This window comes from Histidinibacterium aquaticum, from assembly GCF_008710275.1.
Lineage (GTDB): Bacteria > Pseudomonadota > Alphaproteobacteria > Rhodobacterales > Rhodobacteraceae > Oceanicola > Oceanicola aquaticus.
In genome coordinates, this window is record NZ_VYQE01000004.1 from 1 (window position 1) to 113207 (window position 113207).

General features: G+C 66.4%; 104 protein-coding genes, 2 tRNA genes, 1 pseudogene and 1 riboswitch (1 of these 108 running past the window's edge). Of the genes and pseudogenes, 46 read left to right on the forward strand and 61 right to left on the reverse strand.

All coding sequences use genetic code 11. From position 1 onward, the window contains the following. Both F3S47_RS12700 and F3S47_RS12705 read left to right on the forward strand, forming a co-directional pair. Positions 1-111: pseudogene (locus F3S47_RS12700) on the forward strand (IS5/IS1182 family transposase); the annotation flags it as partial. A 1030-nt stretch (positions 112-1141) separates the two neighbouring features. Further along, positions 1142-2050, forward strand: a complete 909-nt coding sequence (locus F3S47_RS12705; RefSeq protein ID WP_150446153.1) for a transglutaminase family protein — start codon at positions 1142-1144, stop codon at positions 2048-2050. Positions 2051-2118: 68 nt separating this feature from the next. Here the strand turns inward: F3S47_RS12705 and F3S47_RS12710 are convergent, their stop codons facing one another. Then, a complete protein-coding gene (locus tag F3S47_RS12710; RefSeq protein ID WP_150445665.1) occupies positions 2119-2565 on the reverse strand; it encodes a ferritin-like domain-containing protein in 447 nt (148 codons plus the stop codon). 336 nt (positions 2566-2901) lie between these two features. Between F3S47_RS12710 and F3S47_RS12715 the strand changes: the two genes are divergently transcribed. From F3S47_RS12715 to F3S47_RS12740, 5 genes are all read left to right on the forward strand, one after another. Beyond that, entirely contained in the window at positions 2902-4218 is a 1317-nt protein-coding gene (locus F3S47_RS12715) for a DUF2254 domain-containing protein (protein ID WP_150445666.1), read from the forward strand. A gap of 374 nt (positions 4219-4592) precedes the next feature. Continuing rightward, positions 4593-5201, forward strand: coding sequence for a hypothetical protein (locus tag F3S47_RS12725; RefSeq protein WP_150445668.1), 609 nt, complete (start codon positions 4593-4595; stop codon positions 5199-5201). Between the two features lie 24 nt (positions 5202-5225). After that, a complete protein-coding gene (locus F3S47_RS12730) occupies positions 5226-5510 on the forward strand; it encodes a hypothetical protein (RefSeq protein ID WP_150445669.1) in 285 nt (94 codons plus the stop codon). 29 nt (positions 5511-5539) lie between these two features. After that, positions 5540-6112, forward strand: a complete 573-nt coding sequence (locus F3S47_RS12735) for a hypothetical protein (protein ID WP_150445670.1) — start codon at positions 5540-5542, stop codon at positions 6110-6112. A 202-nt stretch (positions 6113-6314) separates the two neighbouring features. Further along, complete coding sequence (locus F3S47_RS12740) at positions 6315-6830, forward strand: hypothetical protein (RefSeq protein WP_150445671.1); 516 nt, start codon at positions 6315-6317, stop codon at positions 6828-6830. A gap of 6 nt (positions 6831-6836) precedes the next feature. On the opposite strand, the gene F3S47_RS12745 is transcribed toward F3S47_RS12740, so the two are convergent. Beyond that, positions 6837-7301, reverse strand: coding sequence for a pentapeptide repeat-containing protein (locus tag F3S47_RS12745; RefSeq protein WP_150445672.1), 465 nt, complete (start codon positions 7299-7301; stop codon positions 6837-6839). A gap of 1235 nt (positions 7302-8536) precedes the next feature. Here F3S47_RS12745 and F3S47_RS12755 point away from each other — a divergent pair. After that, positions 8537-9427 (forward strand): transglutaminase-like domain-containing protein, encoded by an 891-nt coding sequence (locus F3S47_RS12755; protein ID WP_150445673.1) that lies wholly within the window; start codon positions 8537-8539, stop codon positions 9425-9427. A gap of 318 nt (positions 9428-9745) precedes the next feature. Further along, entirely contained in the window at positions 9746-11353 is a 1608-nt protein-coding gene (groL, locus tag F3S47_RS12760; protein WP_150445674.1) for a chaperonin GroEL, read from the forward strand. Positions 11354-12996: 1643 nt separating this feature from the next. Here the strand turns inward: groL (F3S47_RS12760) and F3S47_RS12770 are convergent. Then, positions 12997-13072, reverse strand: a tRNA-Lys gene (locus F3S47_RS12770). 93 nt (positions 13073-13165) lie between these two features. On the opposite strand from F3S47_RS12770, the gene dapF reads away from it, so the two are divergent. Genes dapF through F3S47_RS12785 form a run of 3 tightly spaced genes read left to right on the forward strand, consistent with a single transcriptional unit; the run spans position 13166 to position 15884 of the window. Beyond that, positions 13166-13981 (forward strand): diaminopimelate epimerase, encoded by an 816-nt coding sequence (dapF, locus tag F3S47_RS12775; RefSeq protein ID WP_223877823.1) that lies wholly within the window; start codon positions 13166-13168, stop codon positions 13979-13981. Then, on the forward strand, positions 13978-15231 hold the full coding sequence (gene mtaB, locus F3S47_RS12780; RefSeq protein ID WP_150445676.1) for a tRNA (N(6)-L-threonylcarbamoyladenosine(37)-C(2))-methylthiotransferase MtaB: 1254 nt from the start codon (positions 13978-13980) through the stop codon (positions 15229-15231). The genes dapF and mtaB overlap by 4 nt, the downstream gene beginning before the upstream one ends. A 44-nt stretch (positions 15232-15275) precedes the next feature. Beyond that, the gene (locus F3S47_RS12785) at positions 15276-15884 is read left to right on the forward strand and encodes a glutathione S-transferase (protein ID WP_150445677.1); all 609 of its coding nucleotides are present in this window, start codon (positions 15276-15278) and stop codon (positions 15882-15884) included. Positions 15885-15955: 71 nt separating this feature from the next. Here the strand turns inward: F3S47_RS12785 and F3S47_RS12790 are convergent, their stop codons facing one another. Then, positions 15956-16606 carry an outer membrane protein gene (locus F3S47_RS12790; RefSeq protein ID WP_150445678.1) on the reverse strand — a complete coding sequence of 217 codons (651 nt, stop codon included), beginning with the start codon at positions 16604-16606 and terminating at the stop codon, positions 15956-15958. Between the two features lie 208 nt (positions 16607-16814). On the opposite strand from F3S47_RS12790, the gene petA reads away from it, so the two are divergent. From petA to F3S47_RS12805, 3 genes are read left to right on the forward strand one after another with little or no spacing between them, the layout of a single operon-like run. Beyond that, positions 16815-17396, forward strand: coding sequence for a ubiquinol-cytochrome c reductase iron-sulfur subunit (petA, locus tag F3S47_RS12795; RefSeq protein WP_150445679.1), 582 nt, complete (start codon positions 16815-16817; stop codon positions 17394-17396). 12 nt (positions 17397-17408) lie between these two features. Beyond that, entirely contained in the window at positions 17409-18752 is a 1344-nt protein-coding gene (locus F3S47_RS12800) for a cytochrome b (RefSeq protein ID WP_150445680.1), read from the forward strand. 17 nt (positions 18753-18769) lie between these two features. Beyond that, a complete protein-coding gene (locus F3S47_RS12805; protein WP_150445681.1) occupies positions 18770-19636 on the forward strand; it encodes a cytochrome c1 in 867 nt (288 codons plus the stop codon). 313 nt (positions 19637-19949) lie between these two features. Here the strand turns inward: F3S47_RS12805 and F3S47_RS12810 are convergent, their stop codons facing one another. From F3S47_RS12810 to thiB, 3 genes are read right to left on the reverse strand one after another with little or no spacing between them, the layout of a single operon-like run. Next, positions 19950-20642: a thiamine ABC transporter ATP-binding protein gene (locus F3S47_RS12810; RefSeq protein WP_191090179.1), complete on the reverse strand. Its 693-nt coding sequence runs from the start codon at positions 20640-20642 to the stop codon at positions 19950-19952. After that, a complete protein-coding gene (locus F3S47_RS12815; protein ID WP_150445682.1) occupies positions 20629-22131 on the reverse strand; it encodes an ABC transporter permease family protein in 1503 nt (500 codons plus the stop codon). The genes F3S47_RS12810 and F3S47_RS12815 overlap by 14 nt, the downstream gene beginning before the upstream one ends. Beyond that, positions 22128-23108, reverse strand: a complete 981-nt coding sequence (gene thiB / locus F3S47_RS12820) for a thiamine ABC transporter substrate binding subunit (RefSeq protein WP_150445683.1) — start codon at positions 23106-23108, stop codon at positions 22128-22130. Before thiB ends, F3S47_RS12815 begins: the two co-directional genes overlap by 4 nt. A 34-nt stretch (positions 23109-23142) precedes the next feature. After that, a riboswitch (TPP riboswitch) is annotated at positions 23143-23247 on the reverse strand. 135 nt (positions 23248-23382) lie between these two features. On the opposite strand from thiB, the gene aroC reads away from it, so the two are divergent. Together aroC and F3S47_RS12830 are read left to right on the forward strand one after the other, a co-directional pair. Beyond that, positions 23383-24486: a chorismate synthase gene (aroC, locus tag F3S47_RS12825; protein ID WP_150445684.1), complete on the forward strand. Its 1104-nt coding sequence runs from the start codon at positions 23383-23385 to the stop codon at positions 24484-24486. Positions 24487-24560: 74 nt separating this feature from the next. After that, positions 24561-25163: a glutathione S-transferase family protein gene (locus F3S47_RS12830; protein ID WP_150445685.1), complete on the forward strand. Its 603-nt coding sequence runs from the start codon at positions 24561-24563 to the stop codon at positions 25161-25163. On the opposite strand, the gene F3S47_RS12835 is transcribed toward F3S47_RS12830, so the two are convergent. The 3 genes from F3S47_RS12835 to F3S47_RS12845 form a co-directional block, all read right to left on the reverse strand. Then, on the reverse strand, positions 25127-26023 hold the full coding sequence (locus F3S47_RS12835) for a DMT family transporter (RefSeq protein WP_150445686.1): 897 nt from the start codon (positions 26021-26023) through the stop codon (positions 25127-25129). The two genes, F3S47_RS12830 and F3S47_RS12835, sit on opposite strands and share 37 nt — an antisense overlap. Positions 26024-26135: 112 nt before the next feature. Beyond that, entirely contained in the window at positions 26136-26426 is a 291-nt protein-coding gene (locus F3S47_RS12840; RefSeq protein WP_150445687.1) for an HU family DNA-binding protein, read from the reverse strand. Between the two features lie 185 nt (positions 26427-26611). Continuing rightward, positions 26612-28102: an AMP nucleosidase gene (locus F3S47_RS12845; RefSeq protein ID WP_396280006.1), complete on the reverse strand. Its 1491-nt coding sequence runs from the start codon at positions 28100-28102 to the stop codon at positions 26612-26614. 102 nt (positions 28103-28204) lie between these two features. Between F3S47_RS12845 and F3S47_RS12850 the strand changes: the two genes are divergently transcribed. The 4 genes from F3S47_RS12850 to F3S47_RS12865 are packed head-to-tail and all read left to right on the forward strand — an operon-like array spanning position 28205 to position 31325. Further along, on the forward strand, positions 28205-29188 hold the full coding sequence (locus tag F3S47_RS12850; protein ID WP_150445688.1) for a DNA topoisomerase IB: 984 nt from the start codon (positions 28205-28207) through the stop codon (positions 29186-29188). A 12-nt stretch (positions 29189-29200) separates the two neighbouring features. Beyond that, positions 29201-29617, forward strand: a complete 417-nt coding sequence (locus tag F3S47_RS12855) for a DUF1810 domain-containing protein (RefSeq protein WP_150445689.1) — start codon at positions 29201-29203, stop codon at positions 29615-29617. 52 nt (positions 29618-29669) lie between these two features. After that, positions 29670-30515: an SDR family oxidoreductase gene (locus tag F3S47_RS12860; protein ID WP_150445690.1), complete on the forward strand. Its 846-nt coding sequence runs from the start codon at positions 29670-29672 to the stop codon at positions 30513-30515. A 36-nt stretch (positions 30516-30551) separates the two neighbouring features. Next, the gene (locus F3S47_RS12865; RefSeq protein WP_150445691.1) at positions 30552-31325 is read left to right on the forward strand and encodes an ion transporter; all 774 of its coding nucleotides are present in this window, start codon (positions 30552-30554) and stop codon (positions 31323-31325) included. Between the two features lie 6 nt (positions 31326-31331). On the opposite strand, the gene epmA is transcribed toward F3S47_RS12865, so the two are convergent. Then, positions 31332-32351 carry an EF-P lysine aminoacylase EpmA gene (epmA, locus tag F3S47_RS12870; protein ID WP_150445692.1) on the reverse strand — a complete coding sequence of 340 codons (1020 nt, stop codon included), beginning with the start codon at positions 32349-32351 and terminating at the stop codon, positions 31332-31334. Between the two features lie 74 nt (positions 32352-32425). Between epmA and efp the strand changes: the two genes are divergently transcribed. Beyond that, a complete protein-coding gene (gene efp, locus F3S47_RS12875) occupies positions 32426-32995 on the forward strand; it encodes an elongation factor P (RefSeq protein WP_150445693.1) in 570 nt (189 codons plus the stop codon). A gap of 108 nt (positions 32996-33103) precedes the next feature. Here the strand turns inward: efp and F3S47_RS12880 are convergent, their stop codons facing one another. The 16 genes from F3S47_RS12880 to F3S47_RS12955 all read right to left on the reverse strand — a co-directional run bounded on the left by F3S47_RS12880 (position 33104) and on the right by F3S47_RS12955 (position 50475). After that, on the reverse strand, positions 33104-34342 hold the full coding sequence (locus F3S47_RS12880) for a DEAD/DEAH box helicase (protein WP_150445694.1): 1239 nt from the start codon (positions 34340-34342) through the stop codon (positions 33104-33106). A 227-nt stretch (positions 34343-34569) separates the two neighbouring features. Then, the gene (gene pncA / locus F3S47_RS12885; RefSeq protein ID WP_150445695.1) at positions 34570-35175 is read right to left on the reverse strand and encodes a bifunctional nicotinamidase/pyrazinamidase; all 606 of its coding nucleotides are present in this window, start codon (positions 35173-35175) and stop codon (positions 34570-34572) included. Between the two features lie 57 nt (positions 35176-35232). Further along, the gene (locus tag F3S47_RS12890) at positions 35233-36156 is read right to left on the reverse strand and encodes a DMT family transporter (RefSeq protein WP_150445696.1); all 924 of its coding nucleotides are present in this window, start codon (positions 36154-36156) and stop codon (positions 35233-35235) included. 9 nt (positions 36157-36165) lie between these two features. Beyond that, the gene (locus F3S47_RS12895; protein WP_191090180.1) at positions 36166-37119 is read right to left on the reverse strand and encodes a phosphatase domain-containing protein; all 954 of its coding nucleotides are present in this window, start codon (positions 37117-37119) and stop codon (positions 36166-36168) included. Positions 37120-37208: 89 nt separating this feature from the next. Then, positions 37209-38405 carry a PQQ-dependent sugar dehydrogenase gene (locus F3S47_RS12900; protein ID WP_150445698.1) on the reverse strand — a complete coding sequence of 399 codons (1197 nt, stop codon included), beginning with the start codon at positions 38403-38405 and terminating at the stop codon, positions 37209-37211. A gap of 46 nt (positions 38406-38451) precedes the next feature. Then, positions 38452-39486 (reverse strand): tRNA epoxyqueuosine(34) reductase QueG, encoded by a 1035-nt coding sequence (gene queG, locus F3S47_RS12905; protein ID WP_150446157.1) that lies wholly within the window; start codon positions 39484-39486, stop codon positions 38452-38454. Between the two features lie 76 nt (positions 39487-39562). After that, positions 39563-40228, reverse strand: a complete 666-nt coding sequence (fzlA, locus tag F3S47_RS12910) for an FtsZ-binding protein FzlA (protein WP_150445699.1) — start codon at positions 40226-40228, stop codon at positions 39563-39565. A gap of 69 nt (positions 40229-40297) precedes the next feature. After that, positions 40298-41044: a monofunctional biosynthetic peptidoglycan transglycosylase gene (gene mtgA / locus F3S47_RS12915; RefSeq protein WP_150445700.1), complete on the reverse strand. Its 747-nt coding sequence runs from the start codon at positions 41042-41044 to the stop codon at positions 40298-40300. Positions 41045-41245: 201 nt separating this feature from the next. After that, entirely contained in the window at positions 41246-41515 is a 270-nt protein-coding gene (locus F3S47_RS12920) for a putative quinol monooxygenase (RefSeq protein ID WP_150445701.1), read from the reverse strand. Then, on the reverse strand, positions 41512-46050 hold the full coding sequence (gltB, locus tag F3S47_RS12925; protein ID WP_150445702.1) for a glutamate synthase large subunit: 4539 nt from the start codon (positions 46048-46050) through the stop codon (positions 41512-41514). The genes F3S47_RS12920 and gltB overlap by 4 nt, the downstream gene beginning before the upstream one ends. 19 nt (positions 46051-46069) lie before the next feature. Next, complete coding sequence (locus tag F3S47_RS12930; protein ID WP_150445703.1) at positions 46070-46486, reverse strand: GFA family protein; 417 nt, start codon at positions 46484-46486, stop codon at positions 46070-46072. 3 nt (positions 46487-46489) lie between these two features. Further along, entirely contained in the window at positions 46490-46915 is a 426-nt protein-coding gene (locus tag F3S47_RS12935; protein WP_150445704.1) for a GFA family protein, read from the reverse strand. Beyond that, the gene (locus tag F3S47_RS12940; protein WP_150445705.1) at positions 46912-47610 is read right to left on the reverse strand and encodes a hypothetical protein; all 699 of its coding nucleotides are present in this window, start codon (positions 47608-47610) and stop codon (positions 46912-46914) included. Before F3S47_RS12940 ends, F3S47_RS12935 begins: the two co-directional genes overlap by 4 nt. Next, positions 47607-48284 (reverse strand): hypothetical protein, encoded by a 678-nt coding sequence (locus F3S47_RS12945; protein WP_150445706.1) that lies wholly within the window; start codon positions 48282-48284, stop codon positions 47607-47609. The genes F3S47_RS12940 and F3S47_RS12945 overlap by 4 nt, the downstream gene beginning before the upstream one ends. Beyond that, complete coding sequence (locus F3S47_RS12950; RefSeq protein ID WP_150445707.1) at positions 48281-48958, reverse strand: hypothetical protein; 678 nt, start codon at positions 48956-48958, stop codon at positions 48281-48283. The genes F3S47_RS12945 and F3S47_RS12950 overlap by 4 nt, the downstream gene beginning before the upstream one ends. 26 nt (positions 48959-48984) lie before the next feature. Continuing rightward, on the reverse strand, positions 48985-50475 hold the full coding sequence (locus F3S47_RS12955) for an NAD(P)-dependent oxidoreductase (RefSeq protein ID WP_150445708.1): 1491 nt from the start codon (positions 50473-50475) through the stop codon (positions 48985-48987). 222 nt (positions 50476-50697) lie between these two features. Here F3S47_RS12955 and F3S47_RS12960 point away from each other — a divergent pair, with 222 nt between their 5' ends. Continuing rightward, positions 50698-51501 (forward strand): undecaprenyl-diphosphate phosphatase, encoded by an 804-nt coding sequence (locus F3S47_RS12960; RefSeq protein WP_150445709.1) that lies wholly within the window; start codon positions 50698-50700, stop codon positions 51499-51501. A 4-nt stretch (positions 51502-51505) separates the two neighbouring features. Here F3S47_RS12960 and F3S47_RS12965 read toward each other — a convergent pair whose 3' ends face one another. Both F3S47_RS12965 and F3S47_RS12970 read right to left on the reverse strand, forming a co-directional pair. Then, positions 51506-52399 carry a c-type cytochrome domain-containing protein gene (locus F3S47_RS12965; RefSeq protein ID WP_191090181.1) on the reverse strand — a complete coding sequence of 298 codons (894 nt, stop codon included), beginning with the start codon at positions 52397-52399 and terminating at the stop codon, positions 51506-51508. Then, a complete protein-coding gene (locus F3S47_RS12970; RefSeq protein WP_150446158.1) occupies positions 52383-53387 on the reverse strand; it encodes a complex I NDUFA9 subunit family protein in 1005 nt (334 codons plus the stop codon). Before F3S47_RS12970 ends, F3S47_RS12965 begins: the two co-directional genes overlap by 17 nt. Positions 53388-53520: 133 nt before the next feature. On the opposite strand from F3S47_RS12970, the gene F3S47_RS12975 reads away from it, so the two are divergent. From F3S47_RS12975 to F3S47_RS12985, 3 genes are all read left to right on the forward strand, one after another. Next, positions 53521-53605 (forward strand) — tRNA-Leu (locus F3S47_RS12975). A gap of 157 nt (positions 53606-53762) precedes the next feature. Next, positions 53763-54176: a hypothetical protein gene (locus tag F3S47_RS12980; protein WP_150445711.1), complete on the forward strand. Its 414-nt coding sequence runs from the start codon at positions 53763-53765 to the stop codon at positions 54174-54176. Further along, the gene (locus F3S47_RS12985) at positions 54176-54631 is read left to right on the forward strand and encodes an adenine nucleotide alpha hydrolase family protein (protein ID WP_150445712.1); all 456 of its coding nucleotides are present in this window, start codon (positions 54176-54178) and stop codon (positions 54629-54631) included. The genes F3S47_RS12980 and F3S47_RS12985 overlap by 1 nt, the downstream gene beginning before the upstream one ends. Before the next feature lie 48 nt (positions 54632-54679). Here the strand turns inward: F3S47_RS12985 and F3S47_RS12990 are convergent, their stop codons facing one another. Together F3S47_RS12990 and F3S47_RS12995 are read right to left on the reverse strand one after the other, a co-directional pair. Beyond that, positions 54680-63049 carry a GH36-type glycosyl hydrolase domain-containing protein gene (locus F3S47_RS12990; protein WP_223877824.1) on the reverse strand — a complete coding sequence of 2790 codons (8370 nt, stop codon included), beginning with the start codon at positions 63047-63049 and terminating at the stop codon, positions 54680-54682. Continuing rightward, positions 63046-64029: a universal stress protein gene (locus F3S47_RS12995; protein WP_150445713.1), complete on the reverse strand. Its 984-nt coding sequence runs from the start codon at positions 64027-64029 to the stop codon at positions 63046-63048. Before F3S47_RS12995 ends, F3S47_RS12990 begins: the two co-directional genes overlap by 4 nt. A 271-nt stretch (positions 64030-64300) precedes the next feature. Between F3S47_RS12995 and groL (F3S47_RS13000) the strand changes: the two genes are divergently transcribed. From groL (F3S47_RS13000) to F3S47_RS13010, 3 genes are all read left to right on the forward strand, one after another. Next, positions 64301-65923, forward strand: coding sequence for a chaperonin GroEL (gene groL / locus F3S47_RS13000; RefSeq protein WP_150445714.1), 1623 nt, complete (start codon positions 64301-64303; stop codon positions 65921-65923). Positions 65924-65984: 61 nt separating this feature from the next. Then, positions 65985-67526 (forward strand): bifunctional aminoglycoside phosphotransferase/ATP-binding protein, encoded by a 1542-nt coding sequence (locus F3S47_RS13005; protein WP_150445715.1) that lies wholly within the window; start codon positions 65985-65987, stop codon positions 67524-67526. 74 nt (positions 67527-67600) lie between these two features. Beyond that, the gene (locus F3S47_RS13010; RefSeq protein ID WP_191090182.1) at positions 67601-68419 is read left to right on the forward strand and encodes a universal stress protein; all 819 of its coding nucleotides are present in this window, start codon (positions 67601-67603) and stop codon (positions 68417-68419) included. A 33-nt stretch (positions 68420-68452) separates the two neighbouring features. Here the strand turns inward: F3S47_RS13010 and F3S47_RS13015 are convergent, their stop codons facing one another. Continuing rightward, the gene (locus F3S47_RS13015) at positions 68453-68650 is read right to left on the reverse strand and encodes a hypothetical protein (protein WP_150445717.1); all 198 of its coding nucleotides are present in this window, start codon (positions 68648-68650) and stop codon (positions 68453-68455) included. 355 nt (positions 68651-69005) lie between these two features. Here F3S47_RS13015 and F3S47_RS13020 point away from each other — a divergent pair, with 355 nt between their 5' ends. Together F3S47_RS13020 and F3S47_RS13025 are read left to right on the forward strand one after the other, a co-directional pair. Continuing rightward, on the forward strand, positions 69006-69245 hold the full coding sequence (locus tag F3S47_RS13020) for an EF-hand domain-containing protein (RefSeq protein WP_150445718.1): 240 nt from the start codon (positions 69006-69008) through the stop codon (positions 69243-69245). Between the two features lie 176 nt (positions 69246-69421). Further along, positions 69422-69772: an SPW repeat protein gene (locus tag F3S47_RS13025; protein ID WP_150445719.1), complete on the forward strand. Its 351-nt coding sequence runs from the start codon at positions 69422-69424 to the stop codon at positions 69770-69772. A 305-nt stretch (positions 69773-70077) separates the two neighbouring features. Here F3S47_RS13025 and F3S47_RS13030 read toward each other — a convergent pair whose 3' ends face one another. Next, positions 70078-70503, reverse strand: a complete 426-nt coding sequence (locus F3S47_RS13030; RefSeq protein WP_150445720.1) for a DUF2267 domain-containing protein — start codon at positions 70501-70503, stop codon at positions 70078-70080. Positions 70504-70649: 146 nt separating this feature from the next. On the opposite strand from F3S47_RS13030, the gene F3S47_RS13035 reads away from it, so the two are divergent. Both F3S47_RS13035 and F3S47_RS13040 read left to right on the forward strand, forming a co-directional pair. Further along, entirely contained in the window at positions 70650-71069 is a 420-nt protein-coding gene (locus F3S47_RS13035) for a CBS domain-containing protein (RefSeq protein ID WP_150445721.1), read from the forward strand. Positions 71070-71078: 9 nt separating this feature from the next. Next, on the forward strand, positions 71079-71528 hold the full coding sequence (locus tag F3S47_RS13040; protein WP_150445722.1) for a host attachment protein: 450 nt from the start codon (positions 71079-71081) through the stop codon (positions 71526-71528). 28 nt (positions 71529-71556) lie between these two features. Here the strand turns inward: F3S47_RS13040 and F3S47_RS13045 are convergent, their stop codons facing one another. Then, entirely contained in the window at positions 71557-71874 is a 318-nt protein-coding gene (locus tag F3S47_RS13045; RefSeq protein ID WP_191090183.1) for a type II toxin-antitoxin system MqsA family antitoxin, read from the reverse strand. 106 nt (positions 71875-71980) lie between these two features. After that, the gene (locus tag F3S47_RS13050; RefSeq protein WP_150445724.1) at positions 71981-72379 is read right to left on the reverse strand and encodes a c-type cytochrome; all 399 of its coding nucleotides are present in this window, start codon (positions 72377-72379) and stop codon (positions 71981-71983) included. A 259-nt stretch (positions 72380-72638) separates the two neighbouring features. On the opposite strand from F3S47_RS13050, the gene F3S47_RS13055 reads away from it, so the two are divergent. From F3S47_RS13055 to F3S47_RS13065, 3 genes are all read left to right on the forward strand, one after another. Next, positions 72639-73157 carry an Hsp20/alpha crystallin family protein gene (locus F3S47_RS13055; protein WP_150445725.1) on the forward strand — a complete coding sequence of 173 codons (519 nt, stop codon included), beginning with the start codon at positions 72639-72641 and terminating at the stop codon, positions 73155-73157. Further along, positions 73138-73824, forward strand: coding sequence for a phosphoribosyltransferase (locus F3S47_RS13060; protein ID WP_150445726.1), 687 nt, complete (start codon positions 73138-73140; stop codon positions 73822-73824). The genes F3S47_RS13055 and F3S47_RS13060 overlap by 20 nt, the downstream gene beginning before the upstream one ends. A gap of 83 nt (positions 73825-73907) precedes the next feature. Further along, positions 73908-74615, forward strand: a complete 708-nt coding sequence (locus F3S47_RS13065) for a response regulator transcription factor (protein WP_150445727.1) — start codon at positions 73908-73910, stop codon at positions 74613-74615. Here the strand turns inward: F3S47_RS13065 and F3S47_RS13070 are convergent. Next, a complete protein-coding gene (locus tag F3S47_RS13070) occupies positions 74596-76467 on the reverse strand; it encodes an ATP-binding protein (protein ID WP_191090184.1) in 1872 nt (623 codons plus the stop codon). The genes F3S47_RS13065 and F3S47_RS13070 overlap by 20 nt on opposite strands. Positions 76468-76803: 336 nt before the next feature. On the opposite strand from F3S47_RS13070, the gene F3S47_RS13075 reads away from it, so the two are divergent. Together F3S47_RS13075 and F3S47_RS13080 are read left to right on the forward strand one after the other, a co-directional pair. Continuing rightward, complete coding sequence (locus F3S47_RS13075; protein WP_191090185.1) at positions 76804-77574, forward strand: Crp/Fnr family transcriptional regulator; 771 nt, start codon at positions 76804-76806, stop codon at positions 77572-77574. A gap of 228 nt (positions 77575-77802) precedes the next feature. After that, positions 77803-78636, forward strand: a complete 834-nt coding sequence (locus F3S47_RS13080) for a universal stress protein (protein WP_150445730.1) — start codon at positions 77803-77805, stop codon at positions 78634-78636. 146 nt (positions 78637-78782) lie between these two features. Here the strand turns inward: F3S47_RS13080 and F3S47_RS13085 are convergent, their stop codons facing one another. From F3S47_RS13085 to F3S47_RS13095, 3 genes are all read right to left on the reverse strand, one after another. Then, entirely contained in the window at positions 78783-79121 is a 339-nt protein-coding gene (locus F3S47_RS13085) for a hypothetical protein (protein WP_150445731.1), read from the reverse strand. A 63-nt stretch (positions 79122-79184) separates the two neighbouring features. Next, a complete protein-coding gene (locus tag F3S47_RS13090; protein ID WP_150445732.1) occupies positions 79185-79835 on the reverse strand; it encodes a BON domain-containing protein in 651 nt (216 codons plus the stop codon). A gap of 106 nt (positions 79836-79941) precedes the next feature. Then, the gene (locus F3S47_RS13095) at positions 79942-81825 is read right to left on the reverse strand and encodes a heavy metal translocating P-type ATPase (RefSeq protein ID WP_150446160.1); all 1884 of its coding nucleotides are present in this window, start codon (positions 81823-81825) and stop codon (positions 79942-79944) included. 256 nt (positions 81826-82081) lie between these two features. On the opposite strand from F3S47_RS13095, the gene F3S47_RS13100 reads away from it, so the two are divergent. Both F3S47_RS13100 and F3S47_RS13105 read left to right on the forward strand, forming a co-directional pair. Further along, positions 82082-82408: a hypothetical protein gene (locus tag F3S47_RS13100; protein ID WP_150445733.1), complete on the forward strand. Its 327-nt coding sequence runs from the start codon at positions 82082-82084 to the stop codon at positions 82406-82408. A gap of 80 nt (positions 82409-82488) precedes the next feature. Beyond that, positions 82489-82674 (forward strand): hypothetical protein, encoded by a 186-nt coding sequence (locus F3S47_RS13105; protein WP_150445734.1) that lies wholly within the window; start codon positions 82489-82491, stop codon positions 82672-82674. Between the two features lie 62 nt (positions 82675-82736). Here F3S47_RS13105 and gyrB read toward each other — a convergent pair whose 3' ends face one another. From gyrB to mutM, 9 genes are all read right to left on the reverse strand, one after another. Continuing rightward, on the reverse strand, positions 82737-85154 hold the full coding sequence (gene gyrB, locus F3S47_RS13110; RefSeq protein ID WP_150445735.1) for a DNA topoisomerase (ATP-hydrolyzing) subunit B: 2418 nt from the start codon (positions 85152-85154) through the stop codon (positions 82737-82739). A gap of 80 nt (positions 85155-85234) precedes the next feature. Next, complete coding sequence (locus tag F3S47_RS13115; RefSeq protein ID WP_150445736.1) at positions 85235-85855, reverse strand: LysE family translocator; 621 nt, start codon at positions 85853-85855, stop codon at positions 85235-85237. Between the two features lie 41 nt (positions 85856-85896). After that, on the reverse strand, positions 85897-86328 hold the full coding sequence (locus tag F3S47_RS13120) for a VOC family protein (protein WP_150445737.1): 432 nt from the start codon (positions 86326-86328) through the stop codon (positions 85897-85899). A gap of 175 nt (positions 86329-86503) precedes the next feature. Further along, positions 86504-87604, reverse strand: coding sequence for a DNA replication/repair protein RecF (gene recF / locus F3S47_RS13125; protein ID WP_150445738.1), 1101 nt, complete (start codon positions 87602-87604; stop codon positions 86504-86506). A gap of 85 nt (positions 87605-87689) precedes the next feature. Further along, positions 87690-88808 (reverse strand): DNA polymerase III subunit beta, encoded by a 1119-nt coding sequence (gene dnaN / locus F3S47_RS13130; RefSeq protein ID WP_150445739.1) that lies wholly within the window; start codon positions 88806-88808, stop codon positions 87690-87692. A 122-nt stretch (positions 88809-88930) separates the two neighbouring features. Then, the gene (gene dnaA / locus F3S47_RS13135) at positions 88931-90280 is read right to left on the reverse strand and encodes a chromosomal replication initiator protein DnaA (RefSeq protein ID WP_150445740.1); all 1350 of its coding nucleotides are present in this window, start codon (positions 90278-90280) and stop codon (positions 88931-88933) included. Positions 90281-90885: 605 nt separating this feature from the next. Next, the gene (rpsT, locus tag F3S47_RS13140) at positions 90886-91149 is read right to left on the reverse strand and encodes a 30S ribosomal protein S20 (RefSeq protein ID WP_150445741.1); all 264 of its coding nucleotides are present in this window, start codon (positions 91147-91149) and stop codon (positions 90886-90888) included. A gap of 146 nt (positions 91150-91295) precedes the next feature. Next, positions 91296-92072 (reverse strand): enoyl-CoA hydratase-related protein, encoded by a 777-nt coding sequence (locus F3S47_RS13145; protein WP_150445742.1) that lies wholly within the window; start codon positions 92070-92072, stop codon positions 91296-91298. A gap of 66 nt (positions 92073-92138) precedes the next feature. Further along, the gene (gene mutM / locus F3S47_RS13150; RefSeq protein ID WP_150445743.1) at positions 92139-92990 is read right to left on the reverse strand and encodes a bifunctional DNA-formamidopyrimidine glycosylase/DNA-(apurinic or apyrimidinic site) lyase; all 852 of its coding nucleotides are present in this window, start codon (positions 92988-92990) and stop codon (positions 92139-92141) included. A gap of 66 nt (positions 92991-93056) precedes the next feature. Here mutM and ubiE point away from each other — a divergent pair, with 66 nt between their 5' ends. Together ubiE and ubiB are read left to right on the forward strand one after the other, a co-directional pair. Continuing rightward, positions 93057-93809 carry a bifunctional demethylmenaquinone methyltransferase/2-methoxy-6-polyprenyl-1,4-benzoquinol methylase UbiE gene (gene ubiE / locus F3S47_RS13155; RefSeq protein WP_150445744.1) on the forward strand — a complete coding sequence of 251 codons (753 nt, stop codon included), beginning with the start codon at positions 93057-93059 and terminating at the stop codon, positions 93807-93809. After that, positions 93810-95342, forward strand: coding sequence for a 2-polyprenylphenol 6-hydroxylase (ubiB, locus tag F3S47_RS13160; RefSeq protein ID WP_150445745.1), 1533 nt, complete (start codon positions 93810-93812; stop codon positions 95340-95342). A 21-nt stretch (positions 95343-95363) separates the two neighbouring features. Here ubiB and F3S47_RS13165 read toward each other — a convergent pair whose 3' ends face one another. Next, positions 95364-96140 carry a flagellar hook capping FlgD N-terminal domain-containing protein gene (locus F3S47_RS13165; protein WP_150445746.1) on the reverse strand — a complete coding sequence of 259 codons (777 nt, stop codon included), beginning with the start codon at positions 96138-96140 and terminating at the stop codon, positions 95364-95366. After that, a complete protein-coding gene (gene fliK, locus F3S47_RS19435) occupies positions 96058-96438 on the reverse strand; it encodes a flagellar hook-length control protein FliK (RefSeq protein WP_191090187.1) in 381 nt (126 codons plus the stop codon). Before fliK ends, F3S47_RS13165 begins: the two co-directional genes overlap by 83 nt. A 1201-nt stretch (positions 96439-97639) precedes the next feature. On the opposite strand from fliK, the gene F3S47_RS13175 reads away from it, so the two are divergent. Beyond that, positions 97640-97918 carry a rod-binding protein gene (locus F3S47_RS13175; protein WP_150445748.1) on the forward strand — a complete coding sequence of 93 codons (279 nt, stop codon included), beginning with the start codon at positions 97640-97642 and terminating at the stop codon, positions 97916-97918. Beyond that, positions 97878-98240, forward strand: coding sequence for a hypothetical protein (locus F3S47_RS13180; protein WP_150445749.1), 363 nt, complete (start codon positions 97878-97880; stop codon positions 98238-98240). The genes F3S47_RS13175 and F3S47_RS13180 overlap by 41 nt, the downstream gene beginning before the upstream one ends. A gap of 132 nt (positions 98241-98372) precedes the next feature. On the opposite strand, the gene F3S47_RS13190 is transcribed toward F3S47_RS13180, so the two are convergent. The 11 genes from F3S47_RS13190 to F3S47_RS13240 form a co-directional block, all read right to left on the reverse strand. Further along, positions 98373-99845, reverse strand: a complete 1473-nt coding sequence (locus tag F3S47_RS13190; RefSeq protein WP_223877825.1) for a flagellar hook protein FlgE — start codon at positions 99843-99845, stop codon at positions 98373-98375. Positions 99846-99951: 106 nt separating this feature from the next. Then, a complete protein-coding gene (locus tag F3S47_RS13195; protein ID WP_150445750.1) occupies positions 99952-100794 on the reverse strand; it encodes a flagellar motor protein MotB in 843 nt (280 codons plus the stop codon). A gap of 102 nt (positions 100795-100896) precedes the next feature. Then, positions 100897-101667, reverse strand: a complete 771-nt coding sequence (locus F3S47_RS13200; protein ID WP_150445751.1) for an FkbM family methyltransferase — start codon at positions 101665-101667, stop codon at positions 100897-100899. Continuing rightward, entirely contained in the window at positions 101664-102065 is a 402-nt protein-coding gene (locus tag F3S47_RS13205; RefSeq protein ID WP_150445752.1) for a DUF6165 family protein, read from the reverse strand. The genes F3S47_RS13200 and F3S47_RS13205 overlap by 4 nt, the downstream gene beginning before the upstream one ends. Next, positions 102066-103421: a tetratricopeptide repeat protein gene (locus F3S47_RS13210; protein WP_150445753.1), complete on the reverse strand. Its 1356-nt coding sequence runs from the start codon at positions 103419-103421 to the stop codon at positions 102066-102068. It abuts the gene before it with no gap. 23 nt (positions 103422-103444) lie between these two features. Next, the gene (locus F3S47_RS13215) at positions 103445-104230 is read right to left on the reverse strand and encodes a hypothetical protein (protein ID WP_150445754.1); all 786 of its coding nucleotides are present in this window, start codon (positions 104228-104230) and stop codon (positions 103445-103447) included. 157 nt (positions 104231-104387) lie between these two features. Next, positions 104388-105440, reverse strand: a complete 1053-nt coding sequence (locus F3S47_RS13220; RefSeq protein WP_150445755.1) for a Gfo/Idh/MocA family protein — start codon at positions 105438-105440, stop codon at positions 104388-104390. Continuing rightward, entirely contained in the window at positions 105437-106222 is a 786-nt protein-coding gene (locus F3S47_RS13225) for a ThuA domain-containing protein (RefSeq protein WP_150445756.1), read from the reverse strand. The genes F3S47_RS13220 and F3S47_RS13225 overlap by 4 nt, the downstream gene beginning before the upstream one ends. Positions 106223-106290: 68 nt before the next feature. Further along, positions 106291-106536 (reverse strand): hypothetical protein, encoded by a 246-nt coding sequence (locus tag F3S47_RS13230; RefSeq protein WP_150445757.1) that lies wholly within the window; start codon positions 106534-106536, stop codon positions 106291-106293. Positions 106537-106602: 66 nt separating this feature from the next. Continuing rightward, positions 106603-107181 carry a YjbF family lipoprotein gene (locus tag F3S47_RS13235; RefSeq protein ID WP_150445758.1) on the reverse strand — a complete coding sequence of 193 codons (579 nt, stop codon included), beginning with the start codon at positions 107179-107181 and terminating at the stop codon, positions 106603-106605. Next, the gene (locus F3S47_RS13240) at positions 107178-109214 is read right to left on the reverse strand and encodes a YjbH domain-containing protein (RefSeq protein WP_223877826.1); all 2037 of its coding nucleotides are present in this window, start codon (positions 109212-109214) and stop codon (positions 107178-107180) included. Before F3S47_RS13240 ends, F3S47_RS13235 begins: the two co-directional genes overlap by 4 nt. A 239-nt stretch (positions 109215-109453) precedes the next feature. Here F3S47_RS13240 and F3S47_RS13245 point away from each other — a divergent pair, with 239 nt between their 5' ends. Together F3S47_RS13245 and F3S47_RS13250 are read left to right on the forward strand one after the other, a co-directional pair. Further along, on the forward strand, positions 109454-112861 hold the full coding sequence (locus F3S47_RS13245) for a transglutaminase family protein (protein WP_150445760.1): 3408 nt from the start codon (positions 109454-109456) through the stop codon (positions 112859-112861). Position 112862: 1 nt separating this feature from the next. Then, positions 112863-113207 carry the beginning of a circularly permuted type 2 ATP-grasp protein gene (locus tag F3S47_RS13250; protein ID WP_150445761.1) on the forward strand. The gene runs 2034 nt beyond the window's last position, so the window shows 345 of its 2379 coding nt (coding positions 1-345); it begins with the start codon at positions 112863-112865; its stop codon lies off the right edge, out of view.

A 113207-nucleotide genomic window follows, 5' to 3' on the forward strand; every position in this document is an offset into this window, starting at 1 on the left:
ATGTTCGGCAGGCTCAAAGACTGGCGGCGGGTGGCGACGCGCTATGATCGCTGCCCCAAGGTCTTCCTCTCCGCCATCGCCCTAGCAGCACTCGTCATCTACTGGTTATGAATCCTGAACCTAGAGGGCGACGTGAGTTGCGCTCCCCAATCGGTGTTGGGCTGTTCATCGCGTAACCTTCTTCGGCCTCCATCACGATCGAAGCGCCCCTTTGCCTGCAGCGGTTCCCCTTCGGCGCTTGGTGAGGTTTCGGTTCGCCAGGTGGTGCTTGGATGTTGCGCTCGAAAGAGCATCTGCAGCTCTTCTTGAAAGCCACAGGTAGCTTGGCGCTCGGCGCTCCGTGCCATCTCGCCAACGCCATGACCTGAACTTTCGGATCCGGGTGAAAATTCGTGTTCCACCGGCTGGGCTGGCCGGACACCGCCAGCCCAGCTTCGAATCCACGTGATCAACAACAATACCACCGCGACGCCTAGCAAAATTTGCTAACGCCCCCATATAAGAAAGACCGGTCTCATCGACCGACCACTCGCCAAAAATGGCAGTGGCGCGTGAGACAGGAAATCAAGGGAACATTATCATGTCCTTTAAGGACCTGACTTCAAGAGCCGCCGCTATCCTAAAGCCGAAAGGCGACGAAAAATCCACGGCTACGCCCAGCACGGAAAAGTCCGATAAAAGCAAGGCCAACCCGAAGACCTGACTTCACAAGCCATGACCGAAATGCGCGCTCTATCGCTTGAGCGCGTATTTCTTGGAGATTGTTGATGAGAGAGCTTTCGTTGCGTAATTTCGATCAGGTTTTCGGTGATAGTCTTAGGGTCAAACTAGAATCGGGCGTGGTCAACATGCTCGCTGTAGTTGAGACTAACAACCGGATTATTCCGACAGCATGATGCAAAAAGAGCAAAGTCATTCAGAAAGTGTCGAAATGGCCACCGTCCGGGCCGCCGCAGACAAGCCGAAGCTGCGCGCCTGCCTCCGCTGCTCCACAATGTTTCAGAGTGAAGGTTTCGGAGAACGAATTTGTCGTCGATGCAAGAACACTAAGGCTTGGCACAGTTCTGTTTCGGTGCCTCCCGGGGGACAGAAACGGCGTTAGCCGAACCTCAGTCATATAGCTAAGGTATGGAGCGAGAGGCTGCCAAATTATTATGTAAAGCACAGAACGACATATAGATATCGAAGCAAAGTATCTCTTGGCCCCCACCTCCTCACGCTGCTTCCGCGCACAACCGAGGATCAGACGGTGAGGTTTCATCGCCTCAATACGGACCCGCCCGCTCAAATATCATGGACCCAGGATGTCTTTGGAAATTCGGTCGCGACCGCTGAGTTTCAAGGCGCTACAGAGCACCTTGAGATTGTAAGCGAAGCGAGTGTCAATTTGACACGATCAGAATTTCCGATATTGTCCATATCTGCGGCGGCCATTGATTACCCGTTCCTCTACTCCAAAGATGAATGGATCGACTTGGGCGCGCTCACGCAACCGCAGTATCATGACCCGTTTGGCGTTCTCTCTCGATGGGTGGCTTCCTTCGTAGCAGATCATCCAACGGACACTCTGTCCCTACTCAAAGACCTCAACTTCGGGATCTTTGATTTATTCTCCTATCAGAGCCGAGATGCAGAGGGAACACAGTCGCCTACCGAAACGATCCAGCGGGGCTGGGGTTCTTGCAGAGATTTCTCGGTGCTACTTGCGGAAGCTGCACGTGTCCTCGGGCTTGGAGCTCGAATTGTGTCGGGTTACCTTTCGGAGCCAGCAGGTGCCCCAACGGGACAATTCGAACCCGGGTCTACTCATGCCTGGGTCGACATCTACCTGCCTGGTGCGGGTTGGGTCTCTTTCGATCCTGCAAACCGGAGCTTCGGCGGAAGCAATCTGATACCTGTCGCCATCGGACGGAATATTCATCAATTGGCTCCAGTCTCGGGGAGCTTCTCGGGACCGAGCGACGCACTTGCCAACCTATCCGTGCAGGTCTCCGTTTTGAAGTCCGATGGACCAATCCATGGTGCCTCTAGCGGAATGACCAGCTACTGACTGACCAGTGCTGGCGCTAGTCGGTAGCACAACGAGTTCTTCACACTTCAGCTTACCTCGGCGGCTAGTCAGCCTTGAGAGTGAGCTTCCATCCATTCCTGATGCTGCTCTTCGTCATGGGCGGCTGCGTGGAAGATCCGCGTCATGTCCAAGTCCGAAAGGGGGTTTGCGGCCGCTTTCCGATAGGCAATACCAGTATTTTCTTCATTCGTTTTCAGTGCCCTCATCAATTGCGGCAGGCTTTCTAGCTCGTTCATTTCCAAGCCGCTGAAGCTTTGAGTAGGCGCAGAACCGTGCTTCGGAACATTATTGATCCGCAGCCGAGCAGCCATTTCAGTCAGTTCTTGGACATGTCGAACATGATCTTGGCGAAAATCTGCAAGGGCAGACAACTCCTCTGCAGCGGACAGACGCTCAAGTGCGCTATCATAGATTGCGATGGCGACGCTCTCCAATTCCAATAGATTTCTGACAAGTCTCGCCTGACTCAGCTCTGTACCAATTGGCATCGGCATTCTGACACTCCGTTCGATATAGTGAAAATTACCGCTTCATTCCCTTCCCAAAAGCCGAAGTGCTAACGGCCAGTATGCCGGCGACCGAAAATTTCTTCACAAACAGCCGCTTGGGAGGTATTAGCCCGTGGGGGTGGGGGAAGAAGTGGGCTTGGCGAAGCTGATGAAGGAATCGCGCAGCTCCACTTCTCGAACACGTATATCAGATATTTTGTCCGCGCGTTCAGGTATTTTTTATGCGCGTGCCCTTGCAAAACCTCGTCGGACCTACGATCCGCTATCTTGCATTCGCAAGAACTTGAGCGGCGTCGGTTGCGCCTTTGGGAGTAGGATTTCATGCGCAACTTCATCGTAAAACACGCAGCTCAGCTTCGGGAAAACTACTGGTTCTGGCCGATGACGATGACGCTTCTGGCTGTTGTCCTGGGTTTCGCCTTGCCCCGGCTCGATGCCGCGATTGGGACGGCATGGATAAAAAGCGTACCGTTCCTCCGGGAGATCCAGGCGGACGGCGCTCGCGCCATCCTTACCACTCTTGCCAGTTCGAGCTTGGGTGTTGCTGGTGTCGCGTTCTCAATGACCATTGTCGCGGTCTCGTTCGCCAGTGCAAACTACGGGCCCCGCCTTATCGGAAATTTCATGTCCGACCGGGTCAACCAGCTGGTTCTGGGAATCCTGGTCTCGACCTCGGTTTACTGCATCACAGTCTTGAGCACCGTGTATGCGCCGGGCGAGACGTCAGTGGCATCACTGGAGGCGTTCGTGCCACAGGTGTCTGTCTCTATTGCACTGCTTCTGGTGCTGATCTCCATCGGAGCGCTGATCGGCTACATTCACCATATCCCGGAGTCGATCAACATCATGACGATTACCTCGGGGCTGGGTTCCCGACTGCACCAAGCGGTTCTGAGACTGATCGAGGGCGGGCCGGAGTTGGACCGCGAGACTGCTGAAGTAGGGGTCTTGGCGGAGAGGGAGAGTGGCGCAGAGCAGGTCACCCTCCTTGCCTCCCCCGCATCTGGTTACGTTCAGTACCTCGACCTCGAGAAGCTCAGGTCGACCGCGACCGAGCGCCGGTTCCAGATAACCGTACTACGGGCACCAGGCGATTTCGTGGCCTCGCAGGAAACCCTAATCTCGGTTAGCCACCAGGGTTCATTCAGTGGTCAGGATGAAGGCGACCTGCTTTCCTGCATCACGATAGGCCAGGGCCGCACCACCGACCAAGACGTCCTTTTCCTGTCAGATCAACTCGTTGAGGTGATGATCCGTGCCCTGTCGCCAGGAGTGAACGATCCACACACCGCCATGCAGTGCCTCGACTGGCTCAAGCCCGCACTTCTAGCCTTTGCAGCGGCAACGCCGATCCCACAGACAGCGGAACAGGACCGGCTGCGGTATCGACGGGTCTCCTTCGTCGTGATGCTCGACCGCACCTTTGACCGGATAAGGCAGCACGTTGCAGCTGACTGGATGGTGGTGCTTCATGCCTTGGAGTTGCTCACCGACCTTTCCAGCGCGGCATCCCATCCAGAGTCGAAGCTTGCGGTCGACCAACAGCTTGATTTGCTTGCTCAGGCCGCCGAAGAACTCCTTCCTGACAGTGGCGCACGCGAAGAAGTTCGGAGACTCAAGGACGCTTCCCGCGCCTAAATGGTTGAATTCGCCAGGGGGGGGCTACTGGCTCGATGCCTGGCGAACGGCAACCCCTGGCCCCGACGCGACCTGACCGTTTTCCAGGAATTGGATCCCGCGAGCCTCTAGGGCTTCGCGCAGTGCAGCTTGCGAACGCATGTTGATGCCCCCCTTCCCGCCTTCGAGGCGGGTTACGGTGGCAGGAGCAACCCCAGCCTCAGACGCCAACTCACGAACTCCCAATTTCACTGCTGCGCGGGCCATCCTCAGTTGCTCAGGCGTCATATTGGCTCCCTGTGATAAAAAGTTGGCACAGGGTATTGTTTAAGGTGTCACCCTGTCTTAGATTGCTATCACACCGTGATAACAAGTCAAGACAGGGAGCCCCTGACATGACCTCCGCAGCGACCTCCACCTTCGACCTCTCCGTCATCATGGCCGAGGCCTGGGCCCGGACCCGCGAGGCGCTGGCCCACAATCCGCGTCTGATCCTGCGCGCTCTCTTCCGCCGCTATCTGCGGGAGGCCTGGGTCAACGCCAAGACACGCATGGAAATCGCCCGTGAGAAGGCCGCTCTTGAGGCCCGCTCGGTCGAGAGCCTGTCCCGCGAAATCGAGAATATCGAGAACCGCAGCATCATCGGCATCGATGGCGCCAACCGCCTCGCCAAGCTTCGATGCGCTCTCGCCAGGGCCCGCGAGCGGGAAGACTTCGCCGTGAAGCGGGAGCTGATCGCCACGGGCACCGGCCGCTTCGTCGCCGTCACCTTCACCAAGAAGGACGGAGCCGAGCGCACCATGACCGTGCAGCCCGACGCGCTGCGGTCCCGCCTCAAGGGGGAAGACGCCTCGGACGCGGGCCGCAGGGCCTCTCAGACGCGCGCTGAGCGCCATCCCAACCTGATGCCGGCCTGGGACGCGCAGAAAGGTGCTTGCCGCTCCATCAACCTCGCCACCGTCTCACGCATCGCCGTGGACGGGCAGGTCCACACCTTTGCCTGACTACAGCAACCCGGAGACCCTCCAATGACAGTCACCATGACCGAGACCCCGATCCAGAAGCTCTTCGCGAAGTGGAAGCAGGAGCAGGCCCACGCAAAGGACCCGGCGATATCCGACGCGGACTGCGAGGCGGCCACTGCCCGGGCGGTGGCCATCGAGAAGGACATCCTGCGGACCCCGAGCATCACAGCCGCCGACCTCGCCGCCAAGCTCGTGGCCTACTCCGACTACGGCGCCTTCGCGGTCTCCGATCAGACCACGCCCGAACTCTGGGCCGAGGCCCGCCACCTGCTCGGTGAGACGAGCTGAACCCAAGCACCCAAACCAAGGAGACGACCATGAAGAAGAAAGACCTGACCGAAGTCCGCGCCCGCCTGGAGCAGTTCGCTGACTGGACGAATACCACGGCCCCCGAGACCATCCTCGACAAGGACGGCGCGCCCACGGACGAGCTTCTGGACTACAGCCGGAAGGAGGAGATGTCCCTCGACTGGCTCTTCGCCGGAGACGTGAAGCCGCTGGCGCTGGCGCACCGCGAGAAACACTGGGCGATGTCCCCTTGGGTCGTTCGGCAGCGTGTCGAGCTCATGGCCAGCATCGCCGGGATCGAGCCGGTGGCTATCGAGACAGAAGATGGCGAAGTCCTCGTGACCGACGAGCTGCTGGAGTTCTGCCGTGAGGCTGGCGCCGACTTCGAGTGGCTGACACTCGGCAAGCCGGAAAAACTCGTGGAGGCCATGCGGAGGAGTAAGCGTGACGACGAGCGCGCGCTAAGGGTGGCTCGGGGGCTTAGCCGGACCGAGCTGAACGCGCTCACGGCGACCCTTCGTATCGCCCTGTCCGACAACCTCGATATCGAGCAGGTGATGCAGACATACCGGCAGGCGGTGGAAGAGCAGAGAGCAGCGTGAGGCATCCCCAGCCACCGGCTCTGCTGCCGTCGAACAGAGCGGGGCCGGTGGACAGAAACACCCCAAGCACCTGCTGTCCCCATTACTCGCTCAAAGTGAACGAGATTTCGGGACCGATGAAACAAATTTCGAGAGTTTCCGGGCTCCCGAAAATACTTTCCAACTGACTGCCTTGCGTTTCCAGCTGTGGGCTTTTTCGTTCATGAACGCTTACCCTGACGGCTATGCTTTCAACCGCTCCTGGTCGGATCGCTTCCTCCCGGAGATCAGGCGCATTGTCGGCGCGCACCTGCTGGACGTGGCGGCCGATCCCTTCGACATGCACCACGCGACCGACCTCATGGTGCTCGATGGAAGGGACCTGAGGATCGCTGCCAGGGTCCGCAGACCGGGCTACGCTGACCGATATCCCTTCCAGTTCACGATCCGCTCACAGGTGCCCTCAGGCGCGGAGACGGAGCTGGCGAAGATAGTCAACGGCGCGGGGGACTGGCTCTTCTACGGGCACTCTGACGTGTTCGAGCAGCACATCGAGCGATGGTGGCTCATTGACCTCCGAGCCTTCCGAGCGGCCCTGATCCGGCAGTCTGCGAACGGACTGCGCATTGCCTCCGGGGACAAGTCGAACCCGGATGGGACAAGGTTCAAGTGGTTCGACATCCGGAGCTTCCCCCAAGAGCCGCCGCTCGTTGTGGCGCAAGGAAGCATCGATCAATAGACACGACTAAAAACCGCAGTCGCTGTTGTTGATGGTCTCATCGGGCATGGTCGTGTTGCAGGTTAGCGCGCCTACCAGCAAGCCCGGGTCAAGTAGGGCATCATCGAAGCGAGCGCCGCTCAGGTTTGCTCCCGAAAATGTCACTCCGTCCAGTGTTGCGTCGGAGAAGCTTGAGCCCTTCAGGTCTGCACCGTCAAAGATCACGTCGGTCAGCTTCGCCTGGTCGAACATTGAGACCACGAGACCAGCGTTTTCGAAACTCACACCCGCTAACGATGCGCTGCGGAAGTCGGCCCCGAACAGCGACCTGCTAGAGAAGTCCTGGCCGGTCAATTCGGAGTTCTGGCAATCCAGCGGGCGGGTGGAGAGGCATTCCGGCGCTGCGGCGGTCCCAACCTGGGCGACCAGCACGGCTCCGACGGCAAGAGAAGCAGCGCGCAACCCATGGATCGATAAGAGGCGTGTCGTCATGCTTGGCCCTCCATGGCTTCAATAGACATGGGGTCTTAGTCACTCAGTTTCTAGCAGAGCCCGCCAAGCTAGGACCCAACGGTGCTATTCCCCCGCCGTGGTCGACCGATCACCAAGCTTCGCGGTGGCACAATCGGTTGGACGGCCTGCAGGTCGACGCCGAAAACCCCCTTCAGAACAGCGTATTGCCAGGCTGAGTACCTTCGAGGCTTTCGGCGTTACTACAGTGACCCTTGGTACTTGCTCCGGCAGCGGATTCCGGAACCAGTGCGAGCCGAACTAACTCGGTGAGGCCGTTGCGCTCCACGTAGTCCAAAAGCGCCGCAATGCATCGCTGATCGAACTCCACTTCGCCGGATTCGCGACAGTGTTTCTAATCGGCAGGGTCCCTCATGACCTCATTCATCGCTGCAATTCGTTAGGGAGCCGTTAACCAAGCCGTTCGCATGGGAGATGGGCTCACGTACCCGCGCTGGCGGAGGGCGCGATGACTTCCGGCTGCGCTGTGACCTGTCCTCGATCATGGCCGCAGGGCGTTGGGCGTCTCCAGAGATGCCAGCTCGATACGGGAGGCGCATCCTCGCCAGCCAGTCGGCAGCGACTCAGGTATCCAATGCGTTCGAGGAGGGATGATCGAACGCAAGAAAGTGCCGTGTTTGCCACGGCCTAACATCCGGAGCTTCCCTCAGGAGCCGCCGCTGGTGGTGGCACGGGGATAGGCCTCCAGAACCTAGATAACTTGCTCCGGTGGCGCGACCTGTTGGATCGGATCGGGCTCGATGGGGCCTTGGGAAATGAGCCAATCGAGCGTGACACCCATTAGGACGATCCACCCAAGCGCGACAATGAGAAGCAGTGGGTCAACACGCATCGTATTGCCTGTGCTCCCAGTGCTCGCGGCAGGCTGTCGGGGTGACATGCAAGCGCTTCGGCAAAGCTCTATCTATCACGAACCCACATGCCGACTAGGGCCAGGTCTCGTGCTACACGCAAATGCGAAGAGTAGCTTCTCAGGAGACATGATGGCGTCTGCGAAGCGAGCGCCACAGACACTTTCCCAAAGAATGTTAGAGCGCACGTTGGTTGGCAGGCTAGTGCCTCGCGAGCGGCTGATGCATTTCTAGTCGAGCGACACTATCTTCCATCAGGCATGTGCTCTGAGGCGTGCTCAACCGGACGCAGGCTCGGCTCTCTCGCCGCTGCACCCTAGCTCCCCATACGAAAGGTCGCAGTCCATGCTCGTCCGTTTCGGCTTTGAACTGGTCATCGAGACCAATGCGGCTCTCCCTCTGATCCTCGCGCTGTCTCCCCATTCGTCCTACAGCGGCAACGTGATCGGCGCGGACCGGATCAGGTCGGAACCGCAAGTTCCGATGGAGGAATTCCTAGATCCGTTTGACAATCGTCGCGTCCGGCTTGTCGCACCGGTTGGTGGCCTTCGGCTCTGGTCCGATAATGTCATCCAGGATGACGGGCAGCCGGATGTGTTCAACTGGAATGCACGACAGCACGAAATCGAGCATTTGCCGCCCGACACGCTGCAATTCCTGACCCCGAGCCGATACTGCGAATCCGACGTGCTGATGCAGCAAGCTTGGGACCTATTCAGCAGCACGCCGCCGGGTTGGGCCCGGGTTCAGGAAATATGCAACTTCGTCCATAATCACCTGGTCTTTGGCTACCGGTTCGGTCGCCCAACGAAGACCGCCAACGATGCTATGCTGGAAGGTACCGGAGTCTGTCGCGACTTCGCGCACCTGGCTATCGCCCTATGTCGCGCGATGAACATCCCGGCGCGCTATGCCAGCGGCTACCTCGGCGATATCGGAGTTCCGCCGTCCGGACCAGGAGACTTCTGTGCGTGGTTCGAGGCCTACTTGGAAGACCGTTGGTACACGTTTGATGCACGTTACAACACGCCGCGAATAGGGCGGGTTCTTATGGTGCGGGGCCGCGACGCGGCCGACGGCGCGATGGTCACCTCGTTCGGTGACTACAGGCTCAACAGCCTTCGTGTTTGGACCGACGAGCTTCCTGAGCAGCTTTCGGAGCGAGATGCGTTGGACCTTCTCGGCAAACTTCCCGACGCTCCTGCACTGACGCTTGAAATGGCTGGTTCGTCCTAAGGTAAGACCAAGGCTCCTTCAGAAAGATTTGTGCCAAAGGCAGCGGGCTGTCGCTTGTAATATGACCTGCCAGGTACCAAATTATGGATATACCGATGGACATCCGTCACTGACCCGAAAGGCAGGGGATGAACCATCTTGCTGATACAATTCTAGGTAATTTCGAGAAAGCTCTACCGAGCCGCCCGCAGTTTCGCCCTGCCGTCGGATCGTTCTACTGATCGTGCTGGTGAGCCGGTTCGCGCACGTCGCTCGACCCCGCGCTCGGCGTCCATCCGCACCATCGGGTTCATGGAACAAGGCGCTTGGAGCTGCTCAATGTCCGCCAAGGACGTCACATTCGACACGGTTGCACGGAGCCGCTTGCTCCGAGGCGTTGATCGGCTTGCAAACACCGTGAAAGTAACGCTTGGGCCCAAGGGTCGCAACGTACTCATCGACCAGGGGCATGGTCCGCCTCGGATCACCAAGGACGGAGCAACGATTGCCCGTGATATTGTGTTCGAAGATCATGTTGAGAACCTGGGCGCTCAGATTGTCAAACTGGCCGCGATCAGGACTGCCGAAGAGGCTGGCGACGGAACGACAACCGCTACGGTGCTGGCGCAGGCCATTATCCACGCCGGAATGAAGGCCGTGGCGGCGGGCGTCGCTCCAATGGACCTCAAGCGGGGTCTCGACCGCGCCGCGACGCATGCCGCCGAGCATATCTTCGCGACCTCGCGACCCGTCGGTGGCAACAACGAGATAGAGAAAATCGGGACCATTTCGGCGAACGGCGAGGCCGAAATCGGCAGGCTGATTGCACACGCGATCGAACGGGTCGGAAAAGACGGTGTCATCGTCGTCGAAGAGAATGCTGGCCTGGCGACCGAAGTCGAGCTGGTCGAGGGGTTACGTTTCGATCGCGGCTTCCTTTCGGCGCACTTCGTAACCGACGCGAAGCGCCAATCTGTCGAGTTGGACGAGCCATTCGTGCTTCTTTGCGATATGAAGATCAGCACGCTCGTTCCCCTGCTGCCGCTCCTCGAAGCGGTTCTGGAGACTGGCCGATCCTTGCTCGTCATTGCCGAGGCTGTCGAAGGGGAGGCGCTCGCTGCGCTCGTGCTCAACAAGCTGGGTGGCAGTCTCGGAGTGGCGGCCGTTCGTTCTCCGGGCTTTGGCGGAAACAGGCGAGCGCTGCTTGAGGATATCGCGGCTCTAACCGGTGGTCGCGTCATTATCGGCGACGCTGGAATGAGCATCGATTCCGCTACCCTGGACATGTTGGGTTCGGCCCGTCGGATCACGGTAACCAGGGACACAACGACAATCATCGGCGGCGCCGGTGAGCAAGCTGCCATGGAAACGCGACTATCCCAGCTTAGAAACGAGATGGCCGCGAGCGAGAGCGACCAGGATCGCGATGCGCTTCGGTCGCGTCTTGCAAGTCTTGCGGGTGGTGTCGCGATCCTTCGTGTCGGTGGCAAGTCCGAGGCTGAAGTCCGTGAACGCATGGACCGCGTCGAGGACGCACTGAGCGCTACCCAGGCGGCAATATCGGAAGGTGTCGTCGCCGGTGGCGGAGCATCCCTCGTCCATGCGGCGCGGGAACTGATCGGGCTTGCCGGGCAAAACCCGGACCAGACGACAGGGATAGACATCATGCGACGGGCCCTCGAGGCGCCGCTCCGCCAGATTGCGAAGAATGCCGGCCTAGACGGGTCGGTCGTAGCAGGGAAGGTGCGTGAGAGTGCCGACACCTCGTTCGGATTTGATGTCCGGACCGAGCGATATGGAGACATGGTCGCGTTCGGGGTGATCGATCCTGCGAAGGTGGTGCGCTCAGCGATCCTGAACGCCGCATCGGTAGGTGGGATGCTCATCACAACGAATGCTGTGGTCGCGGACCGGTCCGACTCGCCTGTCCGTGACTACGCCGCCTGACAATTTTCCACGTGGCGGGATGGTCCCGCCACCATTTCCGTTGAGGGAAACACAGATGGCCAAAGGCCAGAAGCGCAGCAACCGAGAAGTCAAGAAGCCGAAACAGACTAAGGCCTCACCCACAGCGCCTTCGGGAAATGTCCGGGCTTTCCCACCGCAGAACCCGACCAACCCAAAGAAGAACTCTGGTCGATAGTAAATATTCGATTAGGCCTTGAAGACCCCCGACAAAGGTCGGCTCCGAGAACATTCACAGAATCACGAAAGGAACGAAACATGTTAGAGATGGATACGAAGAAGGCGACAAGTCAACGCCAGTGGGCGATCTATGCCATCATCGCAATCGCCGTTCTAGCCGCCGGTGGGTACTACCTCGGCTTGTACGGTAGCGAGTCAATGGTGGCTTCGCCTGTCGACTGACAAGAGGAGCCCCTAGCTCGCAACAGACGCGACACTGGGGCTTCTTCGACTACTAATGCTTGCGGCGCATGGACGTCAGCTATCGCTTTCAAAGACGAAGGAAATAGGACCAATGGGATACTCAACGCCAAAGGCGCAGTTCAACCTCCGGGAATTCCTATCGAAGCCGGCCAAGCCGGGAGCATATCGCTATGGCCGAAAGAAGTCGGCCTTCTCATTTCGGGACAGAGCCGGGTCCACGACAGAAAAATCCGGTTCCGCGATGAGCAAATCGCGTTAGCCGAGAAAGAGTCTCACTTGTCAAAATTCGTAGACAGACCCGGACGTTTTGGTCAAGCGAAGCGTTCTGACATTGCGTGTCAGTGAAAGCCGCGTCACCGCGAACACGATTGATTCTGTCTGCCGTGGAACAGGCGATGGCCTGGAGAGTTAGAGCCTTTGATGGATTCGAAGCATGGGGTTGGCGAATGCATGTGCATAGCCGTACGCCAAGCATCCTCATCATAGAGGACGAGCCCATACTCCAGCTGGCCTACCTAGACATGATCGAGAGCTGGAACTGGAAGTCGGCCGGGACTGCCGCAACCATGCCCGCCGCCCTCCTACTGGTGGAGACGTCGAGCTTTGACGCGGCCATTCTGGATGGCGAGCTACGGGGAGAGTCCTCTGAACCCGTCGCCGAGAGGCTTCTCGAATTGCATCTGCCGTTCGTGACCATCTCCGCTACCCCGCGCTCCCGCCTGTGCTCTTGCCAGTGCGCAGGATCATGCGTGCTTTCGAAGCCAGTCAGGGAAGATGCGCTCCGTCATGAGCTTGAGACTGCGCTCAAGGGTGATTGCTAAGGCTCTGCCGAGCGCAACGAACGCCAATTCTAGTAAGATTACGGCGAAGGGACGCCGACGCAAACGCGCTTTCGGAAGAGTCCAGGGTCTTACAAGTTGCCGTCGTCCGCTCGCGTCTGATGCTGACCCGAGCCCCGACGTTTCCTCCGCTTACCTCGCCGAGTGACCGCAGTCCTCCTCCTGCAAACGATCCTGTTCGCTCCAGAAGTGCTTCGAGGGCTGACTGAGCAGTTGGAGGCGCGGAACCCTCTCACTCAGCCCGGGTCTCCCGCGCGCCAAACACAAACGTTTGTCCCCCAGATGTCCCCCAAAAGCGAACAACCGTCGCAGCGCCCTGGCCACGGCAAGGTCAGAAAAAGAAAACGTTTCAATTGGTTACAGTGGTGAGCCGTGCAGGATTCGAACCTGCGACCCACTGATTAAAAGTCAGTTGCTCTACCAACTGAGCTAACGGCCCACGAGGCGCTCGTGTAGGAAAAGGCCCGCGAGCGGTCAACCCCGGAAATGCGCTCTCTGGATTCAGGTCGGACGCTCCTCTATATGCGCGCGCATGGCGCAAGCGACCTCCCCCTCCGGCCTGCCGTTCATGAAGATGCACGGGCTCGGCAATGACTTCGTCGTCCTCGACGCGCGGACCAGGTCCGTCGTGCTCGAGCCCCGACTCGTGGAGGCCATGGCCGACCGGCACCGGGGCGTGGGCTTCGACCAGCTCGCGGTGATCCGCGACACGAACGTCGCCGATCTCGCGCTGGAATTCCTCAACGCCGACGGCTCGCCCTCGGCGGCCTGCGGCAACGCCACGCGCTGCATCGCCGCGCGGGAGATGGAGGAGTCGGGCGCCGGGACGCTGAAGATCGCCACGGCGCGCGGGCTCCTGCACGCCGTCAAGCTCGACGGCCGCGTTTCGGTGAACATGGGCCACCCGCAGACGACCTGGGACGAGATCCCGCTGGCCGAGGACGTCGACACGCTCGATCTGCCCATTGAGGGGAGCCCGGTCGCGACGGGCATGGGAAATCCGCATTGCACCTTCTTCGTGCCGGACGCCGAGGCGGTGGACCTCGCCGCGTTCGGGCCCGAACACGAGCATCACCCCCTGTTTCCCGACCGCACCAACGTCCAGGTCGCCACGGTGACCGGACCGGACCGGATCCGGATGCGCGTCTGGGAGCGCGGCACCGGCATCACGCTGGCCTCCGGCTCGTCGTCCTGCGCCACGGCGGTCGCCGCCGCGCGGCGCGGGCTCACCTCGCGGGAGGTCACGATCGTGCTCGACGGCGGCGAGATGACGGTCCGCTGGGCCGATGACGGCGTCTGGATGACCGGCGACACCGCCCATGTCTTCGACGGGGTGTGGCGGCTGTGACCGCGCCCGTCTTCTCCACACTCGGCTGCCGCCTCAACGCCTACGAGACAGAGGCGATGAGCGACCTTGCCGCCCGCGCGGGCCTGACCGACGCCGTCGTGGTGAACACCTGCGCCGTCACCGCCGAGGCCGTCCGCAAGGCCAAGAAGGAGATCCGCCGGCTCTCGCGTGAGAACCCCGGCGCGCCGCTGATCGTCACCGGCTGCGCGGCGCAGACCGAACCCGAGACCTTTGCGGAGATGCCCGAGGTCACGCGGGTCATCGGCAACGCCGAGAAGATGCAGCCCGAGACCTGGGCCTCGATGACGCCCGACCTGATCGGCCAGACCGAGCGGGTACAGGTCGACGACATCATGTCGGTGCGCGAGACCGCGGGCCACCTGATCGACGGTTTCGGCACCCGCTCGCGCGCCTACGTCCAAGTGCAGAACGGCTGCGATCACCGCTGCACCTTCTGCATCATCCCCTACGGCCGGGGCAATTCGCGCTCGGTCCCCGCCGGGGTGGTCGTCGACCAGATCAAGCGGCTGGTCCAGGCGGGATACAACGAGGTCGTGCTGACCGGTGTCGACCTGACCAGCTGGGGCGCGGACCTGCCCGCGGAGCCGAGGCTCGGCGATCTCGTCCGGCGCATCCTCAAGCTCGTGCCCGACCTGCCGCGCCTGCGGATCTCCTCGATCGATTCCATCGAGGCGGACGAGGCCCTGATGGAGGCGATCGCGACCGAGCCGCGGCTGATGCCCCACCTGCACCTCAGCCTGCAGCACGGCGACGACCTGATCCTCAAGCGGATGAAGCGGCGCCACCTGCGCGACGACGCCATCCGCTTCTGCGAGGAAGCGCAGCGGCTGCGCCCCGACATGACCTTCGGCGCCGACATCATCGCGGGCTTCCCGACCGAAACCGAGGCGCATTTCGAGAACTCGCTGAAGCTCGTCGAGGAGTGCCGCCTGACCTGGCTGCACGTCTTCCCCTTCTCGCCCCGTCGGGGCACGCCCGCCGCCCGGATGCCGCAGGTCCACGGCACCGCGATCAAGGAGCGGGCCGCGCGGCTGCGCGCCGCCGGGGCGGCGCGGGTCGCCGACCACCTCGCGGGGCAGGTCGGCCGGCATCACCGCGTCCTGATGGAGAACGCCCGCATGGGCCGGACCGAGCAGTTCACCGAGGTCACCTTCTCGGCCGATCAGCCGGAGAGCCAGATCGTCCCCGCCATGATCACCGGCATCGACGGCGACCGCCTCGCGGCCTGACGCTTCCGCTCGCCCTCGGCATGCGGATGGGGCAGGATGCGCCCATGCAACTCCTCATGTCCCCCGCCTCGCCCTACGTCCGGAAAACCCGGGTCACGATCCGCGAGCTCGGCCTGACCGGCCAGATCGAAGAGATCGCCCTCTCCACCAATGCGCTCGACACCGATCCGCGCCTCGCCTCTGCGAATCCGGCGGGGAAGATCCCGGCCCTGACCCGGGACGACGGGCCGACCGTGCACGACAGCCGGGTCATCTGCCGTTATCTCGACCATCTCGCGAAGGGCAGCCTCTACCCGGACCGCCGAATCTGGGAGGTGCTGACGCTGGAGGCCACGGGCGACGCGCTCTGCGATGCCGCGGTCGCCATGACCTACGAGGCGAGGTTCAAGGGGACGGAGGGCAAGTCCGGTGAGTGGATCGAGGCGCAGTGGGCCAAGGCGGCCCGGATCCTCGCGTCGCTCGAGGCCCGCTGGATGAGCCACCTCTCGGGGCCCGTCGACGCGGGCCAGATCGCCGTGGCCTGCGGGCTCGGCTACCTGGACCTGCGGCACGCCGGCCGGGACTGGCGCGCCACGGTCCCGGAGCTCGCCGCCTGGCATGCCCGCTTTGCCGAGCGGCCGTCGATGGCGGACACCGTTCCTCCGGAGGCCTGAGCGAGGCGCGGACCTCCGGAAAAATCCATCATAATCAATTGCCTGGGCGGGCGTCCAAATTTGGACGCCGCTCAGAAGTTGTAGCTCACCCCGACGTTCAGCGCGTTGGTGACGATCCGCGACTCGAGTGTCCCGCCGGAGCTCAGCTCGGCCTCGTTCCAGCTCATGGTGCTCTTGAGCTCACCGAAGACGGCCCAGCTGTCGGAGAGCGGATAGCTCGCCCCGGCGATCAGCGTCACGGCGGGGCCGGTATACTGGTACTCGTAGGTGGAGCTGCCGTTCTTCTCGACCTCGACGTGCGGAACCGCGATCCCCGCGCCTGCGCCGACGTAGGGGGTCAGCGGCCCCAGCCGCTCCGGCCAGCGGTAGTAGACGTTGGCCGTGGCGATGTTCAGCCCGTCGGTGAACTCGAGCGTGTCGTAGCCCGCATCCTCCACGTCGTCGCCGCCGTAGACCTTCGAATGCGTGAAATCGAGGCCGTACCCCAACCGGTCCGACTGCCACCAGGTCGCGCGGAAACCGTAGTATGGCGGCGGGGAGAACGACCGCCCCTCCCAGCCAACGAGAAAGTCCTCGTCCGGGATCAGCGGGTCGTCGTCGACGTAGACCCGACTGTGCGGCGCGGACTGGGCGCCGAGGTAGAAACTGAGCTCCACCTCCGCCGCGGCCGGAACGGCAGATGCGGCGAGCAGGACGAGCGCGGACGGGACTTGGTGTCGCATGAGGTGCTCCCAGAGATTTACTCTGCTATATCGCGCCTCGGGACAGAGCTGAACAGGACGGGACGAGAATGCGACATCCTGCGCTGTATTGCCCGCTGGACGGGCGGAAACCCGCCCTGTAGAACCCGCCGCGATCGGCCTTGGACCCTCGGTTCACGGCCGCAAGGCCATTGGCCCGTCCGGGCCCGACAATATGGAGATGTTCGACGTGTCACATGCAGACGACACCCAGGGCACCCGCCGCGACTTCATCTACTACGCAACGGCCGGTGCCGGCGCCGTGGTGACGGGCGCCGCGGTCTGGCCGCTGGTCAACCAGATGAACCCCTCGGCCGACGTCCAGGCGCTCGCGTCGATCCGCGTCGACGTCAGCGAGCTCGCCCCGGGCGACCAGCTCACGGTCCTCTGGCAGGGCAAGCCCGTCTTCATCCGCTGGCGCACCGAGACCGAGATCGAGCAGGCGCGCGAAGTCGACGTCTCCTCGCTGCCCGACCCCGACGCCAACAACGCCAACCTCCAGGGCGCCCAGCCCGCGACCGACGAGAACCGCACGCTGGCCATGCCCGAAGGTACGGACATCCCCGCCGGTTCCTTCCTCGTCCAGATGGGGGTCTGCACCCACCTGGGCTGCGTCCCGCTCGGCGAATCGGGCGATTTCGGCGGCTGGTTCTGCCCCTGCCACGGCTCGCACTACGACACCGCGGGCCGCATCCGCTCGGGCCCGGCGCCGCGCAACCTGCCCATTCCCGTCGCCGAGTTCGTCGACGACGTCACGATCCAACTCGGTTAAGGAGACCCGACAATGGCCGGTATTCCGCACGACCATTACGAGCCCAAGACGGGCGGGGAGAAGTGGCTGCACCGCCGCCTTCCCATCGTGGGGCTCCTCTACGACACGCTTTTCATCCCGACGCCGCGTAACCTGAACTGGATGTGGATCTGGGGCATCGTCCTCGTCTTCACGCTGGTGCTGCAGATCGCGACCGGCGTCGTCCTGGTGATGCACTACACCCCGCACGTCGACATGGCCTTCGCCAGCGTCGAGCACATCATGCGCGATGTGAACGGCGGGCACATGATCCGATACTTCCACATGAACGGCGCCTCGCTGTTCTTCGTGGCGGTCTACCTGCACATCTTCCGCAGCCTCTACTACGGCAACTACAAGTCGCCGCGCGAGGTCACCTGGATCATCGGCATCCTGATGTTCGTGCTGATGATGGGCACCGCCTTCATGGGCTACGTTCTGCCCTGGGGCCAGATGTCGTTCCACGGCACCGCGGTCATCACCGGCCTCTTCGGGGCAATCCCGCTCGTTGGTGAATCCGTGCAGACCTGGCTGCTCGGCGCTTCGGCCGTGGGCCAGCCCGCGCTGAACCGCTTCTTCTCGCTGCACTACCTGCTGCCCTTCATCCTGCTGGGCCTGACCATCGTGCACGTCTGGGCCTTCCACACGACGGGCAACAACAACCCCTCCGGGGTCGAGGTGCGCCGGTCGTCCAAGGAAGAGGCTGAGAAGGACACCCTTCCATTCTGGCCCTACTTCGTCATCAAGGACCTCTTCGCGCTCGCCGTGGTGCTGGTCGTCTTCATGATGATCGTGGGCTTCATGCCGAACTACCTCGGCCACCCCGACAACTACATCGAGGCGAACCCGCTCGCGACACCCTCGCACATCGTGCCGGAATGGTACTTCCTGCCGTTCTACGCGATCCTGCGGGCCTTCACCGCGGACGTCTGGATCGTGATGTTCACGAACTGGATCACCTTCGGCATCGTCGACGCGAAGTTCTTCGGCGTCCTCGCGATGTTCGGCGCGATCGTGGTCATGGCGCTCGCGCCCTGGCTCGACACCTCGAGCGTCCGGTCGGGCCGCTACCGCCCGATGTTCAAGTGGTGGTTCGCGCTGCTCGTGGTCGACTTCATCGTGCTGATGTGGGTCGGCGCCCAGCCGGCCGAGGGGATCTATCCCTACATCGCCCTCATCGGGTCGGCCTACTGGTTCGGCTACTTCCTCGTCATCCTGCCGCTGCTCGGCGTGATCGAGAAGCCGATCGCCCAGCCGCGCACGATCGAGGACGACTTCAAAGCCCATTACGGTCCGTCGGACGAGGCCCCCGCGGCCAAGCCGACCCCGGCCGAGTGAGAAAGGACGCGACCGAGATGCTTCGCAAACTCACGATCACCGCGGCCTGCGCCCTGGCCCTCAGCTCGGGCGCGGCACTCGCCGCCGGTGGAGAGAGCCACGTCTACGACTACGACTTCCCCTTCGAGGGGCCGTTCGGCAGCTACGACACCAACCAGCTCCAGCGCGGGCTGCAGATCTACACCGAGATCTGCTCCGCCTGTCACGGACTGCGCTACGTGGCCTTCCGTAACCTCAGCGACGAGGGCGGACCCTCGCTCCCCGAGGAGCAGATGCGGGCCTATGCAGAGGGTTTCGAGGTCTGGGACCCGACGCTCTTCGACGGCGAGGGCGACTTCCGTCCGGCCACCCCGGCGGACAAGTTCCCGGCTTCCAGCCTCGCCAACGCCCCTGACCTCAGCCTGATGGCCAAGGCTCGCGCGGGCTTCCACGGCCCCTACGGTACCGGCATCAGCCAGCTGATCAACGGCATGGGCGGCGCGGAGTACATCGCCTCGCTGCTGGCGGGCTACGAGGAAGAGCCGGAATGCGCCCTCGAGGGCGACCCGATGGACGGATACTACAACACCGTCTTCGAGGCCGGCGGCTATCCCGAGACCTGCGTCGACGAGGAAGGTCACCGCACGGTGCCCGGCAGCTACATCGCCATGGCCCCGCCGCTCTACGGAGACGACGTGACATACGCCGACGGACACTCGACCGAGCTCGAGGAAGAAGCGCAGGACGTGGCCGCCTTCCTGATGTGGACGGCCGAGCCGAAGCTCGTCGCGCGCAAGCAGGCCGGTCTGACAGGTGTCATCTTCCTGACCGTGCTTTCCGTGTTGCTCTACCTGACGAACAAGCGCCTCTGGGCGCCGCACAAGAAGGCCGTGAAGAAGGGCTAACCGCTTTCCTTCATACCGGATCAAGCGCCCGCCACTCTCCAGTGGCGGGCGTTTTCGTTGTCGCTCCTTCCCGAACAGGCCCCGGGCCGTCACCTTCGCTCCGGACCGCACCCCGAGGGCCAATCGCAATTCAGGAGCGACCTGCACACCGAAAAGGATGTAGGCAGCGACCGGCCCATGGTTTTTCATCCATGGCTGGCACATCTCCGGCGAAGTTCGGGATCAGGAGAGCGACGCGGCGAAAAGGCGATGAGCTGTTCGCCTCCCTCGACACCTCTGCGCCAGACGGGCCGGAAGTCATCGACCTGGCGGCCTAGTCCCCGAGGTAGTCCCTGAGTGCGTCGGGAGGATCTGCGAAGAGCGTCGCGCGATCATGCGGACCGGTCACCTTCCCCTCGGCCACGAGCAGGACCTGCCCCGCCACGCGTTCCGCATCGGTCGGATCGTGGGTGACCATCAGCAACGTCCGCCCATCCGCCGCCAGCACCTCTTTCGCGAGAACCAGCATCTCGGCCTTGAGCCCGGGGCCCAGGGCCGAAAACGGCTCATCGAGCAGGACGAGAGGCTTGTCCTGCACCAGCACACGGGCGAGCGCCGCGCGGCTCTGCTGGCCGCCCGAGAGCCCGCCCGGCCGCCGGTTGCCGTGCCCCTCCAGCCCGACCCGAGCGAGTACGTTCGTCACACGCGCGTCCTGTTCGGGGTTCTTGGAGAGCTTCGGTGCAATGCCGAGGGCCACGTTCTGGGCAATGGTCAGATGCGGAAAGAGGTTCCCGTCCTGAAAGAGCTGGGCCACGGGGCGCTCGAAGGGCGCCAGGCCGCCGAGATCACGTCCGTTAACCTCGATCCGGCCGGACACAGGCTCAAGGAAGCCGCCGATGACGGCGAGAAGGGTCGACTTGCCGCCACCGGAGGGCCCGATGACGGCCGTCACGCCCTCGCCGACCTCGATATCGGCCTCGAGACGGAAGTCCCCCTGTTCGATCCTCAGATCGCTACACTTCAGCAACGCGTCCTCCACGGTCGAAGACCCAGAACAGGGCGAGACTGAGACTGACCAGAAGCAGCGCCGCCCCGGCCGCAGCCTCGGTCCGATAGGATCCCATCAGCCGGTACATCTCCAGCGGCAGCGTTGCCTCTCCCGGTCCGGCGAAGAGCGCGATGACCCCGAGATCCCCCATGGAGATCGCCGCGGCGAGACCCGCCGCGAACCCGAGGGGCCGCCGCAGCCTCGGCAACAGCACCACTCGCAGGCGGCGCCACCCGCTCAGTCCAAGCGCATCGGCCAGCCGTCCGTGAACCGCCTCCGCCTGCGCGACAGCCGGAGCGAGGACCCGAACGCCGAATGGCACCGCGAGCATCGCGTTGACGAGGGCCGTCACCGGCAGAGCCGCCGCACCCGGCGGCACGAAGGGGTACACGAGCACGAATAGCCCGGTCCCGACCACCAGCGGCGAGGCGGCGAGCGGCAGGACGCCGGCGAGCGTCGCCAGCGGACCTGGCCTCAGCGCGAGCGCGAGCGCGAAGGCCATGGCGAGTGCCGCCGAGATGAGCGCAACGGCCACGGAGCGCCCTGCGGCGGCCCAGACCGTCGGCGGCATGTCGGGCCAGCTACCGATGCCCCGCCAGGCTATGGCCAGCAGCGGCGCCATCAGGAATAGCGTCGCCGCCCCGATCCAGAGCGCGTCGAGCCAGCGCGATCCATCCCAGCGCATCACGACACGGTCGAGCCCGCCTCCCATGCCGTCGGGCACGGTCACGCCGAAGGCCAGCGCCGCCGCGGCGGCACAGAGCGCGAACTGGCAGAGTGCCAGCAGCGCCGTTCGTCCGAGATCGAAGTCGAAGCGCAGGGATTGGTAGATTGCGAGTTCCACAGTCGTGGCTCTCGGCCCGCCGCCGAGGATCAATGCCACGGCGAAGCTCGTCAGGCAGATCAGGAAGATCACCAGCAGGGCCCCCGGCACCACCGAGCGCAGCATGGGACGCTCGAGGAGCCGCCCCACCGGCGCGCCCAGAGCAGCGGCGAGACGGAAGCGCTCGGCGGGAATGGCAAGCCAACCCTGCAGCAGCATCCGCGTCGCAAGCGGCAGGTTGAAGAAGACATGGGCCAGAACGACGCCCCACGGCCCGTAGATGTCGAGCGGCGGCAGGCCCAGCGTGCCCAGCCCCTCGCTCACCACGCCGCGCCGCCCGAAGACGGTGAGCAGGCCCATCACGGCCACCACGACCGGCAGAATGAAGGGTGCCCCGAGCAGCGTCACCAGCAGCGAGCGCCCCCGGAACGCCCGGCGTGCCAGGGCCCGGGCCACGGGGATCGCCAGCCCGACCGACAGGACAGCCGAAAGGACCGCCTGCCAGACCGTGAAGCGGATCGCGGCCCAATCCGCGCGTGCCAGACCCGAGGCATACTCGGCCCGCCAGGCAACGGCGCCCAGCGTGCCGAGCGTCAGCAGAAGCATGAGCCCGGCGACGGCGCCGCCGGGCCTGCTCAGGCTCATTGAGAGAGAGCGTCGCGCCACGTGGCGATGGCCTCGTCCCGCATGTCGGCGGCCTCTTGCGGTGGCAGGAGAAGGCCCCCTTCAGGTTGCGTCAGGGTCTCGAACCCTTCCGGCAGACCCTCCTCGGGCGTGACCGAGGGATACATCCAGTTCGTCGTCGGGATCACCGACTGGAAACCGGAGGTCGTGACGAACTCCATGAAATCGCGCGCCAGCTCGGGCTGGTCCGTGCTCTCGACCACCGCGGCTACCTCGACCTGAAGGTAGTTGCCTTCGTCGAAGGCCCAGGAGGTCTTGGTCGGGTCGTCCTCGCCGATCAGGTGGTAGGCGGGCGACGTCGTGTAGGACAGCACCGCGTCGACCTCGCCCTCGGTGAAGAGGTCGTAGGCCTCGGACCACCCCGGGGTGACGGTGACGATGTTGTCCGCCAGCCCCTCCCAGATCTCGGCGGCCTCGTCGCCGTAGGCCTCCTGCACCCAGAGCACGAGTCCAAGGCCCGGCGTCGAGGAGCGCGGATCCTGGATGGCGATCGAGAGGTCGCTTTCCGCGAGTTCGCGGAAGTTGGCCGGTGCCTCGGTCTCCTCGCCGGCGACGAAGGCGAAATAGCTCCAGTCGAAGGGCAGAAAGACATCGTCGTTCCACTCGACGGGTAGGTCGAACTCCGCCTCGACGCCGTGTGGCGCGAAGAGGTCGGTCTCGCGCGCCGCGGCGACAAGGTTGGAATCGAGCCCGAGCACGATGTCGGCCTCGGTGCGTTCGCCCTCCAGGCGCAGGCGGGAGAGCAGCGCAGCCCCGTCACCGGCGGCCACGAATTCGACGTCGCACCCGTCGCACTGGGCCTCGAAGGCTTCTTCGATGGCGGGGCCCGGGCCCCAGTCGGGGACGAAGCTGTCGTAGGTGTAGATGGTCAGGGTCTGGGCGCCCGCCGCGCTGGCGGTGGCGAACAGCAGTCCTGCGATGGTGGCTGTGGTCTTCATGGGTCCTCCAATCGCCGGACGGAAAGAGGGCGAGGAGGAGCCTCGGTACCTTCCCTCCGCCGGTTCTAGCCGGTTCAGGTTCAACGGGTTCACGCCAGTGCGCATCTCAGCCCGTTTCCGGGCACCCCGAGGTACCGCGAGATCTAGTCTGCCGCGCCGGGAGCTTCAAGCCGCATTGGGAGGCGGGGCGGGCGACCCGAGCTCGACCGGGTTTGCCAACGGGGCGGTCTTGGGCTAGCGCTGCGTACCGACGAGGCGGGAGTGACCCAACGACATGAGCCTGAATTCCTACGGCCACCTGTTCCGCGTGACGACCTGGGGCGAGAGCCACGGCCCGGCCCTCGGCTGCACGGTCGACGGCTGCCCGCCCAACGTGCCGCTCGAGGCTCCTGCCATCCAGCACTGGCTCGACCGCCGGCGCCCCGGACAGAACAAGATGACCACCCAGCGCAAGGAGCCGGACGAGGTCGAGATTCTCTCCGGCGTGTTCGAGGGGCGGACCACCGGCACCCCGATCCAGCTGATGATCCGCAACACCGACCAGCGGTCGAAGGACTACGGCGAGATCGCCGAGACCTTCCGCCCCGGCCACGCCGACATCACCTACTGGCAGAAGTACGGCATCCGCGACTACCGCGGCGGCGGCCGCTCCTCGGCGCGCGAAACCGCGGCCCGCGTCGCCGCCGGCGGCGTCGCCCGCGCGGCGTTGGCCGAGCTCGCGCCCGGGATCGATGTCCGGGGCTACATGGTCCAGATGGGCGAGAAGCACATCGACCGCAATCGCTTCGATTGGGAGTCGATCGATACCAACCCCTTCTGGTGCCCCGACCCAGGTGCCGTGCCGGAGTGGACCGACTACCTCGACTGGCTGCGCAAGGATGACCACAACTCCGTGGGCGCGATGATCGAGGTGGTGGCGCGCGGCGTACCCGCGGGCCTCGGTGCCCCGGTCTACGGCAAGCTCGATACCGACCTCGCCGCCGCCTGCATGTCGATCAACGCGGTGAAGGGTGTCGAGATCGGTGAAGGCATGGCGGCGGCCGGTCTCACGGGCCGCGACAACGCCGACGAGATCGTCATGGGCGAAAGCGGCCCGGAATACACGTCGAACCACGCGGGCGGGATCCTGGGCGGCATTTCCACCGGGCAGGAGATCGTCGTGCGCTTTGCGGTGAAGCCCACCAGCTCGATCCTTTCGCCGCGCCGGTCCATCCGGAAAGACGGCAGCGCGACCGAAGTGGTCACCAAGGGCCGCCACGACCCCTGTGTTGGCATTCGCGCCGTCCCGGTGGGTGAGGCGATGGTCGCCGCGGTGATCCTTGACCACCTCCTGCTCGACCGGGGGCAGACGGGAGGCGTGCGGGGACAGATCGGCTGACGCTGACAGCCTGCTGACAGGAAGCTGTCAGCAGGCCTGTGGCATGATGGGGCAGTCCCAACCGGAGAGCCCTCATGTCAACGATCTTCTACCACAGCCCCGCCTCCCGCTCCGAGACCGTCGCCGCCGCCATTGCCGAGATGGACGTGGGCAACAGGATCGAGACCCGGATCGTCACGATCCCGCGCCAGGACGGCTCGGGCGGCAGGGACCCGGACAACCCGCACCCCGAAGGCAAGGTGCCTGTGCTGGTGCACGACGGGCGGATGATCTGGGAGCGTCCGGCCATCCTGACCTTCCTGTCCGAGCTCTTCCCCGAGGCTCCCGCCGTCTGCCCACCGGGTCATCCCGAGCGGGGGCCCTTCCTGTCGTGGCTCGCCTACTATGGCGACGTCGTGGAGCCGGTTGTGATCTGCCAGGCCGCGGGCATCTCGCACGACTGGCTCTATGCCGCGATCCGGGGGCCCGAGGAGGTCTTCCAGAGGCTTGCCGGAACGCTCGAAGACGGCCGACCCTATCTTCTGGAGTGCGGCTTCACGACCGCCGACCTGCTGATGGCCTCACCGTTCCTCTACTTCCCCGACCTAGTTCCCGACATGCCCGCCGTTCGGGATTGGGTGGCCCGGGTCGGCGCGCGGGATCAGCGCAACGCGGCCGAGGTCGGCGCCTCCGCCTGACCCTTCTGCTTCGAGAGCTGGACGGCCAGGATGCCTCCGGCGATGACAGCCACGCCGACCAGGTCGGCGGGGCCGATCCGTTCGCCGAGCAGGATCGCCGCGATGCTCACGCCGAAGAACGGCGTGAGGAAGTGGTAGACCGCAGCGCGGACGGCGCCGATGCGGTTGACCAGCCAGACCCAGGTCACCGTCGCCAGCACGCCCGGAACGATCGTGGTGTAGACGAAGGCCGCGACCAGCTGCCAGCTCCAGTCGATGACCAGGGCCTCACTGACCACGGCGGGCCCCGCGAGCGCGGCGGCGCCCACGAGCATCTGCAGGCCCACGATCATCAGGAAGTCGCCGCCGGAGGAGGCGCCCTTGACGGAGAGCGTCGCCACGGTCAGCGACAGCACGCCAAGGATGCAGAGCGCCACGCCCGCAAGGTCGGCCCCGCCCGAGACCCGGCTGCCCATGATGAGCGCCACACCCGCGATCCCGGCCACGAGTCCCAGGACGCCCTGCAGCGGCAGCCGCGCGCCCTGCGCCCAGCTCACGCCCGCGACCAGCAGCGGCATGGCGGAGGCGATGATCGCGGCGAGGGAGGCCTCGACCGTCCGCATCGCCATGAAGTTCGCACCGAGGTAGATGGCGTTCTGGCAGACGCCGAAGATGACGACGGCGCTCCATTGCCGGCGGGTGAGCCGCCAGCTCTGGCCCAGCGCCTTGGCGATGAGGACCCCGGCGAGACCGGAAATCAGGAAGCGCAGGCAAAGGGAGGTGAGCGGCGGGGCATAGGTCACGATCACCCGCGCCGAGGTGAAGGCCGAGGCCCACATGATACCGAAGGCCACTCCGGCCGCCACCGCCCGTAGATCCAAAGGCCTGCCCCTCGTCCGCTCGCTGCTCTTGTGCGGACGTTGGATCATGCCCGGCCGAAAAGGAAAAGGGCCGCCGGTTGGCGACCCTTGTCCGAATTCATCTGTAGAGGGATCAGCCGTTCACGCTGTCCTTCAGGGCCTTCGCGATGGTCATCTTGACCACCTTGTCGGCGTCCTTCTTGATCTGCTCGCCGGTGGCCGGGTTGCGGACCATGCGCTCGGGGCGCTCACGGCAGTAGATCTTGCCGACGCCGGGCAGGGTCACGGCACCGCCGCTCGAGACCTCCTTGGTGATCACGGTGGTCACCGCGTCGAGAGCGGCGCCAGCGGTCTTCTTGTCGCTTCCCATTTCGTCGGCCAGGGCGGCGACGAGCTGGGTCTTGGTCATGGGCTTGTTGGCCATGTGATTGTCTCCTTCACTGCCCGACATTCTGGGGCTCGGTTCCGGCATTAAACGGCATCTTGTGATGCCACACAACGAAATGTGCACCTAAATCGCGCTGAAATCGCAGATTTTCAGTGGAAAACCGCCGAAATGCCGCACTCAGGGACGATGTGGGCGACCCATATCTTGGATTTGACCTCGGATCAGAGGAAAGCTGTCTCCTCGAAAGAGCGCAACTTCCGGCTGTGGATCCGCGCGAGAGGCATCTCGCGGAGGTACTCCATGGCCCGGATCCCGATCATCAGGTGCCGCGAGACCTGCGTCTTGTAGAAGTCGGACGCCATTCCGGGCAGCTTCAGCTCACCGTGCAGCGGCTTGTCCGAGACGCAGAGAAGCGTGCCGTAGGGGACCCGGAAGCGGAAGCCGTTGGCCGCGATCGTCGCGCTTTCCATGTCGAGCGCGACGGCCCGGCTCTGGCTCAGCCGCTGTACGGGGCCGGTCTGGTCGCGAAGCTCCCAGTTGCGGTTGTCGAGGCTCGCCACGGTGCCGGTCCGCATGATGCGCTTGAGTTCGTAACCCTCCAGCTCGGTCACCTGCGCAACAGCGCTCTCGAGCGCGACCTGGATCTCGGCCAGCGGCGGGATCGGCACCCAGATCGGCAGGTCGTCGTCCAGCACCTTGTCCTCGCGCAGGTAGGCATGGGCCAGCACGAAGTCGCCCAGCCGCTGCGAGTTCCGCAGGCCGGCGCAATGTCCGACCATGAGCCAGGCATGGGGCCGCAGCACCGCGATATGGTCCGTGGCGGTCTTCGCGTTCGAGGGGCCGACGCCGATATTGACGAGGGTGATCCCCTGCCCGTTCTTCCGCTTCAGGTGGTAGGCGGGCATCTGGGGCATCTTCGCCGGGATCGGGATCTCGGCCTTCGGATCCGTGATCTCGAGGTCGCCGGTCGTCACGAAGGAGGTGTAGCCGAGCTCTGGATCGGAAAGCGCGGCCCGGGCGAAGGCCTCGAACTCGTCGACGTAGAACTGGTAGTTGGTGAACAGGACGTGGTTCTGGAAATGCGAGGCGCTGGTCGCCGTGTAATGCGCCAGACGCGCCAGCGAATAGTCGACCCGTTGCGCCGTGAAGGGCGCGAGAGGGGCGGCGCCGTCCTCGTAGAGAAAGCCCAGCCCGTTCACGATGTCGTCGTTGGTCGAGGCGAGGTCCGGGACGTCGAAGAAGTCCCGCAGAACGAAGCTTGCCGCGCCCTCCTGCGGCACGGTGATGCCGGCGTTGGCCACGGCGAAGTGCACCGGGATCGGCGTGGTCGAGGGCCCGATCACCACGGCAGTCCCGTGGTTCTCCAGCAGCAGCCCGATCTGCTGGATCAGGTAGCGCTCGAAGAGATCGGGCCGTGTGATCGTCGCCGCGTATGTGCCGGGCTGCGAGACGTGGCCGAAGCTCAGACGGCTGTCGACGGCGGAATAGCTCGTCGTCGTCAGCCGCACCTCGGGATAGTAGGCGCGGAACCGGCTTTCGGGCGCCCCCTGCGCGATTGCCTCTGCGAACCGCTCGCACAGGTAGCCGGTCGCCTCGTCGTAGAGTTCCTTGAGCCGGGCGACCGCCGCCTCCGCATCGGTGAAGGGCTCGGGCGCCGACACCTTGGGCGACTGGATGCGGTGATGGGCGTCGCTGGGCATGAAGACGGTCATTGGGGCTCCGGTTCTCGGGGTGCCTCAGGACACACCAGTTTGACGACAGGGGCAAGACGGGCACCGGAACCGCCGCCCTGTTCCGGCGGTTCAGCCCCCGCCATGACGCAGCCCGACGACCTCGTCTACTACCCCGATGACCGACCGGGGATTCGCCGCCGCCGCGCGGGCCGCGGCTTCGCCTACTATGCGCCCGACGGGACCCGGATCGACGATCGCAGAGAGCGCCGCCGGATCAAGGCGCTCGCGGTGCCGCCGGCCTACGAGGACGTCTGGATCTGCCCCCAGCCCAACGGGCATCTGCAGGCGACCGGTCGGGATACCCGAAAACGAAAGCAGTACCGCTACCACCCGGACTGGCGCGCTTGGCGTGACGCGACGAAATTCGATGGTCTCGCCGAGTTCGGCCGGGCCTTGCCCACGCTGCGCCGCCGGATCCGCGCCGATCTGGCAGGCGAGGCCGGCGAACGCGACACAGCGATCGCGGCGGTCCTTGCTCTGATCGACCGGCTCTCGCTTCGTGTCGGTCATGCCGATACTGCGCGAGAGAACGGCACCTATGGCGCAACGACCCTGCGAAACAGCCACGTCACGCTCGAGGAAGGCAGCATTCGGCTGCGCTACCCTGGCAAAGGTGGCGGCATTGTCGACAAGCGCCTGAAGGACGCTCGTCTGATGAAGCTCCTCGGTCGGTTGCACGATCTGCCCGGGGCCAGCTTCGTCTCCTGGGTCGGCCCCGACGGCGCGTCGCACGAGGTGAGTTCGCACGCGGTGAACGCCCGCATCTCGGAGATCACGGGCGAGAGCGGTTTCACGGCAAAGACTTTCCGCACATGGGCCGGGTCGGAAGCCGCGCTCTCCGTCGCTCTTCAGCCGCAGCCGACGACGATCCGCGCGATGACGGAAGCCGCCGCCGCGAGGCTCCACAACACCCCGGCGATCTCTCGGTCGAGCTACGTTCACCCGCGGGTCATCGCCCTGTCCGAGGCCACCGATGCCGAGCGGCTTGCGTTGATGGAGGATCTGCCGGCCCGGGCGGAATTGCGCCAGGCGGAACGCGCCTTGCTCCGGTTGCTCGATCAGTAGGAGGAGACTGCAATGTCCGACACGACTCTAGACCGTTTCCTTTCGGCCCAGGCCGAGGACTACGACACCGCACGCACGGAGATCCTGGCCGGACGAAAGCAGACCCACTGGGTCTGGTATATCTATCCGCAGCTGCGGGGCCTGGGTTCGTCGGATCGCGCGCATCTCTACGGGATCGCCGACCTCGACGAAGCGAGGCGCTACCTCGCGCATCCGATCCTCGGGAACCGCTTGGTGGAGATGGCCGAAACGCTCATGATGCATGCGGGCAAGGAACCCGAAGACATACTGGGCAATATCGATGCCCTGAAGGTCCGGAGCTGCATGACGCTTTTCGAGAAGGTCCCGGACGCGCCGCCGGTATTCACGCAGGTGCTCGACACCTTCTACAACGGCGAGCGCTGCCCGAAGACCCTGCAGATGCTGTGAGCAACAGGCGGCGCCCCTTGCCAATCCGCCTGCGCGACCCCATCACCGCTGCATGACCGGAACGCTTCTGTCCCTCGGCCACGGCTATTCCGCCCGGGCCCTTGCCCGGCTCCTGCTGCCCCAGGGGTGGGAGATCATCGGAACGACACGGACGCCCGAAAAGGCCGCTGACCTGGCAGAGACCGGGATTTCCCCGGTGGTCTGGCCCGGGGCTGATCTGTCGCCCCATATCGACCGCGCCACGCATATCCTCGCCTCCGCCGCGCCCGGCGAGGACGGGGACCCGATCCTGAACGAGATCGGCGACCAACTGGCGGCGGCCAGCCCCGAATGGGTCGGCTATCTCTCCACCACCGGCGTCTACGGCGATCACGAGGGTGACTGGGTCGACGAGACCACGCCGCTCGCGCCGTCCACCAAGCGGGGGCAGCACAGGGTCGAGGCGGAAGCTCAATGGTGCGCCACCGGCCTGCCGCTCCACATCTTCCGTCTCGCCGGGATCTACGGCCCGGGTCGCGGTCCCTTCTCCAAGGTCCGCAAGGGCACGGCGCGGCGGATCGTGAAGCGCGGGCAGGTCTTCAGCCGGATTCATGTCGACGACATCGCGCAGGTCCTCGCCGCCTCTATCGCCCGTCCCGATCCCGGCGCGGTCTACAATGTCTGCGACGACGATCCCGCCCCGCCGCAGGACGTCATCGCCCATGCCGCCGAACTGCTCGGAAAGCCTCTCCCGCCCGAGGAGGATTTCGAGACCGCCGAGATGAGCCCGATGGCCAGAAGCTTCTACGCCGAGAGCAAGAAGGTCTCGAACCGCCGCATCAAGGAGGAACTCGGCGTGCGCCTTCTCTACCCCGACTACCGCGCGGGACTCGCGGCCCTGCTTGAAGACGAGGGCTGATCCGCCATATCTGCCGCGAAGCGACAGGGACAAATCATGACCTTCAGAGAGAAGCTCGCCGGTCTCCTCGACTCCGCGCGCGTGCGCAACTTCATCATCGGGGTGATCCTCTTCAACGCGGTCATTCTCGGGATGGAGACGATCGACTCCATCATGGCGACGGCGGGTCCGCTGATCGTCTTGCTCGACCGGATCTGCCTGGCGATCTTCACGATCGAGATCGCAGCGAAGCTCTACGCATGGGGTCCGCGTTTCTTCCGGTCGGGCTGGAACATTTTCGATTTCATCATCGTCGGGATCTCGCTCGTTCCGGCAAGCCAGGGGCTCTCCGTGCTGCGGGCGCTCCGCATCCTGCGGGTCCTGCGGGTGATGTCCGCCGCCCCGCGCCTGCGGCGCGTGGTCGAGGGCTTCATCACTGCCCTGCCCGGGATGGGCTCGGTCTTCCTACTGATGGGACTGATTTTCTACATCGGCTCGGTCATGTCGACGAAGCTCTTCGGCGAGACCTTCCCCGACTGGTTCGGCTCGCTCGGGCGGTCGGCCTACTCGCTCTTCCAGATCATGACGCTGGAAAGCTGGTCGATGGGCATCGTGCGGCCTGTCATGGAGGTCTACCCCCACGCCTGGCTCTTCTTCGTGCCCTTCATCATGGTCACGACCTTCGCCGTGGTGAACCTGCTGGTCGGCCTCATCGTGAACTCGATGCAGGACGCCCACCACGAAGAGGACGCCGCCGCGACCTCCGACTATCGGGACGAGGTCTTGGCGCGTCTCGAGGCGATCGAGAAGCGTCTTCCGGACAAGAAGTAGCCGTCGCTACCTGTCGGCCGGCGGGGTCCACATGACGTCGGTCAGCCGCGGCGCGTGAGTCGCCAGCATGACGAGCCGGTCGAAGCCCAGCGCGATCCCGGAGGTCGGCGGCATCTCTGCCAGGGCGTCGAGCAGGTCCTCGTCGAGCGGATAGCGGCTCCCGTAGATCTCCTCCCTCCGGTCCATGTCGGCCTCGAAGCGGGCGCGCTGCTCGGCCGGGTCGGTCAGCTCGCCGAAGCCGTTGGCCAGTTCGACGCCGCAGGCGAAGAGCTCGAACCGTTCCGCGGTGCGCGGATCGGCAACGGAGCGCCGCGCGAGCGCGGCCTCGGGCGACGGGTAGGCGTCGAGGATCACCGGGCCGGGCCCGAGAGCCGGCTCTATCCGCTCGGTCAGGGCGCGGGAAAACAGGTCCGACCAGGTGTCGTCCGCCGCATGACGGATGCCGGCGCGGTCCAGCTCGGCAGCGAGCGCGGCGGTGTCCGGTCCGTTCGGCGTGAGTGTCGAGAGGAGGTCCATGCCCTGCGCGGCGAAGGATTCGGCCAGGGTCACCCGGCGGGGCGAGGCCAGCGGATCGCAGGAGATGTCACCGTGGCGAAAGCTCTCCACGCCCGCGGCCCGCGCCGCGATGGAGAGGATCGCCGTGCAGTCGTCCATGAGTTGCTCGTAGGGCGCTCCGGCGCGGTACCACTCGAGCATGGTGAACTCGGCCGTGTGCCGGGACCCGCCCTCGCGATTGCGCCAGACATGGGCGAAGGCGAAGATCTTCTCCTCGCCGCCCGCCAGCAGCTTCTTCATCGCGAACTCTGGGCTCGTGTGCAGGTATCGGCTCCGGCGGGCCAGGTCGGTGCCGATGACCTCAGTCTCGAAAGCGTGCAGGTGCGTCTCGTTGCCCGGGGAGGTGACCAGGCAGGCCGGGTCGACCTCGGTGAAGCCCTCTTGAGCGAACCAGGCGCGCAGGGCCGACTGGATGCGGTTGCGCGCCAGCAGGAGCGGCCGGCGGTCGGCGTGGCTGCGCCACCATGACATCTCTGGCCCTCACGGCTGCGATACGATAGAGCCGCGCGTAATCTCGCACGCCCTATTTCACAAGGAGGGTTCTCTTGGCCAAGGTCATCGCCTCGCAGCTCCGCAAGGGCAATGTCGTGGATATCAACGAGCAGCTCTACGTCATTCTGTCTGCCCAGAACGTCAGCCCCGGCAAGGGCACCCCGGTCACCCAGGTCGACATGCGCCGCATTTCGGACGGCACCAAGGTCAGCGACCGGTGGAAGACGACGGACAGCGTCGAGCGCGCGCACGTCGAGGAAAAGCAGTTCGACTTCCTCTACGACGATGCCGAGGGATTCCACTTCATGGACCCCGAGACGTTTGAGCAGGTCGCGGTGGACCCGGATGTTGTTGGCGACAGCAAGGTCTGGCTGCGCGACGGGATGCGCTGCTACCTCTCGATCCACAACGAGATCGCGATCGCCATGCAGCTGCCGCAGAAGGTCACGGTCGAGATCGTGGATACCGAGCCCGTGGTGAAGGGGCAGACCGCCTCCTCGTCCTACAAGCCCGCCGAGGCGGACAACGGCGTTCGGGTCATGGTGCCCCCGCACATCACTACGGGTACTCGCGTCGTGGTGAACACCGAGGATGCGACCTACGTCGAGCGCGCGAAGGACTGAGTTTCCGGAACGGAGGCCGGGCTGGAGCCCGGCCGACGAGGGCGCCTTGCGGGGCGCCCTTTTTTCGTCTGGAGCGTAGACCGGGCTTCAGCCCGGCCCGTCCCCAACTCATGCCGCCTTGCGCGACCGGTTCCGGTTCGGTCGCCGACGGCGCTGGCCACCGGTCTTGGCCTCGGTCCGGGGGGCCTTGCCGCGGCCCCGGGGCGCCGGGCGGGACGAGGGCCAGCGGGTGCCGCCCTCGGTGGGCAGGTCGATACCGAGACGCTTCTCGATATCCTCCAGCGATCCCATCTCGTCCGGCGCGCAGAAGGCCGTGGCCTTTCCTTCGGCGCCGGCGCGGGCGGTCCGGCCGATACGGTGGACGTAGGTATCCGCCACCTCGGGCAGGTCGAGGTTGTAGACGTGGGCCACGCCGGGGATGTCGATGCCGCGCGCGGCGACATCGGTCGCCACGAGAACGGTGACCGACCCGGATCGGAAGGCGTTGAGCGCGCGGTCGCGCTGGCCCTGGCTCTTGTTGCCGTGGATCGACGCGGCGTCGAAGCCGCCCTTCACCAGCCATTTCATCAGTCGTTCCGCCCCGTGCTTGGTGCGGGAGAAGACGAGGGCCCGATCGCCGATGTGACCGGACAGAAGCTCCGCGAGGAGCGCCGGCTTGTCGACCTTCTCGACGAAATGCACGCCCTGGGCGATGCGGTCGGCCGGGAGACCCGGGGCGCTGACCTGCACGCGTGCGGGGCTGTTCAGGTAGGAGGCAGCGAGGCTCTCCATCTCGCGCGGCAGGGTCGCCGAGAACAGCATCGTGTGCCGGTCGTCGGGCAGCATCGGCACAAGCTTCCGCAGGACATGGATGAAGCCCATGTCGAGCATCTGGTCGGCCTCGTCGAGCACGAGATAGCGGGTCTCCGACAGGCTCACGGCGCGGCGCTCGATGAGGTCCATCAGGCGGCCGGGCGTCGCGATCAGCAGATCGGCGCCGCGCTTCATGCGCTCCGACTGGCGGTTGAGGGAGTTGCCGCCGACCACCAGCGCGACCTTCAGGTGCGAACCCTTGGTGAGCGACTCGAGCGCCTCGGCGATCTGGCGGGCGAGTTCGCGCGTCGGCGCGAGGATGAGGGCCGTGGCGCGGCCCGGCGCGGGCGCCTTGCCCTGCGAGGTGAGCGCCTGCACCAGCGGCAGACCGAAGGCGAGCGTCTTGCCGGTGCCGGTCTGGGCGAGGCCCAGCACGTCGCGGCCCTGCAGGGCCTTCGGGATCGCCTCGGCCTGGATCGGCGTGGGATCGGTGAGGCCCATCTCGGTCAGGCGGGCGGTCAGCTTGGGCGCGAGGCCCAGGTCGTCGAAATTCATGTATGTCTTTCCGGCGGGCCGTTGCCCGCCCTTGCCCGCCATCAACGGCGGGGATCGGGGTGCGTGGCCGAACGTAGCCCGCAGGGTCATTCCCGCTCTGGCCGTCCGCCCTGCTCCCGCGCGTGATGTCGGATGCAACTGACGGGCGCCATGTGGCCGTGCTGGCCTCTGCTCACGCGGCAGGGCGGCTCCGTCTTGGTGGCAGTTGGGGCATGACGCCCCCGAAGTCAAGCTATTGCGACCCCAGCCTCTTTCATTCCGTCAAGTGCGGCCTGCAACGAGCCGTCGAGATCGATGCCGCGGCAGAGGTCCTGCCGGACTGTCGTCTCAAAGCCGAGCTTCGCCGCGTCGAGGGCCGAGAAATTCACGCAGAAGTCCGTGGCGAGCCCCACGCAGACGAGCTTGGAGATGCCGCGGGTGCGCAGGTAGCCCTCGAGCCCGGTAGGCGTCTCGTGGTCGTTCTCGAAGAAGGCCGAGTAGCTGTCGATCTCACGCCGGAAGCCCTTGCGGACGATCAGGTCAGCGCGATCGGTGTTCAGGTCGTCGTGAAACTCCGCCCCTCGGCTGCCCTGGATGCAGTGATCGGGCCAGAGCACCTGCGGACCGTAGGGAAAATCGAGAACCTCGAGTGGCTGGCGGCCCTCGTGCTGGCTGGCGAAACTCGCGTGGCCTGCCGGGTGCCAGTCCTGCGTGAGCACCACGGAGTGGAAGTCCTCCATCAGTGCGTTGATGCCCGGAACGATCTCGTCGCCGCCTTCGACGGCCAGCGCGCCGCCAGGACAGAAGTCGTACTGAACGTCGATGACGAGAAGAGCGGTGTCTTTCGCGGGCATGGCATCCTCCTGTCGCTTGTCGCCCTAGCTAGGGCACCGGGGCGGCCGGGTGAAGGCCTAGCGGATTCCCTTGCCGACCACCTGCCGCTGGGCGGTGGTCTGAAGGCCGAGCTGACGCTCGCGCAGGACGATGGCGATACCGGCGGCAATGATGAGTGCCGCGCCCCCCAGCATCGGCCAGGTCGGCACCTCGCCGAACCAGAAAAAGCCGATGACCACGGACCAGAGCATCGAGACATAGGTGAAGGGAGCGACCACGCCCGCGTCGGCCACGCGGTACGAGGAGGTCAGCAGGATCTGACCGCATCCGCCCACGAGCCCCGCCCCGATCATCCAGACCCACTCCAGCCCCTGCGGCCAGACCCATCCGAAGGGCAGCGTGAAGAGCGAGAGCACCGCCGAGGTGCAGGAGAAATAGAAGACGATGGCGGCCGTGGACTCGCGGCCCGACATCGACTTGACGAAGACCTGCGCGAGGGCCGCCATGCAGGCCGAGGCAAGCGTCAGAGCCGCGCCCAGCGCCTCGGTCGTGCCGAAGCCGCCGGAAAAGCGCGGGACGGTGATGATGACGACACCGACCAGGCCCACGAAGACCGCCGAGATCCGCACCAGCCTCAGCCGCTCGCCCAGCATGAGCGCCGCGAGGATCACCATGACGACCGGCGTCACGAACCGGATCGCCGTGACCTCGGGCAGCGGCAGGTACTTCAGGCCCGCGAAGCCCAGCCCCATCGCCATCGTCCCGACGATGCCACGCAGCGCATGGGCCCTGATGTTGTTGGTTCGCACGCCTCCCTTGAGGCTGCCCGTCGACCAGAGCCAGGCGAAGACGATCGGGACCGCGAAGGCCGAGCGGAAGAACATCGCCTCGCCGGCGGGGACCCGCTCCGCCGCCTTGATGAAGGCCGACATGACGGTGAAGACCGTTACCGCACTGGACATGAAGAGAATGCCCTTGAGCGGGCTCTGCTCGGTCGACATGGGAGCGGCTTACGCCTCCGCGCCGAGGGCTTCCAGTGCTTCCGAGAAGTCGGGACCCACGTGGACCGGAATCCCCTTGGATCGCAGCGTCCGGATATGGACCATGTCCGCGGCATCGGCGCCCCGGCCCGGTGCCCTGAGGATCACCCGCTTGACTCGTCCCGGATGACGTCGCGCGGCCGCGGCGTAGATCTCGGCGTCGTGCTGGCCGGTGTCCCCCACCAGCACGAAGGGCAGGCTCGGGTTGGCGGAGAGGATGGTGTCGATCGACCGCGCCTTGTGCTCGCCGTGGTTGGCGGTGATGAACTTGTCCTCCGCCACGCCCAGGTCGCGCAGGAAGAAGGGCCCGAGAACCAGCCCGTGCCGCTCGAACAGGCGGTACAGAAAATCGTGGAGGTTCCAGGGCGAGGAACTGACGTAGAAGACAGGGTCGCGCCCCTCCCGGCTGAGGAGATCCATCAGCCGCACCGCATCATCGAAAATCCTGCGCGTGTGCACGTTCCCGGTCAGCGAGGTCCAGAGCATCCGGGACGCCCGCCAGGCCCCGGTCTCCAGCATGGTGTCATCGATATCGGAGATGATGCCCCGCTTCGCGTTGTCGCCGGGAAGGTAGGCCGAGAGCCGCCGCTCTTCGCTCTGGTCGCCCTCCCAGGGCACGGGCTCCGCGCCGGGGCTCTGGACATGGCCGATTTCGCGCACCGGGATCTCGATCCAGCCTTCTTCTCCGGGCTTCCGGGGAACGCGAAGGACGAAGTACCCCTCCTCGTCGCTGTGCGCCTCGACGCCGCGGGCGGCGAGTACCACGTCCGAGACCTCGTTCGTGAGAAACAGCCGGACCATCTGGCGAAAGTTCGTGAGCCGCCCCTGCTCCGGCCGGGGCGCACCACGCCGCAGCGCCGTCAGCACACGTCCGCGCAACACGATCGTGTCCGAGGTCGCGTAGCCGACGTAAGGGTCGATCACCGGTGGGTCGCCGGGTCGCCCATTGTTCCTGAGCCGGTCCACGCCGCGCTCAATCCGGGTTGCCACCCGGGCGAGGCGTGCCCTCCATGTCATGATGCGGGAGACAACCGTTTGATCGTGCCGTCCGGCGCATCGATCAGGGTCAGGACCGAGCCGTCGGGAGCTTCCACGACATCGCGCACCCGACCAATGCCTTCCGCGATCCGCTCCTCGCCGGTGACGCGGGCCGCATCGATGTCGACCTCGAGACGCACCACCGCGGAGGCGACGAGGCCGCCGATGAGAAGATCGCCCTGCCATTCCGGAAACAGGTCGCCCTCGTACCAGATCATGCCGCCCGGCGCGATGACCGGGTCCCAGTAGTAGACGGGTTGCTCCATCCCCTCCTGCACGGCATCGCCCGAGCCCACCTCGCTGCCGCTGTAGTTGATACCGTAGGAAATAACCGGCCAGCCGTAGTTGAGCCCGGCTTCCGGCCGGTTCAGCTCGTCACCGCCCGCCGGCCCGTGTTCGATCGTCCAGAGGTTGCCGCTCTCGGGGTGCACGGCCGCGCCCTGAATGTTGCGGTGGCCATAGGACCAGATCGCGTCGAGCGCGTCCTCGTCGACGAAGGGATTGTCGTCCGGCGGCGTGCCGTCCTCGGCCGTGAGCCGGACGACCTTGCCGTAGGTCGTATCAAGGTCCTGCGCGAGCTGGCGGTCGGCGCGCGAGAAATGCTCGCCCGTGGTGATCCAGACTGTCTCTTCGTCCGCACCGAAGACGATACGGCTGCCATAGTGCATCGGGTTGCCCGACGGGGGCTGCTGCACGAAGATGTCGGTGACCCCCTGCAGCGTCGTTCCGTCCTCGGAGAGGCTTCCCTTAGCGGCGGCCGTCATGGTCCCACCCTCCACGCGCTTGGCGTAGGTCAGGTAGACCTCCCGGCTCTCGGCGAAGTCGGGAGCCACCGCGACGTCGAGCAGCCCGCCCTGCGAGCGGTTGTCGACATCCGGCACGCCCGCGATCGGGTCCGAGAGAGTTCCGTCCTCGCCGACGGTCCGCAGCCGGCCGGGGCGCTCCGTCACGAGATAACCGCCGTCGGGCAGGCGCGCGATCCCCCATGGGTGGACGAGTCCGTCGGCGAAGGTGGTAACCTCGACCTCCGGCCCGTCCAGGGCGGGCGCCCGGGTCTGTGCCTCGAAGGCGGGCTGGAAGTCGGCATTGGCGGCGCCCTGTTCGACCGGCCCGTCCTGCGCGCAGGCCATGGCGGGGAAGGTCAGGGCGAGGGCGGTTGTCAGTCTGCGCATGGCGAAGGTCCGATCCTTTCAGGGTCCTCGGTGCAACCCTCTCCGGTCAAGGCCGGTTCCGCAGCCTTGCCGCAGCCCAGGCCGCGGCCTCCGCCACCGTCGCGTCCTCCGACCCCATGAGACCTTCTGCGGAGGGTAGAAGCGACGGATCACCGGAATTGCCAATGGCGTACAGGACGTTGCGCAGAAAGCGGTTCACCCCGATCCGCTTGATCGGCGATCCCGAAAAGCGACGGCGGAAGGACGCGTCGTCGAGCTCGGCGAGTTCCGCCAACGGCGGCGGCCCCTCGGTGCGGAGATACCGCATGTCGCTCGCCTCCTGTGCGAACTTGTTCCACGGGCAGATCGCGAGGCAATCGTCGCAGCCGTAGATGCGGTTGCCCATCTTGCCACGCAGCTCCTCCGGGACCGGCCCGTCGTGCTCGATCGTGAGGTAGGAAATGCATCGGCGCGCATCGAGCTGGAAGGGCGCCGGAAAGGCCTCCGTGGGACAGATGTCGAGGCAGCGGGTGCAGCTCCCGCAGTGTTCCGTCTCGCGCGCGTCCGGCTCCAGCTCGACCGTCGTGAAGATGGCGCCCAGGAAGATCCAGTTTCCCAGGTCCCGGCCGAGCAGGTTGGTATGCTTGCCCTGCCAGCCAAGGCCCGCCGCTTCCGCGAGGGGCTTTTCCATCACCGGGGCCGTATCCACGAAGACCTTGATCTCGTGCTCGGGCTCCTGCTCGAGCAGCCAGCGCCCGACCCGCTTCAACCGCTTCTTCACCACGTCGTGGTAGTCGCGCCCCTGGGCGTAGACGCTGATCGCCCCGCGGTCGGCCTCGTCTAGCACCTCGAGAGGATCATGCTCCGGGGTATAGGCCTCCGCCAGCATCACCACGGACCGCGCCTCTGGCCAGAGCGTCGCAGGATCGCCGCGCCAGTGCTTGCGCGCCTCCATCCAGGCCATCTGTCCGTGTCGTCCCTCCTCGAGAAACCGGTCGAGCCGCCCCGCCGCATCCGGAATGGCGTCCGGCCGACAGACGCCCATCTTGGTAAAGCCCGCATCCAGGGCGGCCTGCCTCAGCCTCTCCTTCAGCGACTCCATCTTCATCTAGCTCCAAATACCCTCGGGGGGCTGCCGCGCAGCGGCGGCGGGGGCAGCGCCCCCTCCCCGGCCGGTCTCAGAAGTCGAGGTCGGCGTAGTGCGCAGGCGGCGGAAAGCCGGGCACCTGGTCGGCGAGGATCGAGCGGAAGGCCGGGCGCGACTTGATCTTGGCGTACCAGTCCTTGACCGTCTCGGACCGGTTCCAGTCCACGTCCGAGACGTAGTCCAGGCAGCTCAGATGCGCGGCAGCGGCGAAATCGGCGAGCGTCATCTCGTTCCCCGCCAGCCAGCGGCGCTGATCCAGCAACCAGTGCATATAGTCGAGGTGTTCCTTAATGGCGCGCGCGCCCGCCTTGACGTTCGCGCTGTCCGGATAGCCGGTGCCCATCACCTTGCGGAAAACGCGCTCGCCCATCAGGCGGCTGGTGACTTCGGAATAGAACTTGTCGTCGAACCAGGCGACGAGCCGGCGCGCCTCGTACCGGCTTTCGGGGCTCTTCGGAAGAAGCGGCGGGTCGGGGTGCAGCTCTTCGAGGTACTCGCAGATCGCCCCGCTTTCCGCGAGCATCCGGTTGCCCATCTTGAGCACCGGCACCTTGCCGGCCGGGTTTCGGCGGAGGAAGTCGGGGTCCTTTTCCCAGTACCGCTCCTCGACCAGCTCTACCTCGATCCGCTTCTCAGCCAGCGTGAGCCGGACCTTCCGGGAAAATGGGGAGAGCGGGTAGTGGTAGAGCCTGTTCATCGGCGGACGCCAATCGCAAATTGCCTGACGCTTCTCTTGCCGCGAAACGTACGTAGCTTCAACAGCGGCTCAGCCTGCAGTCATCTCGAAGCAGGCCGCACGACCATCGCGGGCGATAGTCGCGGCACCGTCGACGATCTGTCCGGCCCGGTCGCGGAGCTCGCTGCTCGGCTCGGAGGCGGAGCGGACCTTCGGCGCGGGCAGAAGCGAGGCGAGCAGGCCAGCCTGCGTCGGCGACAGCTCGGAAGCGGGAATCCCGAAGTAATGCTGGGACGCCGCCTCGACGCCGAAGATCCCTTCGTCGAACTCGGCGATGTTGAGATACACCTCGAGAATCCGACGCTTAGGCCAGACCGCCTCCATGACGGGAGTCAGTCCCGCTTCGAGCGCCTTCCTGACATACGAGCGACCGTGCCAGAGAAAGAGGTTCTTCACGACCTGCTGCGAGATCGTCGAGCCGCCCCTCTTGCCGCCGTCTTCCATCGCGGCCCGGATCGCGGTGACGTCGAGGCCCCAGTGACGGCAGAAATCGGCGTCCTCGGCCGCGACGGCGGCGCGCGCCATGACCGGCGCGATGTCCTCCATATCGACCCACTCGCGGGTCACGGGACGGTCGAGACGGTGCGTCTCCTGTATCATGTAGGGTGTCGTCGGCGGATCCACGACCGCGAACAGCGACACGATGAGAAAGGTCAGCACACACGCCCCCAATATAAGCCTGAGCGTCCAACGCCGAACCCGGGCGAGGGGTCCCGGCCCCCTGTCAGCCGGCTTGGAAGACTTTGAACTTTGTGACTTTTTTGCGCGCTTTGCCATTCTGCTCGCACTGCCCGCCGAGGCTTTAGCGTGAGTGTCACGCGATCTCGCCCGGCCTCGATTTCGATGCTGACCATTCCGTCCTGCCGCCTCCGGTTGCGGAGCTGTGAACGGATCTTATTCTTGCCGCCGAATCTGGCCGGATTTGGAAACAACCGGGGCCATCCGGCGACGGATGGCCCCCAATTCGAAACGACGTGCTCAGAGTTCCGACACGTCGAAGTTCCTGTCGATGCCAGCGGTCGCCCTGCCCCAATCGCTGCCGCCGGCCCGGGCCTTGTGGGCCTCGAACGAATCCCTGTCGGCGAACCGCTCGTCGACGCTCCATGTCAGCGGGTCGACCTGCTCGACCTCGAACTTGAGGCAGCCGGGCTCCTGCTTCGTCAGGCGCATGTGCTCGGGCAGATGCGCGCGGACGACCTCGGCTTCGCTCTCGTCCGCGCAGTAGAGGTGACCGGTGACCGCGATCATTCCGCGGGCACCTTGGCCGTCTCGATTCCGAGCGGATGGGCGAGCTTGTCGAGCATCTCCTTCGGGCAGATCTGCACGAAGTTGCCGAGTTCCTCCTCCCAGTGCTGCAGGATGTCCTTGGCCTTGCGGGAGCCGGTTTCCTCGGCATGTCGCTCCACCAGGCCGCGGACCTCTGCCTCCCAGTGATCGGTCGACACCGGGCAGGTAACGAGCGTTTCCATGTTGAGCAGCTTTTCGGCCGCCCCCTCCGGGTCGTAGAGGTAGGCCATGCCGCCGGTCATGCCCGCGCCGAAGTTGGCGCCGATCGGCCCCAGAATCACGGCGACGCCGCCGGTCATGTACTCGCAGCCATTGGTGCCGCAGCCTTCGATCACGACATGCGCACCCGAGTTGCGGACACAGAACCGCTCTCCGGCACGACCGGCAGCGAAGAGGTAGCCGCCCGTGGCGCCGTAGAGGACGGTATTGCCGATGATCGTGTTTTCGGAGGCGACCAGAGGAGAGGCCATCGGTGGCCGCACAACGACGGTGCCCCCCGAGAGGCCCTTGCCGACGTAGTCATTGGCATCGCCCGACACTTCCAGCTTCAGGCCGGGGGCGAGGAAAGCTCCCAGCGACTGGCCGGCCGAGCCGTTCAGCTTCACCGTCAGGTGGTCCGGCTGCAGGTCGTTACGCATACCGAACCGGCGGACGACGTGGCTCGACGTGCGCGTGCCGATGGTCCGGAGCGTGTTCTGTACCGCGTATTGCAGCTGCATCTTCTCGCCATCCTCGAGGAAGCGCGCGGCGTCCTTGATGATCTCGGAGTCGAGCGTGTCGAGCACGTCGTTCCGCGGCTTGGTGCGGTCGTAAGTGATGTGCTCCGCGCCATCGACGGTGATGAGCAGCGGGTTCAAGTCCAGGTCGTCCAGGTGCGCCGCACCGCGCGAGACCTGCGTCAGCAGGTCGGCCCGGCCGATCACCTCGTCGAGGCTGCGCGCGCCGATGGAGGCGAGGATCTCGCGAACCTCGGAGGCGTAGAACGTGATGAGGTTCACCACCTTGTCGGCGTTGCCGGTGAACTTGGCCCTGAGGCGGTCGTCCTGGGTGCAGACGCCCACCGGGCAGGTGTTCGACTGGCACTGGCGGACCATGATGCAGCCCATCGCAATGAGCGCCGCGGTGCCGATGCCATATTCCTCGGCCCCCATCATCGCCGCCATGACGATGTCGCGTCCGGTCCGCAGGCCGCCGTCGGTGCGCAGGGTCACCCGGTCGCGCAGATTGTTCATCGCCAGCACCTGGTGCGCCTCGGTGAGGCCCATCTCCCAGGGCAGGCCGGCGTACTTGATCGAGGTCGCGGGGCTCGCGCCGGTGCCGCCGTTGTGGCCCGAGATCAGGATCACGTCGGCCTTGGCCTTCGCGACACCCGCCGCGATGGTGCCGACGCCCGAGGAGGCCACCAGCTTGACCGTGACCTTGGCGCGCGGGTTGATCTGCTTGAGATCGTAGATGAGCTGCGCGAGGTCCTCGATCGAGTAGATGTCGTGGTGCGGCGGCGGCGAGATCAGCGTGACGCCCTTGGTCGAGTGCCGAAGCCGCGCGATCAGGTCCGTGACCTTCATGCCGGGCAGCTGGCCACCCTCGCCGGGCTTGGCACCCTGGGCGACCTTGATCTCGAGCTCCTCGCACTGGTTCAGGTATTCCGCCGTCACGCCGAAGCGGCCCGAGGCTACCTGCTTGATCTTCGCCGAAGGGTTGTCGCCGTTGGGTTCGGGCACGAAGTGCGCCGGGTCCTCGCCACCCTCGCCGCTGTCGGACTTGGCGCCGATGCGGTTCATCGCGACGTTGAGCGTCTTGTGCGCTTCCGGGCTGAGCGCCCCGAGCGACATGCCCGGCGTGACGAAGCGCTTGCGGATCGAGGTGATGCTTTCGACCTCCTCGATAGGCACCGGCTCACCCATCGGCTTGATCGCCAGCAGGTCGCGCAGGTGGATCGGCTTCGCCTTGGTCATCATCTGGGAGTATTGCTTCCAGATTTCGAAGGAGGCCCGGTCGCAGGCGGACTGCATCATGTGCATGCTCGTCGCCTGCCAGGCGTGGCTCTCGCCCGACTTGCGCGACTTGTAGAAGCCGCCGATGGGGAGCACGTCGCGCCCGCCACGGAAGCCAAGCTGGTGGACCTCCTCGGCCTTCTTCTGGATGCCGGAGACGCCGATGCCGGAGATCCGGCTGTGCATCCCGGGGAAATACTCCGCCACCATCGCGCGGGAGAGACCCACGGCCTCGAAGTTCAGGCCGCCCCGGTAGGACGAGACGACCGAGATCCCCATCTTCGACATGATCTTGAGAATGCCGAGGTCGATGGCCTTGCGGTAGCGCGCCACCGCTTCGGTCAGGGAGCAGTCCAGAAGGCCTCGGTCGATCCGGTCGGCGAGGCTGTCCTCGGCGAGATAGGCGTTCACGACCGTCGCGCCGCAGGCGATCAGCACCGCGAAGTAGTGCGGGTCGATGCACTCGGCCGAGCGCACGTTGAGCGAGGTGAAGGTCCGGAGCCCCTTGCGCGTCAGCCAGCTGTGAACGGCCGACGTCGCGAGGATCATCGGCATCGCCACCATGTCCTCGTTCGCGTGCTGGTCCGTCAGAATGATGTGCCCTGCGCCCGAGCGCACGGCGTCCTCGGCTTCGGCCCGGATCCGGTCCAGCCCGTCGCGGAGGGCGTTCTTGCCCCCGCCGAGCGGGAAGGTGCAATCGATCTCGGTGCAGGGCGAGTTGAAGGCGACCTTCAGCGACTCCCACTGCGCGTTGCCCACGAAGGGACTGTCGAGCACGAGGATCTCGGTCTGCGAGCTATCCTCGTCTAGGACGTTCTTCAGGTTGCCGAAGCGCGTCTTGAGCGACATCACCCGGTACTCGCGCAGGGAGTCGATCGGCGGGTTCGTCACCTGGCTGAAGTTCTGCCGAAAATAGTGGCTGAGCGGTCGGTAGCGCTCGGAGAGCACCGCGGGCGGCGTGTCGTCGCCCATGGAGGCGATGGCCTCTTTCCCGTCCTCGGCCATGGGGGCGAGGATCTGCTCCAGCTCCTCCACGGTATAGCCCGCCGCGATCTGCCGGCGGCGCAGGTCGGCTCCGGTGAAGATCGGCTTCTCGGTTGCCGCGGCCAGCAGATCGTCGAGTTCGTTGATCTTGCCGACCCAGTCACCGAAGGGCTGGGCGGAGGCGAGACGGTCCTTGATCTCGGTGTCGTGGAAGAGCTTGTGCTCCTCCATGTCGACGGCAATCATCTGGCCCGGGCCGAGCGCGCCCTTCTCCTTCACCGTCTTCTCGTCGATGGGCACCATGCCCGCCTCGGAGCCGGCGATCAGCAGGTTGTCCCCGGTAACGACGTAACGCATCGGCCGCAGTCCGTTCCGGTCGAGGCCGCCGCAGACCCAGCGACCATCGGTCATGGCAAGCGCAGCGGGCCCGTCCCAGGGCTCCATCACCGCGTTGCAATAGGCGTACATGTCGCGCCAGGCTTGTGGCAGCTCCTCGGCCTGCTTGGACCAGCTCTCGGGCACCAGCAGTGTCTTCGCCATCGGCGCGCTGCGGCCCGAGCGCACGAGTACCTCGAAGACGGCGTCGAGCGCGGCGGAGTCCGAGGAGCCCTGCGCCACGATGGGTTTGATGTCACCCGCCATGTCTCCGAACGTGGCCGAAGCCATCCGGATCTCGTGGCTCTTCATCCAGTTCAGGTTGCCCTTCAGCGTGTTGATCTCGCCGTTATGCGCGAGCATCCGGAAGGGCTGCGCCAGCCACCACTGCGGGAAGGTGTTGGTGGAATAGCGCTGGTGGTAGATCGCGAAAGCGCTCTCGAAGCGTTCGTCCAGCAGGTCGCGGTAGAACTCGGCCACGTCCTGCGCGAGCATCATGCCCTTGTAGATGATCGACCGGCAGGAGAGCGAGCAGAGGTAGAGCTGCGGCACCTGAGCGGCGGCCGCGGCCTTCTCGATGCGGCGTCGGATCACGTAGAGCTCGCGCTCGAAGGTTTCCTCGTCCACGCCCTTCGAGTTCGAGATCAGGATCTGCTCGATCTCGGGACGGGTCGCGTTGGCCTTGTCGCCCAGCACGCCGATGTTCACCGGGACGTGCCGCCAGCCGTAGATGTAGTAGCCCATCCGCAGGACCTCGGTCTCGACGATGGTCCGGCAGGTCTCTTGCGCGCCGAAATCGGTACGCGGCAGGAAGACCTGGCCCACGGCCATGAGCTGATCCATCCGCGGCTCGTGGCCGGTGCGGCGGATCTGGTCGTAGAAGAACTGCACCGGGATCTGGACGTGGATGCCGGCCCCGTCACCGGTCCGTCCGTCGGCGTCGACCGCGCCGCGGTGCCAGACGGCCTTCAACGCCTGGATGCCGTTCTCGACCACCTGGCGAGAGCTCTTGCCGTCGATAGAGACGACGAGGCCAACCCCGCAGGAGGCATGTTCGTCCTCGGCCCGGAACATCGAGTTCTCGGCCATCCACTTGCGCTTCGCTTCCTCGGCGCGGGCCCAATCGGCATCGTACTTGGTCATGGTCAGGCTCCTTGCGTCGTCACCCGTAGAGGGCACGTGTCTGGGCTTCGGTCAGGCGGTCGTGCTCTCCTTCGAGCGACCAGCTGTCCGGTTTCAGGTCCGCGAAGATCTCGCGCTTGAGTTCGAATCCGTTGCCGTCGTCAAAGAGGCCGACGGGGATCTCGTAGTCGCCCACGCCGTCGCGCCCCTTGTCGTATCTATACCACAGCGCCGACCCGCAGGTGGTGCAGAAGGACCGGCTCGCCCACTCGGACGAGCGGAAGGTCCCGACATTTTCCTCGCCCTCGATCCGGAGCGACGCCTCGGGCACCGTGACGCCGAAGAGCGCCGAGCCCGCCCAGCGCTGGCACTGGCTGCAGTGGCAGACACCGAAGCCGCCGGTCTCCCTCGCACTGAAACGCACCGCGCCGCAGAGGCACTTGCCGGTTCGCGCCATGGCTCAGCCCTCCCGGTTGAGGTTGGGGTGGGTGGCGTCGTAGGCCGCTTGCGGTATCTGCTCGACCTCCGGCCCAAAGGTGAGGCCCGGGATGGCGCGGTCGGAGTAGACGCAGGTGGTCACCCGCGACCCGCCCGCGGCGTCGAAAAGACCTGGCGAGAGTTCGAGGTAGCCCGTGTCCGGGCCATCCACGTACCGGAACCAGACCGCGCTGCCGCAGGTATCGCACCAGGCCCGCTCGGCCAGGCGAGACGACCTGTGCGTCTTGATCGGACCCTCGGAGGTCACGGCCTTGGCCGGAACCTCGACGCCCATCTGGACGCCGCCGCCCCAGCGGGAACAGAGGTCGCAGAAACAGGCCGAGATGCCGCCCAAGTCGGCCTCGGCCCGTATCCGGACGTCTCCGCAGAGGCAGCGGCCCTCGATCACTCGGTCACCTCGAGGCTGATGTCCTGCACGCCGCAGTCGTAGATCGGCTCGCTGGCGAAGAAGCCTTCCTCGCCGGGCTCGATGATCTGCACCGGGCGGTTGTCCCGCTCGGGCCCCATCGTACCGTCCTCGTTCACCTGGGCGGAGGTGCCCGGCAGGAAGAGGCGCTCGTCCTCCATGACGTAGTTCGTGCCCTCCTGGCGGGTCCAGTCGGCGCCCTCTTCCTTGACCTCGGTGGTGTAGGTCATGGCGAGCAGCTCGTGGCCGTCGATCTCCACCGTCTCTCCGGTCAGCACGTCGGCGCCGCGATAACGGGTCTCTTCCGAGCCCTCTTCGTCCAGCGTCTCGGTGATCGTGACAAAGTCGTAGGTGTCGATGCCGCTTTCCAGCAGCTCGGTCAGGGAGGCGGGATCCTCGGGGTCTTCCTCGAGAACGGACCGCGTGCCGGTGACAAGGCCGAGGCTCTCAACCCACTCGGTCTCGGAGTTGATGCGGCTGGCGAAGACGGGGCCCTGCTCGACGAAATCGACGCGCCACTGGTGGCCTTCGGGGTCGCCCTCGCAGGTGTAGTGGTTCGACATCATGCAGCCGCGCTGCTGCACGGTCAGGAACCCGGTGCAGCCCTCGGGCGGCGTCCAGGTCTGCGCGGCGAGCGGGGAGGCCAGCATGGCAAGGGGAAGGGCGAGGCGGATCATTTGGCGATCTCCAGTTTCGACATCATGGCCCCGCAGTCGTACTTCGGATTGGAAGACAGGAAACCGGGCTCTCCCGGAAATATGAACTCAACGGGAGATTCGTCACTCTCCCACTCGTCGTCCGGCGTCGTGATTGTGCTCGTCCCCGAGAGAAACATGCGGAAGTCGGTGGAAATCCACTCGTTACCCGAAGCGCGCCACTCTTCTTCACCGCCGGGGCCGTAGACCACGATGGAGTATTCGGTCTGCTGCAGTGTCACGCCGTCGATGGTCTCGGTCACACCGGTCAGGCCGTCACGGCCCACGTAGCGCGTCTCGCCGATCTCGGGCGAGATCGTGCGGAAATCGTAGGTGTCCTCGCCCGTCTCCAGAAGCTCCGTGAAGGAGGCCGGGTCGCGCGGGGCCTCCTCCAGCCGCTCGCTGTGGCCGCTCGTCATGAAGTGGCTCTCGATCCACTGGGTCTCGGCGTCGATGGCTCCGACGAACTCCAGCCCGTCCTCGCCAAGCACCGCCCGGCGCTGCAGTCCCTCGGGGTCGCCTTCGCAGACGAAGTGGTGCCCGACCGTGCAGGACCGCGACTGCACCGTCAGGAAGGCGTCGCATCCCTGCGGCAATGAAAAGCTCTGCGCCCCGGCGGGTGCCGCAAGCAGGCAAAGGAGAGCGGCGTATCTCATCGGAGTGCCTCCAGCGACGACATCACGACGTCGCAGCCGTAGCGCGGTTCGAGCGCGAGAAACCCCTCCTCGCCCGGGTAGACGAATTCCACCGGCGAGGCGTCCGTCGCCTCCTCCGGCTTGCCCGGGGGCCAGCTCTCGCCCAGGAGGAATAGGCGGTGCCGCTCGGACACGTACTGCCGCCCCTCGAGCCCGTCGATCACCTCGCCCTCCGGGTCGTAGACGGTGAAGCCGAAAGCCGTGGTTCCCAGCGGCTCGCCGTCGATGACGGTCTCGCCCGTCAACCGGTCGAAGCCCACGTATCGGCGCGGCACCTCGCCCTCCTGCGGGACCACGGTGAAGTCGTAGGTGTCGTAGGACGAGGCGAAGAGCTCCGTCAGGCTTTCCGGATCGGGGGCCGGCGTCTGCATGACCCGGCTCCGCGGCGGGGCGAAGTAGTAGGTCGTCAGCCATTGGAACTCGGCGTCGACCTGCTTCACCTGGATCGGACCGTTCTCACCCAGAAGCGCGACCCACTGCATTCCGGCGGGATCGGCCTCGCATGTCCAGACGTGGGTCACGAGGCACTGCTTCTGTTGCACGGTCAGGGTCCCCGTGCAGCCCTCGGGCGGCACGAAGGTCTGGCTCGCCACGGGCGCCGCGGCGAGCATGCAGAGAACCGTCGTCCAGCGCATCCCCGATCCCATCCGAACGGTCCGTGTCACTCGGCGGCGACCGAGGCCGGCTGGTCGAGCTGGGCGAGGATCGCGTCCGCGGTATCGCGTCCGTCGCGGATTGCCCAGACCACCAGCGAGGCGCCCCGCACGATGTCACCCGCGGCATAGACGCCCGGCAGCGAGGTCGCGCCCGTGCCGAACTCGGCCTTGATGGTACCCCAACGGGTCACTTCCAGCCCCTCGACACCCCAGAGCGTCGGCAGCTCCTCGGGCTCGAAACCCAACGCCTTGATCACGAGGTCGGCGTCCTCGACATAGTCGGCGCCCTCGATGATTTCGGGGCTCTGGCGGCCGGTGGCATCTGGCTGGCCGAGGCGCATCTTGTGGACCATGACGCCGGCGACCGAACCCTCGCCCGGACCCTCGGCCACGACCCCGCCTACGGCGCCCTCGTGCCCGCCGCCGGCAGTGAAGCCCTTGGGGGCGGAGAGCCAGACGAACTCGACGCCCTCCTCCTCGGCATTGGCGACCTCGCGCTGCGAGCCGGGCATGTTCGACCGGTCGCGGCGGTAGAGACACTTCACGCTCTCGGCGCCCTGGCGCACGGCGGTCCGGACGCAGTCCATCGCCGTATCGCCGCCGCCGATGACGACCACGCGCTTGCCCTTCGCGTTGAGTTCGCCGCTGTCGTATTCCTCGACCGTGTCGCCGAAATTCGCCACGCGGTTCGAGGCGGTGAGATAGTCGATCGCCCGCACGATCCCCTTGGAGCCAGAGCCCGGCCCTTGCAGGTCGCGGGACTTGTAGACGCCGGTGGCGATCAGCACGGCGTCGTGCTTGGCGCGGATCTCGTCGAACCCGATGTCGACCCCGACATCGCAATTCAGCCGGAAGGTGACCCCGCCCTCCTCGAGCTGGGTCATGCGCTTCATCACGACCTCCTTCTCGAGCTTGAAGCCGGGGATGCCGTAGGTCATCAGCCCGCCGCCGCGGTCGTAGCGATCGTAGACGGTGACCTGCAGGCCCTCGCGACGCAGGCGGTCTGCAGCGGCTAGGCCGCCGGGGCCCGCGCCGATAATGCCGACGCTTTCGCTCCGCTCATGGGCGGGAGAAATGGGCTTCACCCAGCCCTCCTCCCACGCGGTGTCGGTGATGTATTTCTCGACGGCGCCGATGGTGACGGTGCCATGGCCGGACTGCTCGATGACGCAGTTGCCCTCGCATAGCCGGTCCTGCGGGCAGATCCGCCCGCAAATCTCGGGGAAAGTGTTGGTTTCCTGACTGACCTCGTAGGCCTCCTGCAGGCGGCCCTCGGCGGTCAGGCGCAGCCAGTCCGGGATGTTGTTGTGCAGCGGGCAATGCGTCTGACAGTACGGCACGCCGCACTGCGAACACCGGCCGGCCTGCTCGCCCGCCTTCTCGCGCGCGAACTCGCCATAAATCTCGCGAAAATCGGCCCGACGCAGATCGGGGGGACGCTTGTCCGGCATGTTCCGCCCGACGGTGACGAACTTCAGCATGTTCTGGGAAGCCACGACTGCGGATCCTTTCGCCTCGGAGAGTCTGGAGCGTCCGCATACACAGGTTCAGCGGGAAAGAAAAGTCACTGTTACTGACCTATATGGGCACATTTTGCCGCGAATGCCAGCCCGCGCCCTCAAGTCAGCGCTGAATTTAGGTCCGCATCGTTACCTACATGCAGTCTTTCGTATGGCCCTGAACGAGTTAAGTTGGCGGTCGCGATTCGCAGGATCTCCATGCCGATTTTTCACCTTTTCCTCGTGGCCGTCATCCAGGGCGTCACAGAGTTCCTTCCTGTCTCGTCCTCCGGTCACCTGATCCTTCTGCCGCTGCTGACCGGCATGGCGGACCAGGGGCTGGCGATCGACGTCGCGGTGCACGTCGGCACGCTCTTCGCAGTGATCCTCTACTTCTGGACCGACGTCTTCCTCGCCGTCCGAGGACTCGGCCGCCTCCTGCGCGGCAAGGTCGATACGCAGGGGGCCTTCCTTGCTCTCTGCCTCATCGTCGCGACGATCCCCGTCGTCATCGCCGGGCTGCTGCTTTCGGTCTTCAACCTGACCGAGGTCCTCCGATCCGTCGCGGTGATCGGCTGGACCATGCTGATCTTCGGCCTGGTCCTCTACTGGGCGGACCAGACCGGGGCCGAAGATCGGACGGCGGATCGCTGGAGCCTCAAGCATGCCCTCATCATGGGTCTCTGGCAGGTCCTGGCGCTGATCCCCGGCACCTCCCGCTCCGGCATCACGATCACCGGCGCCCGGCGGCTCGGCTACGACCGCGAGTCGGGCGCCAAGCTCGCCATGCTGATGTCGATCCCGACCATTGCCGCCTCTGGCATCCTACTGGGCGCAGAGGTCTGGGCCGCGGGCGACATCGCCATGGCGCAGGCTGGGGCCGTGGCCGCCCTGCTCGCCTTCGTCTCAGCGCTGCTCGCCCTGAGCCTGATGATGCGGCTGCTGAAGTCGGTGAGCTTCACGCCCTACGTCGTCTACAGATGCATCCTTGGCGTCGTGCTGCTCTGGATCGCCTACAGCTGACTGATCAACGCGCGCGAAGCCGCGTCGCGATGACAGTGCCGTCCGCCCCGAGGGTACCGCGCATCTCGTAGGTCTGCCCGACCGTGAGCGCGTCCTCGATCCGCGCGTCCGCCGCGACCTCGAACCGGCCTCCGTCGATTTCCTGCCGCGCGGTCAGCGTCCCCTCGATCCGGACTTCCGCACCGCCGGGCGGACTGGCCGGGCTGCCTTCTTGGTCCCGCGCGCCTCCCTCGATCCAGTCGCCCAGCAAGGCGATCTCCTCGTCACTCAGGAAGGGTGGCCCGTCGAGAGGCATGCGCGGATCCTCCAGTCCGGCGACGTGCCGCCAGAGCAGGCTGAGCTGCGGTTGCCCGGGCACGACCACGGCCCGCTCACCACCGGCAATGACGCGCGTATGGTCCGCGAGGACGAGCCCCTCCGGCGGGGCGCCGAGGATTGACTGGTCCGAATGGCACTTCACGCAGCGTTGCGAGAGGATCGGGGCGATCTCGCCGAACCAGACCTCGCCGGTCGGTGAGGTCGGAACGTCCTCCGGATTGGCCTCCACCGGCCCACCCTCGGGCAAACCGGCCGCGATCCAGCCCTCGATCAGGGCGATCTGGTCGGGTTCGAGCCAAGGAGGCCCATCGAACGGCATCCGCGGTTCGGTATCGCCGCGCACACGGCGCGCCAGCGGACTGGCCTCCGGCTCGCCCGGAAACAGGACCGGCCCATTGTCCCCGCCGGCGACGGCGGAGTCGAAGCTGTCCAGCCGCAGGCCGAGAGGTGCGAATTCTCCGGAGTGGCAGACCGTGCACCGCTCCTCGAAGATCGGCGCGACATCCGCCCATGTCTGGGCCGCCGCAGGTGCGCCCGCGGCCAGTCCCAGGGCGATCAGAGGCTCAGGAAAACCCCGCACGGCCCGACCCGCCCTTGAGGTTCTGGGCCGAATCCTTGATCGCGTCGTACTGCCCCGACGGACGGAACCGCCACAGGTAGTCCGGCAGCACCGCCTCCATAGAGGCCGGCTGAATCCCCAGGTCCTTGAGCCCCTTCGCGCCCTCGGCCACGACATTGTCGCGCCGCAGCTGAGCCACCTGGTCCGCCGAGATCGGGCCCCGGAACAACCCGAAGGTCAGGAACCGCAGCACGCCGAAGCCGGCAGCGGCGATCCGCGCCATCCAGAACGGCATCGGGAAGATCGCCCGGCGCCGGTGGATGACCTTGAGCATGTACTGCATCAGCTCGCGGAAGGTATTCACGTCAGGACCGCCGAGCTCATAGATCCCCGGCTCCGCCTTGCCGCGCACCGCCAGCTCGGCGGCGTGGGCGACGTCATCGACGTAGACCGGCTGGAACCTGGTCTGCGCTCCGACGACCGGCAGAATTGGGCTCCGAGCCGCCATCTGCCCGAAGCGGTTGAAAAAGCCATCGCCCGGGCCGAAGACGATGGAGGGCCGCAGGATGACGGCATCGGGCCGATGCTCGAGCACCGCCGACTCGCCGGCGGCCTTGGTCCGGGCATATTCGCTGGCGCTCTCCGCATCGGCGCCGATGGCGGAGACATGCACGATGCGCTCCACACCCATCTCCTTGGAGATGCGCGCGATCCGCTCGGGCCCCTTGGCCTGGACCGCGTCGAACGTGTTCTTGCCAACCTCGTCGAGGACACCCACGCAGTTGACCACCGCGTCGGCGCCCCGCGTGACGGCCGCGACCGAGTCGTCGTCCCGGATATTGCAGAAGACCGGCTCGACCTGCCCGACCACGCCATAGGGCCGGACGAAGCCGGCCTCGTGCGGGTTGCGGCAGGCCACCCGGATCCGCCAGCCCTGCCCGGCGAGCCGGCGCGCGATGTGCCGCCCGACCAGACCGGAACCGCCAAAGATTGTGACGAGCTTGGACATGGGGCCCTCCGGGTGTCGTGTCCGGGCCGGGTCTACCGCCCGCCCCCGCACCGCACAAGGCCGCTTTTGGCCGCGCCCGTTCTGAGCCATTGACAGCACCCCGCACGCGGCATAGACGAGCCTCCGCACACCGGCCCAGGTGGCGGAATTGGTAGACGCGCTGGTTTCAGGTACCAGTGACTTCGGTCGTGGAGGTTCGAGTCCTCTCCTGGGCACCAACACCCCAAACGTCGGATAGAATCGGTCCCGTCAGGGCAGTGCGCGATGCACTCGCGTCGGACATGCGCCAGACCGTCTGCATTCCCCCGTTGTCCGCCATCAATGCGCGACGGGCTGCATGCTTCAAGCTGCGACTCCGGAAACAGGAGGCATCGCATGCGCAGCGCACGACACTCGGGCGGAGGGCGTCCGGCCACTCCGATGGCTCTGGGCTACGGGCTGGACCCATGGCAACTCGTCGGGATTGTCGCGAAGGCCCAGGCCTGCGGGGTGAGACAGGCCTTCAGGATGACCGAGGCCTACATCCAGTTCCTGAACAAGCGACTGGAGCAGGACCGGGCCCTCGTGGGCGAATTGGCCTCAGGCGACGACACGCTCTCCGTTCTGGCTGCCTTCTACCGCACGGCGAGCAGCGACTACGCCGAGGAAGCCCGGCATCTGACAGAAATCTGCGCCGAGGCGGCGAGCGAGACTGCCGGCGAACTCCAGGAAGAGATGCACAGGACCATCGCGATGACGGCAAACGGTGCCCGACACCCTGCGGGCACGGGCAAAACGGAGGCGGTGTGATGCGGGTTGAAACGATACTGACATGCTTCGACGGCTCCTCCGCAGGCGAGGAGCAGCTCCGGTCGGCAATCCACGCGGCCCACTGGTTCGATGCCGAGCTGAGCGTGGCCTCGGTGGCCTATTTGCCGGACACCGGTCCGGAGGCCGCTCGGGTCTCCGATCCGGAGACATCCAGACGCGTTGCCGTGAGAGAGGCCATGGATCGCGCCAGGATGGTGTTCGGCCGGCTCGAGGCGGAACGGGTCCGGGGCACCGCCTTCCCCTTCGTCACGACGCGGAAGGCAATGACCGGGCAATTCGACTGTCTCTCGCATTTCGCCGACGTGACTGTCCGGCCCGGATCCTTCGGCCCTTCCGAAGACGGCTCGCCGCGCTTCGGAGACGCCTGCTTCATCGATCCGGCTGTCCTTCAGGGACGGCGCCGGGGACCGGACGCCGGGTCTCGCCGGCACTAGCGAACCGGCCAGGCAACGCCGGCACCCGCCCCACGCTTCCGAACCGTTTCAGCCGGTCAGGCCCACGCGGTCACCGGCGTTTGCCGTGTCACGCAAACAGACGATCCGGACTTCGCGGGTCGTGCCGTCGGTCGGAAACTCGACGGTCCGACCAGGCCCGCCGACCGCCTCCGAAGCCTCGGCATGGCGCCGCCCGACCTGCCGAACCTCGACGCTGATCGCGCCGCCCGGTCCCCGGACGGTCGCTCGGTAGCCCTCCCAGGCCTCGGGCAGGCACGGCGCGATATGCAACTGGCCGTCCCGCAGCTCCAGCCCGAGGATGCCCTCCACGGCGAGACGCCAGGACCAGGCCGCGGCGCCGGTGTACCAGGTCCATCCCGCCCTGCCCTCGAACGGTGGCGCGCCACCGACGTCCGCGGGCATGACATAGGGCTCACCGCGATAGAGCTGCATGTCCCGCTCGGTCGCGCTTCGCCGGATCGGGTTGATCAGGTCGAAGACCCTGTAGGCCTCCTCGCCCTGGCCCAGCCGCGCGAAGGCCAGCCCGAGCCATGTCGCCGCGTGGGTATACTGGCCCCCGTTTTCCCGAATCCCGGGGGGATAGGCCCGGATGTAGCCGGGATCGCGGGGCGTCTTGTCGAAGGCAGGGGCGAGAAGCCGCACGAGCCGGTGCTCCGGGTCGATCAGGTGGCTCGCGGCCGAGCGGACCGCGGCCTCCGCCCGGGGCGCGTCCGGAGCGCCTGATAGGACGGCCCAGGATTGCGCGATGCTGTCGATGCGGCACTCGGTGTTCACGGAAGAGCCCCAGGGCTCTCCCTCGTCGTCGAAGGCGCGCCGGTACCAGGCCCCGTCCCACCCCGCCCGCTCGGCGGCCTGCTGGAGGTCCGTCGCAGATGCCCGCCAGGCCGCGGCCTCCTCGGTGCGCCCGACGCGGTCGGCGAGATCCGCGTAGGCCTTCCCGCAATGGGCGGCGAACCACGCGAGCCAGACACTTTCGCCACGCCCGTAGCGGCCGACACGGTCCATGCCGTCGTTCCAGTCGCCGCTGCCGATGAGTGGCAGGCCATGAGAGCCGGTTGCCGAGGCGCGGCGCAGGGCCAGGCGGCAATGCTCCAACAGCGAGGTCGACGCACCGGTCCGGAACGCGGCGTAGCGGTCCTCTTCATCACCGGCCAGTTCGGGTGCGGAGAGGCAGGGGAGCTCCTCGTCGAGAATGCTCTCGTCGCCCGTCGCGCGCACGTAGGCATGGGTGGCGTAGACCAGCCAGAGCATGTCGTCGGAGCAGCGCGTGCGGACCCCCCGGTTCTCGGGCGGATGCCACCAATGCAGGACGTCTCCCTCTTCGAACTGGTGTCTGGCACACTCGATGATGTGGTCGCGCACCCGCGCGGGCTCGGAGTGCAGGAACGCCATCAGGTCCTGGAGCTGATCGCGAAAGCCGATCCCGCCGCTCGCCTGCTGGAAGCCAGCCCGGGCCTGGATGCGGGAAGCGTAGGACTGGTAGGGCAGCCACCGGTTCACGAGGAGATTCATGGTCTCGTCCGGCGTTTCCACCTCGACCGCCCCAAGGCGGCGGGCCCAGCCAGCCGCGACGGTGGCCTTGGTCGTGACGTAGGCCTCCGGCGAGGTGAAACGCTCGACGAGCGACTCGAGCTCCGGCAGTCCGCGCGCCGCGCCAAGGACAAAGACCACCTCCTCGGTCCCATGCGGCTCGATCTCCAGGTGAACCTGGTAGACCGCACAGGGATCGTCGACCGCATCTGTCCGCCCCCACGGCCCCCATCGCCTCAGACCTTCCGGTCGCTGCAATCCGCCCGGGCCCAGAAAGGCCGAACGGTCCGAGGTGATCGCATGGGGCGGACGGCTCGCTGCCAGGAACGCGACCTGGTCGGCGAAAGCGGGCGCCCAGCCACTCCGGGCAGTGAGCGCGCGCGCGGAGGCGTGATAGCCGCACCTGACCTGCCGCGCCGCAGACCGGACGGCCCCGAGCTGCCACTCCGCGTAGTACGTGGCCGTTATCCGGCGATGGCGATCCGTAGCGTTGGTCAGCTTCAGGCGGACCAGTTTGACCGGCGCCTCCTCGGGCACGGTGACGGAAAGTTCCTGGACGAGCTCCTGTGACGCGCGCATCCATTGGGTTTCCCCGGCCCGGTGCGTGATCTGGCAGGAAGAGGCATCGCCCGCCGGAGCCTGCGTCACGGTCCAGACCCGGGCGCTCTCCTCGTCGCGGAGGAACAGCGCTTCGCCCTGGAGGTCCGTCACCGGGTCGTTCGACCATGGGGTCAGGCGAAATTCTCCGCTGTTCGTGCTCCAGGTGAAACCGAGCCCCGCTTCCGAGACGATCGTTCCGAAGCTGTCGTTCGCGATGACGTTGCACCAGGGAACAGGCGTTCGCTGACCGTCCTCGAGGTGGATGAGGTAGTCTCCGCTGTCCGCGAGAAAGCCACCGATCCCGTTGTCGCAGACCAGGTTCGACGGTCGCTGGAGCGCCTCGATGGCCTCCGACGCCCGACCCGGGTCGCCCGGCTGAAAGACCGGCGGCTTGATGGTTTCGTCGTCCAACGGCGGCAGGGCGGCCGACAGGCTCGTCACCGCACCGTCGAGGGACAGGTGCGCCAGCATCTCGACCGCACGAACCTGTTCGGGCGAGATCCGGTCGATGCTGTGCAGATGAACCCCGCCGTTGCCGCCGAGACCCTCGTCCAGCCCGGCGTCCCGCAGGGCCTCCCGCAACTTCTCACCGATCGGTGCCTCGTAGCTGGAGGCGGTGGTGCCAAGGACCAGGAGATCGAAGCGCAGTCCGTTTCGCCGGACCCATCGCTGCGATCGGACGAGCGACGGCAGTAGGCCGAAGTTCTCCGCCTCCGTCACCCGGACCAGAACGATCGGCAGATCGCCCGAGATCCCGAGCCCCCAGAGGTCCGGCTGACCCGGCAGGGCGTCTTCTCCCCGCGCCGCGTCCCGCAGCGGCGGGCGCAGGAGATAGCCGGCCAGTGCCTGCGCCTCGGCCATTTGGCCCTGAGACATGCCGTATCTTGCGGCCTCCACGGCGGCGGACCGCTCCGCGTCCTGGAAGGCCCAGTCGAGCGCGGCCGCAGTGGAATAACGGTCCGCGGTGGAAAGAGCCTCCTCGCGCGAGGCTGCGGCGATGGTGAGGAAGGCGAAGCTCGCTCTCGCGCCGGGGTCCAGGCGCACCCGGGCCCTGAGCGCCGCCACCGGATCGAGGGTCCAGCCGGTCGTCCCGCTCATCGCGGCCGTTGCGATTCGCGACGACGTGCCGTGGCGGCCCAGGAGCTGGCGCCGGTCCGTCTCCATTCCGGCGAAGGTGACCGACGGGCTCTCCCGCAACAGGCGGTGAAGCATCACTGGGGGCGTGTCCTCGGGTCGCCGGGGGCGCCTGACGAACAGGATGCCCTCGGCATCTGGCAGTCCCTCGCTCTGGATGAAGAGCTTGCTGAAGGCGGGATGCCGGTCATGGGCAGCCTGCGGAGCGAGGACGGGCTCTGCATAGCTCGTGACTTCGATATCCCGGACGGTGTCGCCGTGGTTCACCAGGGTGACGCGGCGGATCTCGATGTCGTCGGCGGCGGCCACGCCGACCTCCTGCGTGGCGGAGATACCTTCCCGCTGAACGTGATAGGAGGCCCTCTCGGGATGGAACGTCACATCGACCCAGCGGTCCTCGGTCCTCCGGAAGTCCCATGATCGATCGTCGCCAACATCGCGCAGGACGATGCGCGAACTGCCCTCGTCCGACAGGAGGTCGGCCGCGTGTCGGGTCAGGGACTGACCGTTCCACCAGGTGCTTCCGGTCCCGGCGGCAGAGAGCCAGACCGCCAAGCGCCCGTTGCCGATGGTGTGGAACTGCGGCTTCTCGCCCTCATCCGCCAGCCATCCATGCAGGGGCGTCACCGGGCGCTTGTCATGTTCGCCGAGCACAGATCCGGCGTCCGGCAGCGGCTCGGGCACGAATTCCCACGGGATCCTCTCGTGCAGCAGGAGGTCGATCGCCGCGATCCGCGCGTCACGGTTGAAGCGCCGGACCAGGATGTCCTCTCCGAGCGCGTTCTCGACGGCGGAAAGGAGCATCCCCTGGTGATGCGCCATGAAAGTCTTCACCAGGGTTTGGCCGCCCGCCTCGATGACGCGCGAGGGCGTAAAATCGACGGCGTCGTAGAAGCCGAACTGCCCGCGAATGCCGAGACGCTCGAGCCTTCGCAGGTTGCGGACGGCGGAGGTCGGGCTCACGGCAAGCGCGAGGGCGCTCGCGTATGGCGCGACGACGTAGTCTTCGGCCAGACCGTGACGCAGGCCCAGACCGGCCACGCCGAAGGCGCGGTACTGGTAGTTCTTGGCCGTGTCCCTAGACGCGAAGGCGGACTCGGAGACACCCCAGGGCAGACCCAGCCTCTCGCCGTAGGTACGCTGGATCTCCACCGCGGCGCGCTCGCTCTGGCCAAGGAGCTGCCCCGGCGCGCTGCGGATCAGCAGGGCCGGCATGAGGAACTCGAACATCGATCCGTTCCACGACAGGATCGTGAGCGGACCGGAAGAGCGAGAGATGGGCCGGCCGAGGTGAAACCAATGCTCGGCTGGCACATCGCCCTTGGCGATCGCGAAGTAGCTCGCCAGCCGCGCTTCCGACGCGAGCAGGTCGTACCGGTGCTCGTCCATCCGGTCGACGCTGAGATTGTAGCCGATGAAGAAGGTCCGCGTCTCGCTGTCGTAGAGAGACCGGAAGTCCATGCCCATTGCGAAGGCCTCGGACCGGCTGGCAAGGGCGAGGACCTGTGAACGCAGTTCCGATAGCGCGCGCCTGCTTTTCTCGACCGCCTGCCCGGCCGCGGGCCCTTCTTCCGTGGTCCAGCTGCGGGACAGTGCCTCCGAATAACCCTCGGCGCTTCGGCAGGACGGCATCTCCGGCAGGGTCGGCGCATTGGTCCTCGCCGTGTCCGTCCCACCCCGGACGAGCGGCAGCCACGGGTAGAAGGCATCGAGATCGCGCAGGAAACTGGCCGCGTGATGTCGGCTCCGCTCGAACCAGAAGTGGAGCTCGGCCGGATCTGCTTGCTGCGCGGTCTCCAGCGCGGTGACCATGCTCTCGGCGAGCTGGGGCAGATCGCGCTCCAGCAGCCCGGTCAGCGCATCGCGCCATCGGACCGGGTCTTCGCGGACAGCCTCGGCGCAGGTCCTTATTTTCTCGATCACCTCCAGGATCGGCTTGCGCTCTTCCTGCGGAAGTCCGCCTGCGGCGTCGGAGAGAAGACCGAGCGGATCGATGAGACCGTCCCAGAGGCACCCCGAGAGCGCCGGCCCTTCGGCCGCCTCGAGAAGGCCCTCCCGCAGGGTCAGAAGCGCCACGGCGAGATTGCCGCTGTCCACGGTGGACAGGTATCTCGGCTCGAGCGAGACGAGCGTCCTAGTGTCGAACCAGTTCACCGGATGACCTTTGTGGCGCTCGATCCGGTCGAGCGCATCGAGCGCGTACTCGGTCCGCTGCGCGAGGTCGCGGAGGCTGATGAAGCCGAGGTCGAAAGCCGCCAGGGAGGACAACAACTGCATCCCGATATTCGTCGGGGAGGACCGGTGCGCCGTTGTCGCCTCGGGGTCCGTCTGGTGGTTGTCGGGGGCGAGCCAGTTGTCTTCGGGTCCGGCGAAGGTCTCGAAGTAGGCCCAGGTCCGTCGCCCGATCCCGCGGAGCCAGGTTCGATCAGCCTCCGTCAGTTCCTTCCGCGACGGGGGCCAGGGCTGGCAGATGCGGAAAGCGACCTCCGGGGAGGCGAACCAGAGCAGCAACAACGGGGCGGCGCCCGGCAAAGCGGTGGGGGCCCATGCGACGAGGACGGCGAGTAGTCCGACCGAGACCAGCGGAGCCCCCGCCATGTCTCTCCAGTACCGCGCCCGCCTGCCCGAACCCTCCGTCGCGGCCTGCGCGGCCGTCGTCCATTCGAGCAGGCCACGGCGCGAGACACCCAGCCGCCAGAGCGCGTGGCCGATCGCGCTGAGGCTGACGACGGTCTCATTCGCCATGAAGACGATCTCGAGGATCCAGCGGCCGGCGTGATCGCGCAGCCGTCTCCAGCGATCCTGGACCGTGCCGCGCCGGCGCCCGCGCGATATGCCGGAGACGACGTGGGTGACGAGGTAGCTACCCGGGGCGGCCACCGTCAGAAAGGTCCAGAGCGGCGCCAGACCCGGCATCGCGAGCCACCCGCAGAGCGCAAGCAGGACGAGCGAGGGCGCGATCAGGCTCCGGCGAAGGTTGTCGACGATCTTCCAGCGATCCAGCGCACGGAAGCGCTTGCGCAGGCGACGTCCTCCGCGGCCGGGCGGGGTGCGGCCGAGCCAGGGCAGGAGCTGCCAGTCGCCCCGGATCCAGCGATGCATGCGCTTGGCGAAGTCCGGGTAGCGCGCCGGAAAAGCCTCGTAGAACACGACGTCGGAGGCGAGCGCCGCTCGCCCGTGGAGCCCCTCGAACAGGTCGTGGCTCAGGAGGGCGTTCTCCGGCACGCGACCATCGAGACTGCGCCGGAAGGCGTCGGGGTCGTAGGCTCCCTTGCCGGCGTAGATGCCTTCTCCGAAGAGGTCCTGATACACGTCGGAGACGGCGCGGCTGTAGATGTCGATCGCCGTGTCGCCGGTATAGAGCCGCGTGAAGGGGGAGGCAGCGCCGGCATCGGGCGAAATCTCCACCCTCGGCTGTATCACGGTGTAGCCCGCGACCACGCGGCCGCTTTGCCCGTCGAACTCGGCCCGGTTCAGCGGGTGCGCCAATGCCCCGAGCAGCTTGTGGACCGACCCCGGGGGCGCGACGGTGTCGGTGTCGAGCGTGACGACGAACCGCGCCTTCCTCAGTCGCTCGATATCGCCTTCCATGACCGGGAAGGCGGCCTCTGCTTCACCATCGAGAAGTTCGTTGAACTGCTCGATCTTGCCGCGCTTTCTTTCCCAGGCCATCCACCGGCGCTCGCCCCGGCACCAGCTGCGCCGCCGGTGAAGCAGAACGAAGGGACGGTGCTCGGCATAGCGTCGGTTCAGCCCGCGGATGCCCTCGATCAACGCGCTCTCGACAGCCGCGTCGCCTTCGGCCACCTCGGTCGGGGCATCGGCGGGGTCGCTCAGCAGAGCGTAGCTGAGCCGCCTGTCGGTATTGGTCAGCATGTGCCGTTCGAGCTGCGACAGGACCGCCTTGGCGTCGGCGGCTGTTCTCAGGATGGCCGGGACGATGACGGCCGCCTCCACGCCCTCCGGCAGCCCCTTCGAGAAATCCATCTTCGGCAGGATCCTCGGCGGCACGATCTGCGTGACCAGCCAGTTGACGACGGTGACAGCGATGATCGACGCGGGCATCAGGAGCAGTAGTCCCACGAGGACGAGAACGAGGCCGCCCACCCCGTTGAGCGCCAGGACGCCAAGGGGCAGCAGAAGCGACAGGACCGCGAGGAAAACGAGCGCTGTGGCGTAGCAGGGCCCGGGTCTGCGGAGCACGAACCGCCGAAGGGCCGCATCGCGGTGGCTTCGATACCCGATCAGCCGCTCGAAATCGCGCCGGCCATCGTCCACGAGCCACCAACCCACATGCCGACGGCGCATCCCCGCATCTTGGACCCCGCACAATCGGATGGCCTCGACGGCGATCTCGAGTTCCGGGCGCCCCGACCCCTCGGCGAGATCCTCGACGGCACCGCGATATCGGTCCCGGGTCTCGAAATCCATTCCGGCATAGAGGCCACAGGGCGCCCCTCGCAGCACCGCCTCTACCCGGCTGGTCTCTTCGACGAAGTCCGGCCAGTCGATCCGCTCCAACGCTGAGAGCGCGACGATCGAGCGAGAGATCGCCTCGGTCGGATCGCGGTTGGGGTGGTGCCGGCGCCCCCTGTCCTCGATCGGATCGAACGGCGGAACGAGGGTGGGGACAATGTGGGAGAACGCCGAGACGATCTGCTCGAGCGTCACCAGCCGCAGCATGGTCGGAAACGCCCAGAGTTCCGCCAGCGAGAAGCCCTCCTCGCCCTGGAAATCCTCTACGAAGGCCTTGGCACTCTCGACATCCACCTGCGCATGCGTGGAGTCGAGGTAGTCGGCAGCTGCCACGAAGACCCGGGGCGCTCCCCGGGCCTCCGGCAGCGCCGACCTGGCGAGCCGCCGATAGAAGGCGGGCGACATGTCCTCGCGCACCTGACGCACCGCGCGACGGACATGGTACTCATTGTCGAGCAGCCATTCCGCCGCCTTCGAGGCTTCCGGCGGAGGCATCCGGCACTGCGCCCGGGCATCGTCCAGCCAGGCGGGGAGCCGGCCCAGGTGTTTCAGCGCGGGAAGCTCATTCGGGGCGCCGGGCGAAACCGTCGCGCGGCGTCCGGCCGGTCGGTCGCCGCTGCCTTTGGCCTCGGACGACGGATCGGCCGTCTCGGTCACCGGCCTTGCCACGAGGCCGCTGGTGGCCTCGGCACGCTTTCTGCAGGCTGATGGTTCCTGGTCTCCGGCTGCCGGATCAGCAGCACCGGGGCCAGGGCGCGCGACAGGAGGTACTCCGCCGTGCTGCCGATCGGAAGATCCGGATCATTCCCGGACCCGCGAGCCGACAGCACAACGAGCTCGCCGCGCTCCTCGCAGATGGCTTTGACGAGCATGCGGCGAGGTTCCGTTCCGGTCAGCCGCCGGAAACGGTGGCCACTCCTATGGGCCGGCATCAGGCGCGCCAGTTGCCCGATCCGGTCCTCGGCCGAATGCTCGGCGTTCTCCGACTGCTTGGGCGAGAACGACCCCCGGGTCGGGAAGGCACTTTCGTCACGGGGGGCATCGGTCTCAGGCAGGGCGTGAAGAACGAGGAGCTCGGCTGAACGGCCCCGCGCGATGGCGCTGGCGTATCGCAGCGCGACTTCGGACGAGGGTGAACCGTCCATCGGCACGATGATGCGCCGGGGCCGGCTCGGCTCGCCCGCGAGCTCGTCGGGGACGACGAGGACCGACCCGCCGAAGGCCTCGACCAGCAGACGGGCGGTGCCACCTAGGCCCCAGCGGTGAGGCGTGCCGTGAATGCCCGCGCCGATCACGAGCAGGTCCGCACCGACCCGGCGTGCCTCCTCCTCGACGCGCTCCAGGGCGGATCCGCAGGTGACGATGGGCTGCACCTCCGACATGCCCTCGGCCTCGTCGGAAAGCCGGAGAAGGTCCGCCACCTCCTCGCGCCGCCGCAGCTCCCAGTCCACAGGGTCGGCGATCTCGGCCCTCGGGTCGTGTGACGGGATCACCCGCAGGGCGGACAAACGTGCTTCGGAAAGCTCCGCCAGTATCTTGGCCTCGCGCAGCACGGTGGCGGCGAGCGGCGAGCGGTCGAGGCAGGCCAGAACATGCCCGAACAGCTGGTTCGGTCGTGCCGCAGGGGTCTGAATCATGGTGGCGGCGGGCTCGGTCTCTGAAGCAGGTCCCGGCAAGGCGATCTCCCCTCGTTGCGGTTGCGTCGGCCTCCGGCCTGGGCGTCACCCTAGCGACCCTGGCCGGCACCTCATTGACGGTGCGCAATGCGTCGCGCCGGATGCCCTATCGCCGCCGCGCCGATCCAGCCGCCCAGCGGACGCACGGCAGAGGGGCGTTGACCGCCGTCAACGACAGCGCAGTCCCGCGCCGGAAGGATGAGGCGGTCATGTCACCGAGGAGATCACGGCGGTGGATTACAAGAAGCTCCTGTTCCGGTCCGACGCTCGCGAGGCCCTGCTCAGGGGCACCCGGGCCCTCGCCGATGCTCTCCGGATCACTCTTGGCCCCAGGTCGAAATCGGTGCTGATCCAGAAGAGCTTCGGAGCTCCCCTCGTCTGCGACGACGGTGTGACGATCGCCAAGGAGTTCAGGCTGCAGGACCGGGAAGAAGACATGGGCGCCCAGCTGCTGCGGCAGGCGGCGGAGCGCACCGGCGAGGCGGTCGGCGACGGAACAACGACCTCGACCATCCTTGCCAACGCGCTGTTCTCAGACGGGGTGCGCAACGTGGCGGCCGGTGCTTCCGGCATCGACCTGAAGCGCGGTTTCGAGGACGGCCTCGCCGCCGCCGTCGCCGCCCTGCGGGAGATCTCCCGTCCAATCGATTCCCGGACCGACAAGCGCCAGGTCGCCTCGATCTCGGCACACGGCGACGAGTCCATAGGCGAACTGGTCGCGGAAGCGATGGAGGATGTCGGAGACGAGGGCAGCATCGTCATCGAGGACTCCCGGACGACGGAAACCGTCCTGGAGATCGTCGAGGGCATGCAGTTCGACCGCGGATACATCTCCCCCTATTTCGTGACGGATTCCGAAACGCTGACCGCGCGGCTCGAGTCTCCCCTCGTCCTGCTGCACGAGAAGAAGCTCACGAGCCTCAAGTCTCTCGTCCCGCTTCTGGAAGCGATCATGCAGGCGGACCAGTCCCTGCTGATCGTCGCCGAGGACCTCTCCGACGAGGTGATCGCCACCCTCGTGGTCAACAGGCTGCGCGGCACGCTCAGGGTGGTCGCGGTCAAGGCGCCGGGCTTCGGCGACCGGCGACGCGCCATGCTCGAGGACATCGCGACGCTGACAGGATGCCATCTCGTTTCCTCGGATCTCGGCGTGGACCTGGAAAAACTGACCATCGGCGACCTCGGAGCCGCGACCTCGGTTCGCGTCGACCGCGAGTCCACCGTGATCGTCGGCGGTGCCGGTGAGCCCGAGGCGATCAAAGGCCGCATCGCGCAGATCCGTCACCAGATCGAGGAGTCGAGCTCCGACTACGACCGGGAGAAGCTCCGCGAGCGCGCCGCGAAGCTTTCGGGCGGGGTCGCCGTCATCCGCGTGGGTGCTGCGACGGAGGCCGAGCTGAGAGCCCGGAAGGACGCGCTCGACGACGCGATCCATGCCACCAAGGCCGCGGTGGAGGAGGGTGTCGTCCCCGGCGGTGGTCTCGCCCTTGTCCGGGCGGCAGCGGCCGTGGAAGCCGCCGCGAAGGACAAGGACGGAGACCGGCGAACCGGGATCCTCTGCCTGGCACGCGCCCTCGGAGAGCCGGCCCGGCAGATCGCCGAGAACTCCGCGATGGACGGCGGCGTCGTGCTCTCGGAGATGAAGAAGGGAACCGGGGCCTGGGGCTTCGACGCGGCGCAAGCCAGGTACGTCGATCTCATGGAGGCCGGAATCATGGACCCGACGAAAGTCGTCCGCATCGCGCTCGAGAACGCGGTGTCGGTCGCCGGGACGCTTCTCCTGACCGAGGCCACCATGGCCATCGTCCACGAAGACGACGACCATGCTGCCAGAGAAGCCGATGCCTTTGCGTGACGCTGGGCCGAACAGCGCCGACCCTGTGACAGTCTCGAACAGGCCACACCGGGAGGGGACGATGAGCCAGGCCGATACCATCGCCTTCCTCCGGTCGGGCCGGGCCTTCGAAGACGATGGCCCGGTCGAGATCATCGAGACGCACGGCGCATACGTCTTCCTCTCCGGCGACACCGCGCTGAAGCTGAAGCGGGCCGTGACATACGACTACATGGACCTGAGCACGGTCGAGCTCCGCCGAAAGATGCTCGAGCGCGAGCTCGAACTGAACAGCCCGGCGGCTCCCGGGATCTACCGTGACGTGTTGCCCGTCATCAGGGCGCCGGACGGGCTGAGCCTCGGCGGCGAAGGCGAGATTGCCGACTGGGTTCTCCGGATGTGGCGGTTCCCGGCCGAAAACGAGATGGACGGGATCGCGCGGCGCGGGGAGCTGGACGATACGCTCGCAAGCGCGACGGGCGAAGCGATCGCCGCCTACCATCGCAACGCCCCCCTCCGAGATACGTCCGGGCATCGCTTGGTCAGTGACATCCTCTCCGAGCTGATCCGCGTCTTTGCAGAGTTCCAAGGGACGCCGGGCACCGAGCGCGTCGCCGACTGGATCGAGGCTGCCGGGCGACAACTCGACGCCGTCGGCTCTCTCCTCGACGCCCGTGGTCGCGACGGCCATGTGCGCCGTGTCCACGGCGACCTGCATCTGCGGAACCTCGTCGTACTCGACGGACGGCCACTCCTCTACGACGCCCTCGAATTCGATGAGACGCTGGGCACCTGCGACGTCCTCTATGACGTGGCCTTCCTCGTCATGGACCTCTGCCATCGCGGTCTTCCCCGTCAGGCCTGCCGGGTCCTCGACGCCTGGCTGCGCGAGGCGCGGGGGAGCGAGGATTCCGGTCTCCGGGCTCTCCCTCTCTTCCTCTCGGTCAGGGCCGCGATCCGCGCGATGGTATCGCTGCAGACCGACGCCGCCCGCGCTGGTCCCGGGCGGTCTTCCAGCGAAGTCGCCTCGTACCTGGACCTGGCGCTCTCCGCGCTGAGACCTCCGCCGCCGCAACTGATCGCGGTCGGCGGATACTCCGGGAGCGGCAAGAGCGTCCTCGCACGGGCTATCGCCCCGGAGTTCCGCCCCCTGCCCGGCGCTGTCCTCCTGAGCTCGGACCTCGAGCGCAAGGCCGGCCTTCCTCACCAGGCCCGACTGGACCAGAAAGAATACGACGCCGCGCCAAGAACCGCCGTCTACCACCGGATGTTCGACCGCGCCGCGGTGCTCCTGGCGGCGGGTCACTCCGTCATCCTCGACGCGACATTTCTGGATCCCGAGCTCAGATGCCAGGCGAGGGCGATCGCACACCGCCTGCATCTGCCGTTCCGCACCTTCTGGCTCGATGCACCGCCTCAGATTCTCAAGCGTCGCCTGGAGTCCCGGGTCGGCGACGCATCGGATGCGAACGTCGCGGTGCTGGAACGGCAGCTGGCGGCGGGGCACGGAACCCTGAGCTGGACGAGGCTCGATGCCTCAGGGAATCGCGAAAGCGTTCTGGCCGCAGCCCAGCGCGGCCTCTCCCGCAGACCGAGAGACCTAGAAACGGACTGCCGGACCTAGCGGGTTGTCTGCCGTCAATGCGGAGCTCCGGTTCGCGACTAGCGTCTCGTGGGGTCCGCGAGTGGGAAGTCCCGATGCCGATCAAGTCCATCCTGACCTTCTACGACGGGTCGGCCGCGTCCGAGACCCAGCTCGGCGCGGCGATCACGCTCGCCAAGCGGTTCGACGCCCATATCGACGTCGCAGTGATTGCCTATGTCCAGTCCGACTTGGCCCTCGGCTCGGGCGGGGGCCCGATGGGGCGGACACCGGTCCGCCAGGCCGAGGACGAGGCCAAGACGCTCTCCGCCCCGATCCGGGAGCGGCTGGCGGCGGAAAAGCTCCTTGGCAGGACCCTTCCGTTGGTGACGAGACCGGAAGACCTCGGCCGGACCTTCGGCGATCGCGCGAGGTACACGGACCTTGTCGTCCTCGCGAAGCCGATCGGCAACGACTACTACAACAGCACCCCTCAGTCCCTGGAGGGCGCCCTCTTCCGCGGAGATGGCGCGGTCCTGGTCTGCCCCGAGGGGCCCGTACCGGAGCCCCACCGTGTCCTGATCGCCTGGGACGGCAGCCCGCCTGCCCTGCACGCCGTGCGACGGGCCCTCACCTTCCTGACGGGCGCGCGGATGGCAGAGATCGTCATGGTGAACCCGGCCGACGACGTCGCCAGCTCGGCAGACGACCTGTCCGTTCTCCTTACCCATCACGGCATGTCCGCCCGGGTTTCCCGCATCGCCGCAGGTTCCGGCAGCGACGCCCGAATACTGGCCCAGGCCCAGAGCGACACTGGGGCCGACTGGATCATCGCCGGCGCTTACGGCCACTCGAGGTTCCGTGAGCTTCTGCTTGGGGGCGTCACCAGGGAGTTGCCGACACTCACCAAGGTGCCTCTCTTCATGGTGCACTGACATCGCGGTGGGGACGTCCGAGACGGCGAATGGTCAATCGCCGCGCATTTCGGCTCGGTTCTGCGAATGGGGTCCCTCGACGCCCCGGATCCGATCGAGCAGTGCCTTGCCCGGCAGGGACCGAAGCCCTCTCCCCGCTCGTGATTTTCGGCGCACCGACACGACCCGCTCGGTCTCGACACGGAAATAGCGCGAAATCTCTTCATCGCTCAGGCCGAGGTCGCTCAGCACCCCGACGCTCCTTTCCGGACACGGACCCAGAGGATCGTGCGCCTCCAGTCCGCCCGCCTTACCGGGGCATCTCCCGCCGGCGACGTAGGTCCATGGTGTGCTCTCCGGCGCCAGGACATGCTCCTGCCGCGCTCCGTGGTCGATCCGCCTGTCTCTCATGTCAGCTGCGTCCCTATCGCGTCGACAGACACTTCGCCGTTTCCGCGGCGCGCCTCATTGACCACCGTCAAGATGAGCAGCGATCGGCCCATCGTCCGACCCATTGACGGCAGTCAATGCCGCGCCGCCGCGGGGGGTCCAAACGGCACGCGCCGACGCACCATCCCGATGCGTCGCGCATAGCTGGAGAACTCACATGAGACAGTTCACTCTTGCATTTGGCGGCCTGATGCTGACCGCGATGGCCGTCTTCGCCCAGATGGCGGACGTCGATACCGACGGTGACGGATACGCGAGTTTCGACGAGCTCGTGGCCGTCTATGCCGACGTGACCGAAGAGCAATTCGCCGAGCTCGATACCGATGGCGACGGCACCCTCAGCGAGGAAGAGATGACCGCCGCGATGGACTCCGGCGCGCTCTCGATGTCCGAGTAACCCGGACCGGTCCGGCCCTGTCGCGCCTCGCGCGGGACGGGGCCGGATCGGCGGCGAGGTGGGCCCTCCGCCCGGGCAGTGTCAATTGACGGTGGTCAATGCCGTCCGGCCCGATCCCCACAACATGAGGCCATTGGCAGCAATGGACTGCTCATGGAAATCTGGAGGTACCGAACATGGAAAGGATGCATTGGCAGGATGCCGTAACGCTTCTGGCCGGGATCGTGCTGATCGCGGCGCTCTTCGTGATGAACGTCACGATGCCCGAGGGCGCGAGTTCGACGATCGTGACCTGGAATTTCGTCCTTATCGGGTTCGCGACGGTCGCGACCGCGGTCGGCGCGCTCTACGCGTTTCAGGCATGGGAGGAATGGGTGGCGGCGATCCTCGGTGTCTGGATGATCGTGTCGCCCTGGGCGCTCGGCTTCGCATCAGCACCCTCGCTCATGTGGCTCGCGGTGATCTGCGGGGCGGTGATCGTCGCGATGGCGGTCTTCGTCCTCCTGCAGTCCGACGAAGCCGTGTGACACCCGGGACCGGCGGGCCGGAAACTTCGGCCCGCCGGTCCCGTATTCCGAATTTGCTGGACAGGGCAAAGGCTGTCGGGGCGTGCTTCTGCGACGCGGGTGTCCCCGTGCGTGCGAAGGTGCCACCGACAGCCCCGACCGACAGGTGTCGTCGCCGTTCCGGCTGCGGATCTGCGATGCGTCTCTCGACGCTGCCCTGCGACACTCAACCGGGTCGGCTCTTCCTGCCGATGACCCAAGACTGACCGATTCCCGACAGGACCTCATTGACGCCAATCAACCGGGCTTCACCGATCGACAGTGGCTCACCACCAGAGATCACGGAGGGGCGCGCGCATGGAATTGCTCACCTGTTCGATCTCACCTATCGAGGCTTTCCTGCGCAGCAGGTCGAAGACCGCGGCCACCGCCCTCTCGGGATCATCCAGAGGCTGCCGACGGAACCGTGACGAGACCCGCTCGAGAAAGGCCGTCTTGCTCCGGGGACGGACCGGTGTGCGGGACGGGTCCCAACCGGTGTAGTAGATGCCACGCAAGACCATCGGCAGTTGAGCGGCGAGGTCTGCCGCTTCATTTACGCCCAGGTAGTCGCGAACGGCGTGCAGCGTCTCCGTCAGCAGGAGATAGGCGCGGTCCTTCTCGGACCATTCGAGGTCCTCGCAGAGCAGGTTGATCCATTCCGCCACGACCTGCGGCCCCTCGTCCACGGCTGTATGACCGATGTGTCCCATCTCGCCTCTCCTCCTTGCCCATACAGCCTGCGGGCGCTCCCGGCCGGAGCGCATTGACCGCCGTCAGCAGGCTGCTTGACCACCGTCAATGCGACCCCGCTCCCGAGGCTTAAAGTAACGGTCATACCGGTTCGGAGGAGGGCAAGATGAAGGTCAGTGAAGCGATGCACACGCCTGCCGAATGGGTGGAGGCGGATACGCCGGTGAGCGAGATCGCGGCCCGCATGGCGAAGGACGACATCGGCGCCGTCCCGATCGGCAAGGACGACAAGCTGATCGGCATGATCACCGACCGCGACCTGGCCCTTCGCGTGGTGGCAAAGGGTCTCGACGTCGAGAGAACGACGGCCGCGGACGTGATGTCCAAGGGCATCGTCTACTGCCAGACCGAGGAAACGGTCGAGGATGCCATCCACCTGATGGATCAGAAGAAGATCCGCCGCCTGCCCGTCCTCGACGAGAACAAGCGCCTCGTGGGGATCCTCTCGCTCGGCGATGTCGCCCACTCGGCCGGGCTCCAACTGACCGGCGAACTGGCCCGCGCCGTCGCCGATCACCACAGGTAGCCGACACCGATGAAGGCTCCCAGGACATGGTACGTCGTGATGAACACCAGCCGCGCGCGGGTTCTGCGCGACCTGCCCGGACCGCGTGAGCCCGCCCCGATCGAGATATCGCTGCAGGGACCGCGCCGGCGGCTGCGCGAGGTCATGGAGGACCGCGCCACCAGGAGCTATTCGTCGGCCGGTGGCGGCCGGCGCGCGGCCGTGGAGCCGGGATCGGATCCCATCGCCGAGGACGCCCGGAATTTCGTGCGGGAAGTCGTCGAGTATCTGGACAAGCAGCGGCTGGCCAAGGCCTTCGACCGGCTCGTCGTCATCGCCTCGTCGGACGCCATCGGCATCTGGCGCGCCGAACTGCCCGAGGCCCTCGCGGCGTGCGTTCAGCATGAATTCGTCAAGAACCTCGTCCGTTTCTCGGCGAGGGAACTCGTCGCGGCGATCCGAGGGCTCACCTCCGCCTGACGTGCTCGCCGCCCCGCGGGAAGCTCCGTCAGCCAAAGCCTGACGGAGGCTCCACATACTCGAAGACCGGCACGCTCACGTGATCGACCGCCGCGCGACCCGAGAAGCCGCGCCCACGCATCCGGTCCAGGCCGAAAGCTGTGCGATCCTCCACGAATTCCTCACCGCAGCTGGGACAGACCAGAGCCGGAATACCGCGGATCACCGCCAGCCCGGACTCCCGCCAGAAGGCGGTTTCGATCGTCTTCTCCTCGAGACCGCCGCTCCCGCAGGACCTGCAGGTTCGTGCGGTTTCGGTCGGCATGAGGTCTTCGTCGGCGACCTCGTTGATCAGGTTCACGCGCATGACTGGCCACGCTTTCGTTGCAGGATCACGGTATGGTCGAGGCGGGCGGCGACCGTTGGCCCGGCTCCGGGAGAGACCCATGTCCGGTGCCGCCTCGGGGTCCCGTCTACCTCTGGATCGACATCAGGTATTCGGCGATCGAGAGCGTGCGACCGCGGATCAGGGGTTCGACGGCACCGTCGAAGTCCATGTCGCCCCTCAGCTCCTCGCGAAAGAGGGCACCGTAGACGGGCATCGGCTCCTGGTGCGCTCTCAGCCCGCTGCGACCGTCGATGACATGGATCACGTCGAGCATCGGAAACTCACCGTCGTTCGCCTCGCTGAGCGTCGTGAGGTCGGGGACGGGAATCGTGAGCAGGTCCGCGAGCTCGCCGTCCCCTCTCGCCATTTCGCCGTGACAGACCGAGCAGTTCTGCTGGTAGAAGTGTTCGCCCCAACTGACGTCTTCCTGTGCCGCGGCGGAGTTCGCCAGAACCATCGGGATCGCTAGAAAAGACCATCTCATCTCAATTCCTCCTCTTCCTGTCCCGATGATGGTCGCCCGGACCGCCCGGTCATTGACCGCTGTCAACGGACCGACCCCACGCAGGAGGGTGCGTCGTTGACCATGGTCAATGCCGCCCTGACGCGACTCGCCGAATGTCTGATCATCCGCGCATTGCTGTCCCTGCAGTGTCCCGCCTGTCCCCAGGAGCCGCGGAAATGGCCGTTGGCTGCGCAAGTGACCGCGCAGCCAACGGCACGTCTTCATGGAGGAAACCCTGATGTCGAAGAAAACCTCGAATGTGCCGGTCACCCGCGAAACCGGAGCCTCCCGTTCACCTCTCGGATCCTGGTCCGGGTTCAGCAATCTACGGGACGAGATGGAACGCCTGTTCGACGCCTTCGAGCCCGGGCTCTGGTTCGACCGGACGCCCGCCGTCCGCGAACGCGCCGGACGCGAGTGGCCCCTCAGCCCCGCGATCGACCTTACGGAAAACGGCGAGGGCTACGCCGTGACCGCCGAGTTGCCGGGTCTCGATCCCGAGGCGATCAAGATCAAGGTCAGCAACGGCATGATGACGATCAGCGGCGAAAAGACCGAGGAAAAGCGCGAGGAAGACGAGAGCCATCATCTCAGCGAGAGGCGCTGGGGCAGCTTCCAGCGGTCGATCCGGATTCCGGAGGACGTTGATCGCGACAAGATCGACGCCGCCTTCTCGAAGGGCGTTCTGACGATCCACTTGCCCAAGTCGAAAGAGGCGAAGAGCTCCGAGAAGACCATTGCGATCAAGGCGGCCTAGTCCTTCCGGGGCGCCGTACTACCGCGATCGGGCGGATGCCGCGGATCACCTGATCCGGCAGCTTTCGTCCGATATCGATTCCACGTGGCTGGTGCTGGCCCTGCCGCGCGGGGGCGTACCCATCGCGGCTGCCATCGCGCGGCATCTCGGGACGGACTTCGACCTGCTCATCGTGCGCAAGGTGGGGCTGCCGGGCCACCCCGAGCTTGCCGTGGCGGCCGTGACCGGGGCGGAACCGGAAGACATGGCCGTCAACGAGCTGGTTGCGCGCTACGGCGGCCTCTCGAGAGACAGGCTGCGGGAGCTCGCTGCCGGTCCGGTCCGCGAGGTCGAGGAGCGTCGGCGCAGATGGAAGAGCGCCGCAGCCAGCCGCGAGATCACTGGCCGCAGGGTTCTTCTCGTCGATGACGGCGCCGCGACCGGAACGACCCTCGATGCGGCCCTTTCCGCCTTGCGGCAACAGGGCGCTGGCGAGATTGCCGTCGCCCTGCCGGTCGCCCTGCGGGGCGCTCTCGACCATCCGAGCCTCGAAGGTGTGCGGGTGATCTGCCCCCACAGCGACGCCGACCTGCCTGCGGTCGGCTGCGCCTACGATGGCTTCGCCCAGACGACCGACGAAGAGGTTGGAGTACTGCTCGCGGCCTCCCGCGCTTCGACGCCGGAATAGAGAGGCCGCTTGAACCGCCACGACCGGAGCTTCCACGACAATCGGTGGACAGCTAGTCTGGGGTACCATCGTGCGGTTTCGAGATGTCCGAGATTACCGTTCTTGTCGTTGATGATGAACCTGCGGTCCGGGAGACCCTGCGTTCGGGCCTGATCATGGAGGGATGGACCGTCCTGGAGGCGTGGGACCGCGAGACACTTTTCGAGCAGCTTCGCGACCATGAAGTCGACGTCGTGACACTGGACCTGAATCTCGGCGAGGAGGACGGCCTGGGCATCGCGGTCGATCTGCGGAACGAGCGCAATATCCCCGTTCTCATGATCTCCGGACGCAATCAGCCCTTCGACCGGGTTCAGGGCCTCGAGTCCGGCGCAGACGACTACATCGTGAAGCCCTTCCTGATCCGCGAGGTCGTGCTCCGCATCCGCCGCACGCTGGAGCGTTATCGCGGTCCCGTCCAATCACCGGCCAAGCTCCAATTCGATCATAGCGAGCTGGACCTGGAGCACAGGGTTGCCCGGCACCTCGACGGAACCCCACTGGAGCTCACGGGCATGGAACTCAAGCTGCTCGAGCTGTTCCTCCTACACCCGGGACGAGTCCTGACCAGGGACGAGATATCGAACGCGCTCTACGACCGGGACTGGTCTCCCTACGACCGTTCGATCGACGGCCACGTCGCGCGGCTCCGCCGAAAAATCGAGGTCCCGGGCGACGAGCCGATGCTGATCCGCTCGGTCCGCGGCGTGGGCTACGTCTTCAGCGGGGACGTCACCCGGTATTCCGGCTAAGCTCGAGCGCCTCCTTCACGGCATTCGCGAGGGTCGTCAGCGAGTAGGGCTTCTTCAGGAGTTGCGGCGCCGGGCCATCACCGGCGAGCGACTGGATCTGGCCGGATATGTGGCCCGAGGTCATGACGATGGCGACGCCCGGGTAGGATCGCTGGACCTCGTCGGCGACGTCGTAGCCGGACACCTCTCCGGGCATCACCACGTCGGAAAACACCAGGTCGACCGGCTCGCCGTCCGCCAGAAGGCTCAGCGCCTTTTCCCCGTTCGACGCCTCGATCACCGCGTAGCCGAGCGCCTCGAGCCTCCGCGTGGTCGCATCCCGCAAGAGCGTGTCGTCCTCGACCACGAGGACCAGCTCACCGTCCCCGATCGGAACGTTCTCCGTCTCGGAAGGCTGGTCCTCCGCACAGGGCTCGGCCGGCAGGTAAAGCGAGACTTCCGTCCCTTTTTCCAGGGCCGAACGGATCGACAGAAAGCCGCTGGCGCGGCCGATCGAGGCAGAGACGCTGGTCAATCCCAGGCCGGTCCCGAACCCACGCTTCTTCTTCGTGAAGAACGGCTCCCTCGCCTTCTGCAGGTCTGCCGGCGACATCCCGATGCCGGTGTCGGCCACGGAAATCCGCAGGAAGCGACCCGGCCTGCCCTCGGGGAACTCCTGGGCAGCCGCCGCGTCGAGGTCCACGACCTCGGTACTGATCGTGATCTTGCCCCCCTCGGGCTCGGCGTCCCGCGCATTGATCACGAGGTTCAGGATCGCGGCGTCCAGCTCCGCCGGATCGATGCTGACGCAGGTCCCGTCACCGCCCGGAGAAAAGTGCAGCGACACTTGCTCGCTCAACAGGTGTTCGAGCATCGACCAGGTCTTGAGGATGTGATTGTCGACCTGCACGAGCTCGGGCCGGACAGTGGTTTCCGACGACAGGGCAAGGAGCTTCCGGTTGAAGTTCCCGCCCATCTCTGCGGCGATCCGGGCGCGCTCCAGGAGCTCCGAGACCTGGCCGTCGGTGACGCTCAGTTCGGCAAGCTCGATGTTGGCGAGGATGACGGAAAGCAGGTTGTTGAAGTCATGCGCGATGACACCCGCGATGCGCCCGGCCGTCTGCAGCCGCTGGGCGCGCGTTCTGCGGGCGTTCGTCTCGAAGATTTCCGTGTCATCGATCAGGATGCCGGTGAAGTGGCTTGGCTGCGCGGACCCGTCGGCCTCGGGGAAGCTGAACCTGCCGCGGAGCTGAAGACGCCTGGTCGTGCACTGGATCTCGGGGGTCAGTTCCGCCTGGAATTGACCGTCCCCGCCGGGGTCCATCGCGGCGCGGGAGGCCCTTCGGAAGCCATCCGGATCCGCGGCACCGAGGACCTCGGCCCAGGCCGGAAAGTCGCCGGGCAGATCGCCGCTCCCCACGCCGGACAGCGACCGAAAGGTCTCGTCGATAGTGGTCTTGCCGGAGTCGAAATCCCGTTGAACGACGCCGATGCCGAGGGCGTCCACGGTCAACCGGTGCACCGTCTCGGCCAAGGCAGACTTCCGCTCTGCCCGCTTTCGCTCGGTGATGTCCAACGTCGACACGGCGAGACCGGCCAGCGCGCCATCCGGGCCGGAGAGCGGGCCGATATGCCACTCGTTCCAGGTCGACAGGCCGTCGGCAAGACCTCCGCGCGTCTCAACCGTGACCTCCGCAGGGTTCTCGAGGACGCGTCGCATCGCATCGACCACCTCGGTCGGCAGGCCGGCGACATGGGCACCTTCCCCCTCGCCAGGACAAGGCAGTGTCCTTTCCTCCCAGAGCCGGGACTGCGCGACGCAGGCAAGGTCGCTGTCGAAATAGGCCAGGGCGACCGGCGCGGCGGCGATCATGGCTTTCGCAGCCCCGTCGGTGTTTCCGCCCAGGACTGATGCGGGGTCTTTCGATACTGGGACCAAACCCGTTCCTCCCCTTTGACCTACCGACAACGACCCATCACCGGCCATACGCACAATTCTACACAGTTTTCCTTTTGCCGTCGCGTCGCCCGATGGGTGAGGATGTCTATGGTGGCTTGCCTGCAGAACAAATGGGGAATGCGACGCAGGCGGCTCCACCGTTTGGGGGCAATCATGATCCACACTATTCATTCAGCGAAGTTCGCTGCCGACAACTGCGCGACATGCGAAGGACACACCCAAGGCCTCTGCGGCCTACTCGATGAGTTATTGACGCCACGCGTCCGTAGCGAGGCAAAGAGAGTTCATTACGAACCGGGAGACGAGCTGGCCCTCCAGGGCGAGCCCTCCGAACGGATCGGCATTCTGTCATCCGGTCTCGTGAAGATCGTGATGATCACCGAGGACGGAGAGCACCACCTGCTTCAGCTGCTCAGGCCCGGCCAGATCGTCGGAGACCCTTCCCGGTCCGAGAACGCATTTTCCTGGGAGGCGGCGACCCGGGCCGAGGTCTGCTGGATCAACCGCGAGACCTTTGCCGCCATCGCGCGCGAACATCCGCAATTGTGCAAGGCATGCCTCACCGTTCTTGGCGACCAACTGGAGGAGCACAGGCTCTGGGTCGCCGCGATGCGGGGCCGCAACGCGATACAACGGATCGCCTTCTGGCTGGTGCAGCAGGTCCCGGATTGCCAGGACGGGCGTCCGGCGGTCCTGCGCATCACGCTGCCGCGTCGCGACCTGGCCTCGCTCCTCGACATGACCGGCGAAACGCTCTGCAGGGGCCTCCGCCACCTCTCGGACCGCGGCGCGATCCATCTCCATACCTCCGACCGGGTGGAGATCCGCGATCTTGTCAGGCTGCGTCTCTTCGCCCGGTGCGAGGCCGATCGGGTGTGCGAAGTGCTGTCATCGCAGGACCTCTCCCGGATCCCGCGCAGGCGCTTCGCCGTGTCACAGACCCTGGAGGCCCTCGAGCCGAGGCCAGCGGAACTTCCGAGGTCGATGACGGCAGTCAATGCAGGACGGGCGCGTTCGTGACCTCCTGACTGTGGGCATGGCCCAGACAGTCATGGAGACGACGATGACAGACCCGAGATCCAAGCCGAAACCGGCCAAGTCCGGCGGCAAGCGGGCGCCCAAGGCCGAAAAGACGGCAAAGTCCGAAACGGAAAAAGACGCAAAGCCGAAATGAAGACCGGCGCCGCTCACGAATGAGCGGCGTCGCCTCCCGTTTCGACCGAATTCAACAACTCCACGGAGCCGACAATGACCGCCCGCACATTTGCCCTCGTCGTTTTCGATAAACTCGAAGCGAAATGGCTGATCGAGAAGACCTGCGAACTTGCCTTGGCTTTCGATGCTCATCTCATCGCGCTTCATCCCTATTCGCCCGTCATCTTCTACGAGGGAACCGGATATACACCTGCTGTCTTCACGACCCTCCAGAAATGGGAAGAAGAGGAATCCCGTGAAATCAAGTCGGTATTCGACGAGGAGACCCGCAGGAACGACATCCGGGCCGAGTTTCGCGCCCAGGAGACGCTGCACGGCAACGAGCCGTTTCTGCTGTCCGGAGCCAGGGGGGCCGATCTTGTCATCATGGGCAGCAACACCACGGGCAAGCGGTCCTCGGATGACGAGAGCCTCGCCGAACGCGTGATCCGGCAGGTCGGCAGGCCCGTTCTGATCCTCTCTCCCGACATGGACCTCGGCGGACCGTTCAGCCGGATCGCGGTCGGGTGGAGCGAGACCCGCGAGGCCACCCGCGCGGCTCACGACGCGCTCGACTTCGCGAAACCCGGTGCGGACGTGAACCTGATCGGGCTGGTCGCACGGGCGAGTGACGAGATGCCCGGGTTCGACAGCCGTCACGACTTCGCCGCCGCGCTGGACCGCCGCGGCTTCCGCGCAACCACCACCGACCGGTCCGCCCCGGCCGGTAGCCGGGGCGCGGAGCTGATCCAGGCCGCGAACGAGCTGAATTCCGACCTGCTCGTCGCCGGCGCCTTCGGACACTCGCGCTTCTACGATTTCATGATCGGCGCCGTGACGAGCCATCTCCTCAAGAGCCCCGGCGTCCCGGTTCTTCTTTCGCGGTAACGACAGCGTGGTGGGTCGCTGGGCCCGGCCCGAATGCCGATGCGGCTTCAGACAAAAAAGGCGCTCCGACCCCGGTGGGGAGGAGCGCTTCAGTTGGGAGAAACAGGTAACGGGGAGTCGAGCCGGACGACCTTGTTGATCGGCGCTCAGTGAGGCCGGCGCAGGATCATTCCGAGCACCAGCCCGAAGCCCACCACGCCGAGCAATCCGCCGGCCCAGGCGCCGGGATGCTGCTTTACGCTCTGCTCGGCGTCCTTCTCCAGGGCCGCCAAGCGCCGCTCGATATCGTGCAGGACCTCCCGCCCCGAGCGAACGACCTTCGTCGACTCGGTCTCGATCTGGTGTCCCAGGTCGACGAGGCGCTTCTTCCCGAACTTCCTGAGTTCCCGGCCCAGCTCCTGCACCGCCCCGCGCAGCTCGTCGATTTCCTTCGTTGGCGTGCCGCGCGTGGCATCTTCCGCGGATTTAACGAGATCTTCTGGCATCTGTTCTACTCCTTGCAGATCGGATGGCCGCGGACGGAGACGGGTCTCCGTCCGACCAGGCCGCTAGGCGCCGATAGAGATGTGATCGACCACCATGGAGACGCCCGGAGCCGCCCAGGCCGCGCGTTCCGCCGCCTCGCGCTCGGCCCAGGTCCGAACCTTGCCGTCGAGCGTCACTTTCCGGTCGTCGACCTTGATCTGGATCCTCTTCGCCTCGAGTTCGGCGTCACGCCGCAGGGCGCCCTCGATCCGCTGGCGGACGTCGGAGGGGCTGATCGACGGGGCGATCTCGATGAGGTTGGCGACGCTCTTGACGCCCATGAGGTCCTGAACCGCTTTCTCTGCGGCCTGGCGTTCGAAGTGCCAGCGGACCTTGCCGCTCAGCGTCAGCAACCCGTTCTCGACCTGGACCTGGATGGTGTCTTTCGGCACGGCGTTGTTCCACTTGAGCGAATTGACGGCGCGCTTGGCGATCTCGTCGTCCGCCGTCATGTGAGCGCCCGCCGGTCGAACCTCGATGTTCTCGGCGATGGCGCGGACGCCCTTCACGCGCTTCACGATGCTCTCGGCCTTTCGCTTCTGCGAGTAGGTCGGAACGTGTCCGGTCAGCGTCACGGTGCCGTTCTCGACCGCTACGCCGATATCCGCGGCGTCGATGCTCGGCTCGAATTCCAGCTCGTCCACGATATCCTGTCTGAGCTCTGTGTCCTTCATGTTCGTGTCCTCCCGGAGACGGTTGATTCCCTTTCGGTGCGCTGAATCTGGTCTCGCGGGCGGTAGAGTTCATTGACGGCAGACAACGGTGTCCGCGCGGGTCGGGTCAGGACGCGGTGCCCCGCGCATGGCCCGACAGGCTGGCGGGTCGGTCGGGGACAGCCTCCTCCACGGAGCCCCGCGGCGCGATCCGCAAGGCACGCAGCGCGTTCAGGATCACGGCGACGTCGATGACCTCCTGCAGGAGCGCGCCCTGCACCGGCGTGAGATACCCCCAGGCGGCCGCGATCATGCCGAGAACCGAGAGCCCGATCCCGGCGACCACGCTCTCGACCGCGATCCGGCGCGCGCCCCGCGCGATCTCGATCCCCGGCCCGAGCCGGTCGATCCGGTCGACCAGCAGGACCACGTCGGCGGCCTCGGCCGAGGCGGCGGAACCCCGCGCGCCCATGGCGACCCCCACGTCGGCCGCCGCCAGGGCGGGCGCGTCGTTCACCCCGTCGCCGACCATCATCACCGGGCCATGCTTGTGCTCGGTCAGGACGAGAAGCACCTTCTGGTCCGGCGTGAGACCGGCCCGCAACCCGTCGAGGCCGAGCCCCTCGGTGACCCGCTCCGCCACCTCGGCACGGTCGCCGGTGGCGAGCAGGATGCGCGAGATGCCCTCACGCCGCAGCCGATCGAGCATGACGCCCGCGCCATCGCGAAGCGGATCGGACATGACCAGATGCCCGGCCATCCGCCCGTCGACCGCAACGCCGACCAGGACCGATCCTGCGACCAGGGCGGGGTGCGCCCCCTGCGGCGCACTGACCCGGGCCGCGACGAAGCCGTCTCCACCGACGACGACTTCGCGTCCCTCCACCCGGCCCAGGACCCCCTCGCCGGGGATCTCCGTCACCTCCGACGGCACCGGCAGAGTGAGGCCGCGCTCCGTGGCGGCGGCGACGATGGCCTGGGCAACCGGATGCTTCGACGCCTGGTCGAGCGCGGCGGCAAGGCGCAGGAGCTCGTCCTCCGCGACGCCGTCCCGGCTGTCGATGCCAACGATCTCGGGGCGTCCCTCGGTCAGCGTGCCGGTCTTGTCGAGGATCAGCGTCCTGATCCGGGCCATCGACTCGAGCGGCCCGGCCCCCTTGATCAGAACCCCGAAATGCGCGGCCCGCGACAGTCCGGCCACCAGCGCCACCGGCACGGCCAGGATCAGCGGGCAGGGCGTGGCCACGACCAGCACGGCGACCGCCCGGATCGGGTCTCCGGTGAAGGCCCAGGCCGCGAAGGCAATGGCGACCGTCACGGCCAGAAAGCCCAGGGACCAGCGGTCGGCGAGGCGCGACATCGGCGCCTTGGAGGCCTGCGCCTCTTCCACCAAGCGGACGATCCCGGCATAGGTGCTGTCCTTGGCCTCGCGCGTCGCGGTCAGGTCGAAGGCTTCGCCCGCGTTGGTCGAGCCGCTCATGGCCTCCGCCCCCCGGCTCAGACGCACCGGCAGCGACTCTCCGGTCAGCGCCGAGGTGTCGACGAAGGCGGCCTCGGAGGCCACCGTCCCATCCACAGGCACCACGTCTCCCTGCCGGATCAGCAGCCGGTCTCCGGGCGAGATCGCGTCGAGCGGCACCTCCTCCAGCCCGCCATTGCGATGCCGTGTCGCTGTCCGAGGAACCCGCGACAGTAGGTCGTGCATCTCGCGCCGGGCACGGCCCTCGGCGAAGGCCTCGAGGAACGTCCCGCCGGAATACATCACGGCGACGATCGCCGCCGCCAGCGTCTCACCGAAGACCAGTGCCGCCGTCATGGAGAGCGCGGCGACGATATCCAGCCCAACCTCGCCGCGCCCGATGCTGCGCAGGATCTCCACGACCAGCGCAGCGAGCGCGGGGGCGACACCGGCGAACCAGACGATATCGGCCAACCCGGGCCGGTCGTTGAAAAGCAGGAGGAGGCCCGCGACGAGGCCGGTGGCGGCCAGTCCCAGGACGACCGTCTTCATCCGATCTGCGATGGTGGTCCTGTCCACGACGCTCACCTCTCCCCTGGGCGGGGCGAGTCACTTGCCAGCCTTAGGGATGTCCGGCCCTGCGCCCCATCTTCCGCCATGCATCATCGCACGAACCTGCGACCAGGCAACGGCTCTCCTGTTGATGACCGCCGTCAATGCGATCTCCGGGAGCCCGACGTAATCAGCCAGCGGCGCGCTTTCCGAACCGCGCGGCATTTCTGAACCCATTCAATTCGAGGACATTCTCATGCGCACGCTTTCCATTCTTGCACTCGGCCTGTGCCTCAGCGCCGGTACGGCTCGGGCCGAAAGCTATTTCGTCTGCCTGGAGCCCTTCGAGACCGGCAGCGCGGTTTCGCTCGGCACGGTCGTGTCCGAAGGAGACGGGGTCATCGAGCTCTACGACTTCCACGCCGGCGAGATGGGCGAGATGCTCGCCGAAGTTCCCGTCCACGCCGGCGCGAACCGGGTCCGCGCCCATTCCATGCAAGAGATCAACGATGATCTCTTCGCCCGGCTCGTGGTCGACGGCGAGGTCGTGGCCACGCACATCTACCGGGCCTGCGACGATTGACGTCCGGCCCGCGTCCGGGCCCGATCCCGGGCGCGGGCTGGAAACCCCACCCTGTCGGACAACTATCAGAGGACCTGGATATGGCGAGCGATCGGATCAGGATTGAACAGCACAGCGGAGTCGGCCTCGTCTGGTTCGCCGCCTGGCTCTTCACCATCGGCTACCTGGACCTGTCCTTCTGGCGGGGCGCGCTCGCGATCCTCATCTGGCCCTACGACATCGGGACCGCCCTTGCGGCCGCGACCCCCGTCGGCGGCGGTTCCTGAAGAAGGCTCCGGGTCGACCGGCGGTCGACCCGGTAATGCGCTTTGGCCGGGGCCCCAAGCCCTCAGAAGTCCAGGTTCTCGACCGACAGCGCGTTGTTCTGGATGAACTCGCGGCGCGGTTCGACCACGTCGCCCATGAGCTTGGTGAACAGATCGTCGGCCTCGGCCACGTCGTCGATCTTCACCTGCAGGAAGGTCCGCGCGTCGGGGTCGAGCGTCGTTTCCCAGAGCTGGCTGGGGTTCATCTCGCCCAGGCCCTTGTAGCGCTGGAGCGTGAGCCCGCGTTCGCCCTCCTCGAGGATCGCTTTCAGCAGGCCGAGGGGACCGTAGATGAACTGGTCGCGGTCCTTGCGCATCAGGCGCGCGGGCTGGCTGTAGACGTCCTGCAAGGCCTGGGTGAAGCTGCCGGTCCGGCGGGCCTCGCCCGAGCGCAGCATCGCGCCGTCCAGGGTGCGGACCTCCTCGACCCCGCGCAGGATCCGCGCGAGGCGGATGCCCTTGTCCTGGGTGATCCGGCCCTGCCAGCCGCGCTCGTATTCCTTGGCGATCAGGTCGAGCCGCTGCGCGACCCGGTCGGCCACGCCCTGCAGGTCGCTCTCGACCGCGCCGGGTATGAAAGCGCCGGCGACCGCCGCCTGCTCCAGGATGTGGCGCGGGTAGTGCGTCGGGAAGCTGTCGAGCACCCGCCGAAGGCTGCGCGCGTCGTCGACCACCCGGACGAGGTCCTGCCCCGTGATCTCCTCTCCCGAGCCCAGCCGCAGCACGGCGCCGTCGACGCCCTGCTGGATCAGGTAGTCGTCCATCTCCGCCTGGTCCTTCAGATAGACCTCGGACTGGCCGCGCTTGACTTTGAAGAGCGGCGGCTGCGCGATGTAGAGATAGCCTCCCTCGATCAGCTCCGGCATCTGCCGGAAGAAGAAGGTCAGCAGCAGCGTCCGGATGTGCGCCCCGTCCACGTCGGCGTCCGTCATGATGACGATCTTGTGGTAGCGCAGCTTGGAGATGTCGAACTCGTCCCGGCCGATCCCGGTGCCGAGCGCCATCACGAGGTTGCCGATCTCCTGGCTGCCGAGCATCCGGTCGAACCGGGCCCGCTCCACGTTCAGGATCTTGCCCTTCAGCGGCAGAATCGCCTGGGTGCCCCTGTCACGTCCGGTCTGCGCCGACCCGCCGGCGGAGTCGCCCTCCACCAGGAAAAGCTCCGTCTTCGAGGCGTCCTTCTCCGAACAGTCCTTCAGCTTGCCGGCGAGGTAGTTCACGTCCATCGCCGTCTTGCGGCGCGTCAGCTCGCGCGCCTTGCGCGCGGCCTCACGGGCCAGGGCGGCCTCCACGATCTTGCCGACGACCATCTTGGCCTCGTTGGGGTTCTCTTCCAGCCACTCGGACAGCTTCTCGCCCATCAGGTTCTCGACCGCCGGCCGGACCTCCGAGGAGACCAGCTTGTCCTTGGTCTGCGAGGAGAACTTCGGATCCGGGACCTTGACCGAGAGCACGCAGGTCAGTCCCTCGCGCATGTCGTCGCCGGTGAAGTTCACCTTCTCCCGCTTCGCGATCCCGCTGTCCGTGGCGTATTTCGAGATCGTCCGCGTCAGCGCCGCGCGGAAGCCCGCCATGTGCGTGCCGCCGTCCCGCTGCGGGATGTTGTTGGTGAAGGGCAGCACCATCTCGTTGTAACTGTCGTTCCACCACATCGCGACCTCGACGGTGATCCCGTCCCGCTCGCCTTCGACGTGGATCGGCTCGGGCAGCATCGAGGACTTGGACCGGTCGAGGTACTTCACGAACTCCTTCACGCCGCCCTCGTAGAAGAGCTCCGAGCGGAGCGGCTCCGCCGGACGCTCGTCTTCCAGGATGATGCGCACGCCGGAGTTCAGGAAGGCCAGCTCGCGCAGGCGCTTCTCCAGCGTGTGAAAGTCGTAGTCGAGGTTCGAGAAGGTCTCGGTCGAGGCGAGGAACCGCACCTCGGTCCCGCTCTCGCCCTCGGCGTCGCCGGTGACCGTCAGGTGCTCCACCGTCTCGCCATGGCTGAACTTCGCGTAGTGCGCCTTGCCGTTCCGCCAGACCCGCAGCTCCAGCCAGACCGACAGCGCGTTGACCACCGAGACGCCGACGCCGTGCAGGCCGCCGGAGACCTTGTAGGAGTTCTGGTCGAACTTCCCGCCCGCGTGCAGCTGGGTCATAATGACCTCGGCCGCCGAGACGCCCTCGCCCTGGTGGATGTCCACCGGGATGCCGCGACCGTTGTCGCGCACCGAGACCGAGTTGTCGGCGTGGATTTTCACGTGAACGTAGTCCGCGTGGCCGGCCAGCGCCTCGTCGATGCCGTTGTCGACCACCTCGTAGACCATGTGGTGCAGGCCCGAGCCGTCGTCCGTATCGCCGATGTACATGCCCGGACGCTTGCGGACCGCCTCCAAGCCCTTGAGAACCTTGATGGAATCGGCGCCGTACTCGGCCGGGTCGCGCGCGGGGTCTGCCATGCGGATTTTCCTTGTCGTTTCAGCGCAGTATATATGGATTTTCGCCCTGCTTGTCACGGGGCGCACACAATATTTGGTGGTCAGGTGATCGGGATCACGACCCCCACGCCGACCAGCAGACCGCCCGAGATCCGGTTGGTCCGCCGCAGCGCGGCGGGAGAGGTGAGCAGGCGCCTCACCCGCCCGATCATCAGCGCCAGGGTCAGGTTGCCGAGCAGCGGCACCAGCGCCGAAAGCGCGGCGATCGCCACCATGTCGGGCCAGCGCAGGGCGGTGAGGTCGAAGAACCCCGGAAGCACGCCCATGTAGAACAGGATCGCCTTCGGGTTGCCGAGGATCACCGCGAGACCGGCGATGAAGCCCGCCCACATGCCCGGCCGCGTGAGCCGGCTGTCCTTGGCGATGCCCTTGTCCGCGTTGCGCCAGATCAGGATGCCCATCACGATGAAGGTGATGCAGGCCACCCACTTCAGCGCCAGCATGAACCCGGCGAAGACCGAGACGATCCAGGTCACGCCGAGGATCGCGAGGAAGGGCCAGAGAACGTCCCCCACCACGACGCCCAGCGCGAGCGGCCAGGCGGCGTGAAAGCCGCCCGAGAGCGCGCGCGCCGTCAGCGCGACCCAGACGGGCCCGGGCGTCATGAAGAGAACGAAGAGCGCACCCGCGTAGAGCGCGAGCTGCGAGAACGTGACGGTCATGGCACCGCCATACGCCCGCCCAGCGGCGAAGGGAAGCCGCGTCAGCCGGCCTCCGGCAGGGTGAGCGAGCCGTCGGCCGAGAGCGGCCAGTAAGGGTTCATGGCGACCTCCCAGACATGGCCGTCCGGATCGGCCCAGTACCCGGAGTAGCCGCCCCAGAAGACCTTTTCCGGCGCTTTGAGCGCCGTGCCCCCCGCCGAGAGCGCCGCCTCGTAGGCCGCGTCGACTTCCGCCTCGGTGGCGAAGTTCTGGGCGAGGGTCACGGCCCCGGTTCCAAGTTCCGCACCGGGTCGTCCCTGGTCCTCCGCCAGAGCGTCGAGCCCGAAGAGGCCCAGCACCATGCCGTGCAACTGGTAGAAACTGATCCCCTCCTGCTCGCTCGCGGGCCGCCAGCCGAGATCGCCGTAGAACCGGCGCGCCCGGCCGAGGTCGCGAGTGCCGAGGGTGATGAGCGTGACGCGCTGCGGGATCATGGAGGGTCTCCGATCAGGGCCGGAAAAGGCGCTTCGAAGCGCCTTTCCAAGCGATTTCGAAATCGCTTGGCGCCGCCGAGGGCGGCGCTCCAGCGATCTTATCCGCGACGCCCGCACGCGGATAGTCGGTTCCGCGGCGGCTCCGCGATCTAGAACCGCGTCAGGACGGCCTCGCTCATCTCCGGGCGACCTCGCTCACGCCGCCACTCTCGGTCACCTCGATCCGCTGGGCGCGCGCCCCGAGCTCTTCGAAGAGCTCGGGCCCGGTCCCGGTCATCCAGGCCTGGGTGCCGAGAGCCGCGATCTCGTCGTAGAGCGCCGCGCGGCGGCCCGCGTCGAGATGAGCCGAGACCTCGTCCAGCAACAGCAACGGCGGCGCGCCGATCCGATCCGCAAGGGCCCGGGCATTGGCGAGGATCAGCGAGACAAGCAGGGCCTTCTGCTCACCCGTGGAGCAGTCCTTCGCGGGTACGTCCTTGGCGGCATAGATCGCGGAGAGGTCGGTCCGATGCGGCCCCGTCAGCGTCCGGCCGGCGGCCATGTCGCGGCCCCGGCCCTCGGCGAAGCCCTCCTTCAGATCGGCCTCGGTTCCGGGCAAGGGCCCCTCGCTCTGCTCAAGCGCGAGCGTGGCCGTCGGGAAGGCGGTCTCGGCGCCCTCCTGGGCTTCGCTCAGGGCCCGCAGCGTGTCGAGCCTGGCGGCATGGATGCGCGCCCCGGCCGCCGCCATCCGTGCCTCCAGCACGCCGTACCAGTGCGGGTCGCGGATCTCGTGCTTCAGCAGACGGTTCCTTTCGCGCATCGCCTTCTCGTAGTCGAGCGTGACCTGTGCGTGGTCCGGATCGAAACTCAGCACCGCCCGGTCGAGGAAGCGACGCCGCCCCTCCGCACCTTCGATCCAGAGCCGATCCATGGAGGGAATGAGCCAGAGGACCCGCACGATCCGCCCCAGGGCGATCTGGGGGGCGGTCTTGCCGTCGATCCGCACGGCGCGTGCGGCGCCGCCCTCGGACCAGGTCTCGATCTCGTGCGGTCGTTCCGCGGCGATCTCCGCCGTCACCTTCCACCCCAGCGCCTCTGGCCGCCGGGTCATTTCCTCGGCACTCGCCCGGCGCAGCCCGCGGCCGGGAGAGAGGATCGATACCGCTTCCAGGAGGTTCGTCTTGCCGGCGCCGTTCGGCCCGAAGATGGCCACCGGCCGCGGATCGACCTCCAGCGCGGCACGCTTGTGACTGCGGAAGTGCGAGAGCGCGAGCGAGGTGACGGCGAGTCGGGACATAATGGTTAGCGCCGCGAGGCTACTTCTGGGTTTCCCTTTCGCGTCAATGCCTTGACCAGGTGTCCAAACTTTGACGCCCCGCGGGTCACACCCGCATCGGCATCACGACATAGACCGCCGAGGTATCGTCCCCCTCGCGCATCAGCGTCGGGTCCCCGGAGGAATTGAAGAGGAAGATCGCGTTCTCGCGGTCCACCTGGCTCGCGATCTCGAGCAGGTACTTTGCGTTGAACCCGATCTCCAGCTTCTCGTCCGCGTAGGCCACCGCGAGCTCCTCCTCGGCCGCGCCCGCATCCGGGGCGTTGACCGAGAGGACCAGCCGATCCTCGTCGAGGCTCATCTTCACGGCCCGACTCCGCTCGGACGACACCGTCGCGACCCGGTCCACCGCCTTGGCGAAGTCCGAGGCGTCGACCTCCAGCCGCCGCGTGTTGCCGCTCGGGATGACCCGGCTGTAGTCCGGGAAGGTCCCGTCGATGACCTTCGAGGTCAGGGTGATGTCCGGCGTCGCGAAGCGGACCTTGGTCTCGCTGACCGAAACGGCGATCTCCGCCTCGTCGTCGTCCAGGAGCTTGCGCAGCTCGCCGACCGTCTTGCGCGGCACGATCACGCCCGGCATCTCCTCGGCGCCCGCCGGGAGTTCCGCGTCGATCCGCGCGAGCCGGTGTCCGTCCGTGGCCACGCAGCGCAGCATCCGCCCGCCGTCGCCGTCGGCGACGTGCATGTAGACGCCGTTCAGGTAGTAGCGCGTCTCCTCGGTCGAGATCGCGAACTTCGACTTGTCGAAGAGCCGCCGCAGGACAGGGGCCTTGGCGGTGAAGTTGGTCGCGTACTCCGAAGAGGCCATGACCGGGAAATCCTCGCGCGGCAGCGTGGCCAGCTGGAAGTTCGAGCGACCCGCCGTGATCGTCAGGCGGCCGGACTGTCCGTCCTCGGAAAGGGTGACCAGCGCCCCGTCCGGCAGCTTGCGGACGATCTCGTTCAGCGTCACCGCGGCGACCGTCGTCGCACCGGCCCGTTCCACCTGCGCCGGCGCGCGGTCGACGACCTCGATGTCGAGGTCGGTGGCGCGGAACTGCACCCCGTCACCCTCGGCCTCGATCAGGACGTTGGCCAGGATCGGGATCGTGTTCCGCCGCTCGACGACCGATTGCGCCTGGGCGACGGCCTTGAGCAGAACCGCCCGTTCGATGGAGAATTTCATGTCCCTCGCTCCGTCCTGTCAGGCCCTTTTTTCCGGACGGTCAAGCTACATGCTTCCCTTCCCGGAACAAGCCGTTTCCAGACACTCAGCCCGAGTGTTGCACCACGGTCAAGCGGCGCCGATCACTCCTCCAGCGCGCGGCGCAGGAGCTCGAGATCGTCGGCGATGCTGCTGTCGGTCTGCCGCAACTCCTCGATCTTGCGAACGCCGTGCATGATCGTGGTGTGGTCGCGGCCACCGAAGCGCTTGCCGATCTCGGGCAGGGAACGGTTGGTCAGGTTCTTGGACAGCCACATCGCGACCTGGCGCGGGCGCGCGAAGCTGCGGACCCGGCGCGGACCGATCAGGTCGGACAGCCGGATGTGGTAGTGCTCGGAGACCTTCCTCTGGATCTCCTCGACCGTGATCTTGCGGTCCGAGGCCCGCAGGATGTCGGCGAGGCAGTCCTGCGTCAGCTCGTGGTCGATGGGCCGCCCGACGAGCGAGGCGAAGGCGAAGAGCCGCGTCAGCGCGCCCTCGAGCACGCGGACGTTGGTCGAGATGCGGTGAGCCAGGAACTCGAGCACGCCGTCGGCGACGACGAGATCGGGATACTGGGCGCTGTGCTGGGCGACCTTGGACTGCAGGATCCCAAGCCTCAGCTCGTAGTCCGTGGGGTGCAGGTCGACGACCAGGCCCGAGCCGAGGCGCGACAGGATCCGGTTCTCCATGTCCTTGATCTCGGAGGGGGCACGGTCGGCAGAGATGACGATCTGCTTTCCGGCGTCGACGAGGGCGTTGAAGGTGTGGAAGAACTCTTCCTGCGTGCTGTCCTTGCCGGCAAAGAACTGGACATCATCGACCATCAGCACGTCGACCGAGCGGAAGAGGTGCTTGAAGTCGATCATCTTGCGCTCGCGCAGGGCCGTCACGAAGCGGTACATGAACTGGTCGGCCGAGAGGTAGAGCACGTCGAGTTGGGGCTGGCTGGCGCGCAGCTCGTGCGCGATGGCGTGCATCAGGTGGGTCTTGCCGAGCCCGACGCCGCCATAAAGGAAAAGCGGGTTGAAGGAGACGGCCCCGCCCTCCGCGACACGGCGCGAGGCCGCATGGGCCAGCGCATTCGGCTTGCCGACCACGAAGGTGTCGAAGGTGAAACGCGAGTCGAGGGTCGCGCTCTCGGTCAGGCTGTTGGAGGGGGTCGCGGGCTTCGCAGGCTCGTTCGCCGGCGCGGGACGGGTCCGCGTTTCCTCGGCGCTGACGACGAAAGTCAGCCTCTCCACGTGATGGCCGTCACGGCCCAGGTGATAGAGGATCTGGTCGGCGTAGTTCTGCGACACGTAGTTGCCGAAGAACGTGCTGGGGACCTCGAAGGTTACCACCCCGCCGTTCACGGATCTTACCTCGAGCGGCTCGATCCAGTTCGAGAAATTGTTTTCTCCCACCACGCCCCGAAGAACATTCTTTACTCGACCCCATTCCGCTTGTGTCATCCCGGCCCCAGTCCGTTTCTTGTCCCGTCGTTCCGCCCGGCCGGGCCCACACCCAGCCGGTCGCTCGCGTGCACATCATACGGACCTGGCGGCCCCAGCCGGCTCCGCCCGGCAGAGGGCGGGCGACTGACCAACAGGCATAGACCAGCCACCCCTGCGGCACGGGCCGCAAGGCAGACCGGGACCCGGTAATCCGGGCCGGGTTCGCGTGGCCGGACCTTGGGCAGCAATGCCCAGCCGCGCGACCGGAAAACCACGTTGGCAGAGGCGGCCTAGGCCGCTTGGATCTTCCGGCATTCAAGAGGATGAGATCGAGACGATAGCCACAACCAGAAGGCGAATTGCCTCAACACTTAAACGGTTATCTCGAAAGCTCCCCCTGTCCCCCAGGTTCGTTCTGATGAATCGCTAAGGCAAGCTACCAAGGGGGTTCGTACGCTTTCAACTTAACAACGCGCTTGACTCATCGAAGGCCTCGGACAGCCGGGAGGAGAATCCGAAAGGTCTTTGAATCCGCGACGGAACTGTCATGAACCTGTTGCCAAAAAAACAAAGCGCGCCGGAAACGGCGCGCTTTGGGCTTGGTCGGACTGGCGACTCGTTGCTCAGGACAGAGCCTTCACACGCGAGGAGAGTCGCGAGATCTTCCGGGAAGCGGTGTTCTTGTGGAAGACGCCTTTGCTGACGCCGCGCATCAGCTCGGGCTGGGCGGCGCGCAGTGCGTTCTGGGCGGCGTCCTTGTCACCGGAGGCGATGGCCTCTTCGACGCGGCGCAGGTAGGTGCGGATGCGCGAACGGCGGGCCTTGTTGACGTCGGTGCGGCGCGCGATCTGGCGGGCGCGCTTCTTTGCTTGGGGCGAATTGGCCATGCTGTGTGTCTCTCTCGTCGGTCTTCTATGTTTCGTCGCACATGAAGCCCGACGGCCCCTCGGGGCCCGGCCGATTCTTGCCTGAAGCGGGCATCACGCGCATGTAGCGGCGGCCTATAACGACATTCGCAGCAAAAGGGAACCGCCTACTTGTCGCGGAACTGGGCCTCTCGCTTCTCGCGGAAGGCGGCCATGCCTTCGGCCTGATCGTCCGTCGCGAAGAGCGAATAAAAGAGCGAGCGCTCGTAGCGGATGCCCTCGGCGAGGGAGACCTCCTCGGCCCGGTTCACGGCATCCTTCACCGCCGTGGTGGCGAGGAGAGACTTCTCGGCGATCTTGTCCGCGGCGCTCTGCGCCTCTTCCTTGAGCTTCTTGGCCGGCACGACGCGGCTCACAAGGCCCGCGCGCTCGGCTTCCTCGGCGTCCATGAAGCGGCCCGTGAGGTGCATGTCCATGGATTTGCCCCGGCCCACCAGGCGCGTTAGGCGCTGTGTGCCTCCGAGCCCCGCGAGGATCCCGAGGTTGATTTCAGGCTGGCCGAACTTGGCGGTGTCGGCGGCGATGACGAAGTCGCACATCATGGCCAGCTCGCAACCCCCGCCCAGCGCGTAGCCCGCCACGGCGGCGACGATGGGCTTGCGGATCCGGCCGAACCGCTCCCCGTCGGTCGCGAAAAAACGCTGCGTATACATGTCGACGAAGCTTTTTTCGGCCATTTCCGAGACGTCGGCCCCGGCGGCGAAGGCCTTGTCGGACCCCGTGATGACGATGCAGCGGACCTTGTCGCTGCGGTCGGCCTCTTCCAGCGCCTTCACCAGCTCGTTCAGGAGCTTGGCGTTGATAGCGTTCATCTGGTCGGGGCGGTTCAGGGTGATGGTGCAGACGTCGTCGGCTGTCTCGACTATGATCGTCTCGTAGGCCATGACGCGAAATTCCTTCTGCCTCGGGCACAAGGAGGGAGCCTTAGCAATTACGGCCTCGGGTTCAAGCTATCTTTGGCAGAGCGGGCAGTAGAAGGTCGAACGCCCGGACTGCACGATCCGGCGGACGTGGCACGTACAGCCGTCGGTCGGGCACGGCCTGCCCTCGCGGTCGTAGACGCGGAAGGTGTGCTGGAAATAGCCGAGCTCGCCGTCCGCCTGGCGGTAGTCGCGCAGTGAGGAGCCGCCGGACTCGATCGCCTCGGTCAGCACCTGCCGGACCACGGGGACGAGCCCCGCGATCCGCGCCGGCCCGATCCTGCCGGCCTTGCGGCGAGGATTGATATGGGCGCGGTGAAGCGCCTCGCAGACGTAGATGTTGCCCAGCCCTGCCACCACCTTCTGGTCGAGCAACGCCGCCTTGATCGGGGTCATCCGGTTCTTGAGCCTCGCAACGAGGTAGTCCTCGTTGAAGGCGTTCCCGAGCGGTTCGGGCCCCAGGCTGCGGATGAGCCAGTGGTTCTCGATTTCCGGAGTGGGCGCGAGGTCCATGGCGCCGAACCGGCGGGGATCGTTGAAGGTGATCCGCGCACCGCTTTCCATGTCGAGTACGACGTGGTCGTGCTTTTGCGCGGCCGGGTGATCGTGGTGGAACTGACCCAGCGGATCGCCCGAGACGGTCATGCGACCCGACATCCCAAGGTGGACGATTAGCGTCTCGCCTCCCTCCAGATCGGCGAGGATGTACTTCGACCTGCGCCCCAGGCGCAGCACACGGCGACCGGTCAGCCGTTCGGCCAACCGCTCGGGGAACGGCCAGCGCAGATCCGGCCGACGGACCTCGGCCCGGGTGATGACCGCGTCCTCCATGGACGGCGACAGCCCGCGTCGGACTGTCTCGACCTCTGGCAATTCCGGCATCGCGCGCTTTCTTCCCCGTTGAGGCACCTATAGAAAGGCGCCGCAACTCCAGATCGCAAGGCCCCGATGACTGACCAGACCGACAAGACCACGCATTTCGGCTACGAGACGGTGCGGGAAGAGGACAAGGCGGGCCGGGTGCGGGGCGTCTTCACCTCGGTCGCCAGCCGCTACGACGTGATGAACGACCTGATGAGCGGCGGCGTGCACCGGCTCTGGAAGGACGCCATGATGGACTGGCTCGCGCCCCGGCGGGGTCAGCGCCTTCTGGACGTCGCCGGAGGAACCGGAGACATCGCGTTCCGGTTTCTCAAGCGGGCTGGCTCCGGCCATGCGACCGTGCTCGACCTGACGGAGTCGATGCTGGAGGCCGGCCGGAAGCGGGCCGAAGCCGAGCGCCTGTCGGAGAGTCTCAAATGGGTCGTGGGCGACGCGATGGCGCTGCCCTTCGATGACTCGAGCTTCGACACCTACACCATCTCCTTCGGCATCCGGAACGTGACCCGGCCGGAGGTCGCCCTCTCGGAGGCCTACCGGGTTCTGAAGCCGGGCGGGCGGCTCATGGTGCTCGAGTTCTCGCGCGTGCCGAACGCCGGCCTTCGCGCGCTCTACGACGCCTATTCCTTCAACGTGATCCCGCGGCTGGGGCAGGTCGTGGCCCGGGACCGGGACAGCTACCAGTATCTCGTCGAATCCATTCGCCGCTTTCCGGACCAGGAGACATTCCTGGGCATGGTGCGCGACGCGGGGTTCGGCAACGCCGCCTACCGCAACCTGACCATGGGTGTCGCCTGCCTGCATTCCGGCTGGAAGCTCTAGGTGCGGGGACCGCACAACATCTTCCGCCTGATCGCGACGGGCGCGACGCTGGAGCGCACCGGCGCAATGCGCGTGATCCTCGATGCCTTCGAGGCGCCCCGACTCCTGAGGATCGTTCTGCGCGGGCTCACTTGGCCGGTCCAGTGGCTCGGCGATCGTGGCGACCTGACGATGCCGCCCGCAACGCGCGCGCTGACGGCCCTTGGTCCGGCCTACATCAAGTTCGGGCAGGTTCTCTCGACCCGGCCCGATGTGGTTGGCGCCGAACTCGCGACTCAGCTCCGGGTCCTGCAGGACAAGCTGCCGCCCTTCTCGTTGCGGGAGGCCAGGGCGACAATCGAGTCGGAGCTTGGCCTGAAGGCCGACGACGCCTTCGAACATATCTCGGAACCGGTGGCTGCCGCCTCGATCGCCCAGGTGCACAAGGCGCGCCTCCGCGAAACCGGGGAGGACGTGGCCATCAAGGTTCTGCGTCCCGGCATCGAGCGGGCCTTCCGCCGGGACATCGATGCCTTTTACTTCGCGGCGCGCATAATCGAGGTCCTCTCTCCCTCCTCCCGCAGGCTGCGCCCGATGGAGGTCGTCGCGCATTTCGAGCACACCGTCATGGGCGAGCTCGACCTGAGGCTCGAGAGTTCCGCGGCCTCGGAGTTCGCGTCGAATACCGCAAAGGACGAGGGCTTTCGGCTGCCTCAGATCCGTTGGCCGCTCTCCTCGCGCCGCGTGATGACACAGACTTGGGCCGAGGGGATTTCCTTTGGCGATGTCGAGGCGATCGAGGCCGCGGGCCACGATCGCCGCCGGCTCGCGGCACGCGTGCTGGAGCTCTTCCTGCTCCATGCCCTGCGCGACGGCATGTTTCACGCCGACATGCACCAGGGGAACCTCAAGGTCGCGCCGAACGGCGACATCATCGCCTACGACTTCGGCATCATGGGACACATCGACGAGTACACGCGCCGGGTCTACGCGCAGATTCTCTACGGTTTCATCAGGCGCGATTACCGGCTGGTGGCAGAGGTTCATTTCGAGGCGGGCTACGTCCCGGCAGATCGGGATATCGAGGAGTTTTCTCGTGCGCTCCGAGCAATCGGCGAACCGATCTTCGGCATGGATGCATCGCGGATATCCATGGGGCGCCTGCTCGCCTACCTCTTCGAGGTAACGGAACGCTTCGGGATGGAGACCCGCACGGAACTCATTCTTTTGCAGCGTACCATGGTCGTGGTGGAGGGCGTGGCCCGCTCGCTCGATCCTCACATGAACATCTGGCAGGCAGCCCGGCCGGTGGTCGAGGACTACATCCGCAAGAGTCTCGGCCCGACGGCCCTCGCGCGCGACCTCGGTCGAACTGCCCAGGTCCTTTCGCGCTTCGGGCCCAAGCTGCCCGAACTCGCGCAACGCGCGCTCATTGCGCAGTCCGAGCCGGACCCCCCGCCCCCCAAAAAGAACCGGGTGCCCGTGTTTCTCTCGGGCATGGTCCTGGGTGCAGTCTTGCTCGGTCTCGGCCTTTTTGCCGGGCAGGCGCTCTAGCGAATGGTCATTGTCTCCCTGTCAGCCCTCCCGGAGGGCAGTGACGCTCGTTGCGGGAACCGTCTCACCGCCGGGCAGCACGATGACGGCCGCACCCTCCTCGATCCGGACTTCGCGCACCGGGACATAGGCCGGAGCGGGTGACGCTCCCAGGGACGTGCCGCCCGAGAAACTCTCGACCTCGAAGGTCACAGGCTGGCGGGCCGCGCCGGATCCTGCGAACGGTGTCCAGGCAACTTCACCACCGGGTGGTTGTATCCGGTGGCGCTCGAGAACCGTACCGTCGCCGGCTTTGACGATGAGTTCCGCGCCGTCGGCGACGGCCGCCGTCTCGGCGACGATGGTCATCGGTTCTTCAGGCGGAAGGACCGCCGCGGTGACCCTCGCTCGCTGACCGACCCAATCGGCGACCTGGTTGAGGCCGGAAACCCCGAACTGGTCGGTCAAGCCGCGCAGCAGGTCGTTGGTCATAACTTGCTGCTCGACGCCGGAGAAGGTCGCGAGCTGTACCGCGTACTCCGCGGAATCGACCGGGTTCAGGGGATCCTGGTTCTCCATCTGCACGGTCAGCATTCTCAGAAAGGTCTCGAAGTCCGAACTGATGGCTGGAGATGAGTCGCCATCGGAAGGAGGGACTTTCGCCCCGCTGCTTGCGAGGGCCTCCCGGACCGCGTCATTGGGATTGGTCGGCTGGGTTGTTTCCATCAGGATCTCCCTAGAGGCGGATATCGAGCGAAGCGTTGGGTCGAACGGTCTCGTGGGCGGCGGGCTCGTCCGTGTCGGCTCCCTCCGGCGCATCGTCGAACACGGACTCTCCGACCTCTCGGGAGTCGTCCTGCGTTCGATCCTGACCAGTTCCTAAGAAATCGTAGGACACCTGGTCGTACCCGATGTCGCGCAGCTCCCCGGACAGCGCGTCGAGATTGCGGCGGATCAGGTCTGCCGTCTCAGGTCTTTCCGCCGCTATCGCCACGGAGACACCCGCGTCCGATGTCACCAGCGAAAGCGACACCCGGCCAAGCTCCCGCGGTTCGAGGTAGATATCCGTTCGACCCTGTCCCGTCGTGGACAGGGCCGCCGCGAGCTGTCTTGCCATGGCACCTCCATCCGTCCCCGGCGAAGGTGACCCGGGTTGGGCCGCAGCCTGCGAGACCCCTGCCGTTCTAGCGTTATCTGGAAGCAGACCAGCGGGACCGAGCCTGCCCAAGTCGAGATCCGGGCCCCGTTCCTCGAAGGGCCCGGAAGTCTCGCCGATCGGCCGGCCGTTTGCGGCGTGCTCAAGGTTGGTCGGGCCGCCTAGCGGGATACTTGCCGAAGCCTCCTGAATGCCCGCCGGCCTCGGCGCTGCGGACCCGGCGCCGTCAACCACCCCGCTCTCCCGCCTGACTGCCTCAGGTCCAACGCCATACCCGCGGCGGTGCGCCTCTCGATGATCAAGGAGCCGCTCGTGATGGGGCACCCGCCCCATCGCAGACCCCAAAGGGGGCAACGGCCCCTCTTCGTGGTTCGAGCGCCCCGATTGACCACCGATATCGGGGACCTATGTGTTTGCCGCACGCGTCCGTTCATCAGCCGCCTCCACGCGCCTTGTCGGAATGTCTCGCAACGCCGTATCGGCCCGCGCCATGTCAGGTTTGAGGGGCGTCTCTGGCCCTAGGGCGCGACCGTGGGGCAGTCCCGGTGTGTGGCGGACTGCGTCCCCGGCCACACCGGAGCGGGCCGGTCCTCCATTGAATTTGCCGGCATTAAGGGGTTCGGAAAAAAGTCCGTCTGCTCGCCCAGCGCCCGAAAGACCAGACTGGCTCGGCCGCGCGGTCGACAAGACAGCGCTTCCACTCGGCGCGCCCGGCCGCGGATGCATGAAAGCGTTACTTCCGGCGCGCGACCCCACCGTCTCTGGGTCGATCGGCCGAAGCGGCCCCATACTTTGCTGCAAGGGAGACTGAGACGACGGCTCTCCGCTACGGCCGAGTGGATCGATAGCTCCCTCGGCAGTCTGCACGCTCCTTGTCTCCGATGACTTCAACCGGCTCAGCGGCAGATCGGGCATCGCAAGGCCACTGGACTCAACCGTGCCGACCTCTGCGTCAAAGACCTCGACAAAGCCATCGCCGAGCGCTGGAGAACCATCACCACGTCTTGATCGCGGTAACGAGGAATCGCCGGTGCCGGTATTGTCCACGAAAGGAGTCATCGAGCTCGAATCTCCGTCCAACGTAGCGGCATGAATGGCAGAATTAGCTTACCAATTCTTTACTGGTCGGTGCGACGCTAGGGGCCACAACAGGAGAACCTTGATGGACCCAATATCAGAAGTTCCAGTCTTCCAGGCCCTCCGCACGCGGCCCGTTGAGGCGGCAGCAAGAAATTTGGAGGCCGCCTTTCTCTCTGAAGTCCTGAAATCAGCAGGATTGGGGGAAAGTCGTGGCTCTTTCGGCGGGGGCGTCGGGGAAGCGCAGGTCGCCTCGTATCTCACCAGACAGTATGGACAGAGTATTGCCGAAGCCGGGGGAGTCGGCCTTGCAGAATCGCTCTATGACTCAATCCTGGCAAATTCCGATGACTCACGAAGCTAGAGCGCTTTTCGAACTCCTTCATCGGGAGCGAAAACTGCTCCTCGGAGGAGATTTCAGAGCGATATCTTCAATTTTAGACGAGAAAAGAGAACTGGCAGAAGCGGCATCCGACAACACACCTGCGCCCGACGTTCTCAGGCGGCTGAACGAACTGTTAACAACGAATCAAGCGCTGCTGCAGGCTGCTCTTGCCGGCACAAGAGATGCAACGCGCCGCATTGCGGCACTCGAACAAGCCGCTAAGCATCTGACGACATACGCCCAAGACGGCAAGAAAGAGCGACTTGCGACAGAGTTGGGCTCCTTCGCCCGAAGAGCTTAGAGTCTTAGGATACGAACTTGCCGACCTGTCGCGATCTTAGCGGTTCGTTGACCTGACGAGTGTAGGTTGGGCTTTGCATCGAACTGATGCGAATAGGTCGGAGAGAAGCTCCAGACAAAAGAGTCAGAATGGCTAGCAAACTGCCGCTTTCAAATCAGCGGCATTGACTCGAAATTGGGCGCAAAGCGTCCGGAATTGGAGCAGGACCAAAATGTCCAGCATACTTACGAACAACGGCGCCATGGTGGCGCTCCAGACCCTCAAGTCGATCAATCGCGACCTGACCGACACCCAGAACATGATCTCGACCGGTAAGAAGGTCGCCTCGGCGAAGGACAACGCGACGGTCTGTATGACCTTGGCGTTGGACGAGTAGGCGCGCTGGGTCTGGATGAGTTCGGTCAGTTCCCCAGCGACATCGGTGGCGGACTCTTCGAGGGCGAAGCTCAGAAGGTCGCCCGTCGGGCCATCGCCCGCGTTCCACAGGAAGTATCTGCCGGAGGTCGGGGTGGCCCGGTAGGTCTGCTGGTCGAGCGCCTCTAGCCCGTTGACGTAGCTGACGTCGACGAGCGGCACCTGGTAGATCACCTTGCTGACGCCCGTGTCGAAGGACGCCCTGACGAAACCGTTCGCGTCGATCTCGATCGAGGTCATGTTGCCGACCGAGTTGCCGTTCTTGTCAATCGAGACAGGGGCGAAGGAATCGGAGAGTTGGGTGAGGCCGCCGGGCTCCCCCAGGGTGCCGATGCCGATTTCAAGCGGTCCCCCGGCCACGTCGACCGTGACCCTCCCGGTAGCGTTGTCGTGCGGGGCACCCTGAACGGCGGTGACACTCGCAAGCGTCCCGCCCGACCCGCGCGTATCGTCGAACGTCAGGACGTATTCACCCACCTTCGCCCCCGCCGAGGCGCTGTCGAAGACCTCCATCGTCCACTCGTTGGAAGACCCTGCCGCCGGTACGTTCGGGGTGAAGGATACGTTGACGTCCTGCGAGGTCCCGAGATTGTCGAAATAGGCGACGGTGATTTCTTCGGGCACACCGCTCGAGGTGTATTCGGTCGACGTGGCGGGGAGGTTGATGCCGAGATCGATGTAGGTCGTCGCCTCGCCGGCGGCCTGGTCGGCGTTGATCTGGATCGGTTCCAGACCGTCAGCCGTATCGCGAGGAATGGCCGGAATGTCGCCGTCGACCGTCGCGGGCCATCCCATGAGCACGAGGCCGGACTGGCTGCGCAGGTACCCCTCGCTGTCGGGACGGAACGAGCCTGTCGTCGTCAGCAGGAACTCCGAGGCCGTATTCCCCAGGCCCAGCGCGGCCTCTGTCGTCACCGGCATCATGCCGCGGCCGCGCACGGCGAGGTCGGTAACGTTGTTCGTCGAGACGATGGAGCCGCGCTGGTCGATGATCCGTTGGGTCGTGACCCGGACACCGCCGGCGGAATAGGTGCCCTTGGAGCTGTTGATGACCATCGAATGGAAGTCGGTCGTCGCGCGTTTGTAGCCGTAGGTGGAGCTGTTGGCGATGTTGTCCGAGATCGTCGCCAGCCGGCTCGCGTTCGCGGCGAGACCCGCGACACCCGCGTTCAGCGAAGAGGAGATCGTCATGCAAGAGCCTTTCTGCGTCGCGCTGTAGCTGCCACCTCCGCTTCTAACCGCCCCGGGTTTAAGGTCAGGCTAACGGCTGCCGGGTTTCCGATGGTCGCCCCCTGCCCTACCGATCGGACCGCAGCAGGATGATCTCGATCCGGTTGTTGCGGATCGAGAGCGCGTCGCGCACCGCCCGGTCGCGGTCGGCATGGCCGGTGACCCGGGCAAAGCGCTCCGGCGCGAGTTCGGTCTTCTCCATCAGCCCGCGCAGGACGGCGGCACGGTCCGTCGAAAGCCGCCAGACCGGGTTGTCCGCGAGAACGACGGGCCGGGAGCGAACATGCCCCTCGACTGCCACGTCGTTCGACGTCAGCGCGAATGTGCGGCCGATGATCCGGGCCAGTTCCCGGGTGATCGGACGAGGGAGGGTCGTCCCCGGCTCGAAAAGCTGGGCCCCCGGCAGGTCGAAGAGCTCTATGATCAGCCCCTCGTCGGTCACCCGGGTGACGACGTGGCGCATCTGGTCCTCGGTCAGAAGGCTCTCCCCGCCCCGGCCGAGGAGCTGGTCCTCGATGTCCCGCAGCGCCTCGATCGACGCCTGTTCGTCCCGGTCCGCCTCAGCGCCGTCCTCGAAGGAAAGGGACGTCTCCATCCCCCGGCTCTGCACCGTGGCGGCTTCACCGCTCTCCGCGAGGGTCTCCTCGACGAAGATGTTGTCGCCGCCGAACGATCCGTCGCCGCCGCCGGAGACCTTGTTGATCGGAATGGTCGGCGAGAAGTAGTCCGCAATCCCCTTGCGCTGCTGCTCGGTCGTGGCGTTGAGCAGCCACATGAGCATGAAGAAGGCCATCATTGCCGTGACGAAATCCGCGTAGGCGACTTTCCAGGCCCCGCCGTGGTGGCCGTCGCCGCCGACGACCTTCTTTCGCTTGATGATGATCGGTGCCGTGTTGCTGCCCGCTGCCATGGAAGCCCCCGCTTGCTTGAGTACGTGCGGGGCTATCGCTGCGCGCTGGGGCCGGCCGGGGGCGGAAATCGGGCGGGAGAGCCGCAATCGCGGCTATCAGAGTTAACGGGACTGCCGCTTTAGATAGATTTCGTCCGGTCCGCAGAAATCGGCGAGGCTGTAGCCGTTATCCCGCATGATCTCGGCTACGCGCGGCAGGCCACGGGTGTTCTCGATCGACCAGGCGGTCACGTCGTGCTTGTCGAAGGGAAAGCTCTCAAGCACCGGCAGCTCGCCACCCTCGATGTCGAGCGAGACGTAGTCCGGGTCGGGCACACCACCCTCGGTCAGAATGTCGGAGAGGGTCCGGGTTTCGACGGTGACGGTTTCTTCCTTGTGACGGGAATCCTTGCGGACCTCTGCCAGGATGTCGGGGTCGTAGCTCGCGGCGAGGCCTGACATCTGGCGGAAACCTTCGCGCACCTCGATGAACTCCGCCTCGCCGGCCTCGGCGGAAACGGCGCAGCCGACGCAGGCACAGCTCCGCGCCACCCTTGCCCGCTCAAGCTGAGCGGCGACCGGTTCGACCAGCAGGCCGGTCCATCCACGATGACGTTCGAAGAAGAGCGTGTTGGACCCGGTCACCCCGTCGTAGCCGCCGATGTCTGCGAAGGTGCCGCCTGTCTTGCCGGCGAGCAGGCTGTCCACGATGCGGTCCTGCCCCGCCTGGCTCGAATAGGGGTCGCCGGGCATGAGCATCCGGGTCACCTCGTGGAACTGCCGGTTCAGCGGGGCACGCCGACGACTGCGCTCGGTGCGCAGGGTCCGGGCGATCTCGGTCCGCGCTTGGACGAGCTCCAGCTTGGCCGCCTCGATCCGTTTCTCGGGCGTCATCGGGCGTCCGGTCCGTAATCGGCATAGGACTTCTCTTCCACCAGGGCGGAGCCCAGCAGCAGGTTGATCGCCTTCTTCACCTCGGCTCTCCTGTCGTTGGTCAGATAGACCGCTCGGGCCAGGCGGACGAATTCCGCACCAAAGTCCCCGGCGCGCTCACAGTCCCGGATTCCATCCTCGATGTCCCAGAGTTCCTCGTTGATCGCAAGCAAGCGGTCGCGCAAGGCCGACAGCTCCTTACTCTCCGGAAGAACTTTCGCCGCGGCGGCCAGCGCAGCCTCTTCGTGCCGGACATTGGCGAGCTTGTCGGTGTCGCTGATCCGCTCGCTCTTGATGCGGAGGATCGTCAACTTGTCGATCAGTTCGCCCGGCGAGACCGGAATGCGGATCTCCTCCATTCAGCCGTTGCCCCCGGCGAGGAGGTCCTCGAGTTCCGCGCGGACCCGGGCGAACGGACCAGACCAGTCCATCGGCTCGCTCTGACGGAAGAGCCTCATGCCGGGATACCACGGTGTCGTCTCTCCGCTGTGCGTGTAGATCCAGAAGCTGTCCCAGTGCAGGACCACCCATGTCGGCAGCCCGAGCGAGCCGGCGATATGGGCCGTCGCGGTGTCGGATGTCACGACGAGGTCCATCTCGCACATCGTCGCCGCGCAGTCGGCGAAATCGCGATCGGTCGAGCCCGTGTCGATGATGAAGGCGTCGCTTCCATCGGCCCGAAAAGCGTCGAGGCCAGGCCCCTTGTAAAGCGAGAAGAGCTGGACTCCGGGAATGTCCGTGAGCGGCAGGAACTCCCGGTGGGAGAACGACCGGAAGGCATTGCCCTTGTAGGTGACGGACCCGCTCCAGACGACACCGACCTTGAACGTCTCCGCGTGCGGCCGGACCAGGCGCTCGGCCCGCGCGCGAGCGTCGCCGGGGATCGCCAGGAATGCCGGGCGAGGAATATCCTCCGGCGTCCGAAGTCCCAGGCGCGGCAGGTCCATGGCGTAGAGAAAGACGTCCACCGGCGCCCCGCGCTCGAGGCTGGCGACCACGGCATCGGCCCCGTCCAGACCGCTGAAAAGCCGAAGCAGCGGTCGCTCGGCGAGCACGATGACCTGCGCGCAGCGCTCCCTCAACCAGGGCAGGAAGCGCATCATGACGACGGCGTCCCCGAAGCCCTGCTCGGGCATCACGAGGACGGTCTTGCCGGTCAGGTCCTCGCCCTGCCACTCGGGAAAGGGCACCTCGCGCCTCGTGAGCTCGCCGGTCTGCCAGCGCGCGGAATAGAGCTCGAAGCCGCGGTCGTAGGCGCCGGCCGACAGATATGCCAGCGCGAGCTGAAGCGTGATCTCGGAGTCCTCCGGATGCGCCGCCCGCGCCTCCTCCAGCCACGCGATGGCGCGGTCATAGGCCCCGCTCCCGCGAAGCGCCCGCCCGATGAGCGCCTTCTGCTGGGTATCGCCGGGAGTCTCCTCGAGCAGCTGCTCCCGCAGGCCGATCGCATCCGTGTACCGTCCGATATCGGTGAGCGCGTTGGCGTAGTTGTTCAGGACGCCCGTGCCCTCGGGATCCAATGCATGGGCGCGCGCATGGGCGCGAACCGCCTGTTCAGGTCGCTTTTCCGAACGATGGAGCACGCCGAGATTAGACCAGATCGCCGCGTCGCCGGGCTGGTCCGCGAGGTAGCGGGCATAGAGGGCGCGCGCCCGGTCCAACTCCCCGGCGCGATGTGCCGCGGCGGCCGTCCGGCGGAGCTCCCGCACTGTCATCAGGGGCGCCCTCTCGCCCTCCATCACGTAGCGCCCCGCCGCGCGATTGGCTTGACCAGGGTCTCGGGGCGACGCCGCTCCGCCTCCTCGAAGAGCGAGAACGTCTGGTTCACGTAGTTCACGGCCCCGGAGATGAGGTCCATGTACTCCAGCAGTTCCGGCGTCCGCTCGACCTCCTGGCAGGTGACGCTGCGCTCGGGCGACGCTGTCTCGAAGCCCGCGTAGAACCACGGGTCGCCACGGTCGATCCGCAGCGGCTTCTCCGTGTCATGCCACTCGAAGGCCCACATCAGCGGACGGGGCCAGACGTTGATCGGGAAGCGCCCGCCGAAGAGCGTACCGGGCCACGGCTGCTTGAGGTAATGAAGAAACGGCGGGACCTGCGAAATGTGGACCGGCTCGTCCGAGATGAAGACGTAGGGCGTCGGGATCTGGATCGTCGGCACGCCGGCGTAGCGCCACTCCTGCTCGGGCGTCATGATGACCTTCTCGCGCAGCTTGTTGCCCCGGATCCCGGACATGGCACCGTTCAGGTTGCGAACCCCGGGCTTGCCCTCCTTGTCCCGGACGAACTGCAGATTGAGGTCGAAGGGGCAGCGAACGAGGAAGTACCGGCTCTCCATGTTGACGACCGCCGGGCAGCGGCTGGCGCTCTTGGCATGTGTCCGGTTGCGTTCGGCACCCCTCACCCGCTCCGGAGCAGAGTAGATCACGCCACCCTTGGTCTGATTCAGGAACCATCCCACCTGAACCGGACCAGACCGCTTCTCCGTTCCGGCGGTGTTCTCGAAACTGACTGATAGCTGCATCGACCCTCGCAACCCCCGGCCGGGACTGAAGCCCAGGTTTACGTACAAGTCAAAACCTTAGGGTCTCTTACGGTCCCGTCGCAGCTGTAGGGCCCGCCGTTTTTCGAGGGTCGCAGCCCCCCGGCCACAGGGGTAACCCCGGCAAGGCGGTGACCCCTCACACGGTGAGGTTCGTCCCGTTCGCGGCATTCGACTCGACCGCCCGGTCCATGACCCGCTGGAGCGCGGCCCCCCGGGAGAAGTCCGGCCGGACAGGTGCGCCGCTCCGGACGGCAGCCACGAACCTCTCGAAGTTGGTCGGCACCGCCGGACATGGCACGTCGCGCCAGGTGCCACTGGTCAGGTCGCCACCGAGACAGGCCCGGAGGCGGCTCTTGCCGTGGGTGTAGTGCAACTCCAGCCCGCCCTTGGTGCCGAAGAGCCGCAGGGAGAGGTCATTCAGATGACCCGTGGCGAAACGGCTCGCATGGACCACGCCGATCGCACCGTTCGCGAGCCTCACGTGCATCGCCATGCTATCGTTGGCGTCGAGAACGTATTCGCCGATCCGTCCGCCGGGCGCCTTGTCGAAGGTCTGGAGGCGGCACGAGACGCTCTCGAAAGCGAGCCGGTCAGTAGCATAGGTGGCGAAATCGAGGATGTGGACACCGACGTCGCCCAGCACGCCAAGCGAGCCGTGCGCCGTCGAGAGGCGCCAGAGCCACTGCTCTTCCTCGTCCCATTTGCCCCAGGCATCCTGCGTCAACCAGCTCTGCAGGTAGGCCGCCTCGAAATGGCGCACTTCGCCGATCTCTCCGGCGGCGACCATGGCATGCGCCTGGATGAGCGCGGGGACATTTCGGTAGGTCAGGTTGACCATGTTCACGACGCCCGCCTCCGTCGCGGCCCGGGCCATCTCCTCTGCGTCCGCGGCGTTGACCGCGAGGGGCTTCTCGCAGAGCACGTGTTTGCCCGCCGCGAGGATGGCGAGTGTCGTCGGATGGTGGACCGGGTCGGGCGTGACGTTCGTGACGGCATCGAACTCGCCCCAGTCCAGCGCCTCCTTCAGCGAGTGGAACCCGCGCTCGATCCTGTGCCGCGCGTTGAACTCGGAGAGGCGACCGGGATTGGTGTCCACGCCGGCAGCCAGCGTCACGCCGGGAATGGCCGCGAAAGCCTCGGCGTGCGTATTGGCCATTCCCCCGGTGCCGAGGATCAGGAGTCGCGTCACCGGAAACCTGCCTCGCCGTCCTTGTGAAGCCGCGGTCCTCGGGCCTCGAAGGGCTCCGGCGCCTCCGAGGCCGGCACGTTCGGCGCGGCGTCGGACTCCGCCGCGGTCGTAACCCGACGCCCGGCGGCGTAGCGGGCGGCATTGCGCAGGACCTGGCGAACGTTGGCGTCATGGTAGCTGGGATAGGTCTCGTGACCCGGCCGGAAGTAGACAACGCGGCCGCCGCGCCGCCAGGTGGCGCCAGAGCGGAACACCTCTCCTCCTTCGAACCAGGAGACGAAGACCGTCTCCTCGGGCTCGGGAATCCCGAAGGGCTCGCCATACATCTCCTCTGGCTCGAGTTCGAAGAAAGGCGGCAGCCCCTCGGCCAGCGGGTGGGAGGGCGCGACCGTCCAGATCCGCTCCTTCTCACCGGCCTCGCGCCAGCTCAGATTGCAGGGCGTTCCCATCAGCCCCTTGAACGGCTTGGAAAAATGCGCCGAATGCAGCGCGACGAACCCCATGCCGGACCAGACATGGCGCATCACGCGCTCGGTGGTTTCATCGGTGACGTCGCCATGATGCGCGTGACCCCACCAGAACAGGACATCGGTCCCGGCGAGCCGCTCTTCGCTCAGGCCCTGCTCCGGCTCCTGAAGGGTCGCCGTCGATACCTCGACGCCCTCGGATTCCGCCAGGGCCGAGGCGACGGCGCCGTGTATCCCGTCGGGATACTGCTTGGCGACGGTCTCGTTCGTGCGTTCGTGGACGTTCTCGTTCCACACCAGCGCGCGGATCGGCATGAGCGCTCTCCCGTTCGTGACGCGACAGCGCTAGCACGCGGACCCGAAGCCCGCCAAGCGGCCGCAGCTTATTCCGTCGTACTGGAGGTCGCCGAGGCCTCGCTGATGGCCGCGAGGGCAGAAGTCGCTATGACGATGAGCGTCCGGCTCGCCGCCGTGAGCCCCGGGGCGCTTCCGACCGCCTGGGTCGAGAGGCTGGGCAGCGCCAGGCAGGCCTCGAGTTCGGCATTCTCGGGGAGCGCGCAGTCCGGCGCGACCTGCGCCATGGCGGGTCCGGCGGAAAGAGCAATGAGAGCGGCGGCGGTGCGGATCATCGGAGGTCTCCTCGGGCTTTCAAACAGGGCTGTCCGGAATGGTCGGGCAATGTGGTTAAGAAATGCCTATCGGGCGGGGCGTCGGGTCAGACGCGTCGAGAGGGCCCCTGTCCGTGGCCCGATCCACTGGCGGGATTGCAGGATGTCTCCATCCCGACCGAGCCAGTAGAGGTTCTCGATGACATTCACCCCGTCACAGCGCTCGACCATGAGGTGGGCGGGCACGGTCCCGCCGCCTATGCGCACCTCCCTCGGGCCCATCGGACGGACCGCACAGGTCAGAGCCAGCTCCTCGTTCTCGTTGGTGCCTGTGAGATACCAGTGCCGTCGCAGGGTTTCTCCGCCCGTCGTCTGCCTCAGCGCGGCATGCAGCCCTTCGACCTCCACCGCCATCAGCGCATCGGGCGTCCCACGCGAAGCAATGATCAGACCCCGGTCGAGGACGAGCCCCACTCCGCCGGGCCCCAAGTAGCTCTGCCGCCCGTCGCGCATGGCCTCTTGCCGGAAGAGCGCGAAGCCGCCCGTCCGGACCGCCCCGACCTGGATCGCTGGCGCACCTGCGAGGGCCGCGTAGCGCTCTTCCGTCGCGGGTGGCTCCGACACTCCGCAAGCGGCGAGCAGCAGTCCGGTCAGCACCCATCTCATCGGTAGGCCCTCCCCCACCCCTCGGTGAGTGCCCGTCCCCGGACGGGCCGCGTGATCTCGTAGAGCCGGTTGCCAAGGTTCAGCCGCGCGCCGCCGTCTCGAAGCACGGGCCGGATCGTCTGGCGGATGCGGCTCCGAGTCGGGACGCCGGTGATCCAACTGACCGGGATCTCCAGCCGGATTCCCTTGTCGAAAGAGCCTTCGCCGAAGTCCTCCGGCGCCACGTCGGTCAGCGTCAGGAAGGCGCCGACGCTGAAGCCGTTGCCGAAGTCACGGTCGAGCGACAGCGTGGCGCCCCAGTCCCCCGCGAGGTATCGCCCCGCGTCGAGCTGCGCGCGATAGCCAAGCCCGAGGTCGTAGTAGGCAGAGGCGTGGCCGGTCCACACGTCGTAGTCCCGGAAGCCGGTCCCCAGATCGAAACCGCGCTGGCGGGCATAGTTGACCTCTGCGCCCAGCGCGAGCGGGCCCTCGACCGGATACCATAGGAGCTCCGCCGAGAGCCCCCCGAACATCCGCTCCAGGTATCCGGCGGAGACACGGCCGAAGAGGTCGGGCCCAGGCCGGTAAAGGTAGTCCGCCGTCAGCCTCGTCAGTTCCAGCCCCGCCGACCGGTCGTATCGCGCGGAATCCGAGCGGACGTGGGGGAGCCGTGAATCGGATACCCGGTCGGACTCGTCCAGGGACCCGGCCAGCGGCTGTCGGAGGCGCCCGGCGACGCTGAGGCCGGACCCTAGCCGGTGCGCGGCGTCGAGCTGGAGCCCGACATCGGCGCGCAGCGGCGCGTCCGGGTCGAATGTCGACAGGGCAGCGTAGGGGCCGAGCCCGTATGTGAATCGCGGCTCCGCGTCGAACTCGCGCCACGCGTCGTCGAGCGCTACGTGTTCGCGCAATCGCGCCCCGCCCTCCGGCGAGAACTCCATCTCAGCGAACGCCTGTCTGTCCATCGATACCGCGCTCATGGGCATGCCAGACTCCGTGAAGACGATCCGGAGACGCTCGACACCCTCCGGCAGCGTATTGCCGAGCGCCCGGGCCGTGCGTCCGACCGCCTGCGCGGTCACCGGCCATCGCCGGTTCTCGATCCGGACCTCCGCCAGCGCGCCGTCGATCTCGATGGCCTCGAGCCCGATGCCCTGCGCCTCCAGTCCTTGCATCAGTGTCGCTGGGCCGCCGGCAGGCGACGGGAGAAGCGGCGGCGGCGCGGGCTCTGCCCCGCCGGGACGGGGCGGGCGGGCCGGATGCAGACCGTAGCTCAGCCTCAGCCCGAGGTCCGTGCTCTGCACAGCGTAGGCTCCGAGGGCGATCCCGTTGTCCCACCTGTAGCTCGCCCCGAGGTTCACCGGAGAGCGGACATCGACGAGCCCGCGGTCCGTTTCGAGCCGGTAGAGGTCCGGGGAGTACTCCGCGACGATCCTCCAGCGCTCGGAGGGCTCCCATGCGAGACCGCCGAAAGCAGAGGCGTTGCCCCGGAACCAGCTCCCGGCATCGAGCCGCCCGGTCTGCTCGATCCCGCCTGCCCGGGCGTCCGGCCGCGTCGCGAGCCGGTCCGACAGCAGACCGAGCGGCGCGCCGAGGGGATCGCGCTCGGCGAGACGTCCCCAGCCCAGACCGGCCGTGAGTTCAAAGGACCCGAATGTCTTCGTCGCGACCAGATACTCGCTGCTGTAGATGCCCGTCCCGCCGAAGTCCCGCAGACCAAGGGCGACAGCCGGGCCGGGGCCCCGCTCCGACGCCAGTTGGAACTGAAGGTCGAAGCTGCGGTCGAAGCGGTCCTGCGCGCCGTCGAAGTCGTAGCCACGGATGCGGGCGTAGCGGAAGCTGCCGGTCAGGCGCGGGGTGACCTGGAAGGCCAGCGTGTTTCGCAGCGTGCCGCCGAAACCGCCCGCCGTGAGCGCCAGGCTGCCGTCCTCCATCGCCCGCGCCGTCGGCATGTCCACCAGCCCCGGCAATCCGTAGAGCGAGAGCCCCTGCGTCTCGGCCGTTGTGGCGCCAAGGATCAGCGCCGCTGCCGTCCCGATCAGTCTGCGACGCACGCGTCCCTCCGCAATGGTCCACGCTGCCGGCCTACGCCGGGACGGCCGGAAGCCAAAGCCACGGGGTCCGATGCCGAACGGGAATCCGCTCCCGGACAGGAGGCCGGCACGCATAAGCCTTGGGCAGGGAGGTGACGAAAGGGGACAAGTCGTGCCGGGACAGGGGAATTTTCTGGTATAGGTCGGCGAACCTTGCAAACCCTCGACCGACCCGACTTCAATGACCGACAAGGGCGCCCATGGCCATCACCGCGAGCATCCGTCACCTGACCCACTACCGCTACGACCGGCCGGTGACCCTTTCTCCCCAGATCATCCGTCTGCGACCGGCGCCGCACAGTCGCACCCGGGTGATCTCGCATTCGCTCAAGGTCACGCCCGCGGATCACTTCGTGAACCACCAGCAGGACCCTTACGGCAACTGGCTCTCGCGCTTCGTCGTTCCCGAGCCCGTGCGGGAACTGAAGATCGAGGTCGACCTCGTCGCGGACATGACCGTCTACAATCCGTTCGACTTCTTCGTCGACGAGACGGCGGAGAGCTTTCCCTTCACCTACCCTGAGGAACTGGCCGAGGATCTTTCGATCTACCGCGTGCCCGAGCCCGCGGGCCCTCGGTTCACCGAGTTCGTCGCGGCGATCCCGACGGAGGCCGAGCGGACGGTGGATTGGCTGGTCCAGCTCAACGCCCGCATCCAGCAGGAGGTGGACTACATCGTCCGGCTTGAGCCCGGCGTGCAGACCCCGGAGGAGACGCTCGAACGCGGCAAGGGCTCGTGTCGCGACAGCTCGTGGCTGCTGGTTCAGGCGCTGCGCCACATGGGCCTCGCCGCCCGCTTCGTCTCCGGCTACCTGATCCAGCTGAAGCCCGACCTCGAGGCGCTGGACGGCCCCTCGGGCACCGATCACGACTTCACCGACCTGCACGCCTGGACCGAAGTCTTCCTTCCCGGCGCGGGCTGGATCGGGCTCGATCCGACGAGCGGGCTGCTGACCGGCGAGAGCCACATCCCGCTCGCCGCCACGCCGCACTACCGAAACGCCGCGCCCATCGTGGGCGGCTTCTCCGCTGCCGGCACGCCCGAGGTCTCCTTCGACTTCGACATGCAGGTGATGCGGACAGCCGAGCACCCGCGGATCACCAAGCCCTTCTCCGAGGAATCCTGGCAGGCCCTCGACGCTCTCGGCCAGAAGATCGACGCCGACATGCAGGCCTCCGACATGCGGCTGACCATGGGGGGCGAGCCCACCTTCGTCTCCATCGACGACTTCGAGAGCGCCGAGTGGAATACCGCCGCCGTCGGACCGCAGAAGCGCGGCCTGGCCGACATGCTCATCCGCCGCCTGCGCGACCGCTTCGCGCCCGGCGGCTTCCTGCACTACGGGCAGGGCAAGTGGTATCCGGGAGAGACCCTGCCGCGCTGGACCTTCGCCCTCTACTGGCGGCGCGATGGCCAGCCGGTCTGGAAGAACCCCGACCTGATCGCGGAGGAAGCAACCGAAACCGGCGCGACTCCTGACGACGCCTCGCGCTTCCTGTCCGGCTTTGCCGAGCGTCTGGGCGTTTCGCAGGACCACGTCCTGCCGACCTACGAGGATCCGACCGAGTGGATCATCAAGGAGGCCGAGCTCCCGGTGAACGTCACGCCCGAGGATCCGAAGCTCAAGGACCCGGAGGCCCGCGCCCGGATCGCCAAGGTATTCAACCGGGGCCTGACCGAACCCGCGGGCTACGCCCTGCCGGTCCAGCGCTGGCAGTCGCGGGCCGCGGGCCGCAAGTGGCGGTCGGAGTACTGGAAGACCCGGCGCGGGCACCTGTACCTCGTCCCGGGGGACAGCCCGGTGGGCTTCCGGCTGCCGCTCGGCTCCCTGCCCTACATTCCGCCGTCGTCCTACCCCTACACCTACCCCGCCGACCCGACCGTCGAGCGCGGCGCCCTGCCCGATCTCCACGCTGAGGTCGCCGAGCGCCGCCGCCGGGTCCTGGAAGAACTCCAGCGCATCGCGGAGGAGGAGGCCGAGACCCTGCCCGAGACCAGCCCCGAGCATGTGCAGCCGGTCTCGGAGGCCCGCGACGCCGGTCCGCGCCAGAAGATCATGGAGCAGGGTGTCGATCCCGCCGGCGGCCATGTCCGTACGGCCATTGCGATCGAGCCCCGCGACGGGCGGCTCTGCCTCTTCATGCCGCCGGTAGAGGAGCTGGAGGACTACCTCGACCTTCTCGCCACAGCGGAGGACACTGCCGCCGAGCTTGGCCTGCCTATCCACGTCGAGGGCTATTCCCCGCCGCACGATCCCCGGATGAACGTCATCAAGGTCGCGCCCGACCCCGGCGTGATCGAGGTGAATGTGCACCCCGCCGCAAGCTGGGAAGAGTGCAAGGCCATTACCGAGGGCGTCTACGAGGAAGCCCGCAAGAGCCGCCTCGGCGCGGACAAGTTCATGATCGACGGCCGGCACACCGGCACCGGCGGCGGCAATCACGTCGTGGTCGGCGGCGAGACCCCGAACGACTCGCCATTCCTGCGTCGGCCCGACCTGCTGCGGTCGCTGGTGCTCTACATGCAGCGGCACCCTTCGCTCAGCTACCTCTTCTCTGGTCTCTTCATCGGGCCGACCTCGCAGGCCCCCCGGATCGACGAAGCCCGTCACGACAGCCTCTACGAGCTCGAGATCGCCATGAGCCAGGTTCCCGATCCCGACGAGGGCGAGGCGCCGCCGCCTTGGCTCGTCGACCGGCTCTTCCGGAACATCCTGATCGACGTCACCGGCAATACCCACCGGGCCGAGATCTGCATCGACAAGCTCTTCTCTCCCGACGGCCCGACAGGCCGCCTCGGGCTCGTGGAGTTCCGCGGCTTCGAGATGCCGCCCGACCCGCGCATGTCGCTCGCCCAGCAGGTCCTGATCCGGGCCCTGCTCGCGCGGCTCTGGAAAAGCCCGGTCAAGGGCGCGCCCACCCGCTGGGGCACCGTGCTGCACGACCGGATGATGCTGCCGCATTTCGTCTGGGCCGATTTCCTCGACGTGCTGCGCGACCTCTCGGACCACGGCTACGACCTGCGGCCGGAGTGGTACACGGCCCAGGCCGAGTTCCGCTTTCCCTTCTGCGGCGAGATCGAACACGAAGGCGTCCACCTGGAGCTGCGGCAGGCGCTGGAGCCCTGGCACGTCCTCGGCGAGCGCGGCGCCATTGGCGGCACAGTGCGCTATACCGACAGCTCGGTCGAACGGATGCAGGTGCGGCTCACCAGCCAGACCCCCGGTCGCTACGCCGTCACCTGCAACCAGCGGCGGGTCCCGCTCACGGCGACAGAGACGAGCGGAGAGTCGATCGGGGGCGTCCGGTTCAAGGCCTGGCAGCCCGCGGAGGCGCTGCACCCCGCCCTGCCCGTCAACGCGCCGCTCACCTTCGACATCTATGACACCTGGAGCCGCCGGGCGCTCGGCGGTTGCACCTACCACGTCGCCCATCCCGGCGGCCGCAACTACGACACCTTCCCCGTCAACGGGAACGAGGCCGAGGCGCGCAGACTTGCCCGGTTCGAAAAAATGGGACACACCGCCGGCCGCTACGATCCGCCGCCGGAGACGCCCCACCCGGAGTTTCCGATGACCCTCGACCTCAGGAGGCCGCCCGGCATTTGACATGGCCGACAGCCGCACGATCCCGCCGCCGCTGGGCGACGCCCTGCTCTCGGGCTATCGCCCGCGCGCCGGCGTGGCCGACGAGCTCTTGCGGCCTGACGGGAGCCTGCGCCCGGTCTGGCAACCGCTGATCGACGTCCTCTCGCGGCAGACGCCCGAGGGTCTCGCCCAGCGCTTCGCCCGCGGCGACCAGTACCTCCACGACGCGGGGGTCTACTACCGCCAGTACACCACGGACGGCTCGACCGAGCGGGACTGGCCCCTAAGCCATGTCCCGGTGATGATCGGCGCCGACGAATGGCAACGGCTCTCGGCGGGCATCGCCCAGCGCGCCGAACTGCTCGAA

Excerpts from the sequence above, each read along its gene's own strand:
- F3S47_RS12710 (WP_150445665.1), bottom strand. The coding sequence starts at position 2,565 with ATGCCGATGCCAATTGGTACAGAGCTGAGTCAGGCGAGACTTGTCAGA.
- F3S47_RS12715 (WP_150445666.1), top strand. The coding sequence starts at position 2,902 with ATGCGCAACTTCATCGTAAAACACGCAGCTCAGCTTCGGGAAAACTAC.
- F3S47_RS12725 (WP_150445668.1), top strand. The coding sequence starts at position 4,593 with ATGACCTCCGCAGCGACCTCCACCTTCGACCTCTCCGTCATCATGGCC.
- F3S47_RS12730 (WP_150445669.1), top strand. The coding sequence starts at position 5,226 with ATGACAGTCACCATGACCGAGACCCCGATCCAGAAGCTCTTCGCGAAG.
- F3S47_RS12735 (WP_150445670.1), top strand. The coding sequence starts at position 5,540 with ATGAAGAAGAAAGACCTGACCGAAGTCCGCGCCCGCCTGGAGCAGTTC.
- F3S47_RS12740 (WP_150445671.1), top strand. The coding sequence starts at position 6,315 with ATGAACGCTTACCCTGACGGCTATGCTTTCAACCGCTCCTGGTCGGAT.
- F3S47_RS12745 (WP_150445672.1), bottom strand. The coding sequence starts at position 7,301 with ATGACGACACGCCTCTTATCGATCCATGGGTTGCGCGCTGCTTCTCTT.
- F3S47_RS12755 (WP_150445673.1), top strand. The coding sequence starts at position 8,537 with ATGCTCGTCCGTTTCGGCTTTGAACTGGTCATCGAGACCAATGCGGCT.
- groL (WP_150445674.1), top strand. The coding sequence starts at position 9,746 with ATGTCCGCCAAGGACGTCACATTCGACACGGTTGCACGGAGCCGCTTG.
- dapF (WP_223877823.1), top strand. The coding sequence starts at position 13,166 with ATGGCGCAAGCGACCTCCCCCTCCGGCCTGCCGTTCATGAAGATGCAC.
- F3S47_RS12785 (WP_150445677.1), top strand. The coding sequence starts at position 15,276 with ATGCAACTCCTCATGTCCCCCGCCTCGCCCTACGTCCGGAAAACCCGG.
- F3S47_RS12790 (WP_150445678.1), bottom strand. The coding sequence starts at position 16,606 with ATGCGACACCAAGTCCCGTCCGCGCTCGTCCTGCTCGCCGCATCTGCC.
- F3S47_RS12800 (WP_150445680.1), top strand. The coding sequence starts at position 17,409 with ATGGCCGGTATTCCGCACGACCATTACGAGCCCAAGACGGGCGGGGAG.
- F3S47_RS12805 (WP_150445681.1), top strand. The coding sequence starts at position 18,770 with ATGCTTCGCAAACTCACGATCACCGCGGCCTGCGCCCTGGCCCTCAGC.
- F3S47_RS12815 (WP_150445682.1), bottom strand. The coding sequence starts at position 22,131 with ATGAGCCTGAGCAGGCCCGGCGGCGCCGTCGCCGGGCTCATGCTTCTG.
- thiB (WP_150445683.1), bottom strand. The coding sequence starts at position 23,108 with ATGAAGACCACAGCCACCATCGCAGGACTGCTGTTCGCCACCGCCAGC.
- aroC (WP_150445684.1), top strand. The coding sequence starts at position 23,383 with ATGAGCCTGAATTCCTACGGCCACCTGTTCCGCGTGACGACCTGGGGC.
- F3S47_RS12830 (WP_150445685.1), top strand. The coding sequence starts at position 24,561 with ATGTCAACGATCTTCTACCACAGCCCCGCCTCCCGCTCCGAGACCGTC.
- F3S47_RS12840 (WP_150445687.1), bottom strand. The coding sequence starts at position 26,426 with ATGGCCAACAAGCCCATGACCAAGACCCAGCTCGTCGCCGCCCTGGCC.
- F3S47_RS12845 (WP_396280006.1), bottom strand. The coding sequence starts at position 28,102 with ATGACCGTCTTCATGCCCAGCGACGCCCATCACCGCATCCAGTCGCCC.
- F3S47_RS12850 (WP_150445688.1), top strand. The coding sequence starts at position 28,205 with ATGACGCAGCCCGACGACCTCGTCTACTACCCCGATGACCGACCGGGG.
- F3S47_RS12855 (WP_150445689.1), top strand. The coding sequence starts at position 29,201 with ATGTCCGACACGACTCTAGACCGTTTCCTTTCGGCCCAGGCCGAGGAC.
- F3S47_RS12860 (WP_150445690.1), top strand. The coding sequence starts at position 29,670 with ATGACCGGAACGCTTCTGTCCCTCGGCCACGGCTATTCCGCCCGGGCC.
- F3S47_RS12865 (WP_150445691.1), top strand. The coding sequence starts at position 30,552 with ATGACCTTCAGAGAGAAGCTCGCCGGTCTCCTCGACTCCGCGCGCGTG.
- epmA (WP_150445692.1), bottom strand. The coding sequence starts at position 32,351 with ATGTCATGGTGGCGCAGCCACGCCGACCGCCGGCCGCTCCTGCTGGCG.
- F3S47_RS12880 (WP_150445694.1), bottom strand. The coding sequence starts at position 34,342 with ATGAATTTCGACGACCTGGGCCTCGCGCCCAAGCTGACCGCCCGCCTG.
- pncA (WP_150445695.1), bottom strand. The coding sequence starts at position 35,175 with ATGCCCGCGAAAGACACCGCTCTTCTCGTCATCGACGTTCAGTACGAC.
- F3S47_RS12890 (WP_150445696.1), bottom strand. The coding sequence starts at position 36,156 with ATGTCGACCGAGCAGAGCCCGCTCAAGGGCATTCTCTTCATGTCCAGT.
- F3S47_RS12900 (WP_150445698.1), bottom strand. The coding sequence starts at position 38,405 with ATGCGCAGACTGACAACCGCCCTCGCCCTGACCTTCCCCGCCATGGCC.
- queG (WP_150446157.1), bottom strand. The coding sequence starts at position 39,486 with ATGGAGTCGCTGAAGGAGAGGCTGAGGCAGGCCGCCCTGGATGCGGGC.
- fzlA (WP_150445699.1), bottom strand. The coding sequence starts at position 40,228 with ATGAACAGGCTCTACCACTACCCGCTCTCCCCATTTTCCCGGAAGGTC.
- mtgA (WP_150445700.1), bottom strand. The coding sequence starts at position 41,044 with ATGGCAAAGCGCGCAAAAAAGTCACAAAGTTCAAAGTCTTCCAAGCCG.
- F3S47_RS12920 (WP_150445701.1), bottom strand. The coding sequence starts at position 41,515 with ATGATCGCGGTCACCGGTCACCTCTACTGCGCGGACGAGAGCGAAGCC.
- gltB (WP_150445702.1), bottom strand. The coding sequence starts at position 46,050 with ATGACCAAGTACGATGCCGATTGGGCCCGCGCCGAGGAAGCGAAGCGC.
- F3S47_RS12930 (WP_150445703.1), bottom strand. The coding sequence starts at position 46,486 with ATGGCGCGAACCGGCAAGTGCCTCTGCGGCGCGGTGCGTTTCAGTGCG.
- F3S47_RS12940 (WP_150445705.1), bottom strand. The coding sequence starts at position 47,610 with ATGATCCGCCTCGCCCTTCCCCTTGCCATGCTGGCCTCCCCGCTCGCC.
- F3S47_RS12945 (WP_150445706.1), bottom strand. The coding sequence starts at position 48,284 with ATGAGATACGCCGCTCTCCTTTGCCTGCTTGCGGCACCCGCCGGGGCG.
- F3S47_RS12950 (WP_150445707.1), bottom strand. The coding sequence starts at position 48,958 with ATGCGCTGGACGACGGTTCTCTGCATGCTCGCCGCGGCGCCCGTGGCG.
- F3S47_RS12960 (WP_150445709.1), top strand. The coding sequence starts at position 50,698 with ATGCCGATTTTTCACCTTTTCCTCGTGGCCGTCATCCAGGGCGTCACA.
- F3S47_RS12970 (WP_150446158.1), bottom strand. The coding sequence starts at position 53,387 with ATGTCCAAGCTCGTCACAATCTTTGGCGGTTCCGGTCTGGTCGGGCGG.
- F3S47_RS12980 (WP_150445711.1), top strand. The coding sequence starts at position 53,763 with ATGCGCAGCGCACGACACTCGGGCGGAGGGCGTCCGGCCACTCCGATG.
- F3S47_RS12985 (WP_150445712.1), top strand. The coding sequence starts at position 54,176 with ATGCGGGTTGAAACGATACTGACATGCTTCGACGGCTCCTCCGCAGGC.
- F3S47_RS12995 (WP_150445713.1), bottom strand. The coding sequence starts at position 64,029 with ATGATTCAGACCCCTGCGGCACGACCGAACCAGCTGTTCGGGCATGTT.
- F3S47_RS13005 (WP_150445715.1), top strand. The coding sequence starts at position 65,985 with ATGAGCCAGGCCGATACCATCGCCTTCCTCCGGTCGGGCCGGGCCTTC.
- F3S47_RS13010 (WP_191090182.1), top strand. The coding sequence starts at position 67,601 with ATGCCGATCAAGTCCATCCTGACCTTCTACGACGGGTCGGCCGCGTCC.
- F3S47_RS13020 (WP_150445718.1), top strand. The coding sequence starts at position 69,006 with ATGAGACAGTTCACTCTTGCATTTGGCGGCCTGATGCTGACCGCGATG.
- F3S47_RS13025 (WP_150445719.1), top strand. The coding sequence starts at position 69,422 with ATGGAAAGGATGCATTGGCAGGATGCCGTAACGCTTCTGGCCGGGATC.
- F3S47_RS13030 (WP_150445720.1), bottom strand. The coding sequence starts at position 70,503 with ATGGGACACATCGGTCATACAGCCGTGGACGAGGGGCCGCAGGTCGTG.
- F3S47_RS13035 (WP_150445721.1), top strand. The coding sequence starts at position 70,650 with ATGAAGGTCAGTGAAGCGATGCACACGCCTGCCGAATGGGTGGAGGCG.
- F3S47_RS13040 (WP_150445722.1), top strand. The coding sequence starts at position 71,079 with ATGAAGGCTCCCAGGACATGGTACGTCGTGATGAACACCAGCCGCGCG.
- F3S47_RS13045 (WP_191090183.1), bottom strand. The coding sequence starts at position 71,874 with ATGCGCGTGAACCTGATCAACGAGGTCGCCGACGAAGACCTCATGCCG.
- F3S47_RS13050 (WP_150445724.1), bottom strand. The coding sequence starts at position 72,379 with ATGAGATGGTCTTTTCTAGCGATCCCGATGGTTCTGGCGAACTCCGCC.
- F3S47_RS13055 (WP_150445725.1), top strand. The coding sequence starts at position 72,639 with ATGTCGAAGAAAACCTCGAATGTGCCGGTCACCCGCGAAACCGGAGCC.
- F3S47_RS13065 (WP_150445727.1), top strand. The coding sequence starts at position 73,908 with ATGTCCGAGATTACCGTTCTTGTCGTTGATGATGAACCTGCGGTCCGG.
- F3S47_RS13070 (WP_191090184.1), bottom strand. The coding sequence starts at position 76,467 with ATGATCGCCGCCGCGCCGGTCGCCCTGGCCTATTTCGACAGCGACCTT.
- F3S47_RS13080 (WP_150445730.1), top strand. The coding sequence starts at position 77,803 with ATGACCGCCCGCACATTTGCCCTCGTCGTTTTCGATAAACTCGAAGCG.
- F3S47_RS13085 (WP_150445731.1), bottom strand. The coding sequence starts at position 79,121 with ATGCCAGAAGATCTCGTTAAATCCGCGGAAGATGCCACGCGCGGCACG.
- F3S47_RS13090 (WP_150445732.1), bottom strand. The coding sequence starts at position 79,835 with ATGAAGGACACAGAGCTCAGACAGGATATCGTGGACGAGCTGGAATTC.
- F3S47_RS13095 (WP_150446160.1), bottom strand. The coding sequence starts at position 81,825 with ATGAAGACGGTCGTCCTGGGACTGGCCGCCACCGGCCTCGTCGCGGGC.
- F3S47_RS13100 (WP_150445733.1), top strand. The coding sequence starts at position 82,082 with ATGCGCACGCTTTCCATTCTTGCACTCGGCCTGTGCCTCAGCGCCGGT.
- F3S47_RS13105 (WP_150445734.1), top strand. The coding sequence starts at position 82,489 with ATGGCGAGCGATCGGATCAGGATTGAACAGCACAGCGGAGTCGGCCTC.
- gyrB (WP_150445735.1), bottom strand. The coding sequence starts at position 85,154 with ATGGCAGACCCCGCGCGCGACCCGGCCGAGTACGGCGCCGATTCCATC.
- F3S47_RS13115 (WP_150445736.1), bottom strand. The coding sequence starts at position 85,855 with ATGACCGTCACGTTCTCGCAGCTCGCGCTCTACGCGGGTGCGCTCTTC.
- F3S47_RS13120 (WP_150445737.1), bottom strand. The coding sequence starts at position 86,328 with ATGATCCCGCAGCGCGTCACGCTCATCACCCTCGGCACTCGCGACCTC.
- recF (WP_150445738.1), bottom strand. The coding sequence starts at position 87,604 with ATGTCCCGACTCGCCGTCACCTCGCTCGCGCTCTCGCACTTCCGCAGT.
- dnaN (WP_150445739.1), bottom strand. The coding sequence starts at position 88,808 with ATGAAATTCTCCATCGAACGGGCGGTTCTGCTCAAGGCCGTCGCCCAG.
- dnaA (WP_150445740.1), bottom strand. The coding sequence starts at position 90,280 with ATGACACAAGCGGAATGGGGTCGAGTAAAGAATGTTCTTCGGGGCGTG.
- rpsT (WP_150445741.1), bottom strand. The coding sequence starts at position 91,149 with ATGGCCAATTCGCCCCAAGCAAAGAAGCGCGCCCGCCAGATCGCGCGC.
- F3S47_RS13145 (WP_150445742.1), bottom strand. The coding sequence starts at position 92,072 with ATGGCCTACGAGACGATCATAGTCGAGACAGCCGACGACGTCTGCACC.
- mutM (WP_150445743.1), bottom strand. The coding sequence starts at position 92,990 with ATGCCGGAATTGCCAGAGGTCGAGACAGTCCGACGCGGGCTGTCGCCG.
- ubiE (WP_150445744.1), top strand. The coding sequence starts at position 93,057 with ATGACTGACCAGACCGACAAGACCACGCATTTCGGCTACGAGACGGTG.
- F3S47_RS13165 (WP_150445746.1), bottom strand. The coding sequence starts at position 96,140 with ATGCGCCGGAGGGAGCCGACACGGACGAGCCCGCCGCCCACGAGACCG.
- fliK (WP_191090187.1), bottom strand. The coding sequence starts at position 96,438 with ATGGCAAGACAGCTCGCGGCGGCCCTGTCCACGACGGGACAGGGTCGA.
- F3S47_RS13175 (WP_150445748.1), top strand. The coding sequence starts at position 97,640 with ATGGACCCAATATCAGAAGTTCCAGTCTTCCAGGCCCTCCGCACGCGG.
- F3S47_RS13180 (WP_150445749.1), top strand. The coding sequence starts at position 97,878 with ATGACTCAATCCTGGCAAATTCCGATGACTCACGAAGCTAGAGCGCTT.
- F3S47_RS13190 (WP_223877825.1), bottom strand. The coding sequence starts at position 99,845 with ATGACGATCTCCTCTTCGCTGAACGCGGGTGTCGCGGGTCTCGCCGCG.
- F3S47_RS13195 (WP_150445750.1), bottom strand. The coding sequence starts at position 100,794 with ATGGCAGCGGGCAGCAACACGGCACCGATCATCATCAAGCGAAAGAAG.
- F3S47_RS13200 (WP_150445751.1), bottom strand. The coding sequence starts at position 101,667 with ATGACGCCCGAGAAACGGATCGAGGCGGCCAAGCTGGAGCTCGTCCAA.
- F3S47_RS13205 (WP_150445752.1), bottom strand. The coding sequence starts at position 102,065 with ATGGAGGAGATCCGCATTCCGGTCTCGCCGGGCGAACTGATCGACAAG.
- F3S47_RS13210 (WP_150445753.1), bottom strand. The coding sequence starts at position 103,421 with ATGACAGTGCGGGAGCTCCGCCGGACGGCCGCCGCGGCACATCGCGCC.
- F3S47_RS13215 (WP_150445754.1), bottom strand. The coding sequence starts at position 104,230 with ATGCAGCTATCAGTCAGTTTCGAGAACACCGCCGGAACGGAGAAGCGG.
- F3S47_RS13225 (WP_150445756.1), bottom strand. The coding sequence starts at position 106,222 with ATGCCGATCCGCGCGCTGGTGTGGAACGAGAACGTCCACGAACGCACG.
- F3S47_RS13230 (WP_150445757.1), bottom strand. The coding sequence starts at position 106,536 with ATGATCCGCACCGCCGCCGCTCTCATTGCTCTTTCCGCCGGACCCGCC.
- F3S47_RS13235 (WP_150445758.1), bottom strand. The coding sequence starts at position 107,181 with ATGAGATGGGTGCTGACCGGACTGCTGCTCGCCGCTTGCGGAGTGTCG.
- F3S47_RS13245 (WP_150445760.1), top strand. The coding sequence starts at position 109,454 with ATGGCCATCACCGCGAGCATCCGTCACCTGACCCACTACCGCTACGAC.